General features: G+C 73.9%; 103 protein-coding genes and 2 pseudogenes. 59 read left to right on the top strand and 46 right to left on the bottom strand.

The annotated features are described in order from the left end of the window. Positions 1–59: 59 nt before the first annotated feature. The 5 genes from AB0O53_RS07780 to AB0O53_RS07760 all read left to right on the top strand — a co-directional run bounded on the left by AB0O53_RS07780 (position 60) and on the right by AB0O53_RS07760 (position 4,639). Entirely contained in the window at positions 60–1,466 is a 1,407-nt protein-coding gene (locus tag AB0O53_RS07780) for a DUF6421 family protein (RefSeq protein WP_350991233.1), read from the top strand. A gap of 26 nt (positions 1,467–1,492) precedes the next feature. Further along, positions 1,493–2,254, top strand: coding sequence for an SDR family NAD(P)-dependent oxidoreductase (locus AB0O53_RS07775; RefSeq protein WP_350991235.1), 762 nt, complete (start codon positions 1,493–1,495; stop codon positions 2,252–2,254). After that, positions 2,251–3,312, top strand: coding sequence for a threonine aldolase family protein (locus tag AB0O53_RS07770; RefSeq protein WP_350991237.1), 1,062 nt, complete (start codon positions 2,251–2,253; stop codon positions 3,310–3,312). The genes AB0O53_RS07775 and AB0O53_RS07770 overlap by 4 nt, the downstream gene beginning before the upstream one ends. Positions 3,313–3,401: 89 nt before the next feature. Next, positions 3,402–4,043, top strand: coding sequence for a transglutaminase-like domain-containing protein (locus AB0O53_RS07765; RefSeq protein WP_365194174.1), 642 nt, complete (start codon positions 3,402–3,404; stop codon positions 4,041–4,043). A 65-nt stretch (positions 4,044–4,108) separates the two neighbouring features. Next, entirely contained in the window at positions 4,109–4,639 is a 531-nt protein-coding gene (locus tag AB0O53_RS07760; RefSeq protein WP_350991239.1) for a hypothetical protein, read from the top strand. Positions 4,640–4,693: 54 nt separating this feature from the next. Here the strand turns inward: AB0O53_RS07760 and AB0O53_RS07755 are convergent, their stop codons facing one another. Further along, on the bottom strand, positions 4,694–5,416 hold the full coding sequence (locus AB0O53_RS07755; protein ID WP_350991241.1) for a lysophospholipid acyltransferase family protein: 723 nt from the start codon (positions 5,414–5,416) through the stop codon (positions 4,694–4,696). A 325-nt stretch (positions 5,417–5,741) separates the two neighbouring features. Here AB0O53_RS07755 and AB0O53_RS07750 point away from each other — a divergent pair, with 325 nt between their 5' ends. From AB0O53_RS07750 to AB0O53_RS07730, 5 genes are all read left to right on the top strand, one after another. Then, complete coding sequence (locus AB0O53_RS07750) at positions 5,742–6,041, top strand: TlpA family protein disulfide reductase (RefSeq protein WP_365194171.1); 300 nt, start codon at positions 5,742–5,744, stop codon at positions 6,039–6,041. Positions 6,042–6,324: 283 nt separating this feature from the next. Then, positions 6,325–6,879 (top strand): flavin reductase family protein, encoded by a 555-nt coding sequence (locus AB0O53_RS07745; protein ID WP_350991242.1) that lies wholly within the window; start codon positions 6,325–6,327, stop codon positions 6,877–6,879. A 200-nt stretch (positions 6,880–7,079) separates the two neighbouring features. Continuing rightward, positions 7,080–7,868: an electron transfer flavoprotein subunit beta/FixA family protein gene (locus AB0O53_RS07740; RefSeq protein ID WP_350991244.1), complete on the top strand. Its 789-nt coding sequence runs from the start codon at positions 7,080–7,082 to the stop codon at positions 7,866–7,868. A 59-nt stretch (positions 7,869–7,927) separates the two neighbouring features. Further along, complete coding sequence (locus tag AB0O53_RS07735; protein ID WP_350991245.1) at positions 7,928–8,890, top strand: electron transfer flavoprotein subunit alpha/FixB family protein; 963 nt, start codon at positions 7,928–7,930, stop codon at positions 8,888–8,890. Positions 8,891–9,072: 182 nt separating this feature from the next. Beyond that, complete coding sequence (locus AB0O53_RS07730) at positions 9,073–10,371, top strand: DUF6986 family protein (RefSeq protein ID WP_350991247.1); 1,299 nt, start codon at positions 9,073–9,075, stop codon at positions 10,369–10,371. Between the two features lie 101 nt (positions 10,372–10,472). Here AB0O53_RS07730 and AB0O53_RS07725 read toward each other — a convergent pair whose 3' ends face one another. Continuing rightward, positions 10,473–11,459, bottom strand: a complete 987-nt coding sequence (locus AB0O53_RS07725) for a LacI family DNA-binding transcriptional regulator (protein ID WP_350991458.1) — start codon at positions 11,457–11,459, stop codon at positions 10,473–10,475. 197 nt (positions 11,460–11,656) lie between these two features. On the opposite strand from AB0O53_RS07725, the gene AB0O53_RS07720 reads away from it, so the two are divergent. Next, positions 11,657–12,694, top strand: coding sequence for an NUDIX hydrolase (locus tag AB0O53_RS07720; protein ID WP_350991249.1), 1,038 nt, complete (start codon positions 11,657–11,659; stop codon positions 12,692–12,694). 160 nt (positions 12,695–12,854) lie between these two features. Here the strand turns inward: AB0O53_RS07720 and AB0O53_RS07715 are convergent, their stop codons facing one another. Both AB0O53_RS07715 and AB0O53_RS07710 read right to left on the bottom strand, forming a co-directional pair. Beyond that, a complete protein-coding gene (locus tag AB0O53_RS07715; RefSeq protein ID WP_365193839.1) occupies positions 12,855–13,550 on the bottom strand; it encodes an MBL fold metallo-hydrolase in 696 nt (231 codons plus the stop codon). A gap of 126 nt (positions 13,551–13,676) precedes the next feature. Beyond that, positions 13,677–15,041, bottom strand: a complete 1,365-nt coding sequence (locus AB0O53_RS07710) for a dipeptidase (protein WP_365193837.1) — start codon at positions 15,039–15,041, stop codon at positions 13,677–13,679. A 324-nt stretch (positions 15,042–15,365) separates the two neighbouring features. On the opposite strand from AB0O53_RS07710, the gene AB0O53_RS07705 reads away from it, so the two are divergent. Next, positions 15,366–16,568, top strand: coding sequence for a geranylgeranyl reductase family protein (locus AB0O53_RS07705; protein WP_365194168.1), 1,203 nt, complete (start codon positions 15,366–15,368; stop codon positions 16,566–16,568). 66 nt (positions 16,569–16,634) lie between these two features. Here the strand turns inward: AB0O53_RS07705 and AB0O53_RS07700 are convergent, their stop codons facing one another. Next, on the bottom strand, positions 16,635–17,099 hold the full coding sequence (locus tag AB0O53_RS07700; protein ID WP_365193835.1) for a nitroreductase/quinone reductase family protein: 465 nt from the start codon (positions 17,097–17,099) through the stop codon (positions 16,635–16,637). 172 nt (positions 17,100–17,271) lie between these two features. Here AB0O53_RS07700 and AB0O53_RS07695 point away from each other — a divergent pair, with 172 nt between their 5' ends. The 3 genes from AB0O53_RS07695 (at position 17,272) to AB0O53_RS07685 (ending at position 19,460) form a co-directional block, all read left to right on the top strand. Then, on the top strand, positions 17,272–17,970 hold the full coding sequence (locus AB0O53_RS07695; RefSeq protein WP_365193832.1) for a TetR/AcrR family transcriptional regulator: 699 nt from the start codon (positions 17,272–17,274) through the stop codon (positions 17,968–17,970). Positions 17,971–18,157: 187 nt separating this feature from the next. Next, a complete protein-coding gene (locus AB0O53_RS07690; protein ID WP_350991257.1) occupies positions 18,158–19,114 on the top strand; it encodes a spherulation-specific family 4 protein in 957 nt (318 codons plus the stop codon). Positions 19,115–19,199: 85 nt separating this feature from the next. After that, on the top strand, positions 19,200–19,460 hold the full coding sequence (locus tag AB0O53_RS07685; RefSeq protein ID WP_350991259.1) for a hypothetical protein: 261 nt from the start codon (positions 19,200–19,202) through the stop codon (positions 19,458–19,460). 29 nt (positions 19,461–19,489) lie between these two features. Here AB0O53_RS07685 and AB0O53_RS07680 read toward each other — a convergent pair whose 3' ends face one another. The 3 genes from AB0O53_RS07680 to AB0O53_RS07670 form a co-directional block, all read right to left on the bottom strand. Then, positions 19,490–19,915: an Mth938-like domain-containing protein gene (locus tag AB0O53_RS07680; RefSeq protein ID WP_350991261.1), complete on the bottom strand. Its 426-nt coding sequence runs from the start codon at positions 19,913–19,915 to the stop codon at positions 19,490–19,492. Positions 19,916–19,986: 71 nt separating this feature from the next. Then, positions 19,987–20,547 carry a hypothetical protein gene (locus AB0O53_RS07675; protein WP_350991263.1) on the bottom strand — a complete coding sequence of 187 codons (561 nt, stop codon included), beginning with the start codon at positions 20,545–20,547 and terminating at the stop codon, positions 19,987–19,989. 84 nt (positions 20,548–20,631) lie between these two features. After that, positions 20,632–21,375 (bottom strand): maleylpyruvate isomerase family mycothiol-dependent enzyme, encoded by a 744-nt coding sequence (locus AB0O53_RS07670; protein ID WP_350991265.1) that lies wholly within the window; start codon positions 21,373–21,375, stop codon positions 20,632–20,634. A 39-nt stretch (positions 21,376–21,414) separates the two neighbouring features. Between AB0O53_RS07670 and AB0O53_RS07665 the strand changes: the two genes are divergently transcribed. Further along, on the top strand, positions 21,415–22,083 hold the full coding sequence (locus AB0O53_RS07665) for an alpha-ketoglutarate-dependent dioxygenase AlkB family protein (RefSeq protein WP_365193827.1): 669 nt from the start codon (positions 21,415–21,417) through the stop codon (positions 22,081–22,083). A gap of 43 nt (positions 22,084–22,126) precedes the next feature. Beyond that, a complete protein-coding gene (locus AB0O53_RS07660) occupies positions 22,127–23,404 on the top strand; it encodes an ROK family protein (protein ID WP_031156849.1) in 1,278 nt (425 codons plus the stop codon). A gap of 7 nt (positions 23,405–23,411) precedes the next feature. Here AB0O53_RS07660 and AB0O53_RS07655 read toward each other — a convergent pair whose 3' ends face one another. Beyond that, the gene (locus AB0O53_RS07655) at positions 23,412–23,984 is read right to left on the bottom strand and encodes an ATP-binding protein (protein WP_350991271.1); all 573 of its coding nucleotides are present in this window, start codon (positions 23,982–23,984) and stop codon (positions 23,412–23,414) included. Between the two features lie 198 nt (positions 23,985–24,182). Between AB0O53_RS07655 and AB0O53_RS07650 the strand changes: the two genes are divergently transcribed. Next, the gene (locus AB0O53_RS07650) at positions 24,183–25,346 is read left to right on the top strand and encodes a PLP-dependent cysteine synthase family protein (protein ID WP_350991273.1); all 1,164 of its coding nucleotides are present in this window, start codon (positions 24,183–24,185) and stop codon (positions 25,344–25,346) included. A 42-nt stretch (positions 25,347–25,388) separates the two neighbouring features. On the opposite strand, the gene AB0O53_RS07645 is transcribed toward AB0O53_RS07650, so the two are convergent. After that, entirely contained in the window at positions 25,389–25,781 is a 393-nt protein-coding gene (locus AB0O53_RS07645; RefSeq protein ID WP_350991275.1) for a winged helix-turn-helix transcriptional regulator, read from the bottom strand. Positions 25,782–25,840: 59 nt separating this feature from the next. Between AB0O53_RS07645 and AB0O53_RS07640 the strand changes: the two genes are divergently transcribed. After that, complete coding sequence (locus AB0O53_RS07640) at positions 25,841–26,713, top strand: MBL fold metallo-hydrolase (protein WP_350991277.1); 873 nt, start codon at positions 25,841–25,843, stop codon at positions 26,711–26,713. Here the strand turns inward: AB0O53_RS07640 and AB0O53_RS07635 are convergent. After that, a complete protein-coding gene (locus AB0O53_RS07635; RefSeq protein ID WP_350991279.1) occupies positions 26,685–27,173 on the bottom strand; it encodes an SRPBCC family protein in 489 nt (162 codons plus the stop codon). The two genes, AB0O53_RS07640 and AB0O53_RS07635, sit on opposite strands and share 29 nt — an antisense overlap. A 231-nt stretch (positions 27,174–27,404) precedes the next feature. On the opposite strand from AB0O53_RS07635, the gene AB0O53_RS07630 reads away from it, so the two are divergent. Next, the gene (locus AB0O53_RS07630) at positions 27,405–29,816 is read left to right on the top strand and encodes a hypothetical protein (protein WP_365193823.1); all 2,412 of its coding nucleotides are present in this window, start codon (positions 27,405–27,407) and stop codon (positions 29,814–29,816) included. Here the strand turns inward: AB0O53_RS07630 and AB0O53_RS07625 are convergent. The 5 genes from AB0O53_RS07625 to AB0O53_RS07605 form a co-directional block, all read right to left on the bottom strand. Continuing rightward, positions 29,767–32,226, bottom strand: coding sequence for a right-handed parallel beta-helix repeat-containing protein (locus tag AB0O53_RS07625; RefSeq protein WP_365193820.1), 2,460 nt, complete (start codon positions 32,224–32,226; stop codon positions 29,767–29,769). The two genes, AB0O53_RS07630 and AB0O53_RS07625, sit on opposite strands and share 50 nt — an antisense overlap. A 146-nt stretch (positions 32,227–32,372) precedes the next feature. Continuing rightward, entirely contained in the window at positions 32,373–32,984 is a 612-nt protein-coding gene (locus tag AB0O53_RS07620; protein WP_350991285.1) for an Rv1733c family protein, read from the bottom strand. Positions 32,985–33,245: 261 nt separating this feature from the next. After that, positions 33,246–34,070 carry an MOSC domain-containing protein gene (locus AB0O53_RS07615; RefSeq protein WP_350991287.1) on the bottom strand — a complete coding sequence of 275 codons (825 nt, stop codon included), beginning with the start codon at positions 34,068–34,070 and terminating at the stop codon, positions 33,246–33,248. Positions 34,071–34,122: 52 nt separating this feature from the next. Further along, complete coding sequence (locus tag AB0O53_RS07610; RefSeq protein WP_030818567.1) at positions 34,123–34,629, bottom strand: DUF6643 family protein; 507 nt, start codon at positions 34,627–34,629, stop codon at positions 34,123–34,125. A gap of 247 nt (positions 34,630–34,876) precedes the next feature. Then, a complete protein-coding gene (locus AB0O53_RS07605) occupies positions 34,877–36,049 on the bottom strand; it encodes a glycosyltransferase (RefSeq protein ID WP_350991289.1) in 1,173 nt (390 codons plus the stop codon). Between the two features lie 561 nt (positions 36,050–36,610). Between AB0O53_RS07605 and AB0O53_RS07600 the strand changes: the two genes are divergently transcribed. Both AB0O53_RS07600 and AB0O53_RS07595 read left to right on the top strand, forming a co-directional pair. After that, the gene (locus tag AB0O53_RS07600) at positions 36,611–37,402 is read left to right on the top strand and encodes a glutamate racemase (protein ID WP_350991291.1); all 792 of its coding nucleotides are present in this window, start codon (positions 36,611–36,613) and stop codon (positions 37,400–37,402) included. 319 nt (positions 37,403–37,721) lie between these two features. Beyond that, positions 37,722–39,458, top strand: coding sequence for an ATP-binding cassette domain-containing protein (locus AB0O53_RS07595; protein ID WP_435886614.1), 1,737 nt, complete (start codon positions 37,722–37,724; stop codon positions 39,456–39,458). On the opposite strand, the gene AB0O53_RS07590 is transcribed toward AB0O53_RS07595, so the two are convergent. Further along, entirely contained in the window at positions 39,428–40,378 is a 951-nt protein-coding gene (locus AB0O53_RS07590) for an ADP-ribosylglycohydrolase family protein (protein ID WP_350991295.1), read from the bottom strand. The two genes, AB0O53_RS07595 and AB0O53_RS07590, sit on opposite strands and share 31 nt — an antisense overlap. Next, the gene (locus AB0O53_RS07585; protein ID WP_350991297.1) at positions 40,375–40,965 is read right to left on the bottom strand and encodes a TetR/AcrR family transcriptional regulator; all 591 of its coding nucleotides are present in this window, start codon (positions 40,963–40,965) and stop codon (positions 40,375–40,377) included. Before AB0O53_RS07585 ends, AB0O53_RS07590 begins: the two co-directional genes overlap by 4 nt. Positions 40,966–41,127: 162 nt before the next feature. On the opposite strand from AB0O53_RS07585, the gene AB0O53_RS07580 reads away from it, so the two are divergent. From AB0O53_RS07580 to AB0O53_RS07555, 6 genes are all read left to right on the top strand, one after another. Next, positions 41,128–42,147, top strand: coding sequence for an FAD-dependent oxidoreductase (locus AB0O53_RS07580; protein ID WP_365194165.1), 1,020 nt, complete (start codon positions 41,128–41,130; stop codon positions 42,145–42,147). 86 nt (positions 42,148–42,233) lie between these two features. After that, positions 42,234–42,797, top strand: coding sequence for a dihydrofolate reductase family protein (locus tag AB0O53_RS07575; RefSeq protein ID WP_350991301.1), 564 nt, complete (start codon positions 42,234–42,236; stop codon positions 42,795–42,797). A 69-nt stretch (positions 42,798–42,866) separates the two neighbouring features. Further along, a complete protein-coding gene (locus AB0O53_RS07570) occupies positions 42,867–43,382 on the top strand; it encodes a hypothetical protein (RefSeq protein WP_365193810.1) in 516 nt (171 codons plus the stop codon). 97 nt (positions 43,383–43,479) lie between these two features. Then, entirely contained in the window at positions 43,480–45,123 is a 1,644-nt protein-coding gene (gene lnt / locus AB0O53_RS07565; protein WP_365193807.1) for an apolipoprotein N-acyltransferase, read from the top strand. A gap of 35 nt (positions 45,124–45,158) precedes the next feature. Beyond that, positions 45,159–45,656 carry an NUDIX hydrolase gene (locus AB0O53_RS07560; RefSeq protein WP_365193804.1) on the top strand — a complete coding sequence of 166 codons (498 nt, stop codon included), beginning with the start codon at positions 45,159–45,161 and terminating at the stop codon, positions 45,654–45,656. Between the two features lie 109 nt (positions 45,657–45,765). Next, entirely contained in the window at positions 45,766–46,974 is a 1,209-nt protein-coding gene (locus tag AB0O53_RS07555; RefSeq protein ID WP_350991309.1) for an acyltransferase family protein, read from the top strand. Positions 46,975–47,045: 71 nt separating this feature from the next. Here AB0O53_RS07555 and AB0O53_RS07550 read toward each other — a convergent pair whose 3' ends face one another. Continuing rightward, positions 47,046–47,822, bottom strand: coding sequence for a trypsin-like serine peptidase (locus AB0O53_RS07550; protein ID WP_365193801.1), 777 nt, complete (start codon positions 47,820–47,822; stop codon positions 47,046–47,048). Between the two features lie 174 nt (positions 47,823–47,996). After that, a complete protein-coding gene (locus AB0O53_RS07545) occupies positions 47,997–49,451 on the bottom strand; it encodes a hypothetical protein (protein WP_365193798.1) in 1,455 nt (484 codons plus the stop codon). Between the two features lie 160 nt (positions 49,452–49,611). Here AB0O53_RS07545 and AB0O53_RS07540 point away from each other — a divergent pair, with 160 nt between their 5' ends. Together AB0O53_RS07540 and AB0O53_RS07535 are read left to right on the top strand one after the other, a co-directional pair. Next, positions 49,612–50,901 carry an ATP-binding protein gene (locus AB0O53_RS07540; protein WP_350991315.1) on the top strand — a complete coding sequence of 430 codons (1,290 nt, stop codon included), beginning with the start codon at positions 49,612–49,614 and terminating at the stop codon, positions 50,899–50,901. Between the two features lie 127 nt (positions 50,902–51,028). After that, positions 51,029–51,355, top strand: a complete 327-nt coding sequence (locus AB0O53_RS07535) for a DUF6191 domain-containing protein (RefSeq protein ID WP_350991317.1) — start codon at positions 51,029–51,031, stop codon at positions 51,353–51,355. Here the strand turns inward: AB0O53_RS07535 and AB0O53_RS07530 are convergent. From AB0O53_RS07530 to AB0O53_RS07510, 5 genes are all read right to left on the bottom strand, one after another. Further along, on the bottom strand, positions 51,333–51,944 hold the full coding sequence (locus tag AB0O53_RS07530) for a hypothetical protein (RefSeq protein ID WP_350991319.1): 612 nt from the start codon (positions 51,942–51,944) through the stop codon (positions 51,333–51,335). The two genes, AB0O53_RS07535 and AB0O53_RS07530, sit on opposite strands and share 23 nt — an antisense overlap. Beyond that, a complete protein-coding gene (locus tag AB0O53_RS07525) occupies positions 51,941–53,572 on the bottom strand; it encodes a serine/threonine-protein kinase (protein WP_365193793.1) in 1,632 nt (543 codons plus the stop codon). The genes AB0O53_RS07530 and AB0O53_RS07525 overlap by 4 nt, the downstream gene beginning before the upstream one ends. Before the next feature lie 152 nt (positions 53,573–53,724). Continuing rightward, positions 53,725–54,975, bottom strand: a complete 1,251-nt coding sequence (locus AB0O53_RS07520; RefSeq protein ID WP_365193790.1) for a Tm-1-like ATP-binding domain-containing protein — start codon at positions 54,973–54,975, stop codon at positions 53,725–53,727. A gap of 48 nt (positions 54,976–55,023) precedes the next feature. Further along, positions 55,024–55,506: an NUDIX hydrolase gene (locus AB0O53_RS07515; protein ID WP_365193787.1), complete on the bottom strand. Its 483-nt coding sequence runs from the start codon at positions 55,504–55,506 to the stop codon at positions 55,024–55,026. A gap of 30 nt (positions 55,507–55,536) precedes the next feature. Further along, positions 55,537–56,568 carry a cation diffusion facilitator family transporter gene (locus tag AB0O53_RS07510; RefSeq protein ID WP_365193785.1) on the bottom strand — a complete coding sequence of 344 codons (1,032 nt, stop codon included), beginning with the start codon at positions 56,566–56,568 and terminating at the stop codon, positions 55,537–55,539. A gap of 180 nt (positions 56,569–56,748) precedes the next feature. Between AB0O53_RS07510 and AB0O53_RS07505 the strand changes: the two genes are divergently transcribed. Both AB0O53_RS07505 and AB0O53_RS07500 read left to right on the top strand, forming a co-directional pair. Then, on the top strand, positions 56,749–59,133 hold the full coding sequence (locus AB0O53_RS07505) for an ABC transporter ATP-binding protein/permease (protein ID WP_365193783.1): 2,385 nt from the start codon (positions 56,749–56,751) through the stop codon (positions 59,131–59,133). Between the two features lie 5 nt (positions 59,134–59,138). Further along, on the top strand, positions 59,139–59,807 hold the full coding sequence (locus AB0O53_RS07500; protein WP_365193780.1) for an SH3 domain-containing protein: 669 nt from the start codon (positions 59,139–59,141) through the stop codon (positions 59,805–59,807). A gap of 21 nt (positions 59,808–59,828) precedes the next feature. Here AB0O53_RS07500 and AB0O53_RS07495 read toward each other — a convergent pair whose 3' ends face one another. Continuing rightward, positions 59,829–61,112 (bottom strand): streptophobe family protein, encoded by a 1,284-nt coding sequence (locus tag AB0O53_RS07495; protein WP_365193777.1) that lies wholly within the window; start codon positions 61,110–61,112, stop codon positions 59,829–59,831. Positions 61,113–61,172: 60 nt separating this feature from the next. Here AB0O53_RS07495 and AB0O53_RS07490 point away from each other — a divergent pair. After that, a pseudogene (locus tag AB0O53_RS07490) lies at positions 61,173–62,468 on the top strand (DUF6777 domain-containing protein); the annotation flags it as partial. A gap of 538 nt (positions 62,469–63,006) precedes the next feature. On the opposite strand, the gene AB0O53_RS07480 reads toward AB0O53_RS07490, so the two are convergent. After that, positions 63,007–63,246: a hypothetical protein gene (locus tag AB0O53_RS07480; protein WP_350991334.1), complete on the bottom strand. Its 240-nt coding sequence runs from the start codon at positions 63,244–63,246 to the stop codon at positions 63,007–63,009. Positions 63,247–63,372: 126 nt separating this feature from the next. Here AB0O53_RS07480 and AB0O53_RS07475 point away from each other — a divergent pair, with 126 nt between their 5' ends. The 4 genes from AB0O53_RS07475 to AB0O53_RS07460 all read left to right on the top strand — a co-directional run bounded on the left by AB0O53_RS07475 (position 63,373) and on the right by AB0O53_RS07460 (position 68,159). Then, positions 63,373–64,539 (top strand): sensor histidine kinase, encoded by a 1,167-nt coding sequence (locus AB0O53_RS07475; protein WP_365193773.1) that lies wholly within the window; start codon positions 63,373–63,375, stop codon positions 64,537–64,539. A gap of 36 nt (positions 64,540–64,575) precedes the next feature. Further along, positions 64,576–65,247 (top strand): response regulator transcription factor, encoded by a 672-nt coding sequence (locus AB0O53_RS07470; protein WP_365193770.1) that lies wholly within the window; start codon positions 64,576–64,578, stop codon positions 65,245–65,247. Between the two features lie 457 nt (positions 65,248–65,704). Continuing rightward, the gene (locus AB0O53_RS07465) at positions 65,705–65,932 is read left to right on the top strand and encodes a hypothetical protein (RefSeq protein ID WP_365193767.1); all 228 of its coding nucleotides are present in this window, start codon (positions 65,705–65,707) and stop codon (positions 65,930–65,932) included. A 118-nt stretch (positions 65,933–66,050) separates the two neighbouring features. Next, positions 66,051–68,159: a SpoIIE family protein phosphatase gene (locus tag AB0O53_RS07460; protein WP_365193764.1), complete on the top strand. Its 2,109-nt coding sequence runs from the start codon at positions 66,051–66,053 to the stop codon at positions 68,157–68,159. Here the strand turns inward: AB0O53_RS07460 and AB0O53_RS07455 are convergent. The 3 genes from AB0O53_RS07455 to AB0O53_RS07445 form a co-directional block, all read right to left on the bottom strand. Next, the gene (locus AB0O53_RS07455; RefSeq protein WP_365194162.1) at positions 68,140–70,029 is read right to left on the bottom strand and encodes an ABC transporter permease; all 1,890 of its coding nucleotides are present in this window, start codon (positions 70,027–70,029) and stop codon (positions 68,140–68,142) included. The genes AB0O53_RS07460 and AB0O53_RS07455 overlap by 20 nt on opposite strands. Before the next feature lie 285 nt (positions 70,030–70,314). Continuing rightward, the gene (gene modA, locus AB0O53_RS07450; protein WP_365193762.1) at positions 70,315–71,127 is read right to left on the bottom strand and encodes a molybdate ABC transporter substrate-binding protein; all 813 of its coding nucleotides are present in this window, start codon (positions 71,125–71,127) and stop codon (positions 70,315–70,317) included. A 209-nt stretch (positions 71,128–71,336) separates the two neighbouring features. Further along, entirely contained in the window at positions 71,337–71,732 is a 396-nt protein-coding gene (locus AB0O53_RS07445) for a TOBE domain-containing protein (RefSeq protein WP_350991348.1), read from the bottom strand. A gap of 145 nt (positions 71,733–71,877) precedes the next feature. On the opposite strand from AB0O53_RS07445, the gene AB0O53_RS07440 reads away from it, so the two are divergent. Next, entirely contained in the window at positions 71,878–72,267 is a 390-nt protein-coding gene (locus tag AB0O53_RS07440; protein WP_076046054.1) for an RNA-binding S4 domain-containing protein, read from the top strand. A 63-nt stretch (positions 72,268–72,330) separates the two neighbouring features. On the opposite strand, the gene AB0O53_RS07435 is transcribed toward AB0O53_RS07440, so the two are convergent. Next, entirely contained in the window at positions 72,331–72,762 is a 432-nt protein-coding gene (locus AB0O53_RS07435) for a PTS sugar transporter subunit IIA domain-containing protein (protein ID WP_350991350.1), read from the bottom strand. Beyond that, a complete protein-coding gene (gene dhaL, locus AB0O53_RS07430) occupies positions 72,759–73,373 on the bottom strand; it encodes a dihydroxyacetone kinase subunit DhaL (protein ID WP_350991352.1) in 615 nt (204 codons plus the stop codon). Before dhaL ends, AB0O53_RS07435 begins: the two co-directional genes overlap by 4 nt. A 151-nt stretch (positions 73,374–73,524) precedes the next feature. Here dhaL and AB0O53_RS07425 point away from each other — a divergent pair, with 151 nt between their 5' ends. Continuing rightward, positions 73,525–75,555, top strand: coding sequence for a PAS domain S-box protein (locus AB0O53_RS07425; RefSeq protein ID WP_403137331.1), 2,031 nt, complete (start codon positions 73,525–73,527; stop codon positions 75,553–75,555). Positions 75,556–75,617: 62 nt separating this feature from the next. Further along, entirely contained in the window at positions 75,618–76,784 is a 1,167-nt protein-coding gene (locus AB0O53_RS07420) for a CPBP family intramembrane glutamic endopeptidase (protein ID WP_365193757.1), read from the top strand. A 7-nt stretch (positions 76,785–76,791) separates the two neighbouring features. Here AB0O53_RS07420 and AB0O53_RS07415 read toward each other — a convergent pair whose 3' ends face one another. The 7 genes from AB0O53_RS07415 to AB0O53_RS07385 form a co-directional block, all read right to left on the bottom strand. After that, positions 76,792–78,048 (bottom strand): vWA domain-containing protein, encoded by a 1,257-nt coding sequence (locus AB0O53_RS07415; RefSeq protein WP_365193755.1) that lies wholly within the window; start codon positions 78,046–78,048, stop codon positions 76,792–76,794. Next, on the bottom strand, positions 78,045–79,286 hold the full coding sequence (locus AB0O53_RS07410; RefSeq protein WP_365193753.1) for an AAA family ATPase: 1,242 nt from the start codon (positions 79,284–79,286) through the stop codon (positions 78,045–78,047). The genes AB0O53_RS07415 and AB0O53_RS07410 overlap by 4 nt, the downstream gene beginning before the upstream one ends. Positions 79,287–79,366: 80 nt before the next feature. Continuing rightward, entirely contained in the window at positions 79,367–80,797 is a 1,431-nt protein-coding gene (locus tag AB0O53_RS07405; RefSeq protein ID WP_350991359.1) for a hypothetical protein, read from the bottom strand. Between the two features lie 52 nt (positions 80,798–80,849). Next, the gene (locus AB0O53_RS07400; RefSeq protein ID WP_365193751.1) at positions 80,850–82,253 is read right to left on the bottom strand and encodes an MFS transporter; all 1,404 of its coding nucleotides are present in this window, start codon (positions 82,251–82,253) and stop codon (positions 80,850–80,852) included. A 159-nt stretch (positions 82,254–82,412) separates the two neighbouring features. Then, on the bottom strand, positions 82,413–82,763 hold the full coding sequence (locus tag AB0O53_RS07395) for an ArsR/SmtB family transcription factor (protein ID WP_365193749.1): 351 nt from the start codon (positions 82,761–82,763) through the stop codon (positions 82,413–82,415). 119 nt (positions 82,764–82,882) lie between these two features. After that, positions 82,883–83,713 carry a CbtA family protein gene (locus AB0O53_RS07390; RefSeq protein WP_350991364.1) on the bottom strand — a complete coding sequence of 277 codons (831 nt, stop codon included), beginning with the start codon at positions 83,711–83,713 and terminating at the stop codon, positions 82,883–82,885. Between the two features lie 12 nt (positions 83,714–83,725). Further along, positions 83,726–83,953, bottom strand: coding sequence for a CbtB domain-containing protein (locus AB0O53_RS07385; protein ID WP_030657740.1), 228 nt, complete (start codon positions 83,951–83,953; stop codon positions 83,726–83,728). A gap of 366 nt (positions 83,954–84,319) precedes the next feature. Here AB0O53_RS07385 and AB0O53_RS07380 point away from each other — a divergent pair, with 366 nt between their 5' ends. The 3 genes from AB0O53_RS07380 to AB0O53_RS07370 all read left to right on the top strand — a co-directional run bounded on the left by AB0O53_RS07380 (position 84,320) and on the right by AB0O53_RS07370 (position 86,677). Continuing rightward, positions 84,320–85,543 carry an MFS transporter gene (locus AB0O53_RS07380; RefSeq protein WP_365193747.1) on the top strand — a complete coding sequence of 408 codons (1,224 nt, stop codon included), beginning with the start codon at positions 84,320–84,322 and terminating at the stop codon, positions 85,541–85,543. 57 nt (positions 85,544–85,600) lie between these two features. Beyond that, positions 85,601–86,236, top strand: coding sequence for an alpha-ketoglutarate-dependent dioxygenase AlkB (locus AB0O53_RS07375; protein ID WP_350991369.1), 636 nt, complete (start codon positions 85,601–85,603; stop codon positions 86,234–86,236). Positions 86,237–86,305: 69 nt separating this feature from the next. Beyond that, positions 86,306–86,677: a VOC family protein gene (locus AB0O53_RS07370; RefSeq protein ID WP_350991371.1), complete on the top strand. Its 372-nt coding sequence runs from the start codon at positions 86,306–86,308 to the stop codon at positions 86,675–86,677. A gap of 52 nt (positions 86,678–86,729) precedes the next feature. Here the strand turns inward: AB0O53_RS07370 and AB0O53_RS07365 are convergent, their stop codons facing one another. Continuing rightward, complete coding sequence (locus AB0O53_RS07365; RefSeq protein ID WP_359123257.1) at positions 86,730–87,038, bottom strand: YkvA family protein; 309 nt, start codon at positions 87,036–87,038, stop codon at positions 86,730–86,732. A gap of 55 nt (positions 87,039–87,093) precedes the next feature. Beyond that, positions 87,094–87,558 (bottom strand): MarR family winged helix-turn-helix transcriptional regulator, encoded by a 465-nt coding sequence (locus tag AB0O53_RS07360; protein WP_350991375.1) that lies wholly within the window; start codon positions 87,556–87,558, stop codon positions 87,094–87,096. Positions 87,559–87,679: 121 nt separating this feature from the next. Between AB0O53_RS07360 and AB0O53_RS07355 the strand changes: the two genes are divergently transcribed. The 3 genes from AB0O53_RS07355 to AB0O53_RS07345 all read left to right on the top strand — a co-directional run bounded on the left by AB0O53_RS07355 (position 87,680) and on the right by AB0O53_RS07345 (position 90,963). Further along, positions 87,680–88,243, top strand: coding sequence for a DoxX family protein (locus AB0O53_RS07355; protein ID WP_350991377.1), 564 nt, complete (start codon positions 87,680–87,682; stop codon positions 88,241–88,243). A 67-nt stretch (positions 88,244–88,310) separates the two neighbouring features. Further along, positions 88,311–90,113, top strand: a complete 1,803-nt coding sequence (locus tag AB0O53_RS07350; protein ID WP_350991379.1) for a glycoside hydrolase family 15 protein — start codon at positions 88,311–88,313, stop codon at positions 90,111–90,113. A gap of 4 nt (positions 90,114–90,117) precedes the next feature. Then, positions 90,118–90,963, top strand: coding sequence for a hypothetical protein (locus AB0O53_RS07345; protein WP_350991380.1), 846 nt, complete (start codon positions 90,118–90,120; stop codon positions 90,961–90,963). On the opposite strand, the gene AB0O53_RS07340 is transcribed toward AB0O53_RS07345, so the two are convergent. Beyond that, positions 90,964–93,111 (bottom strand): GAF domain-containing SpoIIE family protein phosphatase, encoded by a 2,148-nt coding sequence (locus AB0O53_RS07340; RefSeq protein ID WP_350991381.1) that lies wholly within the window; start codon positions 93,109–93,111, stop codon positions 90,964–90,966. It lies immediately after the preceding gene. A 75-nt stretch (positions 93,112–93,186) separates the two neighbouring features. Continuing rightward, entirely contained in the window at positions 93,187–94,626 is a 1,440-nt protein-coding gene (locus tag AB0O53_RS07335; protein ID WP_350991383.1) for an MFS transporter, read from the bottom strand. A 215-nt stretch (positions 94,627–94,841) separates the two neighbouring features. Between AB0O53_RS07335 and AB0O53_RS07330 the strand changes: the two genes are divergently transcribed. After that, positions 94,842–95,768, top strand: coding sequence for a LysR family transcriptional regulator (locus tag AB0O53_RS07330; protein ID WP_350991384.1), 927 nt, complete (start codon positions 94,842–94,844; stop codon positions 95,766–95,768). Positions 95,769–95,933: 165 nt separating this feature from the next. Beyond that, complete coding sequence (locus AB0O53_RS07325) at positions 95,934–96,671, top strand: class I SAM-dependent methyltransferase (RefSeq protein WP_350991386.1); 738 nt, start codon at positions 95,934–95,936, stop codon at positions 96,669–96,671. 54 nt (positions 96,672–96,725) lie between these two features. Here the strand turns inward: AB0O53_RS07325 and AB0O53_RS07320 are convergent, their stop codons facing one another. Then, positions 96,726–97,634, bottom strand: a complete 909-nt coding sequence (locus tag AB0O53_RS07320; protein WP_350991388.1) for an alpha/beta hydrolase fold domain-containing protein — start codon at positions 97,632–97,634, stop codon at positions 96,726–96,728. A gap of 189 nt (positions 97,635–97,823) precedes the next feature. Between AB0O53_RS07320 and tdh the strand changes: the two genes are divergently transcribed. The 3 genes from tdh (at position 97,824) to AB0O53_RS07305 (ending at position 101,125) form a co-directional block, all read left to right on the top strand. Then, complete coding sequence (tdh, locus tag AB0O53_RS07315; protein ID WP_350991390.1) at positions 97,824–98,852, top strand: L-threonine 3-dehydrogenase; 1,029 nt, start codon at positions 97,824–97,826, stop codon at positions 98,850–98,852. Positions 98,853–98,971: 119 nt separating this feature from the next. After that, entirely contained in the window at positions 98,972–100,180 is a 1,209-nt protein-coding gene (locus AB0O53_RS07310; protein WP_350991392.1) for a glycine C-acetyltransferase, read from the top strand. 30 nt (positions 100,181–100,210) lie between these two features. Next, entirely contained in the window at positions 100,211–101,125 is a 915-nt protein-coding gene (locus AB0O53_RS07305) for a LysR family transcriptional regulator (RefSeq protein ID WP_350991394.1), read from the top strand. 1,453 nt (positions 101,126–102,578) lie between these two features. Here AB0O53_RS07305 and AB0O53_RS07300 read toward each other — a convergent pair. Further along, positions 102,579–103,358, bottom strand: a complete 780-nt coding sequence (locus tag AB0O53_RS07300) for a DeoR/GlpR family DNA-binding transcription regulator (protein ID WP_350991396.1) — start codon at positions 103,356–103,358, stop codon at positions 102,579–102,581. A 167-nt stretch (positions 103,359–103,525) separates the two neighbouring features. Between AB0O53_RS07300 and AB0O53_RS07295 the strand changes: the two genes are divergently transcribed. From AB0O53_RS07295 to AB0O53_RS07280, 4 genes are all read left to right on the top strand, one after another. Continuing rightward, positions 103,526–104,428: an SIS domain-containing protein gene (locus tag AB0O53_RS07295; protein WP_350991398.1), complete on the top strand. Its 903-nt coding sequence runs from the start codon at positions 103,526–103,528 to the stop codon at positions 104,426–104,428. Then, positions 104,425–105,261, top strand: coding sequence for a class II fructose-bisphosphate aldolase (locus AB0O53_RS07290; RefSeq protein ID WP_365193738.1), 837 nt, complete (start codon positions 104,425–104,427; stop codon positions 105,259–105,261). Before AB0O53_RS07295 ends, AB0O53_RS07290 begins: the two co-directional genes overlap by 4 nt. Before the next feature lie 19 nt (positions 105,262–105,280). Beyond that, positions 105,281–105,844, top strand: coding sequence for a hypothetical protein (locus AB0O53_RS07285; RefSeq protein WP_365193735.1), 564 nt, complete (start codon positions 105,281–105,283; stop codon positions 105,842–105,844). Between the two features lie 213 nt (positions 105,845–106,057). Further along, positions 106,058–107,248: an acyl-CoA dehydrogenase family protein gene (locus AB0O53_RS07280; protein WP_350991404.1), complete on the top strand. Its 1,191-nt coding sequence runs from the start codon at positions 106,058–106,060 to the stop codon at positions 107,246–107,248. 115 nt (positions 107,249–107,363) lie between these two features. Here AB0O53_RS07280 and AB0O53_RS07275 read toward each other — a convergent pair. After that, a pseudogene (locus AB0O53_RS07275) lies at positions 107,364–107,597 on the bottom strand (RNA polymerase subunit sigma-70); the annotation flags it as partial. Positions 107,598–107,638: 41 nt separating this feature from the next. Between AB0O53_RS07275 and AB0O53_RS07270 the strand changes: the two are divergent. The 4 genes from AB0O53_RS07270 to AB0O53_RS07255 form a co-directional block, all read left to right on the top strand. After that, positions 107,639–108,643, top strand: coding sequence for a restriction endonuclease (locus AB0O53_RS07270; protein WP_350991405.1), 1,005 nt, complete (start codon positions 107,639–107,641; stop codon positions 108,641–108,643). Positions 108,644–108,837: 194 nt separating this feature from the next. Continuing rightward, complete coding sequence (locus tag AB0O53_RS07265; RefSeq protein WP_365193731.1) at positions 108,838–110,211, top strand: hypothetical protein; 1,374 nt, start codon at positions 108,838–108,840, stop codon at positions 110,209–110,211. Positions 110,212–110,776: 565 nt separating this feature from the next. Then, positions 110,777–111,196 (top strand): SseB family protein, encoded by a 420-nt coding sequence (locus AB0O53_RS07260; RefSeq protein WP_350991409.1) that lies wholly within the window; start codon positions 110,777–110,779, stop codon positions 111,194–111,196. A 140-nt stretch (positions 111,197–111,336) separates the two neighbouring features. Beyond that, the coding region (locus tag AB0O53_RS07255; RefSeq protein WP_365193728.1) for a hypothetical protein at positions 111,337–111,744 on the top strand (408 nt) is incomplete at its 3' end.

Genomic DNA, 111,744 nt, shown 5'->3' with positions numbered 1-111,744 from the left:
GGGAGAGCCTCGCACGCATACGCTGTGCGGACGTGAGGTTCTCCTGTGGAGGAAGTGACATGACGGAAACTCTTGTGCCGGGCGTCGGCGGTGCCGTGATATCCGCTGGGGCGCGGGTGGTAGACCACCCTGCGTGGCCCGAGCTCAAGGCCGCCGTGGAGGAGATCCGCCCCTGGCAGGCCGCCGACGGTTCCATCGACTTCGAGGCGGAGGGCGCGCACGCCCGCGCCACCGTCCTCGCCGCGGTCGAGCGCGTGATCGGCGCCGTCGAGACGCTGTCCCCGCTGCTCCCGCACGCCGCCGCGTACCACCGGGCGCTCATCGCCGACCTGCGCAAGTGGGCCGCCGACGACTTCCGCGTGCCGGACTTCCTCGACTCGCTGATGGCCTTCCACCCGGCCGCCGAGCGCGCCGACGGCCTGCAGCACCTCGTCGTCTTCCCGATGTACACGCAGAACGGCAACCCGGACCGCAACCTCGAGGCCGTCGTGCTGAAGATGGTGTGGCCCGAGTGGCTCTCCGAGCTGGAGCGCACCCGCTACGACAACCCGCTCTTCCTCGGCATCACCTTCGAGGACTTCACGCCCGGCTACGACACGCACTCCGCCGTGCTGTTCCCGGAGACCATCGCCGTGCGCGAGGCCCCCGAGCGCTTCACCTGGGGCGGCATCTTCTGCGACCGCGAGGCCGCCCGCTACCGCAAGGTGACCGCGGCCGCGGTCGACATCCTGGGCATCGACCTGCCCGAGGACATCGCGCGCATGGTCGACGACCAGGAGCGCTGCGAGAAGGCCTTCGTCCTGTGGGACATGGTCCACGACCGCACCCACAGCCACGGCGACCTGCCGTTCGACCCCTTCATGATCAAGCAGCGCCAGCCGTTCTGGATGTACGGCCTGGAGGAGCTGCGCTGCGACCTCACCGCCTTCAAGGAGGCCGTGAAGCTGGAGTCCGAGGGCAACGAGCACGGCCGTGACGTGCAGTACGCCGTCCTCTTCGACCGGATGTTCCGCTTCCCGGTCTCCGGCGACCGCAACCGCAACTACGACGGCCTCGGCGGCCAGCTGCTCTTCGCCTACCTCCACAAGCACGACGTCGTGCGCTGGACGGACAACAAGCTGAAGATCGACTGGATGCGCGCCCCGCAGGTCACCAACCAGCTCTGCGCCGAGATCGAGGACCTCTACCGGGCCGGCATCGACCGCCCGAAGCTGGTCCACTGGTTCAAGGCCTACGAGCTCGTCTCGACCTACCTCGCCCCGCACCCGGGTTCCAAGTGGGCCAAGGGCGCCGACGCGCTCGACCTGACGCAGCCGCCGCGCAAGCTCGTCGACGACGTGCTTCCGGACGAGTTTCCGCTCAGCATGTTCTTTGAGGCGCTCGCCAAGAAGCTCAAGGGCACGATCGCCTCGACCAAGGGCATCACCGCTCTGAACGCCGAGAACGCCGAGCGGGTCGCCGCGTGAGCACTCGCCCACAGGAGGCTGCACAGATGAACGGCTCCGGGAACGGCAACGGAAAGCTGAACGGAGCGGTGGTGGCGGTGGCCGGGGCCGGCGGGCCCGCCGGCCGTGCCGCCCTGCTCCGCCTCGCCGAGGCGGGCGCGGTGGTCGTCGCCTCCGACGCCGATCCGGCGCGGCTCGCGGAGGCCGTGGACGCGGCACGTTACGCCCACGGCGGCGCCACCATCACCGGTGACACCGTGGACCTGCTCGACCTGGAGGCCACCAAGGCCTGGGCCGAGCACACCGAGAAGGAGTTCGGGCGGATCGACGGGCTCGTCCACCTCGTCGGCGGCTGGCGCGGAAGCAAGACGTTCACCGACGTCGACCTCACCGACTGGGCCTTCCTGGAGAAGCTGCTCATCCGCACCGTCCAGCACACCTCGCTCGCCTTCCACGACGGACTGCTGCGCAGCGACCGCGGCCGGTACGTCCTGGTGAGCCAGTCCGGCGCGCACAAGCCGGTCGCCAACAACGCCGCGTACAACGCGGGCAAGGCGGCCGCCGAGGCCTGGACCCTCGCCATGGCGGATTCCTTCCGCAAGGCGGGGGGTGACGAGGGCCCCGGCGCGGCAGCTGCGATCCTGGTCATCAAGGCACTGGTGCACGACGCGATGCGCGCCGAGCGTCCCAATGCGAAGTTCGCGGGCTTCACCGACGTGAAGGAGCTGGCCGAGGCCATCGCCGGCGTGTGGGAGCGGCCCGCCATCGATGTGAACGGACAGCGTCTGTGGCTCACTCCGCAACCGTGAAGACCGATGCCCGCCGGCACCACGATCCGGCAGTGCGCGGCTTCGCCAGCGACAACTACGCGGGGGTCCATCCGGAGATCCTGGAGGCCCTCGCCCTCGCCAACGAAGGTCACCAGATCTCCTACGGCGAGGACGAGTACACCGAATACCTGCAGAAGATCATCCGCAGTCACTTCGGCCCGTACGCGGAGGCCTTCCCGGTCTTCAACGGCACCGGCGCGAACGTCACCGCCCTCCAGGCGATGACCGACCGCTGGGGCGCCGTGATCTGCGCCAAGAGCGCCCACATCAACGTGGACGAAGGCGGCGCGCCGGAGCGCATGGCCGGGCTCAAGCTGCTCGCCGTACCCACCCCGGACGGCAAGCTCACGCCCGAGCTGATCGACCAGGAGGCCTGGGGCTTCGAAGACGAGCACCGCGCGATGCCGCAGGTCGTCTCGATCACCCAGAACACCGAACTGGGCACGGTCTACACGCCGGACGAGATCAAGGCCATCTGCGACCACGCCCACGGGCTCGGCATGAAGGTCCACCTCGACGGCGCCCGGATAGCCAACGCCGCGGCCTCGCTCGACGTGCCGATGCGCACCTTCACGAACACGGTCGGCGTCGACGTGCTGTCCTACGGCGGCACCAAGAACGGCATGATGTTCGGCGAGGCCATCGTCGTGCTCAACCCGGACTCGGTCCGCCAGATGAAGCACATCCGCAAGATGTCGATGCAGCTCGCGTCGAAGATGCGCTTCGTGTCGGTGCAGCTGGAAGCGCTGCTCGCCAAGGACCTGTGGCTGCGCAACGCCCGCCACGCCAACGACATGGCGCAGCGGCTGGCCGCCGGGGTCCGCGAGACCGACGGTGTGGAGATCCTCTACCCGGTGCAGGCCAACGCGGTGTTCGCGCGGCTGCCGCACGAGGTGTCGCGGCGCCTGCAGAAGCGTTACCGCTTCTACTTCTGGGACGAGGCCGCGGGTGACGTCCGCTGGATGTGCGGCTTCGACACCCAGGAAGAGGACGTGGACGGCTTCCTCCAGGCCCTCAAGGAGGAGCTCGCCCGCTAGCCGGCCGACCTCTCCGTATATCTGCATAGCTATGCCACCCACTGTAAATCCATTGATGGACGGTGGGTGGCATGCCTATGCTCCGCGCCATGCAGCTGATCCGCCAAAACCCTGACTTCTTCGCGTACTTGGCTTCGGATGAGGCCATCGACCACTGGCATCCTCTGGTGCAGGACACCGCGGATTCCCTCTGGGTCACCACCGGCGACGCATACTCATACGCCGAAGCGGCCTTCGAGTACGTTCGCGACACCATCCCGCACTCGGCCGATTCCGGGGACCCGCGGGTCTCCTGGCGCGCCTCCGACGTGCTGGAGACGCGCAACGGCATCTGCCACGCCAAGTCCCACGCCCTCGTCGCCCTGCTGCGCGCCCAGGGGACTCCGGCCGGACTGTGCTACCAGCGCCTCACCGACGACGACGGCGCGAACCCGCTCGTCCACGGGCTGATCGCCCTGCGGCTGCCCGGCGGGGACCGCTGGAGCCGGCTCGACCCGCGCGGCAACAAGCCCGGGGTGGACGCCCGGTTCGATCTCGCCGAGGAGCGCCTGGCCTTCCCCGTCCGCCCGGAGCTGGGCGAGGCCGACTACCCGGGGCTGTACGCGGCCCCGCACCCGGCGGTGCTCGCCGCCCTCCGCGGATCCGCCGACCGCCAGGAGCTGTGGCGCAGGCTGCCGACCGGGCTTCAGGGGGCCTCGGCGGCTGTCAAGCCACGGGATGCCGGGGCGTGACGGGCGGCGCGGGGCGGGGCGTACTGGAGAGGTCCAGTCCGCTCCCTCGCCGGAGGAGAACCGCCATGACCCACCCCGTACGCACGCGTCGCCTGGCCCTGTTCGCGGCCACGAGCGCCCTGGCCGCCGGAGCCGTGCTGGTGCCGACGGCCGCATTCGCCGCCACCCCGGCCGCCGCCGCCCCGCACGCGGCCCCGGCGGACGACGGAAAGGGGGACCGGGGAGGCGACTCCACCCTGCTGTGGACCTCACCCAGCGGTGACGGGCGCATCAAGATCGGCCCCGGCAAGGACCGGCCCGGCAAGGACCGGCCGGGCAAGGGGGGCGACGGCGCGTGGAAGAAGGGCGACGAGTGGGGCCACAAGCGCCCGGGCAAGGGCGGCTCCGACGGCGGGGCGCACGTCCCGAAGAACCCGCAGTGGCAGTGCATCACCGCCCCCTGCGGCCCGCCGGGGAGCACGGAGGATTCCGGGCACACGGATCACGCGGACGGCGGGGCGCACGTCCCGAAGGATCCGCAGTGGCAGTGCGTCGCCGCCCCCTGCGGCCCGCCCCGCACCCCCGCCGAGGACGGCCGGACGCATCATCACGGCTGAGCCGCCGGCTCCGCTCCTCCCCGGGGCGGAGCCGCACCGTGCCGCGCGGAGGGCTCAGCCCGCTTCGCGCACCTGGGCCGCGGTCGGGGCCGTACCGCCCAGGTGGGCCGGCAGCCACCACGAGTCCTCGGCGCCCCGAGGCTTCTCCGGGTAGGCGCGCTGGGCCGCGTCCAGCAGCTCCTGCACCCGCTCGCGCAGCCGCCGCGTGATCGCCCCGGCGTACTGGTCGGCGGGAGCCTCGATCGGCTCGCCCACCCGCATCGTCACGGGGATGTGGCTGCGCTTGAGGTTCTTCGGGCGGCCCTTGGTCCACAGCCGCTGCGTGCCCCACAGCGCCACCGGGATCAGCGGGACGCCGGCCTCCTGCGCCATGCGGGCCGCACCCGACTTGAAGCTCTTCAGGGTGAAGGACTGGGAGATCGTCGCCTCGGGGAAGACGCCGATGATCTCACCGGAACGCAGCGACTCCAGCGCGTGCTGGTAGGCCGTCTCGCCCTGCTTGCGGTCCACCGGGATGTGCTTCATCGCGCGCATCAGCGGGCCGGACACCTTGTGCCGGAACACCGACTCCTTCGCCATGAAGCGCACCAGGCGCTTCTGCGGCCGCGCCGTCAGGCCGGCGAAGATGAAGTCGAGGTATCCGATGTGGTTCGACACCAGGACCGCACCGCCTTTGCGGGGGATGTTCTCGGTGCCCTTCATGTCGATGCGGATGTCCAGCGCGCGGAACAGCCCGTGCGCGGCGCCGATCACCGGAGGGTAGACGAGCTCAGCCATGGGGAGACCCGCTTTCTGCCTGGGGAGGTGCTCCCGGCCGGAAGTTACGGAAGCGTAGGTACGCGACCATTGGGGATGGTGCCCCAAACGAGGGCCGGTGGCCAGTCCAGACGCCCCTACCCGGGGAGATTCTCGTCACGCCGGGAATGCCGTGGGCCCGCCGGGTGTCCCATCCACGTACGAGCGTACGACGATCATGTGCGTAGACGAAGGCGACGGTGTGACGGGAGTGCGGGTGCTCGGGCGGGAAGGCGGACGGGAAGACGGGCGGGGCGGCAGTTCCGGCGACGGGTCCGACGGCCGGTCCGGTGGCGGGCCGGCCCGCCTGGGCGCCGCGGAGCTGGGCGCGGAGCCGGGGCCCCGGGCCAGCCTGGTGCAGTTCTCCAGCGCCTTCTGCCAGCCCTGCCGGGCCACGCGGCGGATCCTCGCCGAGGTCGCGGCCATGGTCGAGGGCGTCGCGCACATCGAGATCGACGCCGAGGAGCGGCTCGACCTGGTGCGGGCCCTCGGCATCGAGAAGACCCCGACCGTGCTCGTACTGGACGCCACGGGCCGCGTCGTGCGGCGGGCGGCCGGCATGCCGCGCAAGGTCGACGTGATCGCCGCGCTCGGCGCCGCCGTATGACCAGGGGTGCGAACACCGACGGGAACGGGCCGGGGGCCGGGGTGCCGGTCGCGCCGGTGCGCACGCCCGCACACCGCGTGACGCGCCCGACATCTGCCCGATCCCGCTTGACTGGGTCCACGGGAGATCGTCAGTCTGACGGTATGCGGTATGAACTCCTGCTCTACGGACGGTTCCATGTGGACCTCGTCCGCCACGCGAGCGCGCGCTGTCCGGATCACTGAACGTCCCGTCCCTGATCCCGACTGTGCCCGCGTGTCCCGCGGCAGAAGGCAGAACCCTGATGAGTGCTCCGACGGCCCCGACGGTCCCGACGGCCGCTTCCCCTCTTCCCGCTCCCTCTCTTTCCGGTGCCGGCCGTCCCGGCTCGCCCGATCTCCTGCGCTCCGTCTTCCGGCAGCACGCCGCCGGAGTCGCCGTGATCACCGCCCAGGACGACGGCCGGCCGGTGGGCTTCACGGCCACCTCGCTGAACTCCGTCTCCGCCGATCCGCCGCTGCTCTCCTTCACCATCGGCACCGGAGCCTCCAGCTGGCCCGCGGTGCGCGACAGCGAGTACCTCGGCGTCCACATACTCGGCGAGCACCAACGGGAGCTGGCCGGCCTGTTCGCGCGGAGCGGAGCCGACCGTTTCGGTCCGGACACCGGCTGGGCCGTCGGCGCCCACGGGGTTCCGGTGCTGGACGGGGTGCTGGCGTGGCTGGTCTGCCGGGTGGTGGCGAGGGTGCCCGCCGGGGAGCACCGTGTGATCATCGCTCAGGCGGTCGTGGGGGATCCGGCCGGGGAAGGCCGTCCGCTGCTGTACCACCAGGGGCGCTTCAACGCGCTGCGCGACTGAATCGTCCCTGCTGGGGCGGCCCGGGCGGCGTTGGGCAGATCACAGTTCGCCGACCTTGCGACTTGGTGGGACCCACGGTGTACTGACGAGTAACATTCCCTTCGGGGCGCGGGCCGCCCCGATCGGGATCCGCCCGACAAGGCGCCTATGCTGCCTGCATAAGGCGGTACACGAAAAGACGATGCGGTAGGAGAGCCGGCGTGAGCCTGAGGATCGTTGTCTGTGTGAAGTACGTGCCCGACGCCACTGGCGACCGGCAGTTCACCGAGGACTTGACCGTCAACCGTGACGACGTCGACGGCCTGCTGTCGGAGCTCGACGAGTACGCCGTCGAGCAGGCGCTGCAGATCTCCGAGAACTCGGACGACGACGTCGAGATCACCGTTCTGACGGTGGGCCCCGAGGACGCCAAGGACGCGCTGCGCAAGGCGCTCTCGATGGGCGCCGACAAGGCCATCCACGTCGAGGACGACGACCTGCACGGCACGGACGTCATGGGCACCTCGCTGGTGCTCGCCAAGGCCATCGAGAAGGCCGGCTACGACCTGGTCATCACGGGCATGGCGTCGACCGACGGCACCATGGGCGTCCTCCCGGCGATCCTGGCCGAGCGCCTGGGCGTCCCGCAGGCCACCCTGCTCTCCGAGGTCAAGGTCGAGGACGGCACCGTGACCGGCCGCCGCGACGGCGACACCGCGAGCGAGCAGCTGGAGGCCTCCCTCCCCGCGCTCGTCTCGGTGACGGACCAGTCGGGCGAGGCCCGCTACCCGTCCTTCAAGGGCATCATGGCCGCGAAGAAGAAGCCGGTCGAGTCCTGGGACCTGGAGGACCTGGAGATCGAGGCCGACGAGGTCGGCCTGGAAGGCTCCTGGACCGCGGTCGACTCCGCCGCGCAGCGCCCGGCCCGTACCGCCGGCACGATCGTCAAGGACGAGGGCGAGGGCGGCAAGCAGCTGGCCGAGTTCCTGGCCGGCCAGAAGTTCATCTAAGAGCTTCGGCCACCCCTCACTAGCCCCCAGACACTTCGCAATCGCAGGAGAGCAGTCCCATGGCTGAAGTTCTCGTCTACGTCGACCACGTGGACGGCGCCGTCCGCAAGCCCACCCTCGAGCTGCTGACGCTGGCCCGCCGCATCGGCGAGCCCGTCGCCGTCGCCCTGGGCGCCGGTGCCGACGCCACCGCCGCGGTGCTCGCCGAGCACGGCGCGGTCAAGGTCCTCACCGCCGACGCCCCCGAGTTCACCGAGTACCTCGTCGTACCGAAGGTGGACGCGCTCCAGGCCGCGTACGACGCCGTTTCCCCGGCCGCCGTGCTCGTCCCGTCCTCCGCCGAGGGCAAGGAGATCGCCGCCCGCCTCGCCGTGCGCATCGGCTCCGGCATCATCACCGACGCCGTCGACCTGGAGGCGGGTGACGAGGGCCCGGTCGCGACGCAGTCGGCCTTCGCCGCCTCGTTCACCACCAAGTCCCGCGTCTCCAAGGGCACCCCGGTCATCACCGTGAAGCCGAACTCGGCCCCGGTCGAGGCCGCTCCGGCCGCCGGCGCCGTCGAGGCGCTCGCCGTCACCTTCGGCGCCCTGGCCACCGGTACCAAGGTCACCGCCCGCACCCCGCGCGAGTCGACCGGCCGTCCCGAGCTGACCGAGGCCGCGATCGTCGTCTCCGGCGGCCGTGGCGTCAATGGTGCCGAGAACTTCGGCATCATCGAGGAGCTCGCGGACTCCCTCGGTGCGGCCGTCGGCGCCTCGCGCGCCGCCGTCGACGCCGGCTGGTACCCGCACACCAACCAGGTCGGCCAGACCGGCAAGTCGGTCTCCCCGCAGCTCTACATCGCCTCCGGCATCTCGGGCGCGATCCAGCACCGGGCCGGCATGCAGACCTCGAAGACCATCGTGGCCATCAACAAGGACGCCGAGGCCCCGATCTTCGACCTCGTCGACTACGGCGTGGTCGGCGACCTCTTCGCGGTCGTCCCGCAGCTGACCACGGAGATCAAGGCGCGCAAGGGCTGACCGCCTGACCTGCGCTTCTCTTCGTAGCATTGCTTCTTCGGGGCCGTGTGGTGATTCTCACCGCACGGCCCCGAGTCGTTTGTCCCAGCCGGCCGGGGGACCATTGACGGAGCGGAACCGCGTGACTAAATTCTGCTATGCGGATCTAAGCTTCCGTGAAGCGGAAAAGAGGAGAGTGCACGATGGGTCAGCAGGAGAAGGTGGCGACGAGCCTCGCAGGCGCGGTCAGCGAGGGCATCAGCGCCTCCCTCGCGCCGGTGGACGCGGAGCTCGCGCGCCACTACCCGGGCGACCCCGGCACCCGGCAGCCCATCCACACGGTCTACGTGCCCGGTGACGTCTTCGCCGCCGACACCATCCGCTCCTGGGGCGACCAGGCCCTGGCCGCACTCGACGAGCACGCCCCGGACGCCGCCACCTTCGCCAAGGTCCTCGGCATCTCCGACGAGCTGGCCGTACCGGTCTACGACCGCGTGCGCGCCAAGCTCCTGCGCGAGCCCGTAGAGGACCTCCGCGTCGACTTCGAGGACGGCTTCGGCGTCCGCTCCGACGAGGAGGAGGACCAGGCCGCGGCCCGCGCCGCCCGCCTCGTCTCGGAGGCCTTCTCCAACGGCACCAACGCGCCGTACATGGGCATCCGCATGAAGTGCATGGAATCCAACGTCCGCGACCGCGGCATCCGCACCACCGACATCTTCCTCTCCGGCCTGCTGGAGCACGGCGGCCTCCCCGAGGGCCTCGTCCTGACCCTCCCGAAGGTCACCTACGCCGAGCAGGTCAGCGCCTTCGTCAAGCTGCTGGAGGCCTTCGAGACCACCCGCGGCCTGCGCCCGGGCCGGATCGGCTTCGAGATCCAGATCGAGACCAGCCAGTCCATCCTGGCCTCCGACGGCACCGCCACCGTCGCCCGGATGATCGAGGCCGCCAAGGGCCGCGCCACCGGCCTGCACTACGGCACCTTCGACTACAGCGCCTGCGTCGGCGTCTCCGCCGCGTACCAGGCCAGCGACCACCCCGCCGCCGACCACGCGAAGGCGATCATGCAGGTCGCTGCCGCCGGCACCGGCGTACGCGTCTCCGACGGCTCCACCAACGTGCTGCCGATCGGCACCACGGAGAAGGTCCACGAGGGCTGGAAGCTCCACTACGGCCTGACCCGCCGGGCCCTGGCCCGCGCCTACTACCAGGGCTGGGACATGCACCCGGCGCACCTGCCGACCCGTTACGCGGCCGTCTTCACCTTCTACCGCGAGGGCCTCCAGGCCGCCGCCGCGCGCCTGAAGGCGTACGTGGCCAAGATCGAGGGCGACGTGATGGACGAGCCCGCGACCGCCAAGGCCCTGGCCGGCTACCTCGTCCGCGGCCTCGACTGCGGCGCGGTGGGCGCCGACGAGGTCACCGCCCTGACCGGCCTGACCCGCGCCGAACTCGACGCCTTCGCGATCCCGCGCCGCTCGGCCACCCTGACGGCCACCGCCTGACCCGGTCGTCCGCCGGCGGCCCGGCCCCCTTCCACCGGGGCCGGGCCGCCGCGCGTTCACGCCCGGGCGGCACCGGGCGGCCCGGGACCGTCCGGTGGGGATCAGCCCGCAGGCGGGAGTTCGCCCGAGCCGCGGGGGATCAGGCGGGTGGGGAGCTCGGTCCGGGTCGGGCGGAGGCCGGTGCCCGACAGGCGCTGGAAGAGCCGGTCCGTGGCCACCCGTCCCAGCGCCGCCGGGTCCTGGGCGACCACCGTGACGCCCGGCCGCAGCAGGTCGGCCAGCTCGAAGTCGTCGAAGCCCACCAGCGCCACCGGGCGTTGAACGGAGGCCAGGACGCGGACCACGGTGACCGTCACCCGGTTGTTGCCGGCGAAGACGGCGGTCACCGGCTCCGGGCCCGCGAGCATCGCCCGCGCCGCCGCCGCGACCCTGCCGGGCTCGGTCGAGCCGAGCGAGACCCAGGATCCGGCCACGGGAAGGCCCGCCTCCGTCATGGCCGCGCGGTAGCCGCGCAGGCGTTCCGTCGCCGTGTGGATGCGGGGGTGGTCCCCGATGAAGCCGATCCTGCGGTGGCCGCCCGCGATCAGGTGCGCGACACCGCCGCGGGCCCCGCCGAAGTTGTCCGACAGCACCACGTCGGCGTCGATCCCGCCGGCCGGCCGGTCCACGAACACCGTGGCCACGCCCGCCCGGATCTCCGGCTCCAGGTAACGGTGGTCGTTCCCGGCCGGGATCACGATCAGGCCGTCCACCCGGCGGGCGCACAGCGCGAGCGCCAACTCCCGCTCCCGGTCCGGGTCCTCCGCACTGGAGCCGTTGATGAGCAGGGCCCCGTGCGCGCGGGCCACCTCCTCCACCGCCCGGTTCAGCGGACCGTAGAAGGGGTCGGCGAGGTCCTCCAGGACCAGGCCGACGGTGGCGGTACGGCCCTTGCGCAGCACCCGCGCGCTGTCGTTGCGGCGGAAACCCAGGGCCTCGATGGCCTCCTGGACCCGCTTCTCCGTCTCGGGGGTGACACCCGGCTCGCCGTTGACCACCCGGGACACCGTCTTCAGGCCGACTCCCGCCCGGGCCGCCACGTCCTTCATGGTCGGCCGGTTGCCGTAGCGGGGGTCGGACGGGCGGTGGTTGTGGGGCACGGTCGTGAATCCTCCCTCGTACGCGGGCGAGCGTGCGGGCTCGTGACCTTGAGGATAAGCACTCGGCCGATAGTGAGGTTTTCGTGGCAGGGTGGGGCGGGCAGGCCACTGGGGGCTCCGGACGAGCCATGGGGAGAGGGGTAGACGTGATTGTCTGGATCAACGGCACGTTCAGCGCCGGGAAGACCAGCACGGCCCGTGAACTGACCGGAATCCTCCCGGACAGCACCCTGTTCGACCCGGAGCTCGTCGGCGACGCGCTGCGCGTGCTGCTGCCGCCCAAGCGGCTGGCCGAAGTCACCGACTACCAGGACCTGCCGAGCTGGCGGCGACTGGTCGTGGACACGGCCGCGGCGATGCTCGCCGAGATCGGCGGAGTGCTCGTCGTCCCGATGACCCTGCTGCGCCAGGAGTACCGGGACGAGATCTTCGGCGGGCTGGCCGCGCGGCGGATACCGGTGCGGCACGTGCTGCTCGCCCCTGCTGAAACGATCCTTCGGGAGCGGATCGCGACCCGCACGGAGCCCGGGGCGCCCGAGGAGGTGGACGTACGGGTCCGGCAGTGGTCCTACGACCACATCCCCGCCTACCAGGAGGCCCTCGGCTGGCTCACCGGCGACGCGCACGTCATCGACAACGGGCTCCTGACCGTACGGGAGACCGCCGAGCGGATCGCCGAAGCAGTCCGCTCCGAGACCGCCCGGGTCTGCGACATCGTGCAGACCCCGGAGCCCACGCGGGAGACGGTGGCGGCCGGGGTGCTGCTCTTCGACGAGCAGGACCGGGTGCTGCTGGTGGATCCGACGTACAAGGCGGGCTGGGAGTTCCCGGGAGGCGTCGTCGAAGCGGGCGAGGCCCCCGCCTGCGCCGGCGTACGGGAGGTCGCCGAGGAACTCGGCCTCGTACTGGACCGGACGCCCGGGCTCCTCGTGGTCGACTGGGAACGCCCGCAGCCCCCCGGCTACGGAGGGCTGCGCCTGCTCTTCGACGGCGGCCGCCTCACCGAAGAGGCGGCCGCCCGCCTCCGGCTGCCCGGTCCCGAACTGCGGGCCTGGCGCTTCGTGACGGAGGCCGAAGCCGCCGAGCTGCTCCCGCAGCACCGCTACGAGCGCCTGCGCTGGGCCCTGCGCGCCCGGGAACGCGCCCGCCCCCTCTACCTGGAGGCGGGCGTCCCCACCGGCTGAGGCGGCGCGCTCGCCGTTTTACGGGCTCGGTTCGCCTCCGGGGCGCCGTGTGCCGGCTCGTGACGGCGTACGTGCTCGAAAACCCCTCGTGCCTCGCGGTTTCCTCCGCGCGCTCGCCCTCACTCCCCGGCGCGCCCCTTCGGCTCACTCGCCGGCGAGGTCAGGCCGGCGTTTCGGCGGCGGCCTCGGCCAGGGCCGCGGCGGTGTCCACCGTCAGGGGGTCGCCGTGGCCGAAGCAGGCGACCGACGGCGCGAGGGCGGCCAGCCGGCGGAAGGACTCCACCGCCCGGCCGCGGTCGACGTTGAAGACGCCCAGCATCAGCGGGCCGACCGCGGCCACGCAGTCGCCCGTGAACAGCACGCCGTGCTGCGGGAGATGGACGGCGATGCTGCCGTCCGTGTGGCCCGGGGCGTGGACGACGTACGCCCCGTCCCCGAAGCCCAGCGCGTCCCCGTCCTCCAACTCCCGGTCGACAGGGGTGGGCGGGGCCTGCGGGACGGTCAGGCCGTGCTCGTACAGCGGGATCTCCCAGTCCAGGAGCACCGGTTCGGGAACGGGCCGCTCGCCGCGGACCACCGGCGCGTCCAGCCCGTGCGCGAGTACCGCCGCCCCCCAGCGGGCGGCGAGTTCAGCGGCCGCGCCCACGTGGTCGCGGTGGCAGTGCGTGAGGACGATCCGCTCCAGCCGCCCGGGCAGCAGCCCGAGGGAACGTATCGCCCCTTCGATCTCCGCGGCGGAACCTGCGTTGCCCGCGTCGACGAGGGTGAGCGCTTCGCCGTCCTGCCAGAGGTAGGCCTGGCCGATGGGGAAGCGGAGCATGTGGAGCCGGTTCGGAATGACTTCGACAAGATCCATACGGTGAACCTACGGACCGCCCGCCGCCCCCGGCACGTAACTTCACCGTGAGCGCAGTACGCCCAGGGCGCACTGCGCCCTGGGCGTACACGTCGGCGGCGGCCGCCATCGGCCCCCGGATCGGGGTCAGGCGCGCTTGGACTCCGCGTAGCCGACGAGGAACAGGGCCTCGGCCACCGACAGGCGCTCCAGCTCCTCGGGCGAGACGCTCTCGTTGACCGCGTGGATCTGCGCCTCCGGCTCGCTCAGCCCGATCAGCAGCATCTCCGCCTGCGGGTACAGCGACGTGAGGGTGTTGCACAGCGGGATCGACCCGCCCATGCCGGAGATCTGCATCTCCTGCCCCGGGTAGGCGGCCTCCAGGGCCGTGCGCATCGACGCGTACGCCGGGCTGTCGGTGTCCGCCCGGAACGGCTGGCCCTGGCCGACGACCTCCAGTTCGAGGCGCGCCTTCCACGGCGTGTGCGCCTCCAGGTGGGCCTGCAGCAGCTTGACGGCCTGGCCGGTGTCCACGCCCGGCGGCACGCGCAGGCTGATCAGCGCGCCCGCGCTCGCGTGCACCGACGGCGTCGCGCCGACCACGGGCGGGCAGTCGATGCCGAGGACGGTGACGGCCGGACGGGCCCACAGCCGGTCGGCGACGGTGCCCGCGCCGATCAGCTCGACCCCGTCCAGGACCTTCGCGTCGGCGCGGAAGTCCGCCTCCGGGTACTGCAGGCCCTCCCACACCTCGTCCGAGGCGAGTCCGTCCACGGTCGTCGAACCGTCCGCGGCGCGCAGCGAGTCGAGTACGCGGATCAGCGCGGCCAGCGCGTCGGGCGCGGCCCCGCCGAACACGCCGGAGTGCAGGTTGCCGCCGAGCGTGTCGATCTTCACCTTCAGCAGGCACATGCCGCGCAGGGTGGCGGTCACGGTCGGCAGGCCGAGCCGGAAGTTGCCGGCGTCGCCGATGACGATGGTGTCGGCCTCCAGCAGCTCCGGGTGCGCCTCCGCGTGCTGCTGGAGACCGCCCGTGCCCTGCTCCTCGGAACCCTCGACGATGACCTTCACGCTCACCGGCACACCGCCGTTGGCCTTCAGCGCGCGCAGCGCCAGCAGGTGCATGATGAACCCGCCCTTGCAGTCGGCCGCGCCGCGCCCGTACCAGCGGCCGTCGCGCTCGGTCAGCTCGAAGGCCGGGGAGATCCAGGCGGCGTCGTCCAGCGGCGGCTGGACGTCGTAGTGCGCGTAGAGCAGGACGGTCGGCGCGCCCTCGGGGCCGGGCAGGAAGCCGTACACCGACTGGGTGCCGTCGGGGGTGTCGAGCAGGGCCACGTCCTGGAAGCCCTCGGCGCGCAGGGCGTCGGCCACCCAGTTCGCCGCGCCCTCGCTCTCGCTCTTGGGGAATTGCGCCCAGTCCGCCACCGACTGGAAGGCCACCAGCTCGGTCAGCTCCTGCTTGGCGCGGGGCATCAGCGAGGCGATGGTCTCGGCGATCGGATTCTGGGACATGGGCACGCTCCTTTTGGGTGCGACGTTGTATCCGTGTACGCGTCCCGCGCATGTGCGGGGTGTGCGTATGCCGGGTACGGCAGAAGACAGTCTTGATCCTCGCACAGCGAGGGTGGGGCGGTGTCTCGCCGTAGGATTTCCCCGGCATCGGAGCAACCGGGTGATCAGGAGCAGCAACACATCGTGAGCAGCGACGACGACGTACGCGACGCAGGTGCGGATGCAGGCGCAGGCATGGGCGCCGACGCGGACGCAGGCGTGGGCCAGGGCGCGGGCCCTGCCGAGCAGGGGGCGGGCGACGAGGTGGCCGGGGGAGCCGGCGAAGTGTGGGACGTGGTCGTGGTCGGAGCCGGGCCCGCCGGGTCCTCGGCCGCGCACGCGGCGGCCACGGCGGGGCGTCGTGTCCTGCTGCTGGAGAAGGCCGAACTGCCCCGCTACAAGACCTGCGGCGGCGGCATCATCGGCCCCTCGCGCGACGCGCTCCCGCCGGGCTTCGTCCTGCCCCTCAAGGACCGCATCCACGCGGTCACCTTCTCGATGGACGGCAAGCTGACCCGCACCCGTCGCTCGAAGCACATGCTGTTCGGGCTGATCAACCGGCCCGAGTTCGACGCAGGCCTGGTCGCGGAGGCGGAGAAGGCCGGCGCCACCGTCCGTACGGGCACCGCCGCGACCCGGGTGGAACAGCACGGGGCGGCCGTGCCCGACCGGCGGACCGTGGCCGTGGTGCTCGCCGACGGGGAGACCGTCCTGGCGCGCGCGGTGGTCGGCGCGGACGGCAGCGCGAGCCGGATCGGCGCGCACGTGGGCGTCGAGATGGACCAGGTGGACCTCGGCCTGGAGGCGGAGATCCCCGTCCCCGCGACGGTGGCTGAGGACTGGAAGGGGCGGGTGCTGATCGACTGGGGCCCGCTGCCCGGCAGTTACGGCTGGGTCTTCCCCAAGGGCGACACCCTCACCGTCGGCGTGATCTCGGCGAAGGGCGAAGGGGCCGCGACCAAGCGGTACCTGGACGACTTCATCGCCCGGCTCGGGCTCGCCGGCTTCGAACCGGCCGTCTCCTCCGGGCACCTGACCCGGTGTCGCAAGCCGGATTCGCCGCTCTCCCGCGGCCGGGTGCTGGTCGCGGGAGACGCGGCCGGACTGCTGGAGCCGTGGACGCGTGAGGGCATCTCCTTCGCGCTGCGCTCGGGGCGGCTCGCGGGGGAGTGGGCGGTGAAGATCTCCGAGGCGCAGGACGCCGTGGACGCGCGCCGCCAGGCCCTGAACTACGCCTTCGCGGTGAAGGCCGGGCTGGGTGTGGAGATGGGGGTCGGCAAGCGGATGCTGACCGTCTTCGAGGCCCGGCCGGGGCTGCTGCACGCGGCGATCACCGGGTTCCGTCCGGCCTGGCGGGCCTTCGCCCGCATCACGCGGGGCGCGACGACCCTGGCCGACATGGTGCGTACGTACCCGCTGGCGCGCAAGGCGCTGCACGTGCTGGACGCGCGGCAGGCGGCGGCCGCCCGCAACGGCGACGGGGCGTAGGGCCGGTCGGCCGTCCATCCCGATCCGGCGGCCCGCCGGATCGGGATGGTGCCGGCTCTGGAGGGGTCAGCGCGGCGCCGGGACGATCCGGAAGACCGGGTGGTCTCCGGCGATCGCCCGGATCTCGGCGTCGGACGCCTTCGCGTCGACGCCGCGGAAGAACTGGTTGACCTCCCAGCCCCACTTCTCCAGGTAGGTGCGCAGGATCGCGGCCTTCTCGACCGGGTCGGTGATCTCGACGACGGTGAACGCGCGCACCTTGCGCCCCACGCGCAGCTCGCCGCCGCCCGCGACCCGCATGTTGCGGACCCACTGGGAGTGGCCGCGCGCCGAGACGAGGTACTCGGCGCCCTCGTACGTGTGCGGATTGACCGGGATGCGCTGCAGCTTGCCGGAGGTGCGGCCGCGCACCGAGAGCTCGGCGCTGCCGGCCAGGCTGATCCCGACGCGGGCCAGCTTGCCGAAGAACGCGTTGAAGCGGGTGACGAGCGGGCCGGCCTGGACGTAGTACGGGGTGGTGGGCGCGTTCACGATGACCTCCGGGCCGTCTTCTGCGTTGCCGTCGTCTGCACTTCGAGAGCACTGCTCTCGCTTGATTCCAGTGTGCACTGGATCGGTGCGCCAAAGCAAGAGCAGTGCTCTCGAAAGAGAGCGGTAATCCGTTTCCTGGGCGGTGCTCCGCCCGCGTGGCACACTGGCCCGCATGAACACCGTGCGAGGGGCCAGGGAACGGGCCCGCATCGAGGTCACCGCCGCCATCAAGGACGAGGCGCGCCGCCGGCTGGCGGCCGAAGGGGCCGCCAAGCTCTCCCTGCGCGCCGTCGCCCGCGAACTCGGCATGGTCTCCTCCGCCCTCTACCGCTACTTCCCGAGCCGCGACGAGCTGCTGACCGCGCTCATCATCGACGCGTACGACAGCCTCGGCGGCGCCGCCGAGGAAGCCGACGCCCGGGCCCTCGCCGCCGGCGCCGCGCCCCGCGACCGCTGGATCGCCGCCTGCGAGGCCGTCCGCACGTGGGCGCTGGAGCACCCGCACGAATACGCCCTGGTCTACGGCTCCCCGGTCCCCGGCTACAGCGCCCCCGACGACACCGTCGGACCCGCCTCCCGGGTCGGCAACGTCCTCATCGGCATCGTCCGCTCCGCCTACGAGGGGCGCGGCCTCGCCCTCCCGCCGCTGCCGTCCGCCCTCGGTCCCGAAGCCGCCCGGATGGCCGCCGACTTCGCCGAGGGCCTGCCCCCGGCGGTCGTCGCCGCGCTCGTCGCCGCCTGGGCGCAGCTGGCCGGGCTGGTCTCCTTCGAACTGTTCGGCCAGTTCAACCGGGTCGTCGAGGAACGGTCCGCCTTCTTCACCCACGCGGCGGGGCAGTTGGCGCACGGGGTCGGACTGACCGCGGTATGAGCGCCGTATGACCGCCCTATGACAGGAGGGCGGGGGAGGGGTGCGCCCCTGCGGGAATTCACGTGATGGGGCGATGGCTCGCTCGTCTGTTCCTCGGGCCAATCCAGGAGGTTCAGCCTTGAACGACGGGCCGTCCGTCTAGTGTTCCTCGGGTCCCCCCACCCCGCCTCCACCGGAGGAAACGTTCATGCCTCGCGCCGAGAAGGCCTTGTACGCCGTCCTGGCCACCGTCTTACTGGCGGCGCCGGCGCCCTCCGTCGCCACGTCGCCGCGCGAGGCGTCCACCGGGTCCGCGCGGGCCGCCTCCCCGGCGCCCGGCCCGCCGCCCACCCCCCGGATGCCCGGCGTGCGGGGCCTGGAGATCGGCGTCCCCGCCTACGTGATGGCGAACGACCGGATGCTGACCGACCTCACCGCCGCCGCCCCGGCCCCCTCCGTGGTCGTCCTCAACCCGGGCAACGGCGACGCCCCCTTCGGCGCCCCCTGGCGGGCCCGCGCCGACGCGCTCCGCGCCCGCACCACCTCCACCGGCGAGCGGACCAAGGTGCTCGGATACGTCCACACCGACCACGGCAACCGCGACATCGCCGCCGTCAAGGCCTCCGTCGACAACTACCTCAAGACCCCCGACGGCCGCCTCCACGTCGACGGCATCTTCTTCGACGTCGTCAGCCGCGACTGCGGCCCCGCCAACGCCACCCGCGACCACTACGCCGAGCTGCGCCGCTACGTCCAGGACACCATGGATGCCGTGGACCCCGCCGCCCCCGACCTCGTCGTCAACAACCCCGGCACCGCCATAGCCGACTGCTACCTGGAGCCCGGCCGGCGCACCGCGGACGTCTTCGTCACCTACGAGGACACCTACGCCGCGTACACCGGAGCCGGCTGGCTCGGCGGCAACGTCTTCGACCACGACTCCGGCTACCGGCCCGGCACCGAACTCGACCCGAGCGGAACGGCGTTCTGGCACCTGGTCCACGACGTCCCCGACGACACGGCGATGCGCGCCACCCTCCGCACGGCCTTCGACCGGGGCGCCGGCTACGCCTACGCCACCGACACCGTCATGCCCAACCCCTGGAACACGGGCCCGACATGGAAGTACACCTCCCAGACCAGGTACGCGGCCACGCTCGGCTAGGGCGGCGGTGGCCGGGACCGTACATGCGGAATGCGGAATGCGGAATGCGGCAGCGGGCGCCGGGGCGGTCTGCGTGCATGGCCGCATGACCGCCGTGATCACCAGTCTCGTCGGCGTGCTCGGTACGCTGCTCGGCTCGGTGGTGACGCACGCGTTCCAGCAGCGCTCCGCGCGGCGCACCGAACGGAACGCCCTCGATGCGCAGCGCCGTCAGGAACGGCTCGACGCCTGCGGCGCGTACGCGGGCCTGCTCGTGGAGCTGATCACCGACGACACCGATCCCGGCACCGCACCTGATCCCCGGCCCTGCGGGCCTGGGGAGCACCCACGGCGCCGGACGCCGTAAGAGCCGCCCGACCCGCCCTGCACCGGGGGTCAGCAGGTCGAGTGGAAGAGGCCGCCCACGGGCCGGCCCGCGGCCGCCAGGGTGTTGTAGAGGGCGGCGGCCGCCCGGGTCTCCCGCACGTGCACGTCCACACCCGCCTCCCGGAGCAGCTCCGCGGTCGGCGGTGCGACCCCCAGCCGCTCCTGCATGCCGAGGCTGAGGACGACGACCGCCGCTCCGCGCTCCAGCAGCTCGCGGACGTCACCGGGCTGGATCCCGGGGGAGTGGCGGGTGCCGTGCACGGCCCAGTCCCACGGGTGGCCGCCGCCCGGATACAGGACGAAGTCCTTGCCGGGTGCGAGGCCCCCGACTTCCATCAGGCCCCATTCCAGGCGGCTGATCCTCGGGGACGCGGCCGCGTCCGACGGTTCGGGGCCCCCGGTGTCGTCGGCGGTGTCGGGATCGGTCGTGGTCATGCGGCCCAGCATCGCAGCCGTGATGATCACGCGCGCGGGCTTCTCGCGGAGTGGGACGGGCCCGGCCGGGGTCAGCGGTAGTCGTCCGGGTGGCCCTGCATCCAGGTGTTGATCTTGTCCCGGGTGTCGATCAGCAGGGTCTGGTGCGCCTTCAGGTTCGGGAAGCTCCGGTCGCCGCCGAGCTCCGCGTCGAGCTTCGCGATCAGCGCGATCGGTTCCGGGAAGTGCCCCGGCCCCTTCGGGTCCGCCTTCATCGCCGCGTCCAGGCCGCGCAGTTCGTCGTGGACGCGCCCGAGGAAGTAGGCGCATTCGGACGGCGTGCACGAACCGCCCAGCGTCGCCTGAAGCCCGGCGAAGGCGTCCCGGACCTTCTCCGGCGGCGAACCGGGCAGGGCGGAGGCGCCCGGTCCGCCGCTCGCCGGGGGCGCCGCCGGGCCCGGAGCCGACCCGCCCGGTGCCGGGGACGCGGACTGCGTCGTGGCGGCGGACGCCGCAGCGGCCGGGGAGGAGGCCGGGGCCGAGGACGCCGAGGGCGCGGTGCCCCGCGCAGTCGGTTCCGCGTCGCAGGAGACCGCGAACCCCGCCAGGAACACCACGGCCACCGCCGCACCGCGCAGTGTGGAACCGAACACCAGCCACCCCCATGATCGTCGAGGAGGCGACCATAACCGCTCCTCGGCGCCGCCCCGCGGCCAAGGCCCGCCCCGCCGCGGGGATCAGATCCCGGCCGTCTCCGTCCACAGCGCGGCCAGCGACAGGTCGCCCGTCACGCCCGGCCCCGCCAGCGGCAGCCGGTTCCACAGCGCCGCGTACAGCCAGGCCGCCTCGCCCGTCACCTTGCAGTCCACCGGATCGCCCGTGTCGCCCAGCACCGTGCGCGCGGGTGCCGCAGACAGGTGTACGGTCCACGCCGCACCCGTGTCGGCGGCGCGGATCCGCATCGTCCGCGGCTCCGCGGTCCGCACCCGGCTGCGCGGCCGCGCGTGGAAACCGGTGAGGAGCTCCTCCACCCCGTCCTCCGCGAACTCCGGCGCGAGCGGCGAGAAGACGACGCCCAGCGCGGCCTCCGCGTCCATCCGGTGCACGGCGGTCTCGTGGGCCTGCCGCCGGGCCCAGAACGCCAGCGGCGACGGCGGGGCGGTCGGGAGGAAGGTCCAGCACTGCACGTCGGCCGGTGCCTCGGTCAGCGTCCGCACCAGGTCCGCGTGGCCCTCCCGGAACCACGCCAGGAGCTCCCCGCCGACCAGTTCCGGCGCCTCCGGGAAGCCCGTCGGCTCCAGATGCCGCTCCCCGACGTACCCGGCGGCCCAGCGGTGCACCGCCCCCGTGTGCCGCAGCAGGTCGGTGACGTGCCACCCCGGACAGGAGGGGACGAAGGCGTCCGTACCGGCCCGTTCGGCCACCTCCGCGAGCAGCTCGCCCTCCCGGGCGAGGGTCTTCACGTACTCAGTGATCTCCATACCGGGAGTCTTATCAGCCCCGGCGCCGACAATGGAGGGATGGACGCAGGGACGGACGGGGAACTCTTCCCGCGCGAGCGGACCGTGATCGCCCCCGGTGCGGTGCACGTGCCCGACTGGCTGGGGGCCGCCCGGCAGGGCGACCTGCTGGCGGCCTGCCGTGCGTGGGCCCGGCCGCCGGCCGGCCTGCGCACCGTGCGCACCCCGGGCGGCGGGGTGATGACCGCCCGGCAGGTGTGCCTGGGCCTGCACTGGTACCCGTACGGCTACGCCCGCACCGCCGTCGACGGGGACGGCGAACCGGTCAAGCCGATGCCGCAGTGGCTCGCCGAACTGGGGCGGGAGGCGGTGGCCGTCGCCTACGGGGTGCCGCCGGACCCCCTCGCGGCCGCCTACGACATCGCGCTGATCAACTTCTACGACGGGGACTCCCGCATGGGCATGCACCGTGACGCGGAGGAGAAGTCCCCGGCGCCGGTCGTCTCGCTCAGCCTCGGCGACAGCTGCCTGTTCCGCTTCGGGAACACCGGGTCCCGCGGGCGCCCGTACCGGGACGTCGAACTGCGCAGCGGGGACCTCTTCGTCTTCGGCGGCCCCAGCCGCTCCGCCTACCACGGGGTGCCGAAGGTCCTGCCGGGAACGGGTCCGCGGGCGCTCGGGCTGACCGGGCGGCTCAACATCACGCTCCGGGTCGGCGGGCTGGGCTGAGGGGCGGCGTACGGCACGCCCCGATCATGCGAGGATCGATGCCATGAACGGCAACGGGGCCCCGCCGCGGGTGGGGGATGCGACCACGCCATCGGTGTCGAGCACGGGCGCGCGGACCAAGCTGGAACGGGGGCGCGGCGCACTCGGGCCGGCGCTGGAACTCGTCCACACCGGGCGCGCCCCGACCCGTGCGGTCCTGACGGCCGAGCTGGGGGTCACCCGCGCCACCGCCGGCGCGGTCGCGGCCGAGCTGGAGGCGCTCGGGCTGATCCGGGTCGACTCCCGCCCCGGAGCCTCGGGCGGAGCCGGCGGTACCGGCGGGGGCCAGGGGCGCCCCTCGCACCGCCTCTCGGTGGCCGAGGACGGGCCTGTGGCGCTCGCCGCCCAGGTGCACTCCGACGGCTTCCGGGCCGCCCTGGTGGGCCTCGGCGGCCGGATCGTGGCCACCGCCCCCGGAAAGGTCACCGTCTCCGCCGACCCGGCCCAGGTACTCGGCGCCGTCGTACGGGCGGGCGCGGAACTGCTCGCGGACAGCGGCCGCCGCTGTGTCGGAGCCGGGCTCGCGGTCCCCTCGGCGGTCGCCGAACCGGACGGCACGGCGCTGAACCCGCTGCACCTGGCCTGGCCCGCCGGGTCTCCCGTACGCGACATCTTCGCCGAGTGCGTGAAGGACGCCGGGATCGACGGCCCGGCCCTGACCGGGAACGACGTCAACCTCGCGGCGCTTGCCGAGCACCGGCACGGCGCGGGGCGCAGCGCGCAGCACCTGCTGTGCGTGGCCACCGGGCACCGCGGGGTCGGCGGCGCCCTGGTGCTGGACGGCCGCCTGCACAGCGGCAGTTCGGGCCTGGCCCTGGAGGTCGGCCACCTCACCGTGAACCCCGAGGGGCGGGCCTGCCACTGCGGCGGCCGGGGCTGCCTGGACGTGGAGGCGGACCCGCTGGCCTTCCTCACCGCGGCGGGCCGCAGCCCCGGCCCCGAGGTCTCGCTGCTCCAGCAGGCCCGTGACCTGCTGCGCGAGGAGCCCGAGGAACCGGCGGTACGGGCGGCCACGGAAGAGCTCATCGACCGGCTCGGCCTGGGCCTCGCGGGCCTGGTGAACATCCTGAACCCGGACCGGATCATCCTGGGCGGGCTGCACCGGGAACTGCTCTACGCGGACCCGGAGCGGCTCCGGGCGGTCGTCGCGGACCGCAGCCTGTGGGGACGCAGCGGCGGCGTGCCGATCCTGCCGTGCACCCTGGACCACAACAGCCTGGTCGGCGCGGCGGAACTGGCCTGGCAGCCCGTCCTCGACGACCCGCTGGGCGCCCTCGCCTAGAGAGAGATCAGCCGGGGCGGACCGCGACCGGCGAGGGCGCCGGCACCACGGCCGGCACCACGGCCGGGACCGTGGCCGGGACCGTGGCCGGATCGACGGCCACGACCACCGTGCGCGCCGGTTCCGGTACGGGCCTGGCCGCGATCGAGACCGGGAGCGTCGCCACCACCGGCGCGGGCACCGCGGTCAGGGAGAACCAGACCGCCTTGCCGGGCCCGTCGGACCGTTCGCACACTCCCCAGGCCTCACTGAGGGCCTCCACGAGGGCGAGCCCGCGTCCGCTGGTCTCCAGCAGCCCGGCCTGCGTCGGGCGCAGCACCGGGAGCCGCGGATCGCTGTCGATGACCGAGACCGTCAGCCGCCCGAGCCGCAGCTCGATCTCGACGACGCAGGTCTTGTCCGGCTGCGCGTGGCGGTGGACGTTGCCCAGCAGCTCCGTCACGCCGAGCGCAGCCCGGTCTATGAGCGGATCGAGCTGCCAGTGGCGCAGCTGGGCCGAGACGATTCTGCGGATTTGGCCGATCCGCGACGGCGAGGCCTGCAGTTCGACGACGCAGTGCCTGCGGGAATGACTGATCACGGCTGCGACTCCCCGACATGAGTGTTACGGGTGCTGCACCCTCGGTAATCCTCCACCAGGGTCACCCACGGTGCCGCGCAGTGCAACCGAACGCGATCGAAAGCGATCCGCATGGATACCCAAAGTGACTGTTTGTGCAGGTGGGAGAGGTACATTGCGAAAGGAGGGGCGAAAGAGACCCATGAAGGAGCGCGGCGCATGAGCACCACCGGCACTACCGGCACCACCGGCACCGGGACCACCACCGGTACGACCGCCACGACCGTCGATGTCGACCGCAGCGACGCGGACTACCGCGCCTGGCTCAAAGAGGCCGTGCGCAAGGTCCAGGCCGACGCGAACCGCTCGGCGGACACGCACCTGCTGAAGTTCCCGCTCCCCGAGGCGTGGGGCATCGACCTCTACCTCAAGGACGAGTCCACGCACCCGACGGGCTCCCTCAAGCACCGCCTCGCGCGCTCGCTGTTCCTGTACGCCCTCTGCAACGGCTGGGTCCGGCCGGGCCGCCCCGTCATCGAGGCGTCGTCCGGCTCGACCGCCGTCTCCGAGGCGTACTTCGCCAAGCTGATCGGTGTCCCGTTCATCGCCGTCATGCCGCGCACGACCAGCCCGGAGAAGTGCCGCCTCATCGAATTCCACGGCGGCGAATGCCACTTCGTGGACGACCCGATGAAGATGTACGAGGAGTCGGCGGAACTCGCCGCCCGCACCGGCGGGCACTACATGGACCAGTTCACCTACGCGGAGCGGGCCACCGACTGGCGCGGCAACAACAACATCGCGGAGTCGATGTACCAGCAGCTGAAGCTGGAACGTTTCCCCGAGCCCGCCTGGATCGTGGCGACCGCCGGCACCGGCGGCACCTCGGCGACCATCGCGCGCTACGTGCACTACATGCAGCACGACACCCGCATCTGCGTCCCCGACCCGGAGAACTCCTGCTTCTTCGAGGGCTGGACCCGCAACGACCCCGACGCGAGCAGCGATTGCGGCTCGCGCATCGAGGGTATCGGCCGCCCGCGGATGGAACCGAGCTTCGTGCCCGGCGCCATCGACCGGATGATGAAGGTCCCGGACGCGGCGAGCGTCGCCGCCTGCCGCGCGCTGGAGACGGCCATAGGGCGCAAGGCGGGCGGCTCGACCGGCACCGGCCTGTGGAGCGCCCTGAAGATCGTCTCGGAGATGGTGGCCGAGGGCCGTACCGGAAGCGTCGTCACCCTGCTGTGCGACCCGGGCGACCGCTACCTGGACAAGTACTACTCCGACGCGTGGGTGGCGGCGCAGGGGCTCGACCTCGCCCCGTACGCGCAGACCCTCGACACGCTGCTGTCGACGGGTGTCTGGCGCGAACCGACCGCCTGAGGCCCGGGCCGGAGGGGCCGGCGGATCAGGGTCGGACACCCCCTAGGAGCTGCCCCACTCCCACATGCTGTGCACCACCGGCTCCAGGGCGCGGCCCCGGCCGGTGAGGACGTAGCGGACCCGGGGCGGCCAGCCGGGGGTGCGGTGGCGCTCGACGACGCCCACCCGGGTCAACTGGGCCAGCCGGTCGGAGAGGACCTTGTCGGAGAGGGCGGGCAGGGCCGCGGACAGCTCGGAGTAGGTGGCCTGGCCGCGGCGCAGGAACTCCCGCAGGACCAGCGGCGTCCACCGGCCGGCCAGCGCGGTGAGGGTGACGTCGACCGGGCAGTGCGGCTCACCGGCGGGCGGGTGCGGGACGAGGGCGCTGTCCGGACAGTCGGCCAGGGGGCCGTCCTGGGCGCCCGCCGCTGCGTGTCCAACCGTTTGGTGAGTCACGAAAGCCCCTCATAACGTCCGTTGCGAACAGCCCGCCCGTGCACCTCCAGGGGGTCCTTGTGCGCATCCATCATCTCAACTGCGGTTCCCTCCGCACGATCCCGCCCCTCGGCGGACCGTCCGCACCGGACACCGCGCGGCGCGAACTGCCCGCCGTCTGCCACTGCCTGCTCATCGAGACGGACGAGGACGGACCGGTCCTGGTCGACACCGGCCTCGGCACCGCCGACCTGCACCGGCCCGACCGGACGCTGAGCGCCGACTGGGTGGCCTACGCCCGGCCCGTGCTGGACCCGCGGGAGAGCGCGCTGCACCAGCTCGCCGGCCTGGGGTACGAGCCCCGGGACGTGCGGCACATCGTCCTCACCCACCTCCACCGCGACCACACGGGCGGACTGGCGGACTTCCCCCACGCGCGGGTGCACGTGCACCCCGACGAGTACCGGGCCGTCACCGACCCGTCCGCCGCGCACCACCGGCACAGCCTCGACCGCTTCATGCCGGCGCACCGGGCGCACGGCCCGCAGCTGTCACCGGCGACCGCGGACGGGCGCACGACGTGGTTCGGCTTCCCCGGCGCGGCCCGACCGCAGGGGCTGCGCGCCGAGCTGCTGCTGGTGCCGCTGCCCGGCCACTCGGCCGGACACGCGGGCGTCGCGGTGCGCGCCGACGACGGCCACTGGCTGCTGCACGCGGGCGACGCGTACACCTACCACGGCGAACTCGACCACACGCCGCCGCTCGCCCACCCCGTCTTCGAACCGGTCCAGCAGGGCGCACAGACCGACGCCGCGGCACGCACCGAGACCCTCGACCGCCTGCGCGCCCTGGTCCGCGACCACTCCGACGAGGTCACCGTCTTCAGCGCGCACGACCCGTGGGAGTACGCACGCCTCGCCGCGGTCAACGCCCCGTCGCGCGGCGGTCGCTGAGGCGGGCGTCCAGGGCGCGGACCGCCGTGCGGAAGGAGTGGCCCAGGCCCGGGCGGGCCACGGTCAGCGCCAGGCGGAACGCGACCGGGCCGTCCGCGGCGAAGGTCCAGCGCACGTGCGTGCCCGAGCCGGCCGGAGCGATCCGCCACTCCTCCAGCAGGGCGCGGACCCCGGGGGCGTTGGTGGTGTCGACCCGGTACGCGTAGCGCTTCTCCGGATCCGCGGCCATGATCGTCTCCTGCATGCGCACCCCGCCCAGCAGCTTGATCTCGCGGCCGCCCCCGCCGTACGTGGGGCGGGCCAGCGTCACCGCCCGGAACCAGTCGGGCCAGCCCTCCACTTCCTCGGCGAGCGCCTGGTACACGGCCTCGGGCGGCGCCGCCGCCTCGGCGGCGAACACCAGCCGGACGGGCGCGTCGTCGATGAAGTCCAGCCCCACCGGGCGGAGTCGGCGAGCCATGGCGGTACCTCCTTGGTGCGATCCGGACGGATGTGCGCGTCACCATAGCCGGGCGCCCACGAGATGTCCGCTGCGCTCCGCCCGTGTTCTCCCCGCGGGAGGTCGCGCACGACGGCTCGTGCGCCGTACGCCCCGGTTTCCACCGGCGGTTCCCCCGTACGGGGCCTGGGCAGCGCTCCTGCCGCGCGGGATCCTGGAGCAGCGCCGATCCCCACGCGAGCGGAGGCCTGCGTGCCCGACCGCCCCCACACCGACCCGCCCCTCGCCCTCGAACTCCTCGTCCACGGCGTCGCCGGAGCTTCTCCGGCCGAGCTGCTCGGCGACCCGCGCACCGTCCGCGTCACCGGCGACTCCACCGCCGCCGTGTTCCGCCGCACCGACGACGCCGACGCCGAAGCCCACCCCGAGCGGTACGCCGGACTGCCCGTCCCCGAGGCCTACTGCTGGTCCCGGCTCACCTCCGGCAACGGCGCCCGCGCCCTGTGGCTGCTGCTCCTGCCCTTCATGGTGGCCAACCTCGCCCACTGGGCCCGCCCGGCCGCCCCCACCGGGCCCGGCGCCGACCCCGCGCCGCGCGCGGTGCGCACCTACGGGGTCCTCGTACGGATCCTCGCGCTCAGCCTGACCGTCCTGCTGATCGCGGCCGCCTGCGAGGTCGCCCTCGACCTCGTCGCCTGGCAGTGCGCCGGCTCCGCGACCTGCACCGCCACCGGCTCCCGGCTCGGCTTCCTCGCACCCGACGGCGGCGGCTGGTGGTCCCCGCCGGGACGCCGCCTCGCCCTCGGCGCACTCGTGCCGACCGCGCTGACCGGGTTGCTCTGGTACCTGTCCAACCGCACCTGGAGCGCCTACGAATCCCAGCCGCCGCCCGCCGGCACCGCCGACCCGGACACCGCCTCCGACACCGCGCCCGCGCTCGGCCGCCCCGGATTCTGGTACGGGCGCCGCATCGTGGCCCGGCTGCGGGCCGCGCACACCGCGGCCGGACTGCTCACCGTCGCGGTGGCCGTCTCCGCGCCCACCGCCGCCCACGACCGACGGACCGCGGCGACCGCCCCGGCCCTCGAAGCCCTCGGTTGGATCACCCAGGCCCTCCTCGCCGCGGGGGCCGTCACCGTCGCCTGGGTCGTCTGCCGGCGCGGCCGCAGCGAGGACCGCCCCGACCACCGCCTCGACCGGGCCGCCGTCTGCCTGCTGCCCGGCGCCGCCCTCGCCCTCCTCGCCGCCGTCCTGCTGCACGCCTGCTGGTCACGCCCGGGCTGGACCTCCGCGGGGCGGCTCCCCGGCGACTTCGCCTTCGGCGTGATCATGCTCGGCCAGGGCCTCTGCGCGCTCGCCCTCGCTGTCGTCGCCCGCCACCTGCACCGCAGGGCCCCCGATCCGGCGGCCGCCCTGCGCGGCCTGGGCGGCCCCGCCGTGGCCATGCTCGGCTGCGCCCTCGGCGGAGTGATGTCGGGCGGGGTCGCCCAGCGCGTCGCCGACTGGATGGACGGCGGAGCCACCCCCGGGATGGCCGGCGCCCCGCTGCCCGGGCCGCCCGTCCTGCTCTCCTGGCAGGCAGCCGTCCTGCCCCCGCTGCTCCTCGTGGTGGCGCTGCTCGCCGCCTGGTTCGCGGCGCGGGCGGCCCGTACCCGGCGGCGCCTCGCCGCGGCCGTCGCCGCCGAATACCCGGGCGCGAGTCCCGACGTGGCGCGCAGCCGCAGCATCGCCGGGGCCCGGACGGCCGCCGCGCTCACCGACTCCGCGCCGTGGTTCGTCGCGGCCGTCTCCGGGATCACCCTGGTGCTCGGCGCGGGCGCGCTGGCCGGCGCCTGGCTCAGCGGACAGGTCCCGGGCGAAGCCGCCCGCGGGACCCCGCCGCTGCTGGAGGCCGCCGCCCGCGCCGCGCAGGACGCCGGGTCCTGGCTCATCGGCCTCGGCATCGCCCTCTTCGTCGCCTGGGGCCGCCGCGCCTACCGCGACCCGGCCGCCCGGCGGACCATAGGGATCCTCTGGGACGTCGGCACCTTCTGGCCGCGCGCCGCCCACCCCTTCGCACCGCCCTGCTACGCCGAGCGCGCCGTCCCCGACCTGACCTGGCGGATGGCCGGCTGGACCGGCCGCACCGGCGGCCGGCTGGTGATCTCCGGGCACTCGCAGGGCAGCGTGCTCGCCGCGGCCGCCGTCTGGCAACTCCCGCCGCCCGTGCGCCGCCGGGTCGCGCTGCTCACCTACGGATCCCCGCTCGCCCGCCTCTACGGCCGCTGGTTCCCCGCCTACTTCGGCCCCGCACAGCTCGCCGCCCTGCACCGCGACGTCGACTGCTGGCGCAACCTCTGGCGCGCCACCGACCCCATCGGCGGACCCGCGCTCCCCGGCCCCGACTCGGCGGAGGTGGACCGCGGCCCGCTCGCCGACCCGCTCGCCTACGGGCGCAGCGCCCACCACCCGCTGCCCGCGCCGATCCTCGGCCACGCCGACTACCAGGCGGACCCCGCCTTCGCCGCCGAACGGGCCGCCCTGCTCGCCCGGCTGGAGCGGGCCGTGCAGGCCGCCCGGGCCGGAGAACCCCGCCCGGCGGCAGCCGGCGGAGTACCCGATCAGCGCCCCGGCGTCAGCAAGGGGTGGGCAGCTTCGGCAGATCCGCCGGGAACAGCAGGGTGAGTTCGTCCGTGCTCGGCTCCGACAGCTGGGCCACCCGCCCCGCGTGCCGCTCCACCATCGACTCGAAGGTCTGGCGCGCGGTGCGGCCGTTGCCGAAGGCGGGACCCTTGGGCAGCTCCGTGAAGTACGTCAGCAGGGCCTCGGCGGTGCCCTCCCCGAGGCGGTACTCGTGCTCCTCCGCCTGCTGCTCCACGATCCGCAGCAGTTCCCCGGGGCCGTAGTCGCCGAAGGCGATGGTCCGGGAGAACCGCGAGGCCACACCCGGGTTGACGGTCAGGAAGCGCTCCATCTCGGCCGTGTATCCGGCGACGATCACCACCACCGCGTCCCGGTGGTCCTCCATCAGCTTCACCAGCGTGTCGATCGCCTCGCGCCCGAAGTCCCGGCCCGAGTCCTCCGGGGCCAGCGCGTACGCCTCGTCGATGAACAGCACCCCGCCGCGCGCCCGCTCGAAGGCCTCCTGCGTGCGGATCGCCGTGGACCCGATGTGCTCGCCCACCAGGTCCACGCGGGACACCTCGACCAGGTGCCCGCGCTCCAGTACCCCGAGGGAGGCGAGGATCTCGCCGTACAGCCGGGCGACGGTCGTCTTGCCCGTACCGGGGGAGCCCGTGAAGACCAGGTGGCGGCGGACCGAGGCGGCCTTGAGGCCCGCCTGCTGCCGCCGCCGGCCCACCTCGATCATGTCGGTGAGCGCCCGCACCTCGCGCTTGACGCTGTCCAGGCCCACGAGCCCGTCGAGCTGCCCCAGTACCGCACCGGACGGCCGCGCCGCCGGCTCCGCAGCACCCGTCCCACCCGGGTCCGCGGGCCGCGGTACGGACGCCGGCGCCGCGGGGGCGGGCTGCGCCGCGGGGCTCCGCGCCGCGGTGACCGTACGGACCCCGCTCTGCGCGCCGGTGAAGCCGCCGCCCGGGGCCGGCTGGGCCGCCTGCCGCGGGCCCGAACCGTCGCCGGTGCACTCCTCGACGACGGGGCCGTCCTCCGGGAACTCGTAGCCGCCGCGGGCGCAGCGCTCCGTGTGGCAGCGGGTCAGCGTGGTCCGGCAGCCGTCGAGGACGTGGAAGCCGAAACCGGAACTGTCCGTCACCCGGCAGGCCGTGAAGGTGCCGCGGCCGCCCGCCGACACGTAGAAGCCCGCCTCGGCCGGGGAGGTGACCGTGCAGCGCTCCAGAACGGGGTCGGCGCCCTTGCTGACGATCACACCGGTCTGCACGGCGTCGACGGTGCAGCCGGTGAGGGCGCCGCCGCTGCCGTGGTCGCGGAACCAGGCCCCGGTGCCCGCCTCGCGGATGCGGCAGTCCTCCAGCCGCGCGGTGGCCCCGTCGCTCACGGAGACCGCGGTGTTGCGGACCTGGGACAGGTCGCTGTCGGTGACCTCGACGGCCGACCCCCGGTCCAGTACGAAGAGCGCGTCGGGCACGTCGTGCACCCGGCAGGAGTCCAGCGAGGCCGTGGCCCCGTCGCTGACCCACACCGCCGGATAGTCCCCGGTGCTGTCGTGGATCTCGCAGGACTCGGCGTCGACCCGGGTGCCCGGGTCCCACACGGACAGGCCGTTGCGCCCGAACCGGCGCACCGAGGTCCGGCTGAGGGTGAGGACCGAACGCGACCTGAGGTCCACCGCGTTCTCCGGGATGTCGTGGATGTCGCACCCGGCCAGGCTGAGCACGGCATCGGTGTCGAGCGTGACCCCGTCGGCCGTGGTGCGGTGCACCGCGCAGTCGGTGAGGCGTGCGGCGGCGCGTGCGGCGATCTGCACTCCGGCGCCCCTCACCTCGTACACCTCGCACCCCAGGGCCTCCAGGCCCGAGCCCTCGCCGGTGACCGCGATGCCCGCGCCCGTGGAGTGGTGGATGCGGCAGCGCTCCAGCCGGGGCCGGCCGCCGCCGCGGACCGAGAACCCGGTCTGGCCCGAGGCCACGACCTCGCACTCCTCGAACACCCCGCCGCCGCCGTCCAGCACGGCGATGCCGACGCCGGCCGGGTTCTCCACGGTGCAGCGGCGCACCAGGGGCCTGGCGCCGGGGCCGCGCACCTCGATGCCGGCCGCCGAGTGGGTGCTCACGCGCAGGTCGCAGAGCTCGGGGGAGCCGTCCTCCACCAGCAGCGCCGGCGCCGCCCGGTCCTGGCCCTCCAGGTGGAGGTCCTGCACCACGGCCGAGGCGCGCAGGGTCAGGGCGACGCCGTCGAGCGGCGCGATCCGCACCGAACCCGAGCCGTCCTCGGGCCCGCGCAGGGTGACGGCGTGGTGCAGCACCAGGTTCTCCCGGTAGGTGCCCGGGGCGATGGACAGCACGTCTCCGTCGCCCGCCACGGCGAGCGCGGCGGTCAGCGTCGGATATTCACCGGAGCGGCGCCGCCACCGCGACGAGCCGCCGTGCGTCACCTGGACCGTGCCCTGAACCATGGTGCTGTCGTGCCCCCACCCTCGTGCTCGCGCTGCCGATGCGGCCGGAGCCGCTGATGTCCGAGGCCACTCGAGAGGCTGCTGCCACGGGAGCGACCGGTCCGGCGGCTCCACCGTAGCGCGCGCGGAGCGGATGAGCTGCCAGGTCAGCCACCTGCGTCCGCCCGGCCCCAGTCCGGCCCGGCCGCCGCCCATGCCCGGTCCAGACGTATGTACCGACGATGCATGAGCCGTCGTACGACCAGGCGGCGGACGGTCACGGCCATGACGGCCACCGCGGCCGCGGCGGCCAGGCCCGCCGTCCCCGCGTGGAAGGAGGCGGCCGACGGGTCGAGCGGCCGGCCCACCACCCGCCCCCGGGTGTCGGTCCAGATGCGGAACCGGTCGCCGGTGCGCGGCGGTTCCTCCGCGGCCGGCACCGTGCCCTCGTGGCTGCTGCCGTCGGGCGCGGTCCACGAGGCCACGATCTGCGTGCGCCGGGGGGACGTCCGCTGCGCCGAAGGCTCGGCGGAGGCCTCCTCGGCCGGGGCCGGCGCGGGCCGGACCACCACGGCCGGGACGAGGTGGCGCTCCTGCCGCTGCGCGTACGCGGCCTGCTGGAGCGTCCCGTCCACGCGCAGGCCCGCGACCCAGCCGACGGCCGGAGCCACCACCACGACGCACACCAGCGCCGCGAACGCCACCCAGGCCTCGAAGAGATCGGTCGGCCGACGCAGCGGATTGCGCCGCCAGCGCCACACACCCATTGCTGTCCGCACGGTCCGGCTCCCCCTACTTGCGCCAGTCTCCGTCTGTCTGTGCGCGCCCACGCCTTCCGCGGGCCCCGGGGGACGCGTTCCGGGACGCACGGGACATGTGCCACCCGATCCGGACCCGGTCGTCCGGTGTCACTGCCCGTGCGGGTGCCCACGTGTTCCGACTGCTCCAACGGCCTGGTCACGCCGGTTGGTTCCAGCTCGGGGAAGGAGCCCCTCGAAGGTGTCATTCCTGTGGTCCGGTCGCCGCCCGGGGGCGGCCCGTCAGGCCAGGACGCGGACCTCGTCGCCGACGTGCAGGGTGCCCGTCCGCAGGGGCACCAGCAGCCGCCCGAAGGCCAGCGACTTGCCGATCCGCCGGTGCCGGGCGAGGGTCTTCAGCGGTTCCCTGCCGCGCTCCGCCGTCCGCTGGTCCGTGGTGGTCACCACGCACCGGCCGCATTCACGCGCCCCGCGGAAGAGGGCGTCGCCGATCGCGATGCGCTGCCAGCCGTCCTCCGCCCAGGCCTCGGCCCCCGAGACGACCACATTGGGACGGAACCGGTTCATGGGCAGGGGACCCTCCTCGGGATGGTCCCCCTGCGCGATCAGCGAGTTGAGCGCGTCCAGCGAGGCGAGCGTCGTGAGCAGCAGCGGGTAGCCGTCGGCCAGGCTCACCGTCTCGCCCGGCAGTGCGTAGTCGGGATCCACCGGACGACGTACGGCCGGGTCGTCCAGGTGCACGAGCCGAACCGGAACCCCGAGGAACGCGCTGAACCAGTCGGCCGCGGCCCTCGCCGCGACCACGGTCTCGACCTTCTTCCCGAACAGCGACACCGGCTCCAGCGGACCCGGCTCGGGCACCTCCACGACCAGCTCCGCCATGTCCGGAGCGGTCACCGCGATCCGGCCGCCGCCCAGCGGGCGCGCCGACGCCAAGGCCATCCGGGCATGGCGGCGTTGGGTCAGGACCGTGCCCTCGGGGTCGATCAGGGCCCACCGCCGGTCCCCGGACAGCCCCCAGGGCTCCACGGCCACCGCGTCGGGAGCGGTCCCCGCCACCGACTTGACGGGGTGGACGTGGAGGGCCTGAACGTGCAACTTCGACATGGGGGCATACTGCCAGCCCGCTACGCCGTCCCGGCGCGCGCGAGGGGCCCGGTCAGTAGCCGCGTCCCTGGTAGGGGCGGCCGTAGGGATCCTCGTAGGAGGCGCCCGCCACCGGAGCCGGCACCTGCATGGGGCGCGGCGCGGCCGGACGCATCGCCTCGTAGCCGGTGGCCATGGCCGCCGGGCGGGGCTGCTGCGGCTGGGGCTGCGGCACGTATCCCGCGCGGGCCGCGACCGGCTGCTGCTGCGGAATGTAGGGAGCGGGCGCGTTCTGCAGCGGCATCGGCTGCGGGGCGGCCTGCTGCTGGTACGGGTACCCGTACGCCGGAGCCTGCTGCTGAGGGGTGGCAGGCGGCAGTGCGGGCAGGGCCGACGGGAGGGCCGGCAGGTACCCACCGCTCGAATAACCCGCGCTCGGGGACTCGTAGGCGGCCGGGACGCGGATCGGGGCGATCTGCGGAGTGCCGCGTTCGGCGACGAGGGAGTCGTAGATGGGGGTGTCCGGGAAGGAGGGCGCGGAGTAGTAACCGCCGCCATAAGTGGAGCGGGGGGAGGTCATGAGACATAAGTTAAGCCCACGAATTCACCGGGTCCATAGCGAGGTGCCGTCAACACCGCGCTGACCTGCATATTCGCAGGTCAGAGCCACAGCTTTCACTTGGCGTTCACGTGCACGATTTCGCCACTTCCATCCCACCTTGGTCCAACTCGTACCCACCGGTTGTGCGTTGCACCGACTTCTTGCTGACGCAGCGTCACAACGCGGTGACCTCGGATGACGTGGGTCCGGGCGGCGCTCCGTCGTTTCAGGCGTCGCTCGGGCGGGCATAGGTGCGGCCCTTCCACGACGCGCCCCGCCCGCGGTAGTGCTGGACGGCGGAGTCGACGGTCATCAGCAGGTACAGCAGCGCCGTGAACGGAAGCAGCGGCGCGAGCGCGGCTGACCGGCGGTAGTGGCGCAGCATCGGCAGGTAGGTGCCGGCCATCAGCAGCCAGGCGAGGCCGCCCGCCCACGCGGTCGCGGGGCGCCCGGTGGCCAGGCCGGCCAGCAGGGCGGCCGGAGGCACCAGGTAGACCAGCGTCAGCCCGGCGACCGTCCCGGCCAGCAGCAGGGGCTGGTGGCGCAGTTGGGCGTACGCGCTGCGCGAGACCATCCGCCACAGGTCCGCGAGCGCCGGGTAGGGGCGGATGCTGTCCACCCGCTCCGCGAGCCCGAGCCAGATCCGGCCGCCGGAGTCCTGGACGGCGCGGGCCAGGGAGACGTCGTCGATGACGGCCTGGCGGATGCGGTCGGGGACCCCCGCCCGCACGGCGGCACTGGTGCGCAGCAGCACGCAGCCGCCCGCGGCCGCGGCGGTCCGCGCGGAGGGCCGGTTGATCCGGCGGAAGGGGTAGAGCTGGGCGAAGAAGTAGACGAAGGCCGGAACGACGAGCCGCTCCCACGGGCCGGCGGTGCGCAGGCGTGCCATCTGCGAGACGAGGTCGAGGTCGGCGGAGGTCGCGGCGGCGACCAGTTCGCGCAGACTGTCCGGTTCGTGCGCGATGTCGGCGTCGGTGAGCAGGAGGAAGTCGGGTTCGGTGGCGTGCGCGGTACGCGCCAGGGAGATGCCGTGGCGCAGCGCCCACAGCTTGCCGGTCCAGCCGGGGGCCGGGTCGCCGGGGGAGACGACGGTGAGCGGGAGGCCCGGCTGCTCGGCGGCGATCCGCAGGGCGAGCGCGCCGGTGCCGTCCGTGCTGCCGTCGTCGACGAGGACGACCTCGGCCTCACCCGGATAGTCCTGGGCGATGAGGGAGGGCAGGCTCAGCGGCAGCACCCCGGCCTCGTCCCGGGCGGGTACGACGATCGCGACGGACGGCCAGTGGGCGGGGGCGGAGCGGGCGGGGAGCCGGACGTCGGTGCGCCAGAACATGCCGTGGGCGAGGGCGAGCCAGAGCCATGCGGCGAGGGAGGCGAAGGACGCGGCGGTGAGGAGGCCCATGGCGGCAGTGTGCCGCGCCGCCGGTGGCCTGTCGCGCATCCGCCGCCCCCGGGTGCGGCGTCCCTCCCGGGGGGTGGGCGGAAAGGGCATCGCGGTGCCCCGCGGCCGAGCCGTGCCCACAGCCGGGCCCCCGGCCCCGGGGCGCGGGCGGGTGCGCGTGCCCGGGGGTGGGCGGAGACAGCGGTGGTGAGCGGCCGGGGGTGTTGCCCCTCGCGGGCAGGCCCCGGGGCGGTGGGCGGCCCCGGCCGGGACGGACGTGGGGGTGCGTGGCCTTTCGGCGGACGAGGCGGCCTGCGAGCACGGTGGCGCGCCGCGCCGCCGTGGCAGCGGGGCGCAGGTGGGGTGAGGTGTCGTGGGTCGGCGTGCCCCGGGCGGGCGGGTGTGGCGCGGCCGCCGGTGGTGGGCGGTTCCGGGTGCGGGTGGGGTGAGGTGCCGCGGGCCGGCGGGGCGCGCTGACCGGCTGGTGTCCGTCGGCGGGGCGGGGTCCGGGCGGTGGCGCGCGGGGGTGGGGTACGGCCGGTGCCGGGTCCGGCCGGAGCCGGGGTCGACTAAGGTGGCCGGGTGAAGATCGCGCTCATGGACTCCGGAATCGGCCTCCTCGCGGCGGCCGCGGCGGTGCGGCGGCTGCGGCCGGACGCGGATCTGGTCCTCTCCTCCGACCCCGACGGGATGCCCTGGGGTCCGCGGACCCCCGAGGACCTCACCGGGCGGGCGCTGGCCGTGGCCCGGGCCGCCGCCGAGCACCGTCCCGACGCGCTGATCGTGGCCTGCAACACCGCCACCGTCCACGCCCTGGAGGCCGTACGGGCGGAGCTGGAACCGGACATCCCGGTCATCGGGACCGTACCGGCGATCAAGCCCGCCGCGGCGGCCGGCGGCCGCATGGCCATCTGGGCCACCCCCGCCACCACCGGCAGCCCCTACCAGCGCGGGCTGATCCGCGACTTCGCCACCGGCGCCCGGGTCACCGAGGTGCCCTGCCCCGGGCTCGCCGACGCCGTCGAGGCGGCCGACGACGCCGCCGTGACGGCGGCCGTCGCCGCGGCCGCCGCGCTGACCCCGGCCGACGTCACCGACGTGGTGCTCGGGTGCACGCACTACGAACTGACCGAGGCCCCGATCCGGGCCGCCCTCGCCGCGCGCACCGGGGGAGCGGATCTGGTCTACTACGGCTCCGCCGAGCCCGTAGCCCTCCAGGCGCTGCGCCGCCTCGGCGTCACCGCCGAGCCCGGCCTGCCGCGCACGGGCGGCCTGACCGTCCTCCACAGCGGCCGCGAGGCGGCCCTGCCCGCCGCCGCGTTCGCGTACGCGGAGGGCCGACTGCTGGCGGGCCAGGGCGCGCCCGTCGCCTGACCCACCCGCCCGCCACGGCGTTGCGGGGAGGCCGCGCGAACTGCCGTGCGGCCGCGCGAACTGCCGTGCGGCCGCGTGAACCGCCGTGCGGCCGCCGCCCGGCCGGGGTGATGCGACCCCGCTGCCCGCCGCCCCGCTCAGGCCCCTGATGCCCGGTGGGTCCGGGCGTGCGGGTCGTCACGCGGGCACCGCACCACCCCCGTAGCGGTTCGGCCGGGGCGGGTGAAGCCGGCGTGCCGGGGCCAGGGCCCCGGAGTCCTGGCCGCCACGTACCCCGTCGGCGAGACGAAACGTCTTGCGCAGCCTCCGGGCGTGGGTTATGTTTCTCCGCGTAACGAGACGAATCGTTTCGTCTCGTAAGCATCCTCCTTGGCTCCGTCGAAAGGAACCGCCCTTGCGTGCTCCACTCGCCTCCACCCAGATCGTCCTGTCCGAGGTCACCAAGAGCTACGACACCCGCGTCGTCCTGGACCGCGTCAGCTGCACGGTCCGGCCCGGCGAGCGGGTCGGCGTCGTCGGCGACAACGGCTCCGGCAAGTCCACCCTCCTGCGGCTCCTCGCCGGACGGGAACGCCCCGACCACGGCGAGGTCACCGTCACCGCCCCCGGCGGCACCGGACACCTCGCGCAGACCCTCGACCTCCCTCCGGGCGCCCGTGTCGCCGACGCCGTCGACCACGCCCTCGCCGGCCTGCGCGCCCTCGAACGCCGGATCCGGGCCGCCGAAACCGTCCTGCACCGGGCCGGCCCCGAGGAACTCGCCGCCTACGGGGACCTCCTCGCCGCCTACGAGGCGCGCGGCGGCCGCGACGCCCGCCGCCGGGTCGCGACCACCCTGCGCCGCCTCGGCGAACGCGCCGACCTAGACCCCGACCGCCGCCTCGGCACCCTGTCCGGAGGACAGCGCTCCCGGCTCGCCCTCGCGGGCGCCCTGGCCGCCGAGCCGGAGCTGCTGCTGCTGGACGAGCCGACCAACGACCTCGACGACGAGGCCGTCGCCTGGCTGGAGGAGCACCTGCGGGCCCGCCGCGGAACCCTGGTGGCCGTCACCCACGACCGGCTCTTCCTCGACCGGGCCACGACCGCCGTCCTGGAGGTCGACGCCGACCGCCGGACGGTGCGCCGCTTCGGCAACGGCTACGCCGGGTTCCTGGCCGGCCGCGCCGCCGAACGGACCCGCCGGGAAAGGCAGTACGAGGAGTGGCGCGAGGAGGTGCGCGGAGCCGAGCGGCTCGCCGAGACCAACATCGGGCGGTTCGCCGCGATCCCGCGCAAACTGCCGCGCGGCTTCAGCGGGGCCGGTGCCTTCCGGGCCCGGTCGCGCACCCACGGCGCCGCGAGCCGCATCCGCACGGCCCGCGAACGCCTGCAGCGGCTGACCGAGAACCCGGTCCCGCCGCCCCCGCGCCCGCTCACCTTCACCGGCCGCTTCACCGGAGCCGCAGCCGCAGCCGCAGCCGGTGCCGGTGCCGCAGCCGGTGCCGGGCCCGCCGCCGGGTCGGTGGAACTGGCCGGCGCGTCGGTGCCGGGGCGGCTCCAGCCGGTCACGCTGGAACTGGCCCCGGGAGAGAGGCTGCTGGTCACCGGCCCCAACGGGGTCGGCAAATCGACCCTGTTGCACCTGCTGGCCGGCGAACCGGTGCCCGCGCAGGGCCTCGTACGAACACCCGCGCGCGTAGGGCTGCTGCGGCAGGACGACCCCCGGGCGGCCGAACCCCGCTCCGTCGTCGAGCTGTTCGGGCAGGAGCACGCCGACCGGTTCGTCGCCGGGCTCGGCCTGCTGGCCCCGGCCGACCTGACCCGGCCGGTACGCACCCTCTCGGCCGGCCAGCGCCGGAAGCTGGAACTGGCCCGGCTGGTGGCGCGCCCCCTGGACCTGCTCCTCCTGGACGAGCCGACGAACCACCTGGCCCCGGCCCTGGTGGAGGAACTGGAGGCGGCCCTGGCCCACTTCGGCGGGACCCTCGTCGTGGTCACCCACGACCGGCGGCTGCGCGCGGGATTCTCCGGTCGCCGCCTGGAACTTCAGCGGGAGCCGGCCGCCGCGAGCCGCTGAGCCAGCGCGCGCAGGTCGTCCGCGTCCAGGACCCGCTCGCCGAACCCGGGCAGCGGCACATGGAGCGTGGCCGTCCAGTGCGCGGGCACCGCGTCCTGCCCGTACCGCGCGCCGGCCAGGGTGCCCGTCACCGCGGCCACCGTGTCCGTGTCCCCGCCCAGGTCCACGGCGGCCCGTACGGCCTCGGCGAAGCCGGTCGTGGTCCGCAGCGCCCACACCGCCGAGCCCAGGCAGGGCCACACCGCCCCGTTGAACTCGGTGGCCAGACCCGGGTGCCAGTCGGGGTCGAGCACCCGGCCGTAGCGTTCGCGGTGGTCGGGGCGCACCGCGTCGAGTGCGGCCGGGAGGGCCGCGAGCGGATCGTCGCCGTCCAGGGCCACGCGGACGAGCTCGTGCAGGATCGCGGTGCCCTCCCATGCCGCCCGGTCGCCGTGGGTCAGCGCCGCGATCCGCCGGGCGGCGTCCATGGTCGCCTCCCGTCCGGCGGCGGCGAAGTACACGGCCGAGGTGGCGGCCCGCATCAGGGAACCGTTGCCGGCGGCCCGGGCGTTGGTCTGGAAGTGCACGGCCGCCGCGAGGTCCCAGGGCTGGCCGTTGGTGAGCACGTCCTCCGTCTGCAGGCCGATGTCCTTCGGCTGCCCGGCCGCCCACTGCTGGAACCGGGCGAAGACATCGGGGAGTTCGAGGCCGCCGTGCTCCAGCAGCGACTCCCCGACCAGGACGGCCATCTGGGTGTCGTCCGTCGCCTCGCCCGGATCCCAGCCGCCGCCCCCGCGCATCTCCGCGCCCCGCGCGCTCAACTGCCCCGGCGGCCCGAACTCGTACGGAGCGCCGAGCGCGTCCCCCGCCGCCGACCCGAGCACGGCACCCACGGCCCGGTCCAGCCGGGTGGGTCGGGCGGGGCGGACGGGCGCGGTCACCGCGGCTCCTCGGGGCGGACGGCGGCCAGCAGGCCGCGGGCGAACCGGTCCAGGTCGTCCAGGCCGGCGGCGGCCAGGGTGGCCGGGGCGCCGGTGAGCAGGTGGGGGACGGCGCCGTGCAGGGCCAGGGTCAGGGCCCGGGCCCGGTCCGGTCCGGCCGGCAGTCCGGCGGTGTGCAGCAGGTGCGCGTGCGCGGCGAAGTCCCCCGCGGCGATCGGGTCCAGGAGTGCGGCCAGCCAGGGCCGCCGCGTCCCCTCGGTCTGGAGCTCCAGGTAGGCCAGGACGCGCGGGCGCCCGGGCCCCGCCACGTCCCGCAGCAGTCCGGCGAGCAGCGCCGCGAGCTGTTCCGCGTCGGCGGGCCCCGGCCCGGCCCCCGCCAGGGACGCGGCCAGCGCCCGGTACTGCTCCAGGCAGCGCTCGGCCACCGCCCTCAACAGGGCGTCACGCGTGGGGAAGTAGTTCTTGGCCGTGCCCGTCGGCACGTCGGCGGCCGCGTCGACGGCCCGGTGGGTCAGCCCGCGCCCGCCCGCCTCCGCCAGTACGGCGACGGCCGCGTCGCGCAGCCGGTCCCTCCGGTCCTGATTCACGTTGCCAGGATAACCACAGTCGTGGTACCACAGATGTAGTACCACGGCTGTGGTAGTCGTGGTCCGGTGCGGGCGGAGGGGTGTGCCATGAGCGGCAACGGCGACGGCGAGACCGTGGACGGAACCGCTGCCCCGGGCGGGCGGGAGGCGGGCACGGCCGTCGTGGCCGGGGCCGGGGTCGGCGGGCTCGCCACCGCCATCGGCCTGCGCCGTGCGGGCTGGACGGTAACCGTTCTGGAGCGGCGGGCCGCCCCCGAACGCTACGGAACCGCCTTCGGCATCCACCCGACCGCGCAGACCGCACTCGACCGCCTCGGCCTCGGCGACGCGCTGCGGGCGCACGCCGTCCCGTACCGGGACGCCCGCATCCGGCGCCCCGACGGCACGGTCCTGGCCGCCCTCCCGCTCGAACGGATCGAGCGCAGGGCGGGCCGGCCGGAACTGCTCGTGTCCCGTCCGTACCTGATCGACGCCCTGCTGGCCGAACTCGACCGGCTCGGCGGCCCGCGGATCGCATACGGGCGGCCCCTGACCGACCCGGGCGCACTCGACGCCGACCTGGTCGTCGGCGCGGACGGCATCAACAGCACGGTGCGCACGGCGTACTTCGGCAGCCGCAGCGGCCCCCGCCCGATCGGCACGGTCGCCTGGATCGGCATCGCCGGCTTCGAGACCGGGCTGTACGGCGAAACCTGGGGTGAGGGCCGCTTCTTCGGCATGACCCCCGTCGAGCCCGGCCGCACCAACTGGTACGCCACCGTGCCCGCGGCCGCCACCACGCGCGAGGTGCGGGACGCCTTCGCCGGCTGGCACGACCCGATCCCGCGCGTCCTGGCCGAGACCGACCCCGCGACCTGGATCCGGTACGAGATGCGCCACCTCCACCCCGCCCTGCCCCGCTTCGTCGCCGACGGCCGGGTCGCCCTCGTCGGCGACGCCGCCCACGCCATGACGCCCAACCTCGGCCAGGGCGCCTGCACCGCCCTCCTCGACGCCGAGGCCCTCACCCGCGCCGTCGCCGCCGGCGGGCCGGACGGACTGCCCGGCGCCCTGCGCGCGTACGACGCCGAGCGCCGCCGCAGCGCCCAGCGCGTCGCCCTGGGCTCCCGGACCCTGCACCGGTTCATGACCGCCCGCCGCCCGGCCCTGCGCGACGCCCTCCTGCGGATGCTGCCCGGTTGACACCCCCGCCGGGTTCGCGCGCGTCGCGGCGGCCTGCGCGGGGACCGGCGGCCGTAGGGTCGGATCCTCACCGAGGAGGACTCCTGATGCGACGCGTGACCTTTGCGATGAGCGCCTCGCTCGACGGCTACATCGTCGGGCTGGACGGCGACTTCAACTGGACGGCGCCCGAGGAGGAGGTCTTCAGCTTCTGGACCGACCAGACCCGGGAGCTCGGCGTCCACCTGCTGGGGCGGCGGCTCTACGAGACGATGCTGTACTGGGAGACCGCCGACCAGGACCCGTCGCTCGACGCCGCGTCACTCGAATGGATCTCGGTCTGGAACCCGCTCCCGAAAGTGGTGTTCTCCAGCACCCTGACGGCGGTGCAGGGCAACGCCCGCCTGGCCACCGGCGGCCTGGCCGAGGAGATCGAGCGGCTGAGGGCCGAACCGGGGGACGGCGACATCGCCCTCGGCGGCGCGACCCTCGCCGCCGAGGCGGCCGCGCTGGACCTGATCGACGAGTACCGGGTCATGGTCTACCCGGTCCTGGTCGGCGGCGGCATTCCGTTCTTCCCCCAGGGCGGGCGCCGGGTCGACCTCGAACTCGTCGAGACCCGCACCTTCGCCTCGAAGATCGTCCACCTCCGCTACCGCGTGGTGCGCTAGCCGGCACTCCGCCCGGCGTTCGGGCGCGCGGCGGTGGTGTCCCTCCGGAACGTGGGTACGCTGCTGGGTATGACGGGTCACCCCCCTGGTCCGCTCTGGACGGGCCGGGCCACCAACCCCCTGCAGTGGCTGCTCGCGGCGGCCGGTGCGGCCTGCGTGGCGCTCGGCGTCGAGCTGGCCGTCGACAACGCGTGGACCTCCGGTTTCGTCCCGCTCCTGATGGCGGTGACCGGCTGCCTCGCCGCGGGCCTGCTCATGGTCTACGGCACGGTCGCCTTCGTGCACGTCGCCGTCACCATCGACGCCCAGGCCCTCGTGGTGCGCTGCGGCCACATCGGTCTGCCGCGCCGCCGGATCGAGCTCGCGGACGTGGCCTCGGCCGAGTTCCTGCCCCGGATCACCCCGCAGCACTGGGGCGGCTGGGGCTGCCGCTGGCGCCCCGAGAAGGGCACCGCGGTGATCGTCCGGCGCGGCGAGGGCCTCAAGGTGAGAATGGTCGACGGCAAGCTCTTCACGGTGACCGTCGACGACGCCGAGAACGCCGTCCGTGTCATCCGCGCCCACCTGCGCACCCTCGCCGGATGACGCGCCGGATGACGCGCCGGGCGAGACGCCGGACGGGACGGCCGGCGAGCCGAGGCGCTTACCGGTTCCGAGGGTCCGGGGACGTACACTCCGCCAGATGAGCAGCAGTGTGACGCGCGAGGCCGCCTCGAACGAGCCCTCGCGGCCCGCCGGCGGACCGGCCGAGCCCAGGACGCCCTCCGCGACGCCCCCCGCCGCCCCCGCCGCGACCTCCGCGCCGCAGCGCAGGGGAGCCTGGCTGGTCCGGTCCCTCCTCGCCGCGCTGTCCGGCGTCCTGCTCTACCTCAGCTTCCCGCCCCGCCCCCTGTGGTGGCTGGCCCCCCTCGCCCTCGCCCTCCTCGCGGGCTGCCTCCACGGCCGCCGTCCGCGGGCGGGCTTCGGGCTCGGCACCCTCGCCGGCCTCGGCTACCTGCTGCCACTCCTCGTATGGACCGGTGAGGAGGTCGGGCCGGTGCCCTGGCTGGCGCTGACCTCCCTCGAAGCCCTCTTCTACGGCCTGACCGGCCTCGGCATCGCCCTCGTCAGCCGGCTCCGGGCCTGGCCGGTGTTCGCCGCCGCCGTCTGGGTCGCGGGCGAGGCCCTGCGCGCCCGGGCACCCTTCGGCGGCTTCCCCTGGGGCAAGCTCGCCTTCGGCCAGGCGGACGGCGTCTTCACCCCGCTCGCGGCCCTCGGCGGCACACCGCTGCTCTCCTTCGGCGTGGCGCTCTGCGGATTCGGCCTCTACGAAGCCCTGCGCATCGCCCGTCGGCACCCGGGCCGGACCACCGCCGCGCTGACCGCGCTCACCGTCGCCGCCCCCGTCGCCGCCGCCCTCGCCGCCCGCCCGCTGGTCTCCGACGCGGCCGAGGACGGCAAGGTCGTGGCCGCCGTCATCCAGGGCAACGTGCCCCGCCTGGGCCTCGACTTCAACTCCCAGCGCCGGGCCGTCCTGGACAACCACGTCAAGCGCACGATCCAGCTCGCCGAGGACGTCAAGGCCGGCAAGGCGCCCAAGCCCGACTTCGTCGTCTGGCCGGAGAACTCCTCCGACCTCGACCCGTACGCCGAACCCGACGCCCACGCCGTCATCGACAAGGCCGTCAAGGCCATCGGCGTGCCCGTGGCCATCGGTGCGGTCGTCGCCCCCGAGACGGGCCCCCTGCGCAACACGATGATCCTCTGGGACCCCGTCGCGGGCCCGACCGAGACCTATGACAAGCGCAAGATCCAGCCCTTCGGCGAGCGCATCCCGATGCGCTCCTTCGTCCGGCTCTTCAGCTCCGACGTGGACCGGGTGCGCCGTGACTTCGGCCCCGGCAAGGACCCCGGCGTCTTCGACATGGCCGGCACCGGCGTCGGCATGGTCACCTGCTTCGAGGCCGCCTTCGACGACGCCGTCCGCTCCACCGTCCAGGACGGCGCCCAGGTGATCGCCGTACCGAGCAACAACGCCACCTTCGGCCGCACGCAGATGACCTACCAGCAGCTCGCCATGGACCGGGTCCGGGCCGTCGAGCACAGCCGTACCGTCCTCGTCCCCGTCACCAGCGGAGTCAGCGCCGTCATCCGCCCCGACGGCCGGATCGTCTCGGAGACGAAGATGTTCACCGCGGACGCGCTCGTCGCCGAGATCCCGCTGCGCTCCGGCCGCACCCCGGCCACGGTGCTCGGGCCGCTTCCCGAGTACGCCCTGCTGCTGCTCGCCGCGGGAGGGTTCGGCGTACTCGCCGCCCGCCGGGTCCGGGCCCGCCGCGCCGCCTGAGACGGGAGGGCGCCCCGGCCTCATAGGGTCGGGGGATGACCACACCTGACTTCATCCGGCGGATCCGCGAGTCCGCCGGGCACCAGCTGCTCCTCCTGCCCGGGGTCACGGCCATCGTCCTCGACGACCGGGGCAGGGTGCTGCTCGGCCGGCGCTCCGACACCGGGCGGTGGTCCGTGGTCGGCGGCATCGCCGAGCCGGGCGAGCAGCCGGCCGAGACCGCCGTGCGCGAGGTGTACGAGGAGACGGCCGTGCACTGCGTGCCCGAGCGGGTGGTACTCGTCCAGATGCTCGACCCGATCACCTACCCCAACGGCGACGTCTGCCAGTTCCAGGACATCACCTTCCGCTGCCGCGCCACCGGCGGCGAGGCACGGGCCAACGACCACGAGTCCCTCGAAGTGGCCTGGTTCGACGTGGACGCGCTGCCCCCGCTGGAGTCCTTCGCCCTGGACCGGATCCACCGGGCCCTGCGAGAGGAGCCCACCTGGTTCGAGGCTCCGGCCGCGATCACGGACCAGGGCTCCTTGTGATGATCATGGCAGTCGGGTCGGGTGGACCTCGGCGGGGTGACCTGTAAGGTTCCGCTGACCCGACGGTCTTCAGCGGGCCGTCACGGATCTTTCGGGGAGCGATCAACGGATGAGCGCGGGAGGAACGGCAGGCATACCCGGGGCGGGCGGGCGCGCGAGCGCCGCACCACCGCCCGCCGGAGCACCGGGCCCGCGCCTCGCGGCCCTCGACGCCGTCCGGGTGCTCGCCGCGTTCTCCGTGCTCTTCTACCACTACGCCGCCCTCGACAGCGCCTGGGGCGAGCCGGCCGGGGACGTCTTCCCCGGCGCGCACGCCCTGGCCGTCTACGGCTGGCTCGGCGTCGAGATCTTCTTCCTGGTCAGCGGCTTCGTCATCTGCATGAGCGCCTGGGGTCGCACCGTCGGCGACTTCGCGGTCTCCCGGGCCTCCCGCCTCTTCCCCGCCTACTGGGCGGCCGTGGTCTTCACCTCCCTCGTGCTGTTCGCCTGGCCCGAGGTGCGCAGGGTCGGGTCGTTCAGCGACGTCGTGGTGAACCTCTCGATGCTCCAGGCCGGGATCGGCGTCCCGCACGTGGACGACGCATACTGGACGCTCTTCGTCGAGCTCAAGTTCTACGTACTGTTCGCGATCGTCGTGATGCGCGGCGTCACCTACCGCAACTGCATCCTCTTCTGCGGGCTCTGGACCCTCGCCGGCGCCGTGGCCCCGGCCGTGGACAACGGCCTGCTCTCCTTCTTCGCGGTGTCGTCGGCGTCCCCGTACTTCATCGCCGGGATCGCCTTCTACCTGATGCGCCGCTTCCGGCCGAACGCCCTCCTGTGGGCCGTGGTCGGCGTGCAGTTCCTGCTCGCCCAGCACCACGTGCACGCGCGCATGATCTCCAGCCTGGGCCGCAGGGCCACGGAGCAGACGCCCGCCTGGCCGGCCCACGTGATCATCGTGCTCGGCTTCGCCCTCATGGCGGCCATCGCGCTCGGCGCCCTCGACCGGGTCCGGTGGCGCTGGCTCCCGCACGCCGGAGCGGTCACCTACCCGCTCTACCTGATCCACATGATGGCCGGGCTGACCTTCATCCACCACTTCCGCCGGGAGGTCGAGCCCGTCCCGCTGGTCCTCGGCGTGACCGCCCTCATGGTGGTCCTCGCCTGGCTCGTCCACCGGTTCGTCGAGCGTCCGCTGGGCCGCAGGCTGCGCGACGGCCTGCGGCGCGGGGTGCAGGACGTCCGCTCGGGGACCCCGCGGCCGGCGCTGCTCGGGCGGCTGCCCGCGCAGCCCTCCGCGCGCGGGGCGGAGCGCGTCCCGGCCGGCCGGCGCTGAGGCGCTGAGGCGCCGGCCGGGGCGACCGCGCCGATCGGGGCGACCGCGGTGACCGCCCCGGGAGCCGCGGGTCAGCCGTCGACGGCGGCCTCCCGGTACAGTTCCACCGCCTGATCGCCCATCACCGCGCTGTACGAGATCTCCGGCACGGTCCCGCCGCCCTCGTAGCCCCCGAGCACCCCGGCCAGGGCGCCGTCCACCAGCCAGGGGCTGCCGCTGGTACCGCCGCTGAGGTCGGGGCAGCCGATCCGGCGCTGGGTCGGGGACAGCAGGCCGGTGGTGTTGGCGCAGCGCAGCGGGGCCTCCAGCGTCCGCGGGTAGCCGATGACCGTCACCCTGGTTCCGGCGGGCTGCTCGGCCGCGACGGGGAAACCGCCCACGAGGTCCTCGACGCGGCGGGTCTGCCCGCCGTCCACGGGGGCCACCGTCGCGAAGGCGATGTCGGCGTCCGGGTCCTGCCCGTCGGTCCACTCCGGCGCCACGAACACGCCGGTGACCCGCCACAGGCCGTACGGGGCTTCCCCGTCCCGGTAGCCGGGTGCGAAGACGGTGGTGCCCGTCGTCCCCAGGCAGTGGGCCGCCGTGGCGATCACGTCCCGGTCGTCGCTGCGCACCACCGCGGCGGTGCAGAAGTGCCCGCCGTCGAGGCCGTCGGCGAAGAGCGCGCCCACCCGGTCGGCCTCGGCGCCGGGCCGGGCCCACGCGGTGACGCCGAGCGGCGGGCCGGAGGCGGCATCGGGCAGGTCCACACCGATCAGCGCCGCCATCGCGGTCAGCGCGAGCAGGATCCGTGATGCCCGCCGCGCACGGGAGCGCCGGGCCGTTCGGGGGAGCGCGTCGTGGATCATGCCTGCCACCCTGCCCGCCGAACCTATGACCGGAGGACGGAGTTCCGTATGAATCCCCTGTGAATCCCGTGAAGGGGTTGTGAAACCCGGGTCATGATCGGACGAGACGGTTCCGAACGCCACAGCCCCGGACGAGACGCCCCCGCCGCGGGCCGCCGCGCGCCGCGACCGGGATCAGTCGCGGCGCTCGTACACCGTGACGCGGCGCCCCCGCACCTGCCGGTCCGCCACCACCGTGAACCGCTCCCGCAGTACGGCCGCCTTCGCCTTGTCCCGCTCCGCCGACGGCGCCTTCGCCACCTCCGCCGAGTCCGTCACCAGCAGCACCCGCCGCTGCTGCAGCAGCGCCTCCCGGATCGGTTCCGCCTCCGCCTCCTCGCCCTTGAGGGTGGCCGACGCCGCCGGGCTCTCGGCCAGCGCCACGTCGGTCAGGCCCGTGAAGGCGCCGGGGGAGACCAGGGCCGTGTCCCGCCGCGCGGCCGGTACGAACACCACGGCGTCCCCGTCCCGCTTCAGCCGGGCCACCTCCCCGGCCACCGCCAGCACGTCGTCGATCCGGCTGGCCGGGGCCCGCCTGCCCAGCTCCACCGGCAGCAGGGCCAGCACCGAGACGGCGACCACCCCCGGCACCAGCAGGGCCGACGCCCTCGGGAACCGGGGCGCGCAGGCCCGTACGGCGGCCCCCAGGCCCGCACCGATCAGCAGCGCCAGACCCACCGCGCCGAACAGCACGTACCGGTCCAGGAAGAGCGGCTGGACCAGCGACAGCGCCAGCAGCCCGAGTTGCGGCACCGCCAGCAGCGGCAGCCCCACCGCCGCCGCCGAGACCCGCGACCGGTCCGGCCGGTCCGCCCACGCCCCCAGCAGGCCGATCGCCAGCAGGATCCCCGGACCGGTCAGCGCGGGCCAGCTCAGCGGCGGTATCCAGGACACCTGGTCGGACTGGCCCCGGCTGAACAGGACCAGCGGCAGCGCCCCCGCCACCGCCCCGGACCCGTACGCCGCCCAGCGCAGCCAGACACCGCGGCGCGCCCGCACCCACCACAGGGTCGCCGCGTGCGCGGGCAGGGCCAGCAGAGACAGCCAGTTCAGCAGCGCGCACACCAGCACCACCGCCCCGTACGCCGTCCAGCGCGGCCAGGTCCGCCGCCCGGACCGGTCCTCCAGGAGCGACACCAGGAGCAGGGCCGACAGCCCGGCCCCCGCCGCGACCAGCGCGTACGGCCTGCCCTCCTGGAGGTGGAACTGCACGGCCGGCAGCAGCCCGAGCGCCAGCCCGCCCCCGAGCCCGGCCCAGAAGCCCGCCAGGCGCCGCCCGATCACGGCCACGCACACCGCGGCGCACGCCACCGCCAGCACCGAGGGCAGCCGCAGGGTCGTCGTACTCGCCCCGAACACCTCGAAGAGGCCGTGCATCAGCAGGTAGTAGAGCCCGTGGACGGCGTCCACGTTCCCGAGCATCCGCCAGATCTCACCCACCGACCGCCCGGCCACCTGCCAGGTCGCCGCCTCGTCGCGCCACACGCTGTCCTGCCGGGAGAGCCCCCACAGACCGAGCGCCAGGGTCCAGAGGAAGGGGACGAGACAGAGGAGCGGCCCGCGTCGGGCCGCGGGTATGTGGCAACGCATGAAGGTGCTGGGATCCTCGGTCTGGCGTTCGGGCGGAAACCACAGTCTATGGACGCCACGGAGGGTTTCCGGACCGCCTGTTGTGCACCGCGGCGCGAGATCGCCGGGCCCGCCCGCCCCTAGCCTCGCCGCAAGGAGCACGAACGAGGGGCGGTACCCGGTGAACTGGCTCATCCACGACTACCGCGAGAGCGATCTCGCAGCGGTGGTCCACCTGATCGACACCACGGCCGAACTCGGCCAGGAGTCGGTCTTCTCGCTCGCCGAGTGCATCAGCGCACTGACCGGCCGGCAGCCCTGCGTCGTCGCCGTCCACCAGGGCGTCCCCATCGGCGCGGCCCTCGCCTGCGTCACCGGCGAGCGCGCCTGGGTCATGCGCATCGCCATCGCCGCCGGCTGGCGCGGCCGGGGCCTCGCCAGCGCCCTCCTCGTCGAACTGGAACGGCGCCTCATCGCCGCCCGCGTCGGCCGCATCGCCTACGTCCTGCCCGAGGAGGACCTGCTCGGCGAAGGCCTCCTCAACGCCGGCTACACCCGGCAGCCGGCCGTCGCCTACTTCGAGAAGACCGAGCCGCTCCACGGACCGGCCGCCGGACTCCTCGACGACCTCGGCGGCCGCTTCCTGCCGAACGACCTGTGGTCCAAGGTCGCCGGCATGGAGAAGGAGAAGGACCTCATCGAGCGGCGCGTGGTGCTGCCGCTCGCCGAGCCCGAGCGGGCCGCCTCGCACGGAGTGCGGCCGCCGCGGGCCATCACCCTCTTCGGTCCGCCCGGCACCGGGAAGACCACCTTCGCCCGGGCCATCGCCTCCCGGCTCGGCTGGCCCTTCGTCGAACTGCTGCCCTCACGCCTGGCGGACGAGGGCAACCTGGCCGCGGCGCTGCGCGACGCCTTCGCCCGGATCGCGGAACTGGAGCGCGTCCTCGTCTTCATCGACGAGGTGGAGGAGATCGCCCCGGTGCGCACCGAGCCCGCGCAGCCCGGCGGCATCCACGGCGTCACCAACGAGCTGCTGAAGCTGATACCGGGCTTCCGGGAGGGCGACGAGAGGCTCCTCGTCTGCGCCACCAACTCCATCCGCTCCCTGGACCCGGCCTTCCTGCGGCCCGGGCGCTTCGACTACCTCATCCCGATCGGCACCCCGGACGCCGGAGCCCGCGCCGCGATCTGGGCCCGCTACACGGCGGGCCGCGCCGACATCGACGTCAGCGCCCTGGTGGAGGCGACCGAGCTGTTCACCCCGGCCGACATCGAGCACGCGGCGCGGATCGCGGCACAGGTCTCCTTCGAACGGGACCTGGAGGCGGTGGGTGCGCGCGGTGCCGCGGCTGCGCAGCTCGGTGCGACCACGCGGGACTACCTGGAGGCGGTCCGCCAGTGCCGGCCGACGGTGACCCCGGCGATGACGGGCGAGTTCGAGGCGGACATCACCGCCCACGCCCGCTTCTGAACCGCGGTCCCGGACCGGGCCCGTGAACTCCCGTCCCCCGGTTGCGGCGGGGGACGGGGACGGAGGCCGACGCCGGTGCCCGGTCCCCGTCCGGGGGCCGGGCGGCCGGGTCGGCTACCGTCACGGCATGGGCTTCGTCATCTTCATGACCCTTCCGGGGCTGGCCATCCTGCTCACCGCGATGGCCTTCCTCGACCTCGCACTGGTGCGCGCCGGCCGGGCCGGCCTGCTCCCCTGGCGGTGGAACGGGCGCCAGGGGCAGATCTCCGCCACCGGCTTCGAGCAGCTGCACGCCAGCTTCTCGCCGGGCAAGCAGAACGAACTGAAGGAGCGCCAGAGCGCCCTCGTCCTGCGCGACGACGAGGAGGACGGCGCACCGCCGCGCTCCCGCGTGGACCTCGACGGCGGCCTCGCCGTCATCCGGATGCCCGCTACGGGCTGCAGCGGTAGGTGAAGTCCACCGAAGCGGTCCGCTGCTCCGGCGACAGCAGCCGGAGCTCGGCCTTCGCCTGGTAGGTGCCCGTCCCCCGGAACGTCCACAGCAGGTGCAGCCGGGCCTCGCGCTGCCCGCGCGGAACCCGCTCGGTCAGCTCCTCGGACGTGGTGCCGTCGCTGCGGACCCACCGGTAGGTGAGCGTCCCCGGCCGGCCGTCGGTACCGACGACGGCCACCACGTCGGCGGTCGCGTCGCACGCGGGACCGGCCGGATCGGTGCTGACGGCCACCTCCCCGACCTCGATCCCCGGACCGAACCGCTGCCATCCCAGGTACGCCAGGACCGCTGCCAGCACGACCGCGGCCAGCGCGTACCGGCGCAGCCCGGCGCCCCGCCGCCGCCGGGGCGCGGCGGCCACGGCCACAGCCGCGTCCAGCGGGAACGGCGCGGGCATCGCGGCGGTGACCCCGGGCCCGAAACGGAGTACGGACCCCTCGACGCGGTCGGGCGCCACCGCCTCGGCCGTCGCGGGCGGGCCGCTGAACCAGTGGCTCCCGAGGACCGTCGCGCTGTAGTCGTCGCCCTCGGGGGCGCGGGGATCGCTCATCGTGGCACCTCCACGCAGCGCGGCAGGTACTGCGAGGCCGACGCGGACTTGTTGCCGGCGGCCGGCTTGGTGGTCACCCTGACCCCGCCGTAGCAGCCGCGGTCACGGCTGAAGGTGTGCACCCTGCTCGTGGTGACGGTCGAGCCGGCCTGGACCGTGAACGACTCGCTGCCGTCCGGCACCGAGAAGGAGCCCTGCGCACCGCCCAGGAACCACTCCACCACCACGGTCACCGGCCCGGTGCCCTGGGAGGAGACCGTGATGGCCGCGTCCCCCCGGTACACACCGGTCTTGAGGGACACGGCGACGTTCGTGACCTTCAGGGTCGGAGTCGGCGTGGGGCTCGCCGTCGGGGACCAGCTCACCGTCGGCTTCGGGGTCGTGGGACTCGCGGACGCCGACGGCCAGGCCGAGGCGGACGGGGAGGCGGACGCCGACGCGGACGTCGAAGGGCTCGCCGAGACCGAGGTGCTCGGGCTCGGGCTCGGTGAGGCGGAGGTGGAAGCGGACGCACCGGGGGTGGGGGAGGCCGACCCGGGAGGGGCCGCGCTCGTCGTGGCGAAGGCGCTGAGCGCCGAAGCCCCGTCCGGAGCCGCGCCGATCGCGTCGGTCGTGAGGACCAGCACGGCCCCCAGGACCAGGGCCGTCCCCGCCGCGATCCAGCCGCGCCTGCCGGGAGCCCAGCCCGAGCCCGAGCCGCCGTCCAGCTTCGTCGTGGCCACCGCGGTGGTGCCCGCCGCTGGTGCGCCCGCCGACGGGAACAGCAGCGGCAGCAGCGCGGCCAGCGCGGCCAGCTTGCGCTGCCCGCGCTCCTCCCACTCGGGCCCGTACGCGGCCAGCGCCACGTCCTCCAGCTCGGCCACGAACGCCTCGGCGTTCTCCGGCCGCTGCTCGGGCGCCTTGGCGAGGCCCCGCCGGATCAGCGGACGCACGGGCTCCGGAGCCTCGGTCTCCGGGACCGGGGCCTCGATGTGCTGGACCGCGAGCTCCGCGAAGTTCTCCCCGTCGTAGGGCTTGCGCCCCGTGAGGCACTCGAAGAAGGTCGCCGTCGCCGCGTACACGTCGGCGGCGGGCGACGCCGGCCGGCCCTGCCACTGCTCGGGCGCCATGTAGGCGGGGGTACCGGCGACCCCGGGCGTGCTGCCGCGGTTCGCCGCGATCCCGAAGTCCACCAGCTTCGACGAGCCGTCGGCCGCGACCAGCACGTTCTCCGGCTTGTAGTCGCGGTGGACGACGCCCGCGCGGTGCGCCGACGCCAGCCCGAGCAGGGATCCCTTCAGGACCACCAGCGCCGCCTCGGCGTCGGCCCGCCCGGACTGCCTGAGCAGCGAGCGCAGGGAGATGCCGTCCACCAGTTCCATCACGATGGCCGCGCCGCCGGGCGCCTCCACGTACTCGTACAGGCGGACCACGTACGGGGACTCCAGCCCGCCCAGCAGCCGGGCCTCGGCCCGGAACTCCCCGACGAAGGCGGGGTCCTCGCGCAGCCGGTCGCTGAGGTACTTGACGGCGACGGCCGTGCCCGTGGCGTCGTGGACGGCGAGCACCACCTTGCCGCTGCCGCCCGAGCCGAGCTCACGGACCTCCGTGTAACCGGGGACCGACCATGCCGCCCGCGTGTCGTTCATCGTTCCTGCCCCCTGCCTGCTGCCTGCCGTGCGGCACCGGATCCGTCCATGTCAGCGGCCGGTCCGGGCCGGCCGCTCACCGGCCTGCCCGGACCGGACTCCCCATGGGACGTGGTTTGCGCCACGGCTGGTTCCCCACCGCGGCCGGTGTCTCAGGCCGCGGCCGACACCGCGCCGATCATGGCGTGCAGCCGGTCCGCGGCCGCCCGCCCGAAGGCCGGGTCGTTGATGTGAGTGTCGTAGTCGTAGAGCCGCGCGGCGCTGCCCCGCAAGCCCTCGCGCAGGGCCGAGAACAGCGCCCGGTCCGCGCGGGGGTCATGGTACGGGCCGTCCGGCGCGCCCAGCGTGGACAGTCCACGGAGCGGGACGCAGACGGCCGTGGGACCGGTGGCCGCGCGGAGTTTGGCCGCGACCCGGCGGCCGAGCTCCGCGCACTCGGCCTCGCTCGTGCGGATCACCGTGATCGACGGGTTGTGCACGTGGACACCCCGGTCCAGCACCCGCTGGGGCAGGGACTCCAGCGGGCCGAACTTCACCATGTCCAGCGCGCCGAGGCTCACCACCTGCGGCACGCCCGCCCGCCCGGCCGCGCTGAGCCGGTCGGGACCCGCGGTCAGGATGCCCCCGCACAGGTCGTCGGCGAGTTCGCTGAGGGTCAGGTCGAGGACACCGGCGAAGACCCCCTGGGCGGCGAGGGTCTCCAGCGTGCGGCCGCCGGTACCGCTGACGTGGAAGACGAGGACCTCGTAGCCGAGCTCGGTCAGCCGCTCGCGCGCCGCGTCCACGCCGGACGTGGTCACGCCCGCCATGCTCGCCGCGACCAGCGGACGGGGACCCGCACCCAGCCGCGGCGGGCGCTCCGCCGAGGCGCGGGCGAAGGATCCGGCCATCCCGGCGATGGCCGCCACGGCGTTCGCCAGGATCGGTGCGGAGACGCTGTTGATCCCCGCGATGTCCACCACGCTGTACATCATCGTGATGTCCGAGGAGCCCACGTACGGGGCGGTGTCCCCGGACGCCATGGACGAGACCATCAGCTTCGGCACGCCCAGCGGCAGGGCGCGCATCGCCCGGGTGGCGATGGAGGTGCCGCCGCTGCCGCCGATCGCGAGCACGCCGTGCAGCCGGCCCTCGGCGTGCAGGCGCAGCAGGGTCGCCTCGGCGCCCCGGGCCATCGTGGTCACGGCCGCGCCCCGGTCGGCGGCCGATCGAAGGACGGACAGTTCGCTTCCCGCGGCCCGGGCGACCGCGGCGCGCGTGACGTCCGCGGCCACCCGGGGTTCCCCCATGATCCCTGTGTCGACCAGTACCACTTCGACGCCGGCGCGCAGCAGCCTCTCGCGCAGCCAGCCGTACTCCACACCCTTGGTGTCCAGGGTTCCCACCAGCACGACGTTCGTCATAGGTGCAATGTCCAGGCACGCGCGGATGTTGGCAAGTACGAGCTCTGGTCAAGCCTTCAGCAGCACCAACAGCCGCTCCAGGAAGGGGAGTTGCGCGGGGATCAGCATGCTTTGAGCCATCTCGGGAGTGCACCAGGCCACCCGGTCCAGCTCGGGGAACTCCTGTACGTTCCCCGAATGCGGGGGCCACTCCAGGGTGAAGGTCCCCGGCACCATGAGCGCCGGATCGAGGTCCGCCTCCACCGCCCAGATCGTGACCAGCTTCCCGCTGGAGAGCCGTACCTCGCCCAGCGGCAGGTACTCGCCCTCCGGCGGGGGCAGGCCGATCTCCTCGGTGAACTCCCGGCGGGCCGCGTCGCGCGGAGTCTCCTCCGGACCGTACTCGCCCTTGGGGATGGCCCAGTCCCCGGCGATCCTCCCCGACCACAACGGGCCGCCCATGTGCCCGAGCAGTACCTCGACCCCGGGCTCCGCCCCTGAGCCGTCCGTCCGCCGGAAGAGGAGCAGTCCGGCGCTGCGCTTGTGCGTCATGGGCCCATACATGCCCCGGAACGGCGTCGGTCAGTGGTCGTGCGGGCCCTCACGGTGGACCGGTCCGTGCGCGTCCGCGCAGTGCGGGTCGTACGAGGCCTCGCCGTGGCGGCCGACCGAGAGGAGGGAGTCCTGCACGTGGTCCACCTGGAGGGTGGTGTGCGTGATCCCGTACTCCTTGTCCAGCAGCTGCTCCAGCTCCCGGCGCACCGCGTGGCAGTCGCCCTCCGGCTCGACCAGCACGTGCGCGGAGAGCGCGGCCTGCCCCGAGGTGATCGTCCAGATGTGCAGGTCGTGCACCTCGGTGACCGGCGGGTGCCCGACGAGCCGGTCACCGACCGCGTCCGGGTCCACGTGGGCGGGCGCGGCCTCCAGGAAGATCCGGCCGGAGTCGCGGACCAGACCGTAGCCCGCCCTGACCATCAGCACCACGACCACGAGCGTGGCGATCGCGTCGGCCTGCCGGAACCCGGTCGTCATGACCACCAGGCCGGCCACGGCCGTCCCGATGAAGGCGAACAGGTCGTTCAGGACGTGCTGGTAGGCGCCCTCCACCGCCAGCGAGGACCGGTTCGCCCGCGATATGCACCAGGCCGCGGCCACGTTGACGACGATGCCGGCGAGCGCCGTCACCAGGACCAGACCGCCCTCGACCGGCGGCGGGTCCATCAGCCTGCGCACCGCCTCGTACGCCAGCCACGCGCCCAGCAGGAGCAGCGTCAGGCCGTTGGCCTGCGCGGAGAGTATCTCCGCCCGCTTGAGGCCGTACGTGAAACCGCCGCGGGCCGGACGGGCCGCGAGCCGCATCGCGATCAGCGCGAGGACGATCGAGACGGCGTCCGTGAGCATGTGGGCCGCGTCGGAGATGAGGGCCAGCGAGTGCGCCATGACGCCGATGACCACCTCGACGGCCATGAACCCGCCGATCAGGCCGAGCGCGATGGCCAGCCAGCGGCGGTCGGCGTCGGCGGCCACGCCGTGGCTGTGGCCCCCGGGCCCGTGCCCGTGATCGTGGCCGTGGTCGTCGTGCCCGTGATCGTGCCCGTGGTCGCGCCCGCTCATGGCATCCCCCGTCTCGTCGCGGCAGCCGTCTGTCCGGTTCCCGTCGCGTGAAGTGAAGCGCACCCCGACGAGATGGGCAAAGGCTGCAACGGGGACCGTTGTCATTACCTATAAGAGGCCTCTGACCTGCGGTTTCGTCCGACCGCTGCCGGGTCGGTGTGATCGTGGGAAAATCTGCTCATGGTCCAGCGCCCCGGTGTGCCGACCGCGCCAGAGCTCGTCCTGGAAACAGCGACGGGCTCCACACCGATGAGCCCGGGCCGGAGCTACCACGTCGGCCGGGACCCGCTCTGCGAGATCTGCTTCGAGGACGCCCGCGTCTCCTGGCACCACGCGGTCCTGCGCCCCGACGGCGACCACTGGACCGTCGAGGACGAGGACAGCACGAACGGCACCTGGGCCGACGGCCACCGCGTCCACGAGTGGAGCGTCGGCGCCGGCAGCGAACTGCGCTTCGGCGACGAGCAGGACGGACCGCGGGCCGTCCTCACCGCTCCAGGGCCCGGCCCCGGGGCGGCCGGAGCCCGGCCGTCCAGGGTCTCCAACCCGTCCATGACCGCCACCTTCCGGCAGCCGAGCGCCGTACTCCCGCTGCCGGCCCGCACCGTCGTGCGCATCGGCCGCTCCACCGACAACGACCTCGTCATCGACGAGCTCGACGTATCGCGGCGGCACGCCGAACTGAGGGCCCTCGCCGACGGCGGCCACGAGATCGCCGACCTCGGCAGCCACAACGGCACCTACCTCAACGGCGCCCCCGTCACGGGCGCCGCACCCCTCACCGAGGGCGACATCGTCGGCATCGGCCACCTGGCCTTCTGCCTCGTGGGCGACCGGCTCCAGGAGTACGAGGACACGGGCGAGATCACCCTCGACGTCCAGGGACTCACCGTCGTCGTCGACCGGGGCCGCAAGACCCTCCTCGACGAGGTGTCCTTCCCCGTGGGCGCCAAATGCCTGCTCGCCGTCATCGGCCCCAGCGGAGCCGGCAAGTCCACCCTGCTCGGCGCCCTCACCGGCCTGCGCCCCGCCGACCGGGGGGCCGTCCTCTACGACGGCCGCGACCTCTACCGCGACTACGCCGAACTGCGCAGCCGCATCGGGCTCGTGCCCCAGGACGACATCCTGCACTCCCAGCTCACCGTCCGGCGCGCCCTCCTCTACGCGGCAGAACTGCGCTTCCCCCAGGACACCGCGAAGGCCGAACGCCGGCGCCGGGTGGACGAGGTGATCGGCGAACTCGGCCTCGACCAGCGTGCCGCCCAGCCCATCCACAGCCTCTCCGGCGGCCAGCGCAAACGGGTGTCCGTCGCCCTGGAGCTGCTCACCAAACCCTCCCTGCTCTTCCTGGACGAGCCCACCTCCGGACTCGACCCGGGCATGGACCGCTCGGTGATGCACATGCTGCGCGGCCTCGCCGACGACGGCCGCACCGTCATCGTGGTCACCCACAGCGTCCTCAGCCTCGACGTGTGCGACCGGCTGCTGGTCCTCGCACCGGGCGGGCGCATCGCCTACTACGGGCCGCCCGCCGAGACCCTGGAACACTTCGGCTTCTCCCAGTGGCCCGAGGCCTTCGAGGCCTTCGAGAACCAGCGCGGCCGCGACTGGGCGGGGGAGTACGCCGCCTCGACCGCCCACCGCAAGTACGTCCTCGGTGCCGCCCGCGAGCCGTGGTACGGCGGCGCGTACCCGGCGGCCGCCGAGGCCGCCTCCGCGGCCGGCCTCGTCCCCCCGCCGCCCCCCAAGGCGCAGAGCTGGGGCTCCCAGCTGTCCACCCTCGTACGGCGCTACGCGGCCGCGCTCGCCGCGGACCGCACCTTCCTCGCCATCATGATCGCGCTGCCGTTCGTCATGGGCGCCATGGCCCGCGCCCTGGCCGGCAGCCGGCTCACCCAGGAGACCGCGATCAACGCCCTGCTCATCCTGTCGGTCGGCGGCGTCCTGACCGGGGCCGCGAACGCCGTCCGCGAACTCGTCAAGGAACGCGTCATCTACCGCCGGGAGCGGGCGGTGGGCCTCTCCCGTTCCGCCTACCTGATGTCCAAGGTCGTGGTGCTGGGTGCCGTCACCGTCGCCCAGGCCGTGGTGCTGACCCTGGTGGCCCTCTACGGCGTGGACCTCAACGCCCCGGGCGGCCACGGCGTGCTCCTGCCACCCCTCGTCGAGATCACGATCGCGGTGGCCCTCCTGGCGTTCAGCGCGATGATGCTCGGCCTGCTCGTTTCCGCGCTGGTCCGCAAGGAGGAGGTCACCATGCCGCTGCTGGTCCTCCTCGCCATCGTGCAGGTGGTCTTCTGCGGCGCGCTCCTGGAGCTGGACGGCGTCCCCGTCGTCGAGCAGCTGGCCTGGCTGGTCCCCTCGCGCTGGGCGCTCGGGGCGATGGCGGGCACCATCGACCTGCACGCGATCGTGCCCGGCGCACTGACCGACGACCCGCTGTTCGCCCACAGCCCCGCGGTGTGGCTGCTCAACCTGGGCATGCTGGTGGTCCTGTCCGTCCTGTTCGGGGTGCTGGTCGCGCGGCTGCTGCGCCGCCACGAGCCCGTGATCATGCGGAAGTAGGCCTCATGAGCAGCTCGATGGATCCCGGGACGACCGTTGCCGACTTCCGGCCCACCCATGTGGTGCCGCCGCCGGGGCTCTCCGCCTGGGAGGCCCCCGACGTCTCCCGGCCGACCGCGGCCCTCGACGCCTTCCTGCCCGTGCAACTGCTGTCCCGGCGCGGGGAGTGGGGGGAGATCCTGTGCGCCAACGGATGGAGTGCCTGGGTCGACGGACGGCTCCTCGTCGCGGTCCCGCAGCCACCGCCGACCACGGGGGAGCGGCCGTCGGTACGCGCCGAGGACCCCAGGCCGCTGCTGGAGCGCGGCGCCGACGCCCTGGAGCGCTACCGGCACGCCGTGGACGAACTCGCCTCCGGCCGGGTCGACACCGACGCCTTCCGGCGGTCCCTGCGCGGGCTGCGGGTGGGCGTGGTCGTCGACGGCGAGTCGGTCTGGCTCTACGACGAGGCCTCCGGACGGTGGATGTACGGCGACGGGACCCGCCTCGCGACCTACGCGGTGACCGAGGGGCTGGGGGCCGCGCACGGGCCAGGGCCGGCGCAGGAGGACCCGGACGACGCCGGCCCGGCCGGCGCGGGGCCGGCCGCGCCGCCCGTCGGCCCGCAGGCGGGCGGCACCGACCGGGCCGCCCCGACCCGCATCGTGGACACCCACGACCCCGAACGGGAGTGAGCCGGGGCCGGGACGCCGGGGTCAGCCGTGCGCCGCGGCGGGTTCGTCGACCCGGCCGCGGCGGTGGAGCGGGCGGGCCAGGACGCCGCCGAGGAAGCCCGCCACCGCACCCCAGAGCAGGCCCAGGCCGACCATGCGCCACAGCACGGGGTCCAGCAGGACCTCCCCGCCGAGGTCGTCCACCTCGCCGAGGCCCAGCAGCGACAGCCCGTACTCGGCCTGCATCCGGCACAGCAGGCAGACCGCGAGGGTGGCCAGGGCGAGGGCCGCGCCCAGGTGGAGCGCGTGCTGCCAGGGCCGGACGTGCGCGGGGGACCGTACGGCCGCCACCACGCCCGTGCCCAGCAGCAGGACGACGGCCGCCACCACCAGCCACCACGCCCTCGGGTCCCGCGCGGCGAAGGACGCCACGTCGACCGGGGCGCCGTCGGCATCGCGCAGCACCTCGTCCACGAGCTGTGGCATCGGCAGCCCGAAGGCCCCTTCCACCCGGGCCTCCCAGGCACCGCCGAAGCCCAGGGTGAGCGCGATCCAGACGAGGTTCGGCAGCCCGAGCAGGACCACGGCGAGGGTCCGGCCCGCGTCCCCCTGGGTCGCGGCCGCCACCAGGCCGGCGACGACGCCGATCACGACGTACGCGAGGAGCAGCACCGTCGTGGCGAAGGCGGCCGGACGCACCGCGGTGTGGAAGCGGACCAGTCCGGCCGGGAGCGGCGCGCGGCGGGACACCAGCAGCGCGATCAGCAACAGGCCCAGGATCCACACCAGTCCGAACAGGAGCGTCGCGGGCACGTCGGAGCGGAAGCCCACCTTCGGAGCGGAGTCCAGGAGTTCACCGATCACCCCGAGCGGGGAGTCGCCGGTGGCGATGCCGAAGTCCTGCCGGGCCAGGGCCGCGGCGCCGGTCAGGGCCAGCAGCCACAGCACCACCAACGGAACGGCCCGGCCGAGGAGTTCGCGGGGCCCCGCGACGGCCCGGTTGTGCAGCGGGCGCAGGAAGCAGTATCCGGCCGCGAGGGCGCCCGCCAGGCTCACCGAGAGCGGGAGCACCGACAGGCTCGCGTCCGCGCCGGCCAGCAGGCCGGCGTCACCGGACACCTCCACCGTACCGCCGGCCGCCATGACGACGACCGCGGCGAGCACGTGCGGGAACGCCCCCTCCGGAAGGCGGCCGGCGCCCGCGCACGCAAGGCCGGCCGCGGCGACGGCGATCATCGCCGCGAAACCCGCGACGACGGTGACGAGGGCGTCGCGCCAAGCCCTCGCGGAGCCCCCGGACGATGCCGATCTCGGTGTCTGGCTCACCTTGCAACCGTGGCACTCCCGGCTTGCGGGCACCACCCGGATGGCGCACACAATGGTCCGATGGGAACTCCCTCCTCCTGGGAAGAAGAGCCCGTGAGCACACAGCCCTCCGGCAGGCAGCCGTCGTCAGAGCGACCCACCGGGCCGCCGTCCGGGCCGCTGTCGGGCGGACAGCAGGGACCCCCTCCGCCGCCGGCCGGACCGTCGGGACCCCCTCCGCCGCCGCCGACCGGACCGCCGGGCGGTCCGGCCGGTCCCGGCGGTCCGGGGCCGGGCAAGGGTCCTTGGTGGCGGTCCGTTCCACGGCTCGCCACCGCGCTCGTCGCGGTGGTCGCGGCCGTGGTCCTGGTGGTGGTGCTGACCCGGCCCGACGGCTCACCGAGCGCCGGGGCCGAGGTGTTCCTCCAGCCCGCCGCCGCGGCCGGACCCGACCCCTTCACCGAGTCCACCGTGGTCAAGGAGGACGCTCCACCACCGGAGAGCCCGGCACCGTCCCCCACCACGACCGGTGCCGCCCCCACCACCCAGGGCACCGCCACGGGCACCAGGAGCGTCAGCGGCGCCGCCCCGGGCGTCTACGGGGGCACCCAGGACGTGGCGAGCTGCGACGTCGAGAAGCAGATCAAGGTCCTGGCCGCGGCGCCCGCCACGAACGAGGCCTTCGCGGCGACGCTCGGCATCCGGCCGGCGGCCGTTCCCGCGTACCTGCGCTCGCTGACCCCGGTGCAGCTGCGGCTGGACACCCGGGTCACGAACCACGGCTTCCAGAACGGCAAGGTCACCAGCTACCAGGCCGTGCTGCAGGCCGGGACGGCCGTGCTCGTGGACGACCGGGGCGTGCCGCGGGTGCGCTGCGCGTGCGGCAATCCGCTCGGTCCGCCGGTGCCGCTGAAGGCCGCGCCGAAGCGCTACGGGCAGACGTGGCCCTCGTACCAGCCGGCGAAGGTCGTCGTCATCGCGCCGGCCGTCGAGCCGGTGAAGAAGATCGTGATCTACGACCACCAGAACCGGCACTGGTTCGAGCGCGACAAGGGCCACCAGCAGCAGCGCAGGCCCGACCGGCCGATCCCGCCGCCCGTGATCCCGACGCCCCCGACCACGCCCAGCCCCGGGGTCACGCCGACGCACACCGGGCCGAAGCCGCCCGGACCGCCCTCGAAGTCGCCGACGCACACGGGCTCGAAGCCGCCGACCAAGCCGCCGACCACGTCACCGTCGACGTCGCCCACGCATTCGGGCTCGAAGCCGCCCACGACGACCCCGAAGCCGTCCGGCTCCGCGTCACCGTCGAAGTCGCCCTCGAAGTCCCCCTCGAAGTCGCCTTCCACGTCCCCCACCACGTCGCCCTCGGGCTCGCAGTCCCCGTCGAAGCCGCCTTCCGGCTCGCCGACGCCGTCCGGTTCGCCGTCCCCCTCGCAGTCGCCGACGAAGGCCCCGTCCGGGTCCCCGTCGGTCTCGCCGAAGCCCAGCCCGACGCCCTCGGCGTCGGGCTCACCCACACCGACGGCCCCGGGGACCGCAAGCCCGTCCGAGCCGCCATCGGGGTCACCGTCGGGACCGCCGTCGCCGTCGGGTACCCCCTCGGGGTCCCCGGCGGCATCGCCCTCGCCCAAGCCGTCACCGCCGCCCTCTGAGGCGCGTTCGCCCCGGCCGACCGACCGTACGCCGCGGGTGCCGACGCGGACGCCGCCCCCGACGGACCGCACGCCCCGGCTGCCGTCCCGGACGCCGCCGCCGACCGACCGCACGCCGTCGCTGCCGAGCCGGGCGCCGGCCCCGCCGTCACCGGTGGCGCCGCAGCCCGAGGCCACGCCTCCGGCGGAGCAGCCCCGCCGGGACGGGGGCGGGAACGGCGGTGACGGCGGGAACCGGTAGCCGTGCGGGGCCGGGCCGGTCAGCTCCGGGCGCGGCGGGCGAGCGAGTCTCCCGCCGCGCCCACCGCCAGGCCGAGGGCGACCATGACGACGTAGCCGAAGACCTCGTGGCCGTCGGGTACGAGGAAGCGGACGAAGCCCATGAAGTGGATCCAGCCGAGCCACTCGTGCAGCAGCCCGCTTCCGCCGCCGACGACGAGGACGAAGCAGAGCAGCCCGGAAAGGGCTGCGAGCGGTGGTTTCGCAGGGGTGGAGGTCATGGCACGACGGTAGGCGCGCGGCTCACGGCGGCGGATCCGTCCGAAGACGGCCCGGGCTCGTACTTAAGTATCCGATGACCGCCGAGGAGGCCCGGCCGGGGGCCGGCCCGCGTAGATTTCCCGGACATGCGCCGTATTCACCACACCGGCCGGGCCCGGGCCGTGGACCTCGCCCTGGTCCTCTTCGCGGCCTGCTTCGCCGCCGTCAGCGCGCAGTCCATCCCGGTGCCGGAGGACCTCGGCCAGGGGTGGCGGACCGCCGACCAGCTGGCCGGCGGACTGGGGTGCGCCGCGCTCCTGCTGCGACGGCGCTGCCCGGTGCCGCTGGCCGTCGCCCTGATCCTGGCCGGCAGCCAGACCCACTACATGACCGGTCCGGCGCTGGTGGCGGTCTTCACGGTGGCCGCGACCAGGTCCTGGCGGGCCACGGCCTGGGTGGCGGCACTGGCCTTCGCCCCGCTGCCCGTCTTCCTGTGGCAGGTGGCGGACCTGCCCGAGGACCGGGCGGGCTCGGCCGTGACCTACTTCGCCCTCATCGCCGGGGCCATCGGCTGGGGCCTGTTCCGGCGCTCGCGCGCACAGCTGGTCGACTCCTTGCGGGCGCGCGCCGAACTGGCCGAGGCGGACGCGGAGTCCCGGGCGGAGCGGGCCCGGATGGAGGTGCGGGAGGAGATCGCCCGCGAGATGCATGACGTGCTCGGCCACCGGCTGACGCTGCTGAGCGTCCACGCGGGCGCCCTGGAGTTCAACCCCGGCGCCCCGCGGGAGGAGATCGAGCGGGCCGCCGGAGTGATGCGCGAGAGCGCCCGCCTGGCCCTGCGCGACCTGCGCGAGGTGATCGGCGTCCTGCGCTCGGGGACCGGGCCCGAGGAGGCCGAGCGGCCCCAGCCGGAACTCGCGGACCTCGACCGGCTGGTCGCGCAGGCACGGACGGCGGGCGGGCGGATCGAGCTGACCGGGCCGCCCCCGGGCGCGGTGCCCCCGGCGCTGGTGGGGCGTACGGCGTACCGGATCGTGCAGGAGGCGCTGACCAACGTACGCAGACACGCGCCCGGCGCGACCGTCGACGTACGGGTGGCCGGCGCCCCGGGGGACGGGCTGACGGTGGACGTCCGCAACGCCCCGCCGGCCGGACGGGACGCGGCCCCCGCGGACGGCGCGGGCCCGGGACCCGGCGGCGGGCACGGCCTGATCGGTCTGGCGGAACGCGCCCGGCTGGCCGGCGGGGAGCTCACCGCCCTTCCCGCCGACGGCGGCTTCCGCGTGCACGCCTGGCTACCCTGGCAGGGCTGATCGGGCATCGGGACCGACGAAGGGGGCGGGGGCCGGGTGATCCGCGTACTGCTGGTCGACGACGACGCGATCGTCCGCTCCGGGCTGCGGCTGATGCTGGGCGGAGCCCCGGACATCGAGCTCGTCGCCGAGGGCACGGACGGATCCGAGGTGCCGGGGCTGGTCGCCGCGCACGGACCCGACCTGGTGCTGATGGACATCCGGATGCCCGGTGTCGACGGGCTCGCCGCCACCGAGGCGCTCCGCGCGCGGCCGGGGGCCCCGGAGGTGCTCGTCCTGACCACCTTCCACACCGACGAGCACGTCCTGCGGGCGCTGCGCGCCGGTGCGGCCGGGTTCCTCCTCAAGGACACCCCGCCGCGGGAGATCGTGGCGGCGATCCGCACGGTGGCCGCGGGCGACCCCGTACTCTCCCCGGCCGTCACCCGCCGCCTCATCGACCAGGTGGCGGGCGGCACGGGCCGGGGATCGCGGGCGGCCGCGGCCCGCGCCCGGCTGGCCCTGCTGGCCGGGCGCGAACGGGAGGTGGCGACGGCCGTCGGGCGGGGCCTGTCCAATGCCGAGATCGGACGGGAACTCCACCTGGCACTGCCCACGGTGAAGACCCACGTGTCCAGGATCCTGACCCGGCTCGACCTCAACAACCGGGTCCAGATCGCCCTGTTGGTCCACGACGCGGACGACCCGGCCCGACCGCAGGGGCGTTGACGCCGCCCGCGGGGGCGCGCTCGCTCCGCGGTGGCGGCCCGAGCGCCCGTGCTGCGCAGCGACCGTGCGTGCGGGGCCCGGCCTGGTCCGTTCGGGTGAAGGGGCGGCCGCCGCGAATGAATGGTCGATGCAGCGGAATTGCACCGGAAATGCAGCGAATTCCGGCCCGTCCCGGGGCCGCCCCAAGATGCCGATCGGCGGAGCGGTGATTAATATCATCCGTAGGTAACTGTGGCAACTGCGGGAATCACACCCTTGACCCGCGGTGAGAACACCAGAGCGCGAGGCGTGCGAGACATCGCACCGGCCCACAAGGTCCGTGGCCCGACGAGGCCGCGTTGACGGGGGATGCGCGCAATTCAACACATCTGCACGGCCACAGGTGCAGCCGTTGACATCCCTTGCTGAGGAGGAAGAACAAATTTTCGTGCCGTAGCAACGAGAAGGGTTCTCAACCATGCGAGCAATGAGAGTCAAGCGCCTCTTCGCGGCGTCCGCCATCGGTGTTCTGATGGCCGGCGGCGCCCTGGGAGCCGCAACCTCCGCTTCGGCGGCGACCCCCACCCAGCCCGTCTCCTACGTGAGCGGCGGCGGAGGCTGGGACCACGACAGGGGCGGCCACCACGGCTGGTACGACGATGACGACGACGACTACGGTGGCGGAGGCTACGGCCACGACTGCTGACAGCACCACCTGCTGTGCGGCCCGCGAGACGGGCCGCACAGTGCCGTGTCCCGCCGCGGAGCCGCGCGGCCGACCGCCCCGCAGGGACACCGGCCGGGGACAGTGAGACCCTGGCTGCATGGCCCGTAGGGGAGACGTTCCCGAGGTCGACTGGCCCGCGCGGCCGGACACGAGCCTTGCGCTCAACCGCATGGGCACGTTCGACTGGGACCTCGACAGCGGGCGGATGCACCTGGATCCCACCGCCCTCGAGGTCCTCGACCTGCGCCCCGACGAGTACGACGGCACCCCCGCCGGGCTCCGCGCGCGCATCGCACCCGCCGAGGAGGCCCGGCTCGACTCCCGGGTCGCCCAGGCCATCAAGGACGGCCGGAGCCACTACGGGGCCTACGTCCGCAGCCGCCGCCGCGACGGGGCGCCGGCCTGGACCCACATCCAGGGGCACATCCTGCGGGACCCGGGCGGCCGCCCGTACCGCGTCATCGGCATCCTCCGCGACGCCGCCCACGACCCGGGCGAGCCCGGAGCCGCCGGGGAACAGGACGAGGGGCGCCGCCGGATGACCGGCGTCGTGGAGCGGACCACCGCCATCCTCGCCCACGCCCGCACCGTCAACGACGTGACCGACATCCTCAAGGACCCCCTGGCACTCGGCCACCTCGGCGCGGTCAGCGTGATGCTGGGCGTCGTCGACGGGAGCCGCATCCACCTCGTCGCGGAGGGCCAGCTCGGCACGTACGTACCCGAGATCGAGTACACCCGGATCGACGCGCGGTTCCCCATGAGCGTGGCCGTACGCACCATGCAGCCGGTCTTCATCGTCTCCCGGCAGGAGTTCCGGGACTCCTACCCGGAACTGTGGCCCTACATCGAGCCGCTGTCCGTCCACAGCGGGGTCTACCTGCCGCTGATCGCCCAGGGCCGGCCCGTCGGCGCCCTGGGGCTGCTCTACCGGCGCGAGGGCGACTTCACGGCCGAGGAACGCAACCTCCTCATGGCGCTCGGCAGCGGCGTCGCCCAGAGCCTCCAGCGCGCCATCCTCTTCGAGCAGGAGCACGACCTCGCCGAAGGACTCCAGCGGGCCATGCTGCCCCGCCGGATCCCCGCGGTGCCGGGTGCGCTGATCGCCGTGCGCTACCGCTCCGCCCGGATGGGCCGGGACATCGGCGGTGACTGGTACGACGTGGTCCCGCTCGGCGGCAGCCGGGTCGGGGTGATGATCGGCGACGTGGAAGGGCACGACACGGACGCGGCCGCCGTCATGGGGCAGTTGCGCATCGTGATGCGCGCGTACGTGGTCGAGGGGCACACGCCCGGCGCGGCGATGGCACGGGCCTCCGCCTTCCTGCGCGAACTGGAGACGGAACGGTTCGCCACCTGCACCTACGCCGAGGTCGACCTCACCAGCGGGATGCTCCAGCTGGTACGGGCCGGCCACCTCGACCCGGTCGTGCGCCGCGGCGACGGCAGCTGCCACCGGATCCAGGTGGCGGGCGGCCTGCCGCTCGGGCTGCCGCCCCCCGAACCGTCCGCGGCGGCGGGCTCCGGCTACCCCGTCACCAGCCTGGAACTGCACCCCGGGGACACCCTGGTGCTCTGCACGGACGGCCTGATCGAACGGCCGGGGGCCGACCCCGACACCGGCATGCGCGAGCTCATGGCGGCGGTCCACAGCGGCCCCGCGGACGTCGAGGAACTCGCCGACGTGCTGTGCGACCTGGTCGGGGACTCGGGCGGCGGGGACGACATGGCCCTGCTCGTCCTGCGCCGCCGCGGTACGCCCACCGGGCGCGGCGGCGGGCCGCTGCGCCAGCGACTGGACCCGGGGGACGCCGGGGCCCCGGCCCTGGCCCGGCACCTCATCCGGGCCGCGGTCGCCGCCTGGGGTGCGCGGGACCGGGCCGACGAGATCGAGCTGGCGGCGGACGAGCTGATGACGAACGCCCTGGTCCACACGGACGGGGGCGGCCACATCAGCATGCGGATCACCCCGCAGGGCCGGATCCGGATCGAGGTCGAGGACTCCAGCAGCGCCCTCCCGCGGCGGCGCGAGGCGGACGACTGGGCGGTGTCGGGGCGCGGCCTGATGCTGGTGGAGCAGCTCGCGGACGCGTGGGGCGTGGAGCCGCGGGGCGGCGGCAAGTGCGTGTGGTGCGAGTTCGCCGTGAACGCCCCGCAGGACCCCCCGGCCCAGCCGCGGGAGGGGCCTACAGGCGCACCAGCGTGACTTCGGTGGCCTTCACGCTCGTCCACACCGCGGAGCCGTCGGCCAGGCCCAGTTCGGCCGCCGCGTCCGGGGTGATCTCGGCGACCAGGTCGGGCGCCTCGGCCGAGGAGATCAGCACCCGCAGCCGGCTGCCGACCGCGGTGATCTCCCGTACCGTGCCCGGCCACACGTTGCGGGGGCTGCCACCCGGGCGGTCCCGGTGCACCGACACCGCCTCCGGGGCGATGATCGCCAGGGCCTCGGCCCCCTCGGGCAGGGCCTCGGCGACCACCAGGCGGCCGCCCGCCGCCAGGGCGAGGCCGTCCGCCGACGCGGTGCCCGGCCAGGCGTTGCGCCCGAGCATGCGGGCCACCCACGGGGACCGGGGGTGCCGGGACACCTCGGCGGGCGGGGCGTCCTGGAGGGCCCGGCCGTCGGCCAGTACGAGGACCCGGTCGGCCAGCGACACCGCCTCGACGGGGTCGTGGGTGACGATCAGACAGACCCCGCCGAAGCCGGCCAGGTGCATGCGCAGGGTGTGCCGTACGTGGGCCCGCGTGGTCTGGTCGAGGGCCGCGAGCGGCTCGTCCAGCAGCAGGAGCCTCGGGCGGGCGGCCAGGGCCCGGGCGAGGGCGACCCGCTGGGCCTGGCCACCGGAGAGCTGGGACGGCTTGCGGTGCGCGAGGTGGCCGACGCCCAGCCGGTCCAGCCAGGCCTGCGCCTCGCGGCGGGCGTCGGCGCGCGGTACGCGGCGGGCGCGCAGCCCGTACGCGGTGTTCGCCAGCGCGCTCAGGTGCGGGAAGAGCGCCCCGTCCTGCGGGACCCAGGCCACCTGCCGCTTGTGCGGCGGCAGGGCGGTGACGTCGGCGTCGCCGAGCCGCAGGTCGGCGTGGGCCCGCGGGGTCAGGCCGAGCAGGGCGCGCAGCAGGGTGGTCTTGCCCGCGCCGTTCTCGCCGACGACGGCGATGGTGGTGCCGGGCTCCGCCTCCAGGGTCAGGCGGTTGAAGCCGGTGACCGTGGCGTGCAGGGGCCAGTGTCCGGATTCCGCGTCGTGCGCCGCCGCCTTCGGCGCCGGCACGGCGCCGGCCGCTCCGGACCCCTCGGCAGGCCCCGGAGCGGGGGCCGGCGCCTCTTCCGCGGCCGGCTGCGGCGCGGTGACCGCCCCGCGGTCGACCGGGGTGCCCGTCCAGCGGCCGCGCAGCGCGATCAGTACGCCCATGGCGATGGCCAGGAGCAGCAGCGAGACCGAGGTCGCGGCCTCGGGCCGGTCCTGGAGCAGCAGGTACACCTGGAGCGGCAGGGTCTGGGTGGTGCCGGGCAGGTTCCCGGCGAAGGTGATGGTCGCGCCGAACTCGCCCAGTGCGCGGGCCCAGGTGAGGGCGGCGCCCGCGACCAGACCGGGCGCCACCATCGGCAGGGTCACGGTGAAGAACACGCGGACCGGCGACGCGCCGAGCGAGGCGGCGGTCTCCTCGTAGCTCTGCTTGAGGCCGCCGAGGGCGCCCTCCAGGCTGATGACCAGGAACGGCATGGCGACGAAGGTCGCCGCGACCACGGCCCCCGAGGTGTGGAAGGGCAGGGTGACCCCGAAGGAGTCCTCCAGCCAGGGCCCCAGCAGCCCGCGCCGGCCGAAGCCGAGGAGCAGGGCTACACCGCCCACGGTCGGCGGCAGCACCATCGGCAGCAGCACCAGCGAGCGGACCAGGGCCTTGCCCTTGAACCTCACCCGGGCCAGCAGCCAGGCCAGCGGCACGCCGAGGACGAGCGAGAGGCCCAGTGCCCACAGGGACACCACGAGCGAGAGCTTCAGCGCCTCGACCACACCCGGGCTGCCGAGGTGCTCTCCGAGGTCGCCCCACGGGGTGCGGAGGAGGATCCCGATCAGCGGCATCAGCAGGAACGCGACGGCGAGCAGCGCGGGCAGCGCCAGGGCCACCGGGGGCCGGGTGCGGGTACGGAGTCTGCTCACGGGACTTCCTGGCTGGGGCCGGCGTGGCCGGACGGGGCGGAGGAGCGGGTGCGGGGCTGTGGTGCAGGCCCGGGCGGGGCCGCGGGCACAAGGGGGAAGCGTAGGCGGGGGCGGCCGGCGGGCGCGGGTGCGCCCGGGCACGCCGAAGGGGCTGCCTGTCCCCCCGGACCAGACAGCCCCCGGACCACCCGCGGGGAGCGGCGCGGACTACGGCTGCTGGAAGCCCGCGTCCTGGAGGATCTTCTGCGCCTCCGGGGTGCTCAGCCACGCCACGAACGCGGCCGCGGCCTCGGCGTTCTTGGACTGCTTCAGCGTGGCGGCCGGGTAGGAGGCCACGGCGTTCTGGTCGTCGGGGATCTCCACGGTGACGACCTTGTCGCCCGACTTGGCGGAGTCCGTCTTGTAGACGAGGCCGGCGTCCGCCTCACCCAGCTCGACCTTGCTCAGGACGGCGCGGACGTTGGGCTCCTGGGAGACCGGCTTCACCTCGACCTTCTGGGCGTCGAGGATCTGCTTGCTGTAGCGCCCGACGGGCACCTCGGGCGCGGCGAGCACGACCTTGACCTTGGTGTCGGCGAGGTCCTTCAGGTCGTCGATCTTGAAGGGGTTGCCCTTGCCGGCAGCGATGACCAGGCGGTTCTTCGCGATGATCTTGGCTTCGCCGGTCTCGGCCTTCAGCCCGTCCATGGTCTTGGTGTCGGCGGTGACCAGCGCGTCGGCCGGGGCGCCCTGCTTGACCTGGGCCGCGAGCTCCTGCGACCCGGCGAAGGAGAAGGTGACCTTCGTGCCGGGGTGGGACTTCTGGTACGCCTCGCCCGCGGTCTTGAAGACGTCGGTGAGGGAGGAGGCGGCCAGGACGGTGAGGTTCGCCTGCGGCGCGGCGGACGCCGACGGCGCGGCCGAGCCGGTGTCGGAGCCGGCGGACTTGTCGTCGCCGCCGCAGGCGGTCAGCCCGGCGAGCAGGGCGGCGGACAGGGCGGCGGCGGCGACGGTGCGGCGGCGGGTCAGGGTCGGGGACATGAGTGAAGGCTCCTCGGTCGGGTCGGCGGCCGGCCGAGTGCCGGATCCGCGCGGTGGTGACCCGCGCCGGTGACGGGCGGAGCGGGTGGGGACGGTTCGGTGGTACTGAGCAGTGGTGCGAGCGGTGGTGCTGAGCAGCGGTGCGGAGCCGGCCGTGGGCGGGCCGGCAGCGGACCGCGGGCGCGGGAGCGCCGGCGGAGCCTGTGGGTTCAGGCGCGGTCGATGTGCACGCTCGTCGACTTCACGCGGGCGGTGGCCCGCATGCCGACCTCCAGCCCCAGTTCTTCGACGGCCTCGCGGGTGAGCAGGGAGACCAGACGGTGGGGACCCGCCTGGATGTCGACCTGGGCGGAGACGTCGCCGAGCCTGACGGCCGTGACGATGCCCGGAAAGGCGTTGCGCGCCGAGGTGTACGGCTCCCCGTCCTCGGTGTGGGCGCCCTGGCCCACCTCCACGGAGAAGGCGGCCAGATCGCGGCCGTCGATCAGCCGCCGGCCGACCTCGTCGCGATGGGTCACGACCCGGCCGGCGTCGGCCCAGCGCCGCGCGGTGTCCGGGCTGACGCCCAGCAGCCGCGCAGCCTGTCCGATGGTGTAGGACTGCATGTGCGACAAGGTAGGGGCACGTGTGGCGCATTTGCAATTCTCTTGGGGAGATCGCCATGGTAGGTGCCAGGGCCCTTGGTGCATCTGCCAAAAGACGAGGAAAAGTCGTTCCGTCCCGAGGGATCCGGATCGCTAGAGTCGGGGCATGGCAGATGAGGTTTCGGGGACGGAAACGGGCACGGTGCGGGTCGACGCGTGGATCTGGTCCGTGCGGCTGACCAAGACCCGCTCGATCGCGGCGACGGCCTGCCGGGCGGGCCATGTGAAGGTCAACGGAGAGCGCGCCAAGCCGGCGCAGGCGATCCGCGCGGGCGACGAGGTACGGCTCTTCCACGCGGGGCGCGAGCGGATCGTCGTCGTCAAGCGGCCGGTTTCCAAGCGGGTGGGCGCACCCGTCGCCGCGGAGTGCCTGATCGACAAGAGCCCGCCGCCGCCGACCCCCGTGGAGGCCGCGGTCGTCGGCATCCGCGACCGGGGCACGGGCCGCCCCACGAAGCGCGACCGGCGCGAGATCCAGTCCCTGCGCGGGCGCTGACGCCGCCGCGGCCCCGGCAGGCCGGGAGGTCCGAACCGCCGCCCGGCGATTCGGACCGGACGCTCAGACCTTGCGGTAGGCGTACGCCTCGGCGGCGGCCTCCGCGACCTGTGCCAGCGGGGCGCCCGCGGACGCGGCGACCACCGCCGCCACCGCGCCCTCGACGAACGGCGCGTCCACCAGCCGCGAGCCCGGCGGCAGTTCGTCCTCCAGCAGCAGCGTCTTCACCGTCAGCACCGAGCTCCCGAGGTCCGCGAGCAGCGCGACGCCGGCTCCCCGGTCGACCTCCCGCGCTGCCGCCGCGATCCGCTCCGCGCTCGTGCCGAGCCCGCCGGCGGACGTGCCGCCCGCGGCGGCCACCGGAGCCACCGGTCCGCCCGCCGCCAGGCCCCGGGCCAGCTCCGCCACCGACTCGGCGACCGGCGCGCTGTGCGAGACCAGCACCACCCCGACCAGGGCCGGCTGCGCGCCGCCGTCGCCGTCTCCGCCCGTCACCGCGCGCCCTCCGCCCGCTCGGCCACGTCCGCGAGCGCCCCCAGCAGCAGCGCCGACGAGGTCGCGCCCGGATCCTGGTGCCCGATGCTGCGCTCGCCCAGGTAGCTGGCCCGTCCCTTGCGCGCCTGCATCGGTACGGTCGCGAGGGCCCCGTTCTCCGCCGCGTCCGCCGCCGCCCGGTACGACACGGCCAGCGCGGCCACCCCCGGCAGCAGCGCGTCCAGCATGGTCTTGTCGCCCGGTGCCGCCCCGCCCAGCTGCGCCACCGCGCCGACCCCCTGGTCCAGGGCCTCGCGCAGGGCGTCGTCGGACACCTCGGGCGCCTCCCCGAGCTCCTTGCCGGTACGGCGCAGCAGCATCCCGTACAGCGGCCCCGAGGCACCGCCGACCGTCGAGATCAGCGTCCGCCCGGCGAGCTGGAGCACCGTGCCCGGCGCTGCCGGGTCCTGCGCGTCCAATGCGGCACGCACCGCCGTGAAGCCCCTCAGCAGATTGCTCCCGTGGTCGGCGTCCCCGATGGGGGAGTCGAGCTCGGTGAGCCGGTCCGCCTCACGCTCCACGGCGGCCGCGGTGGCCGCCATCCAGTTCCGGAAGAACTCCGCGTCACGCACCCGGTCTCCTCGCCTCGCGTCCGCCCCGGCCAGTCCTTGCCGCCACCATAGATCAGCGCCCCCGCCGCGGCGCCGCTGTCCGTACGGGCGCGTCCGTCCGTGCTGGCTCCGGCAGCCCTGCCGGTGCGCAGAAACGGTCAATTGGCGCCGCATGCGGTCAACCGGAAGCGCGAGATTCGGCCACGTGGTCGGATGTCTGCTTCTGCGGGATTCGACGAGTGCGAGGCGCAGCGTGGCAGCGACGACTGAAGAGCCGTTCCGGGCTCTGCTGGAAGCGGCACCGGACGCGATGGTGATCGTGGACGACGCCGGTGTGATCCGGCTGGTGAACGCACAGACCGAGGCTCTGTTCGGGCACCCCCGGCGGGAACTCCTGGGCCGCCACATCGAGATACTGGTGCCCGAGCGGTTCCGCGGCCAGCACCCGGGCCACCGGCTCGGCTACGCGGACAGCCGCCAGGTCCGCCCGATGGGCGCGGGCCTGGAGCTCTACGGGCTGTGCCGGGACGGGCGCGAGTTCCCGGTGGAGATCAGCCTGAGCCCGCTGGAGACCCCGGAGGGCCTGCTGATCTCGGCGGCCGTACGGGACGTGAGCGAGCGCAGGGCCGCCGAGGAGCGCTTCCGGGCCCTGCTGGAGGCGGCTCCGGACGCCATGGTGATCGTCGACGAGAGCGGCGCGATCCAGCTCGTCAACGCGCAGACCGAGGCGCTCTTCGGCTACGCGCGCGAGGACCTGCTGGGAAGACCCGTGGAAGTACTCGTACCGGAACGGTTCCGCGGGCACCACTCCGACTTCCGGCACGGCTACTTCGTCAACCGCAGGACCCGCCCCATGGGCGCGGGCCTGGAGCTCTACGGCCTGCGCCGCGACGGCGGCGAGTTCCCGGTGGAGATCAGCCTCAGCCCGCTGGAGACCCCCGACGGCACGCTGGTCTCCGCCGCCATCCGCGACGTCACCGAACGCAAGTCGGCCGAGGAGATGCTCGCGAAGCTGTACGAGCAGCAGCGCCACGTCGCGCTCACCCTCCAGCGCAGCCTCATGGGATCCCCGCCGGACGTACCGGGGATGCCCACCGCGAGCCGGTACTTCCCGGCCCGGCAGGGCGCCGGGGTGGGCGGCGACTGGTTCGACCTCATCCCGCTGGGAGGCGGCCGGGTCGGCGTGATGGTCGGCGACGTCATGGGGCGCGGCCTGGACGCCGCCGCCGTGATGGGCCAGCTCAGATCCGCCTCCCACGCCCTGGCCAAGACCGGGATGCCGCCCTGGCAGCTCATGCGCGCCCTGGACGCCGTCGTCAGTGAACTGCCCGACCAGTTCGTCACCTGCTGCTACCTCGTCCTCGACGCCGATTCGGCCGAGATCACCATGTGTTCGGCCGGACACCTGCCGGTCCTGCTCGTCGCCCCAAGCGGCGAGGTGACCCGGCTGCCCGTCGAGGTGAGCGTGCCCCTGGGGGTCGGCGAGGTGCCCCACCACGAGACCCGGCACAGCGTCGAGCCCGGCTCCGTGCTCGCGCTGTACACGGACGGCCTCGTCGAGACGCCGGACAGCGACATCGAGGGCCAGGTGGACGGGCTGGCGGCGGCGCTGGAGAAGGCCGTCGCGACGTCGGACGGCCTGGAGCAGGCCGCCGACCGGCTGCTGAGGGAACTGCTGCCGGACGCCGACGACAACCCCGACGACGTGACCCTCCTGCTCGTCCGCATTCCCGACACCCCGGTGACCTCGCAGAGCATGCTCCTCGCCGCGGACCCCAGCAGCGTCGGCGCGGGACGGAGGTTCCTGTGCTCCACCCTGGCCCTGTGGGGCAGGGACGACGAGCAACTGCGCGACACCGCCTGCCTGCTCACCTCCGAGCTGCTCTCCAACGCCGTGAACCACAGCCGCGGTCCCGTCCGGCTCCGCCTGCGCCAGGCCGGCCGTGAACTCAGCGTCGAGGTCTGCGACGGCAGCCCGGTCCTGCCCCAGGCCCGCTTCGCCGCCCCCGACGCCGAATCCGGCCGGGGACTGCTCCTCGTCGACTCCCTCGCCTCCTCCTGGGGAACGCTCCCGACGGCCGAGGGAAAGGCCGTCTGGTTCTCGCTGCCCCTGCCCGCCCCCCGCCCCGCCCCTGCCGCGCAGCGGCCGGCCGGGCGCGCGGCCGGCGGGCCCCCGGCGGACCCCTGCGCGAAAACGGACTGAGACCCGGGGCGGCCGCATGATCGAATGGGCGGGTGAACGGCCGTGACGGAAAGGGTCCCGCTGTGTCAGATACGCCCCCGCCGAACGTGTGGGCCGCGCCGCCGCCCGCAGGCACTCCGGGGTGGCCCGCCCCGGCGCAGGGATGGCCGCCCGCCACCCCGGGCGGCCCCCTCTTCACCGCCGGGCCCCCGCGACCGCCGACGCAGACCGCACCGGCCGGCAGCGCCTACCACGAACAGGCCCGCAACGGACGGCAGAAGGCCCCGCAGCGCATCGGGGAGTTCCTCCTCGTCCTCGTCGGGAACCTGGCCGTACCGCTGGTCGTCGTCGCGTTCGGCGCCCTCGCCTGGTACGTGCTGGGGCTTGACTTCGCCCCCGAGGGCGGCGACCGGATCCTGGGGGACCCGCTCGCCGACGAGGCGCTCGGCCTGCTCTCCATAGCCACCGGCATACCCGTCGTGCTGCTCGCCGTCCGCTGGTGCGGCAGCCGCCCCGCCGGCACCGCGGCCTCCGTCGTGGGCCGGCTGCGCTGGGGCTGGCTGGCCCGCTGCGCGGCGGTCGCCTTCCCGCTGATCGTGCTCCAGATGGGCGGGCTCGCGCTGTGGGGCTACCTCAGTGAGGGCGAGGAGTCCCTCGCCGGCGAGTTCCCCGGCTGGTCCGGGTTCCTACTCGGACTCGTCGTGCTGTGGGCGCTGATCCCCTTCCAGGCCGCGGCCGAGGAGTTCGTCTTCCGGGGCTGGATCGCCCAGTTCTTCGGCGGATTCCTGAAGTCCCCCTGGCCCGGCATCGTCATCGCGTCCGCCCTCTTCGCCGTCGCCCACGGCATCGGCGAATGGTCGGGGTTCGCCCTGCTCTTCTACTCCGCCCTGTGGTGGGGATGGCTGACCGTCCGCACCGGGGGCCTGGAGGCCGTCATCGCGGTGCACGTGGCGAACAACATGACCGCCTACGGCATCACCGTCGCCCTGGGGCAGCTCGCGGAGTCGGGGAACGCGGCGGACGCCCCGTGGCAGGCGCTCGTCCTCGAACTCGTTGCCGCACCGGTGTACTGCCTGCTGATCGCGAAGCTCGCCACCGCCCGAGGCGTACGGCGCCTCGGCCCGGCGGGGCCCGCCGAACGTGCGGAGACGGCCTGGCGTCCCGATCCCGCCGATCCCGCCGAGCAGGCCGAGCCCGCAGAGCAGGCCGAGCCCGCAGAGCCGGCCCGGCGTGCGGAGCCCACCGCGTAGGTGCGGCTCACCGGCCGGCGGCGCCCGACCCGATCTCCACCACCCGGGCCCAGGGCGGTGTCCGGTCCGGCCGGTAGTGCGGATCGTCCTCGTCCCACCGGGGGGCCCGGGTACGGGAGAAACGGCCCACCACCACCCGGCAGGGCGGCCGGACGGCGGGCCAGGCCGTCCGCCCGTCCGTCAGCACCACGATGACGTCCGGCCGGGGCCCCGACCGCAGCGCCCTGGCGAAACCCGCACGCAGATCCGTACCGCCGCCGCCCACCAGCGGAATGCCCTCGCCCCGGCACAGCGGATGCACGATCCGCGCCGCAGCGTCGCACGGCACCACGGTGACCAGGTCGCGGCGGCCGCCGACGGCCTGCGCGATGGCCGCGACCTCCAGGAGCGCGCTGCCCAGTTCGGCGTCGCTGACCGATCCGGAGGTGTCGATCACCACGCAGACCCGAGGCGGCCTGCGCCGCAGGCTCGGCAGGACGATGCCGGGCAGCCCGGCCGAGCGCCGCGAGGGCCGGCCGTAGCTGTAGTCCTCGCCGGCGCCCGCGCCGGAGGCCGCCGACCGGACGGCCGCGCCCAGCAGCTCCCGCCAGGGCTGCGGCGGATGGAAGGCCTCCTCCGCCCACCGCTTCCATGCCTTCGGGGCGTTTCCCGGGCGCCCGTTGATGCCCTGCGCCACCCGGAACCGGACCGCGTCCTGCTCCTGCTCGCTGAGGCCGTGCGCACCGTCCGGCCCGAGGTCCCACTCGCGCTCCATCCCGTCGGCGCCGCTGCCGCAGTCCAGCCAGGCCAGGCCCTGCGTCAGCGGCCCGAGCCCGAACCGGCGCAGGTAGTCCTCCATCAGCTCGCCCCCGGACAGGCCCAGGTCCTCCGGGACGACCGCCCCCGCGGGCCGGACCAGCCCGTCGCCGAACACGTCGTCGTTGATCTCGAGGTCCGCGGCGATGTTCATCCGCAGCCGTGCCCCCGGGCCCTCGATCCCCTGCAGCCGAGCGGCCCGGTCACCGCGCCCGTGGTGGTCGCGCAGCAGGTGGGACACCTCGTGGACCCAGACTCCGGCCAGTTGCTCCACCGGCGTCCGGTCCACGAACCCCGGCGAGACGTAGACCCGCCAGTACCGGTCCACAGCCATGGTCGGCACCTGCCGCGACTCCACGGTGTGCAGGGCGAACAGCGCCGTCGCGAGGTACGGCCGGACCCGCGCGGCGTGCAGCCGCGCGGTGTAGAGCTTGTCGAGGTCCAGCGCCCCCGGCGCACCGGCGCTCACGGGCGGGACCCCGCGGGGACGCCCGTACGGACCGCGGTCCGCTCCGCCGCCCGGTCCGCGCGCCGGGACAGGTCCACCACCCCGGCGAGCCGCTCGATCGCGGGCGGTACGTCCCACTCCTCCCGGCGCAGGGCCGCCAGCGAGGTCGCGGGGACGACCACCAGGTCCGGGGCCCCCGTCTCCAGCGCCCGGACCATGATCGCCCATGCCGCGTCCCAACGGGACTTCTCCGGAAGCCGGTTGACCGCGGCCACGATCCCCTCCAGGACGGCCTGGCGCTGGTCGCCCCGTTGGGGCAGGTCGGCGCCGGCCGGATCGGCCAGCAGCGCCTCGGGGTCCGGGAGTTCCATCCGGTCCAGCGCGGCCAGCAGTTCCAGCGCCGGGCCGTCCCCCACGGTTCCCCTGATCAGCATGGACAGCACCTCCCTGGAGGAGCCGGCCGCGGTGGCGAAGGCGATCAGACGCAGCGTCATGTCCCAGCTGCGGGGCGACGGCCAGGCGCCGCCGCGCCGCGTCTCCCCGGACGGCAGGCGGTGGACGAGCGGGGGCCGGGTGGTGAGGAACCCGCACACGGCGCGGCGGGCGAAGTCCACGGCGGCCGGCAGCGCCTGCGCGTCGAGGCACGGCAGGGTGGCCCGCGGCCAGGTTCCGCCGAGACCCCTGACGACGACCTCGTGGTCGTGGGTCCACTGGAGGTGGACGAACCGGTTCGCCAGCGGCGGGCTCAGTTCCCAGCCGTCGGCCGCCGAGGACCGCGGGTTCGCGGCCGCCACGATCCGTACCCCGGGCGGCAGTTGCAGGGCACCGATCCGCCGTTCCAGTACGAGGCGCAGCAGGGCGGCCTGGACGGCCGGGGGCGCGGTGGACAGCTCGTCGAGGAAGAGCAGCCCGCGCCCGGCCCGGACCAGGCGCACCGCCCAGTCCGGCGGGGCCATGGGGACGCCCTGCGCCGCCGGGTCGTCGCCGACGACGGGCAGCCCGGAGAAGTCGGACGGTTCGTGCACGCTGGCGATGACGGTGGTGAGCGGCAGGTCCAGGGAGGCGGCGAGCTGGGTCAGGGCGGCGGTCTTGCCGATCCCGGGCTCGCCCCACAGCAGGACGGGCAGGTCCGCGGCGACGGCCAGGGTGAGGGCTTCGAGCTGGTTGTCGGGGCGCGGCTCGGTGGTGCTCTCGCCGAGCAGGGCGAGCAGTTCGCCGGCGACGTCGAGCTGGGAGGCGGTGGGCAGGTCCATGGGCATGTGTGGTCACCTGTGGGTTCGTGAAGGGGTGAAGGGCGGGGGCGGGGCGCTGCCCGGTCGTCGGCGGAGTACGCCGGGACTCAGGCGGCCCGGCGGCCGCGGAGGGGGCGTTGCGGCTTCGGGGGGAGGCGGTGGGGGCCCGGGCCGGCGAGGCCCGCGCGGAACAGCCCGTAGGTGATCCGCCGTCGGGCGGCCGCCTCCAGTTCGTCGAGCAGGGGGCCCGGGCGCAGCGTCGCGCCGGGGCCCAGGAGGCCCTCGACGACGGCCAGCGCTCCGGCGATGTCCCCGTGGTCCAGGCGTTCGCGGACGCCGGTGAGGCAGTCCGGTCGGCGGTGGGCCGCGTCGATGGCCCGGAGGCAGGGCAGGGGAGTGCCGGACAGGGCCGCCAGCAGTTCCTCGCGCCGGACCTCGGCCGGGTCGTGGTCCAGCGGTGTCAGCACCCCGTCGACGAGGCCGATGCGGTGCCGGGCTCCGCGGCAGTCGACGTGGCGCGGCTGCCCCGGCCCCGCTTCCGGACCCGGTTGCCCGGTCCGCGACGGCGCGGCCGGCGCGCGCTCCGGTGCCAGGGCGGCGGCCACCAGCGGGTGCAGCAGGTCGGCCCCGATGGCGCCGGCGCGCAGCAGTTCCAGGTCGGGGAGCACCCGGGCCGCCGCGTCGGGCAGGACCGGCAGCGCGTGGGCGCTGCCGTCCGCCGGTGCGGTCCCGATCCGGAGCGCCGGTACCGCGGCGCCCCGGCCCGCCCCGTCACCGACCGGGTCGGCGGCCAGGTCCAGGACCAGCCGCTGCCGGGCGCCGAGCCGGACGGTGACGCTGCCGGACTCCCGCCCCTCGGCCCGGAGCACGATCGCGGCCTCGGCGGCCCACCGGTCGACGGCGCAGCGGTGCTCGGCGGGCAGCGCTGCGGCGAGTTGCGGATCCGGCTCCGGCGGGTCGTCGCAGGGCGGCCGGTCGGCCCCCGAGCGGGCCCGCAGTTCGGCCGTCCTGCGCGCGTCCCACAAGTGGCGGTGCAGGTCGAGGCGGAAGCGCCGGTCGGGCCGGGACCCGCGGCGCGGGTCGGCGCCGGCGACCCCGGCCGCGGAGCGGGAACCGTCCCACAGCGCGAGGGCGATGCGCTGCCCGCCGTCCGCCCAGGCGGGCGGGGTACGGGCCACGAGGTGGACGGCAGGCTCCGTGCCCTCGGGGCCGGCGGTGCCGTACCGGGCCAGCGTGAGGGTCAGGCCGGGGCGCAGCAGCCCGTCGGGAGCGACGCGCGGCATGTGCCAGCGCAGCAGGTCGGGAGCCAGGTGGCGGAGGTCGGCCCGGATCCGGTCCGCGAGGTCGCGGCCGTGGGAGCGGGCCAGGGAACGCAGGTTGAAATCGACGTCGAAGCCTGCGGCGGCGCATGCCGCGGACCAGTCGCCGGCGTGCCGGCGGGCGGTCGCAGTCTCGATCATGGACGCCGGCACGGCGTACTCGCGTACGCGGAGCCAGAGGGCGAGGCGGGAGTCCCTGTTCGCGGTCTCGGTGAGCATCAGCGCTCACCTTGCGCGGTGGGGACCTCCGATCCGTGAGTGGATTGAGTGGTCATCGCGGTGATCGTAGCGATCTTCGCCCCGACCGGCCAGGGCTTTTCCGGCGGGCGCCGTCCCGTCCGGGCCAGTGGTGGTGGTGCCGGTCGATGACGTAGTGGTGGCCGTGCAGCCAACCGCCCCCGGCCGGACGGGCGTCGGCGAGGTGCGGGTGACCGGGCGGCAGGTCCGGGTGTACGTGGTCCAGCCGGTCCGGATCGCGGACCGGCCAGGTCACCGCCGCGGTCGCGGTCGCGGCCAGGGCGAGGGCCGCCAGGGCGGCGGCGGTCAGCGGCAGGCCGGCCCACGGGGCGAGCCAGCCGGCCAGCGGGTAGGTCAGCAGCCAGCAGCCGTGGGAGAGGGAGAAGCGGGCGGCGAAGGCGGCGGGCAGGTCCGCGTCGGCGGTGGAGCGGCGGACCACGCGGCCGCCGGGCGTCAGCACGGCCGAGGAGGCGGCCCCGATCGCCGCCCACGCCCCCAGGAGCGCGGGCCACGACCAGGCCCCGGGAGCGGTCGCGGTGAGCGCGGCCACGGCGGCGAGGACCATCGGGAGGCAGGCGGCGGCCCGGAGCATCACGGTGCGGTCGGTGCGGCGCCGCAGGAGCCGCGGCAGGGCGAGGGCGGTGAGCACGGACCCGGCCCCGTACGCGCCGAGGGCGACCGAGACGGCCCCGGCCGGACGGTCGAGGTGGTCGCGGACGACGGCGACGGTGTCCACGAAGACGACGGCTCCGGCGGCGGCGACCGCCAGGTCGAGGGCGAGCAGGGCCCGCAGTCGCGGAGTGGCCCGGAACAGGCGGGTGCCGGAGGCGGCCCTGGACCAGGCCCCGCCGGTCCGTTCGACGGGGGCGGGCCGGGGCAGCGCCGTGGCGGTGACGAGCGCCGCGGAGGCGAGGAAACCGGCGACGGTACCGGTGAACAGCCGGTCGTAGGAGACCACGGTGAGCAGCGCGGCGGCCAGGACCGGGCTGAACAGGCTCTCCAGGTCGTAGGCGAGCCGGCTCATCGACAGCGCCCGGGTGTAGTCCCGTTCGTCGGGCAGGACTTCGGGGACCGTCGCCTGGAAGGCCGGGGTGAAGACCGCCGACGCTGCCTGCAGCACGAAGATCAGGACGTGGATCTGCCACACCTCGGTGACGAGGGGGAGGGCCAGTGCCACGCCGGCGCGGACGAGGTCCGAGGCCGCCATGAGGATGCGCCGGGGGACCCGGTCGGCGACGGCCGTGACCAGCGGAGCGACGGTCACGAAGGCGATCATCTTGATCGCCAGCGCGGTGCCCAGGACCGCGGGGGCGCCGTCGCCGGCGAGGTCGTGGGCGAGGAGGGCCAGGGCGACGGTGGCGAGCCCGGTGCCGACCAGTGCGACGACCTGGGCGGTGAACAGGCGGCGGTAGGTGCCGTTGCGCAGAACCGACGCCACGGACCCCGCCGACGGGGCGGAGGGCGAGGACGGCGTGGAGGGGAAGGACGGCAAGGGCGGCCTCGTTCCGGTCGGCGGATCGCTGACGCCGTTCCAGCGTAGCCAACATGTGCGCACCTGTGCACGTATTGGAGGAGGGGAGGACCCCTGCGGACGGGCTCAGTCGTGCGGCGGGAGGGAGCCGATCTCGTGGTCGGCGACGTTCATGGCCTCGTCCACCAGCCGGCGCAGGTGCCCGTGCCGCAGCGCGTAGACGACGCGGCGGCCGTCCTTGCGGGTGGTGACCAGCCCGGCGAGCCGGAGCTTGGCCAGGTGCTGGCTGACGGAGGGACGGGCCGCCCCGCACGCCTCGGTGAGCGTGGTGACATCGGCCTCGCCCCGGCCGAGCCGCTCCATCAGCGCCAGGCGCGTACGGTCCGCGAGCAGGGCCAGAACGGCTGCGGCGACCTCCAGCCGGTCACCCCGCACCTGCGAATCCTGCGCACCTGCCGGACGCGTGCCTGAGCTCATGCGGACATCGTAGGACGGCGGGAGCGCGATGCGTTCGCCTCCGCGCACACATGCGGACGCGCACGGGCCCCGCGACCCCCTCGGGGGTGCGGGGCCCGTGCACGGACGTGGCGGTGGGATCAGCCGAGGGCGGGCGCCTGCTGCTGAGCCGTCACTTCCGCGCCGTCGGCGCGCGTGGCCAGGAACTTCTGGGCCAAGACGCCGAAGACGACGGCGAACACCGCCCACAGGACGAGCTGGACGGCCAGCGAGGCGACCCGGAACTCCCACAGCAGGGCCGCGGGGAAACCGGGCTGGACCGCGTCGCTGTTGTCCGGCAGGAACACGAAGGCCAGGGCGGTGGCCACGATGAAGCCGCCGGCCGCGGCCAGCGTCGCGTTCCAGTTGCCCAGGCGCGGTGCCAGCCGCCGCCCAAGGATGATCGCGCCGACGCCGAGCAGCACGCTCAGCAGGATCATCAGGAAGAACAGCGTCGTGCGCTGCCCGATGGTGTCCGGGTTGCCGACCGCCGGCGGGGTGGCCGGGTACTTCAGGAACGGCACCAGGTAGACCAGGGCGAACGCGCCCGCCCCGGTGAGCGCGGCCGTGGCCCGCGGGCTGAACCCGCCGACGCGGCCGAGGGCGAACGAGAACGCGAGCGAGGCGATGCCGCCCAGCGCGACCCCGTAGACCAGGACGCCGGTGGCCAGACCGACGGTCGACTGGACCGGGCGGCTGACGAGCTCTTCCTCCTCCTCGGCGGCCTCGCCCGACGCGGCGTCACCACCATGGCCGGCGTGGCCGCTCGGGGCGCTCGCGGCGTCCTGGGCGGCTGCGGCCTCCTCCACGGCGATGGAACCGCGTACCGGCGGCTCACCCACCACGTAGGCGACGGCGAAGGCGAACAGTCCGGCGATCAGGCCCGCGAGCATGCCGCGGACCAACAGACCTCTGACAGTAGAGGCGTACATGTGCGTGGCCTCTCAGTGGCAGGGGAAGCCGAGCAGGTGGCGACCGTCGTGCACCCACTCGTGCACGCCCTCGCCGGCGAACACGGCGGTGGCGCCCTGCTCGGCACCGACGAAGTAGAGGGCCACGAGCATCAGGAGACCGACGAAGACCGCCCAGGGCAGGACGGCGCGCACGGGCAGCGGAGCCGACGGCGAGACGGCGGGGGTGGATATGGCAGCGGAAGCGACGGCCTCGGCCATGATGGAACCTCCTTGGGGAACAACGCGTCCCATACGGTGGTGCAGGACGACGGTCCTCGGGTCTGACTCGCCGCGACGCCCTCCTCGGGAGGTCACCGCAGCACACAGTGGCGCGACCATGCCGGATTCACACCGGGCTTCCGTCTCGCCGTCGTCGCTATGTCTTTATGTCGCCGCGACGCTACCGCGTGTCGGGCCCGCGGCCAAGACCGTGAGTCCCTGATCACACGGCTACGCTGCGGTAATACCGCCCGGCACCCCTTCGAAGAGGGGAAACGCCCGGCGGGCGGGCCGTGAGTACTGCTAGAATCCCCGTCGTTGGCCTTCGGCGTACGTACTCCGTGTACGCGTCCGGAGGCTTTTTTCATGCCTTCGCACCCGACCACCAGTCATGACCCGACCCCCGCCACGACCCCCTCCACCGGATACCAGAAGCTGCTGCGCACCACGGAGTTCAGCGGTCTGTACGTCAGCTTCACCCTCACCGCCGCCGCGGGCTCCCTGTCCGGCATCGCGCTCGGCACCCTGGTCGACCGGCAGACCGGCTCGCCGTTCCTGACCGCCGTGAGCATGTACGGGGCCACCTTCGCGACGGTCCTCGGCGCGCTGACGCTGATGTCGGTCGCGGACGGGAAAAGGCCCCGCCGCACCCTCCTCCTGCTCCAACTCGCCTCGCTCGCGGGCGTCTGCGCCCAGGCCGTCCCCGGACTGCCCCTCGTGGCCCGCTTCGCGCTCCTGCTCCTGCTCGGCTTCTTCCAGTCCCTGGGGACCGGCGCGCGGCTCGGGCTGCTCGCCGAGGTCGTGCCGGCCTCCGGCTACGCGCCGGCCCGTTCGCTGATGAACATCACCGCAGGCGGCACGGCGATCCTCGGCTACGCCGGCGGGGCCGTACTGCTGCGGCACACGGGCCCCCAGGGGGTCTTCGCCGTCGCCGCCTGCCTCACCGCCCTCGGAGCCGCCGTGGTGGCGGCCACCGTACGGGAGCACTCGGTCCGGCTCACCCGCCGCCCGGGCCTGCGGCAGACCTGGCGGACGAACGCCGAACTGTTCTCGCACCCCGGCCGGCGGGCCCTGCTGGTGGCCCTGTGGGTCCCCAACGGCCTGATCGTCGGCTGCGAGGCCCTCTTCATCTCCTACGACCCCGCCCACGCCGGAACCTTCCTGGCCGCGGGATCCGCCGGCATGCTCCTCGGCGACCTGGTCGTCGGCAGGCTGCTCACCGCCGCACGGCGCCGCCGTCACGCCTTCGCCCTGCGGCTGCTGCTCGCCGTCCCCTTCCTGCTCTTCGCGGTCCACCCGCCCGTTCCCGTCCTGGCGGTCGCGGTGTTCCTCGCCGGTGCCGGGTTCGCGGCCACCCTGCCCCTCCAGGAACGGCTCCTGGAACTGACCCCCGAGGCGATCCGCGGGCAGGTCCAGGGGGTCGAATCGGCGGGACGGATGACCTGGCAGGGCCTGGGCGCCGCCATCGCGGGCGGCCTCGCCCAGTACCTCGGCGCCGGCGCGGCGATCGCCCTCGCCGCCGGGGCCTCGCTCGCCGTCACCCTCCTGACCCGCCCGTTCCGCCGCACGGGCGGGGACCGGCCGCACTGACGGCCACACCGCGCACATATTCGTGCACCTGTTCGGTTGTAGGGCTAGGCTGGGTCCATGCACACGGTCCAGGGCCTGCAGGGTTCCCTCTTCGACCAGGGCGACGAGATCGGCCCCGGCCCCCTCGGCGGCCTGCGCCGGACCGATCTCGGCGCCGGGGCCTGGGTCGACCACCTGCCCGGCTGGCTGCGCGGCGCCGACGCGCTCTTCGAGCGGCTGGCCGCCGACGTGCCCTGGCGCGCCGAGCGGCGGCAGATGTACGAGCGGGAGGTGGAGGTGCCCCGGCTGCTCGCCTTCTACGGCGAGGACGACGCCCTCCCGCACGCGTCGCTCGTCGAGGCCCGCGACGCGCTGAGCGCGCACTACGCGGCCGAGCTGGGCGAGCCGTTCACCACCGCCGGGCTGTGCCTGTACCGCGACGGGCGGGACAGCGTCGCCTGGCACGGCGACCGCACCGGCCGATCCTCCACCGAGGACACCATGGTCGCCATCGTCTCCGTCGGCGACCCCCGCGATCTGGCCCTGCGGCCGCGCGACGGCGGGGCCACCCTGCTGCGGCTGCCGCTGGGTCACGGCGACCTCGTGGTCATGGGCGGCAGCTGCCAGCGGACGATGGAACACGCCGTACCGAAGTCGGCGCGGGCCGTCGGACCCCGGATCAGCGTCCAGTTCCGGACCCGGGGCGTGCGCTGACCCGCGGTCCGGCATCGCGCACCCGTCCCGGCGGTTGCGGCTCCGCCGCGGCCCGTACAGGCTGGGCGCATGGATCTCGGCGCCTTCTCCGTGAGTCTGACCGTGCGGGACATCGAGGCCTCCAGGGCCTTCTACGAGAAGCTCGGCTTCTCCGCCCTGGGCGGGGACCCCTCGCAGAACTGGCTGATCCTCAAGAACGGCGACCACGTCATCGGGCTGTTCCAGGGCATGTTCGAGAAGAACATGCTGACCTTCAACCCGGGCTGGAACCAGAACGCGGGCCCCCTCGACTCCTTCACGGACGTCCGTGAACTCCAGCGGGAGCTGAAGGCGAACGGCGTGGAGTTCGTGACGGAGGCCGACGAGTCGGGATCGGGCCCGGCCCACTTCGTCGTCCTCGACCCGGACGGCAATCCGGTCCTGGTGGACCAGCACGTCTGACCCCCGTACGCCAGGCCCGGTCAGGGCCCCGCGGCCCGGACCGGCGGCCGGATCAGACGCGGGTGTGCACGTCGACGCCGGGATCCTTCGAGGGGCGCGCGGCCGCGGCGGCCGCGTGCAGGGAGCGCAGCGCCAGCATCAGGATCCCGATGTCGTCCAGATACACCGGGTCCGGAATCAGGTCCACGGGCGAGACGGTGTAGACGAGGGCCGCCCAGAACAGCGCCTTGTCGTGCAGCGGGATGCCGGCGTCGACCAGCAGCTTCCGCGCCCTGAGCACGCGCACGAACATCACGGCCGCGACCACGGCGAGCCCCGACATGACGACCGCGCCCACGATGAGCCAGACCGTTCCGTCCATGGCGCCCATATACCCCGATTCCGCCCGGTGATACCCCTACGGCGGTCCCGGCCGCTCAGGCGCCCTGTCCGCGCAGCCGGCGCCCGACCTCGCCCAGGCCGTCGGCCAGCGCGTCGAGCTGCGCCGGGGTCAGGACGTCGACGAGGACCTCCCGGACCGTGGCCACATGTCCCGGCGCCGCCTCCTCCAGCTTCGCGCTGCCGGCGTCGGTCAGCACGGCGAAGACCCCGCGCACGTCCGAGGGGCAGCTGCGGCGGCGGACCAGCCCGGCCTTCTCCATCTGGGTGACCTGGTACGTCAGGCCGCTCTTGGAGTTGATCAGGCCATTGGCGAGCTCGGTCATCCGCAGCTCCCGCCCGGGCGCCGCGGCGAGCCGCACGAGGATCTCGTACTGCGGGTGCGAGAGCCCCGCGTCGTCCTTGAGCTGCTGGTCGAGGCGCCGGTTCACCAGGGCCGAGGCGGCCAGGAAGCCGCTCCAGGCCCGCATCTCGCGCTCGTCCAGCCATCTCGGTTCAGCCATGGCCCCACCCTACACGGGTTGTTCGAATTTGAATCACCGGTTAGGGTCCATGACCAGCGGTTCGAATTTGAACAACTCTTCACCTGCCTCCCCGGGCCGCACGACCGGAAGGACCCCCACGATGACCAGCCCCTCCGTCACCGCGACGAAGCCGCAGGCCGCCGCGCCGGCCGCGCACACCCCGCCCGCCGCCCTCTCCACCCCCGGCCACGACACCGGCCTGCTGCTCCTGCGCCTCGTCCTCGGCCTGACCATGGCCGGACACGGGGCGCAGAAGCTCTTCGGCTGGTTCGGCGGCGGCGGCATCAGCGGCACCGGCCAGTTCTTCACCGCCAGCGGCTACCCCGCCGGCGACGCCATGGCCGTCCTCGCCGGCCTGACCGAGACCCTCGGCGGCCTGGGACTCGCCGCCGGCCTGCTCACCCCGCTCGCCGGCGCCGCCGTCGTCGGCACCCTCATCAACGCGATCGCCGTCCACGGCACGGGCTCCTTCTTCGCCCCCGCCGGCATCGAGTACGAACTCCTGCTGACCGCGGGCGCAGCGGCCCTCACCCTCACCGGCCCCGGCCGCTACGCCGCCGACCGCTTCCTCCCCGTCCTGCGCACCCAGCGCCTGGCGCACGGAGCCCTCGCCCTCGCCCTCGGCGTGGTCCTCGCCGCCGTCATGCTCCTCGTGCGCAACTAGCGCGTCGCTCGGGGGTGTCCGGGGCCCGAGCTGATTGGCCCCGGACATTCAGGGGAAGAGCGCACAAATGACACAACCCATCGAAGACTACGCACTCATCGGCGACCTCATGACCAGCGGGCTGGTCGGCCGCGACGGGTCCATCGACTGGCTGTGCCTGCCGCGCTTCGACTCGGCGGCCTGCTTCGCCAGGCTCCTCGGCGACGAGGAGAACGGCCACTGGCGCATCGCCCCCCTCGGCGCCGCCGACGGCGAGCGCTGCACCCGCCGCGCCTACGTCGACGGCTCCCTGGTCCTGGAGTCGTACTGGGAGACCGAGACCGGCACCGTCAAGGTCACCGACTTCATGCCGCAGCGCGACGTCGCCCCCGACGTCGTCCGCATCGTCGAAGGCATCAGCGGAACCGTCAGGATGCTCAGCACCCTGCGCCTGCGCTTCGACTACGGCCACGTCGTGCCGTGGGTACGCCGCAGCGACGGCGACCGTGTCGCCGTCGCCGGGCCCGACTCCGTGTGGTTCCGCAGCGAGCCCCCCGTCCGCACCTGGGGCGAGGACAACAGCACCCGCTCCCAGTTCCCGGTCACCGCCGGCCGCCGCGTCGCCTTCGTCCTGACCTGGCACCCCTCGCACGAACCGCGACCCGAACCCACCGACCCCTTCGAGGCCCTGGAGGGCAGCCTCTCCGACTGGCGCGAGTGGACCTCCCAGTGCCGCTACGAGGGCCCCTACCAGGAAGCGGTCACCCGCTCCCTGATCACCCTCAAGGCCCTCACCTACGCCCCGACCGGCGGGATCGCCGCCGCCGCCACCACCTCCCTGCCCGAGGAACTCGGCGGCGTCCGCAACTGGGACTACCGCTACTGCTGGCTGCGCGACTCCACCCTCACCCTCGGCTCCCTGCTCACCACCGGATTCCTCGACGAGGCCCGCGCCTGGCGCGAGTGGCTCCTGCGCGCGGTCGCCGGCGCCCCCGAGGACCTCCAGATCATGTACGGGATCGCCGGCGAACGGCGCATCCCCGAGAGCGAACTGCCCTGGCTGCGCGGCTACGCCTCCTCCGCCCCGGTCCGCGTCGGCAACGCCGCCGTCGACCAGCTCCAGCTCGACGTGTACGGGGAGGTCATCGACTCCCTTCACCTGGCCAGGTCCGCCGGGCTGCCCGCCGAGGCCCACTCCTGGAGCATCCAGCTCGCCCTCCTGGACTTCCTGGAACAGAACTGGCACCGGCCCGACGAAGGCCTCTGGGAGGTCCGCGGGCCGCGCCGGCACTTCGTGCACTCCAAGGTGATGGCCTGGGTGGCCGCGGACCGGGCCGTGCGGACGCTGGAAGGCGACCCGTCGCTGCACGGCGATCCGGACCGCTGGCGCGCCATGCGCGACGCGGTCCACCGCGACGTCTGCGACAACGGCTTCGACCCCGAGCGGGGCACCTTCACCCAGTACTACGGCTCCACCGAACTCGACGCCGCGACCCTGCTCATCCCCAGGGTCGGGTTCCTGCCGCCCGACGACCCCCGCGTCATCGGCACGGTCGACGCGGTGCGCGCAGAACTCGGCCGCAGCGGACTCGTCCGCCGCTACAGCACCGCCGACTCCGTCGACGGCCTGCCCGGCGACGAAGGCGCCTTCCTCGCCTGCTCCTTCTGGCTCGCCGACGCCCTGCACCTGACCGGCCGCGAGGACGAGGCCCGCGTCCTGTTCGAACGGCTGCTGACGGTCCGCAACGACGTGGGACTGCTCGCCGAGGAGTACGACCCCGTCTCCGGGCGCCAACTCGGAAACTTCCCGCAGGCGTTCAGCCACGTCGGCCTCGTCAACACCGCGCTCACCCTGGCCGGCATGGAAAAGCGGACGACCGGGGCGGGCTGAGCGCGTGGACCTGCCCCAGCAGCGCGCCGAGGGCGCGGGACCCTTCACCACCCGCCTCACCTGGCAGCGCCCCGAAGGTGACACGGTGGTGTGGGAGTCGCGCCCCGCCCGCAGGCGCGGAACCCTCGCCGTGCGCGCCCCCGGAGAGGCGGCCGCCAGGACCACGACCGCCGACGCCGAGGGCCTGCGCCGCCTGCGACGGCTCAACGGGATCGCCTCGGCCGCGTTCGTCGTCGGCGGAGCCCTCTTCGCCCTCGGCGCAGCCGTGTCCCAGTTCGGCTGGGGCACCACCGCCGAGAGCGCCGCCATCTACTTCGCGGGAGGCCTGTTCTTCAACACCGGCGGCTACGTCTCCCTCCTCCAGGTGCTCAACGGGCCCCGCCACACCCCGCAGGACGGCGGCCGGCTGGTCACCTCCGCCTGGAAGTGGTGGGGGTACGAGCCGATGCGCCTGGACTGGCTGAGCACGTTCGTGCTGTTCGTCGGCACGCTCGTGTTCGGCATCAACCTCCTGGACTCCTTCCTCCAGGGGCTCACCGTCCAGCAGACCAACCGGCTGATCTGGACGCCCGACGTGATCGGATGCCTGCTCTTCCTGCTCTCCGGCCACCTGGCCTTCATCGAGATCTGCCACCGCCCCTGGCCCTGCCTGCGCTCGCGCAGCCTCGGCTGGTGGGTCGTCGCCGTGAACCAGTTCGGATCGGTGCTGTTCATGGTCTCGGCCCTGGCGGCCTTCACCCTGCCCGCCACCGGAGACCTGGTCGACACGGCAGTCGCCAACTGGGGGACCCTGCTCGGCGCCCTGTGCTTCTCGGTCGGCGGTGTGCTCCAGGCCCTCGAACGTCCCTAGTCACCGGGGCGGGGGTGCTCGGAGCCCCCCCGTGAGGGACGCCAGCAGCAGGGCGATGTCGTCCGGCCGGTCGACGACGCCGCCGATCAGCCGGTCGGCGGTCTCGGCCAGCGGAACGGGCAGCGCCGACGCCAGCGCCAGCCGCAGCCGCTCCACCCCCTCGTCGATGTCGACGCCCGGCCGCTCCACCAGCCCGTCCGTGTACAGGGCGAGCACCGCACCCGGCGCCAGCCGCAGCTCCGTGACCGGGTACGAAGCCTGCGGGTCGACGCCCAGCACCACCCCGCCCGCCAGGTCCAGTACCTCCGTACGCCCGTCGGGACGGCGCAGCAGCGGCTGCGGGTGACCGGCCCGGACGGCCTGGGCGGAGCCCGACGCGGGGTCGAGCACCACGTAGCAGCAGCTCGCGAACTGCCCCGGATCGAGGTCGATCAGCAGCCGGTTGGTGCCGCGCACCACCTGCTCCGGCGTGCTGCCGGCCAGCGCGAAGGCCCGTACGGCGCTGCGGAGCTGGCCCATGGTCGCGGCGGCGGCCACACCATGCCCCTGGACGTCGCCGATGACCAGGGCCAGCCGGCCCGATCCGGTCTCGACGACGTCGTACCAGTCGCCGCCCACGTCCATGCCCGCGGAGCCGGGCAGGTAGCGGCCCACCGTCTCCACGTGCTCGCGCACCGGCAGCCGGTGCGGCAGCAGCGCAGCCTGGAGGCCGTGGGCGAGCGCCGCCTCGCTGTCGTAGCGCCGGGCCCGGGCCAGGGCCTGCGCGATCAGCCCGGCCAGCGCGGTGAGCACCGTACGCTCCTCCGGACTGAAGCCGCGCGGGGAGTCGAAGCCGAGGATGCACGAGCCGACCGGCCGCCCGGAGGCGATCAGCGGCAGGAAGGCCCGGGCGCCGACGTCGGCGTCCAGCGGGATGCCCGGATAGGCGGCGGCCAGCCGCTGCATCGACTCGAAGAACAGCGGCCGGCCCGTGGTCAGCGTCTCCACGCCCGGCAGCCGGACATCCAGCGCGACCCCGTCGAACCGGTTCAGGAAGCCCTGCGGGAAACCGGTCTCCCAGGCCAGGTGCAGATGCCGCTGGTCGAGCAGGTAGATCGCGAGCTGGCGGCCGCCGAACGCGGGCAGCAGCTCCTCGGTGACCACCGCCGACACCTGCCGGGCCGTGACCGCCTCCGTCAGCGCGATGGCGAGGGCCACCGGCCGGTACAGCGCGGACGCCTGGTCGGCGGGCGAGCCCGGGCCAGTGGCGGGCTCGGCCGCCGTCGCGGACGCGTAGGAGGGCGGGTCGGCCGCGCCGATCGTCAGGGTCACGCCGTCGGGCGCCGGGTAGAGGCCCACCGACAGCCACTCGCCCGGCGGATGCCGTCCGCGCCGGGCGGAGAAGTGCACCGGCTCCGACGACATGAACACCGCCCGGAAGTGGTCGTCGTGCGCGGGATGACCGAGCCACGGCAGCGCCTCCCACAGCAGCCGCCCGTGCAGGTGCCCGCCACCGAGGCCCAGCAGGCGCTCCGCGGCGGCGTTGACGAAGCCGATCCGGCCCTGCCGGTCGAGGGAGAGCACCGCCTGCGCGAGCCGGTCCACGGCGTCGCGGGCTCCCGCGGCCCCGGCCTCCGGCGCCGGGCCCGGCACACAGACCGGGTCCCCGTCCCACACCACCGGTTTTCCGGCCGCGGACAGCGCCGACAGCTCGCGCGCCAGCTCCTCCGCCGCCTGCCGGAGCCGTTTGCGGTCCCCGGCCCCGACCGGGACACCGGGGGTGGCCGGGCGCAGCACCACCAGTACGCCGAACCGCTCCGATTCCGCGGCCACCGGCTCGTACAGGGAGGCGAAGGGGAAGGGGAGCCCGGCGACGAACTGGGGGAAGCGGCTCATGGCCGACTCCGCGTCGGCCAGCAGCACGGACCGCCCCGAACGGTAGGCCTCGGCGACCGGATAGGGGCGGTTGACCTGCATCCGCCACCACGGCCGGAACAGCGGCAGCGGCAGCCCGGTGAACAGGGCCAGCAGCAGGAGATCGTGCGAGCGCGAGCGCAGGTAGACCCCGCCCGCGTACCCGCCCACGGCCTCCACGGCGCTCACGACAGCCCGAGCGAGCGCCTGGACCGTGGCGTCGGTGGCGGCGCCGACGCTGTCCGCTGTCGCCATCACACAGTCAGGATGCGCCATCGGCGACGGCATCGGCATCCCGGCGCCCCGGCCGCGCCGACCGGGGCCGCGGCCTCATCCGGGGCCGCGGCGGCCCGTGCCGCGGAGCCCCGCCACCACCGCGGCCGACCCGATCAGCAGCACCACGGCCACCGTGCGCAGCGCGGTCCCCATCGCCTCGGTGAAGGCCGCCACCTGCGCCGGATCCTGCGGGTTCCCGTGGAACCGGGAGGCCAGCACCGTACCGACCACGGCCACCCCGAGGGCCGCGCCCACCTCACGGGCCGCCGTGTTCAGACCGGAGCCGAGCCCCGCCTGGTGCGCGGGCAGCGCGCCGACGACCGTCAGCGTCAGCGACGGCGCGGACAGGCCCGCGCCGGCCGACAGGACCAGCAGGTAGAGCGCGTACACGGCGTACGGGGTGTCCGCGTCGGCCGTGGAGACCAGCAGCAGCCCCGCCCCGATCAGGCCGAGCCCGGCGCCCACCGGCAGCCGCGGACCGGAACGCTCCTCCAGCCGGGCGCCGAACCGGGGCACCAGGGCCATCCCGACCGTCAGCGGAATGATCGCGAGACCGGCCTGGGCCACGGAGAACCCCTTCGCGTACTGCAGGTACTGCGCGTTGACGAAGAACAGCGCGAACATCCCGAAGAAGCCGGCCCCGATGCCGAGCGCCCCGGCGCGCAGCCGCCGCGAGGCGAAGATCCGCGGGTCCAGCAGCGGGCGGGCGGCGCGCAGCGCGTGGCCGGTGAAGGCGGCCAGCAGCCCCGCGCCCGCGGCGAAGGCGGTCAGCACACGCACCGAGGCCCAGCCGTACGAGGGCCCTTCGATGATCCCGTAGACCACCGCGACCAGCGCCCCGGCGAGCAGCACGGTCCCCAGGGGGTCGACCGAGGCGTCGGGCCGTGACGGCGTGCGCGGGACCGCGAGGGCGACCGCGAGCGCGAGCAGCGCGCCGAGGGGGACGACGGTCCAGAACAGGGCCCGCCAGGTCAGGTACTCGCCGGCCAGGCCGCCGCCGACGTTGCCCGCCAGGCCCCCGAGGCCCACGGCCAGCGTCCAGGTGGCCAGCGCCCGCCCCCGGGCCTCGGGCGCACTGAGGTGGATCAGCACCGACATCGTGGCGGGCATGATCAGGGCCGCCCCGGCCCCGCACAGGCCGCGCCCGGCGATCAGCACGGCCGGGGCCGGGGCGAGCGCGCTGACGGCGGCGCCGGCGGCGAAGAGGCCGAGCCCGGCGAGCAGGGCCCCCTTGCGGCCGTGGCGGTCGCCGAGCGCCCCCGCGGGGATCAGCAGGGCGGCGAAGACGACGACGTAGGCGTCCACCGACCACAGCAGTTCGCCGGGGTCGGGCCGCAGGTCGGAGGCGGCCAGCTGCGGGATCAGCAGGTTGACGGCGGCGACCAGGGCCTGGGCGGTCAGCACGCAGGCGCACAGCACGAGCAGGGCGGACCGGGACAGGGAGGTCGCGACAGGGGCGACCTTCGGGCCCCGAGGGACGGCATGGCGGAGCACGGCTCCTCCTGGGAGTCGGAAGCGAAAGCGGAACGGGGTGGGCGAACGGGCCGGGCCCGGCGGCGTCCGGGGGCCGGTCAGCCGGAGGCCGGTCGGAGGCCGGTCGGGGGTCGGTCGGCGGTCGGCCGGCGCTCCTGGTGCGGTGCACTCGTCCCCCCGGAATCACCGTAGAGTTGGCGCGACCTGCTTTCCAGTGCAAGTTCTGCAAGGGATCCATGCGTGTGACGCAATCCGGGCTCGACCTGAACCTGCTCGTGGCCCTCGACGTGCTCATCGAGGAGTCGAGCGTCTCCCGGGCGGCGACGCGCCTGCACCTGTCCGAGCCCGCCATGAGCCGGACCCTCGGCCGGATCCGCAAGGCCCTCGGGGATCCGGTCCTGGTCCGGGCCGGCCGGGGCATGGTGCCCACCCCGCACGCCCTCGCCGTGCAGGGAGAGGTCCGCGCGGTCGTCGAACGGGCCCGCGCGCTCTTCCTCGGCGGCGGCCGGGTGGACCTGACCACCCTCACCCGCACCTTCACCGTGCTGGCCAACGAGGCGTTCACCGCCGTCACCGGCGCCGCGCTCCTGGGCCGGGTGACCCGCGAGGCGCCCGGGGTGCGGCTGCGGTTCCTCGCCGAGAGCCACGTGGAGGTCCCGGCACTGCGCCAAGGCGTCGCCGACCTGGAACTCGGCGTCATCGACACCCGTTCCCCCGAGGTCCACGTCGAGCACTTCTACGACGAGCGGATGGTGGCCGTCGTGCGCGCCGGCCACCCGCTGCTGCGCGGCCGCCCCACGGCCCGGCGGTTCGCCGCGGCCGAACACCTCATCGCCTCCCGGCGCGGCCGCCTGGAAGGCCCGGTGGACACCGCTCTCGCCGAGCAGGGGCTGTCCCGGCGGGTCGTGGGCAGCGTGGGCAGCTTCCCCGCCTCCCTGTTCGTCCTGCGCGAGAGCGACCTCGTGGGACTGCTGACCGCCCAGGCCGTTCCGCTCGCCGCCGCGCTGGGGCTGGAGACCTTCGAGATCCCCCTCGACCTGCCCACGCTGCCCTTCGGCATGGCCTGGCACCCGCGGCACGACGCGGACCCGGCGCACGCCTGGCTGCGCGGCCGCGCCCGCGAACTGATGACCACGGGCCGCGAGGGCCGGCCCCCGCGATAGGCCGACCGCTTCCCTCGTCCGGGGGAACGTCCGGGGGCGCACGGGTGTGCGGGCGGCCACCCGCGCACGCCGCGGGGCACGATACGCACGCGTCCCACCCCCACACGTCCCACCCCACGCGCACCCCCACGCGTCCCACCCCGGCAGGCCCGCGGAAGGCAGAGCATGCGGTTCCAGTACGACACCATCGGCGAGCGCTACGCGGAGTCCAAGAGCACGGCCGCATACTCCGCGGCCGACACCTACACCCTGCACGGGGCCCTCGACGCGCTCGGCGGCCTGCGCGGCCTCGACGCACTCGACCTCGCCTGCGGATACGGCTACAACACCCGGCTGCTGGCCCGGGGCGGGGCCCGGCGGACCGTCGGCGTCGACGTCTCCGAGGAGATGATCCGGCTGGCCCGCGCACACGAGGCGACGAAGGACCGGCGCGACGTCGAGTACCTCGTCGCCGACGCCGCCGGCCTGCCCGACCTCGGCCCCTTCGACCTCGCCACCGCCGCGTACGTCTTCAGCTACGCCCCCGACCGGCGCACCCTCCACGCGATGTTCCGGTCCGTCCGCGCCAACCTGCGGGCGGGCGGCCGGCTCCTCGCCATCGTGCCCAACGCCGGGGCCTACCCCCGGGTGGACTGGTCCCCGTACGGGGTCCGCATCCTCGACCGGGTCCGCGACGGCGACGCGCCGCTGCTGAAGGCCCACTTCCTGACCGAGCCGCCCGTGCCCTTCGAGTTCCGCGAATGGGCCCACTCCGACCTCGCCGAAGCGGCCGTCGAGGCGGGCTTCGTCACCGTCGGCTGGCAGCCCAACCGGACCCCGCCCGCCGACCCCGTGCGCGACGAGGCGTACTGGACGGCGTACCGCGCCTGGCCGATCAGCTCGCTGATGACCTGTACGGCATAGGGGCGCGGGGTGTGCTGCCGTCCGGGCCGGGCCCGCGCCGCCCGGCCCCGGCCGTCACAGGTCCGCGGCGGACCTGACCAGCTCGACGATCCGGTCACGCGCCGCCCGCCCCTCCGGGACCGGCAGCAGCGGGTAGCCGTGCGGCATCCCCGCCGCCTCGTGGAACTCCACCTCCGCGCCCTCCGCGCGGGCCCGGCGCACCAGCTCCCGGCTGTCCGTCGACAGCACGTCCCGGGTGCCGCTGAACACCGTCAGCGGCGCCAGCCCCGCGAACGACCCGCGCAGCGGGCTCACCAGGGGATCCTCGGCGGCCAGCGTTCCGGCGTACAGCCGCCCGGCCTCCAACAGCCCCGCACGGGCCAGCAGCGGGTCGGCCTCCTCGATCGCCGCCTGGTCCGGATGGCTCATCGTCACGTCCAGCCAGGGCGAGACCAGCACGATCCGCGAGGGCTGCTCACCGTCGCGGTCGCGCAGCCGCTGCGCGGCCGCCAGCGCCAGCCCGGCCCCCGCCGAATCGCCGATGAGCACCGTCCCGCCGTCGCCGCCACCCGCGATCAGGCCGCTCAGCAGATCGGTGGCGACCGGGACGGTCCGGTCGGCGGTCCCGCGCGGCGCCAGGATGTACGCGGGTACGACGACGCGCGCCCGGGCCCGCGTCACCAGGGTCCGCACCAGCTCCCAGTGCGGGCGCTCCAGCTCGCCCACGTAGCCGCCGCCGTGCACGTACAGCACCTGCGCCGACGGCTCCGCCCCCAGCGGGCACACGTCGTACACCGGCCAGGCGCCCACGAACGTCCGGGAGACGTCCGCGACCCGCCCCAGCCGCCGCGGCGGCAGGTGCGAAGCGGGTCGGCGGGCGGCCGACGCCACCCGTTCGCGGACCGCCTCGGCGCTCGCGAACCGTCTTCGCCGCCCCGCCACGACCAGCGCGACCGAAAGCGCCCTGCTGCGCAGACTCGGCACGCCCCTCACCTCCCCTTTTCCCTGCCCCGTCAACGGAGGAGCATAGGCGTGAAGCTGCGCTGTCGGCCCGCTTAAGAAACTCTCGATGGACTGATCACCACGGAGATCGGCAGATTGGTGCCCGTCACCGACGCCGCCGAAGCCCCGCACGCTCGCGGCGCCCCCGTTCCGCATGCCCTGGAGCCACCCATGAAGGCACTCGTCAAGCACAAAGCCGAGCCCGGCCTGTGGCTCATGGACGTCCCCGAGCCCGAGTACGGCCCTGGCGACGTGCTGATCAAGGTGCTGCGCACCGGCATCTGCGGAACCGACCTGCACATCCGCTCCTGGGACGGCTGGGCGCAGGGCGCGGTCAAGACCCCGCTCGTCCTCGGCCACGAGTTCGTCGGCGAGGTCGCGGCGGTCGGCGCCGACGTGACGGACATCGAGCTGGGCGCGCTGGTCAGCGGCGAGGGCCACCTGGTGTGCGGCAAGTGCCGCAACTGCCTCGCGGGCCGCCGCCACCTGTGCCGCAGCACGGTCGGCCTCGGCGTGGGCCGCGACGGCGCCTTCGCCGAGTACGTCGTCCTGCCCGCGCAGAACGTATGGGTGCACCGCACCGCCGTGGACCTCGACGTCGCCGCGATCTTCGACCCCTTCGGCAACGCCGTGCACACCGCGCTGTCCTTCCCGCTGGTCGGCGAGGACGTGCTGATCACCGGCGCCGGCCCGATCGGCATCATGGCGGCCGCCGTGGCCAAGCACGCCGGTGCGCGCAACGTCGTCATCACCGACGTGAGCCCCGAGCGGCTGGAGATCGCCCGCAAGGCGGGCGCCACGCTCGCCGTGAACGTCGCCGAGTCCTCGATCGCCGAGGCCCAGACCCGGCTCGGCCTGCGCGAGGGCTTCGACATCGGCCTGGAGATGTCCGGGCGCGGCGAGGCGATGCGCGACATGATCGACAACATGACGCACGGCGGCCGGATCGCCATGCTGGGCCTGCCCGCGACGGAGTTCCCCGTCGACTGGGCGAAGGTCGTCACCTCGATGATCACGATCAAGGGCATCTACGGCCGCGAGATGTTCGAGACCTGGTACGCGATGACGGTGCTCCTGGAGGGCGGCCTCGACCTCAGCCCCGTCATCACCGGCCGCTACTCGCACCGCGACTTCGAGGCCGCCTTCGACGAGGCGGCGACCGCCCGCAGCGGCAAGATCATCCTGGACTGGACGGCGTAGCGGCGTACCGCCCCGACCGCCCCCTTCCCCCACGAACCATCTCCCTCCGGCCGGGCCCCGCACACCCTCCCCCCTCCGCGGGGCCCGGCCCCCTCCCGCCGCACAAGGAGAAACGCAGCATGTTCGAGACCGTCCGCGACGACCTCCGCACCACCCTCGACGAGATCCGCTCCGCCGGCCTGCACAAGCCCGAGCGCGTCATCGGCACCCCGCAGAGCGCGGCCGTCGCCGTCACCTCGGGCGGCACCGCGGGCGAGGTCCTCAACTTCTGCGCCAACAACTACCTCGGGCTGGCCGACCACCCCGAGGTCGTCGCCGCCGCGAAGGACGCGCTGGACCGCTGGGGCTACGGCATGGCCTCCGTCCGCTTCATCTGCGGCACCCAGGAGGTGCACAAGGAGCTGGAGGCACGCCTCTCGGCCTTCCTCGGCCAGGAGGACACGATCCTCTACTCCTCCTGCTTCGACGCCAACGGCGGCGTCTTCGAGACCCTCCTCGGCGCCGAGGACGCGGTCATCTCCGACGCCCTCAACCACGCCTCCATCATCGACGGCATCCGCCTCTCCAAGGCCCGCCGCTTCCGCTACGCCAACCGCGACATGGCCGAGCTGGAGGCCCGCCTGAAGGAGGCCACCGAGGGCGGCGCCCGCCGCAAGCTGATCGTCACCGACGGCGTCTTCTCCATGGACGGCTACGTCGCCCCGCTCCAGGAGATCTGCGACCTGGCCGAGCGCCACGACGCCATGGTCATGGTCGACGACTCCCACGCGGTCGGCTTCGTCGGCCCCGGCGGCCGCGGCACCCCCGAACTGCACGGCGTCATGGACCGCGTCGACATCATCACCGGCACCCTCGGCAAGGCCCTCGGCGGCGCCTCCGGCGGCTACGTCGCCGCGCGCGCCGAGATCGTCGAGCTGCTGCGCCAGCGCTCGCGCCCGTACCTGTTCTCCAACTCCCTCGCCCCGGTCATCGCCGCCGCCTCCCTCAAGGTCCTCGACCTGCTGGAGTCGGCCGGCGACCTGCGCGAACGCCTCGCCGCGAACACCGCGCTGTTCCGCACCAAGATGACCGAGGCCGGCTTCGAGATCCTGCCCGGCGACCACGCCATCGCCCCCGTGATGATCGGCGACGCGGCCGAGGCCGGCCGCATGGCCGAGCTGCTCCTGGAGCGCGGGGTCTACGTGATCGGCTTCTCCTACCCGGTGGTGCCGATGGGCGCGGCCCGCATCCGCGTCCAGCTCTCGGCGGCCCACTCCACGGCCGACGTCGAGCGCGCGGTGGCCGCCTTCATCGACGCCCGTGCGGCCCTGGGGACCGCTGGGGCCTGAGTGACCTCCGCATCCTGAGACAATGGTGGGGTGATCGACCCCCGCCGGCTGCGCATCCTGCGGGCCGTGGCGGACCACCGTACGGTGACCGCCGCGGCCGCAGCCCTGTACCTCACCCCCTCCGCCGTCTCCCAGCAGCTCGCCGCACTGGAACAGGAGACGGGCCACGCACTGCTCACCCGCAGCGGCCGGGGCGTACGGCTGACCGCGGCGGGGGAGATCCTGCTCGGCCACGCCCACGAGGTGCTGGCCCAGCTGGAACGGGCGGAGGCCGAGCTCGCGGCGTACGCGGGCGGCGCGGCCGGCGAGGTCACCGTGGCCGCCTTCGCCACGGGCATCGCGGAGGTGCTCGCCCCGGCGATCGCCCGCCTCACCCTGGAGCGGCCGGGGATCAGGCTGCGGGTGCGTGACGCGGAGGGCGACCAGAGCCTGCCGCTGCTCCTGGACGGCGAGGCCGACCTCGCGCTCGCGGTCGAGTACCGGGGTGCGCCGGGCGCCGACGACGGCCGGCTCTCCGTCCTCCCGCTGTACGCGGAACCCTTCGACGCGGTACTGCCCTCCGGGCACCCGCTGGCCGACCTGCCGGCGGTGTCGCTGGCGGACCTGTCCGACTCGGACTGGGTGGGCCAGTACCCCGGCAACCCGTGCCACGACGTCACGCTGCTCGCCTGCGAACTGGCCGGCTTCCAGCCGCGGTTCGCGCACTCCTCCGACGACTTCCGCGCCGTGACGGCGCTGGTCGGGGCCGGGGCCGGGGTGGCTCTCGTACCGCGCTCGGCGCTGCGGGGGATGGACCTCAAGGAGGTCCAGGTCCGCCCGGTCACCGGACCGGCCGCCACCCGCCGCGTCTTCGCGGCCACCCGCCGCGGAGCCGAGACCCACCCGCTGATCGCCCCCGTCCTGGCGGCCCTGGTCCGAGAATCGGAACGCCTGCCGGCTCACTGAGGGGTGGGGGCTTCGGCGGGGCGGGGGCGGATGGTGCGGCGGGGGTGTGGGGCGGGGTTTCGGCGGGCGGGAGTGGAAGGCGCGGGGCGGTACGGAAAGCGGTGTTCCGGCGGGGCGGGGGCCGGAAGGCGCGGGGCGGTACGGAAAGACGGCGTTCCGGCGGGGCGGGGGCGCCGAAGCGTGGCGGTGGCTTCGAGTGAGCGGAATGCACTCGGGCGGGAGTCAGTGACGTTCTGGGGGTTTTTCCGTCCGTCTGATGGTTTTCCGGGTCGTGCCGGTCCCTCAAGGGCGCTCCTGCGTCGCGTCGCGTTGCGATGGCCTGCGGCCACCCTTGACCGCCCGTCCCGCCCCGGAACTACGAAGGACCGGCGGAAAACCCCAAAAGAACGAGCCGGGACCTTCGTTTCAGGGACGGCCACATCAGCGATGCGCGGGCGGGAGCCCGGAGCGCCCCAGATCGCTACGCGCTCCTGCCTGAAGGCGTCTGGAGGCCTCGTGGGCTGGACATAAGCCGCCCTAGATCGCTACGCGCTCCTCGATCACGCGACTGCGAGCCCTTGTGGCTGGACATAGGCCGCCCCAGATCGCTACGCGCTTCGCCCTGACCGCGTCCGGCGCTCGTCCGGGGCCGGGAAGGGCGGATTCGAGGGGCGGGAGGGCGATCCATCGGCCCAGCCGATCCCAACCCCCGACAATGTCAGGGTGACATCCCAACTGGCCACCTAAATAGGGGTAATTGGGGCAAACTGACGACCCTCCGAGGCTCGCACTTGCGCAGACATGGATGGGGTTCGCCTCAGCCGTCATCCGGCGCTCTTCCTCCCCCGATCCGCCCGCAGACGCCGTCCATGAGCAGGTCATCGGGCCTCTGCGGCTTGTGACCGGCCCCGGACGGGCTGCGGACGCGTGATCGAGGAGCCCGCTGTGAGCACAGGCGGCCTATGTCCAGCCACAGGGGCTCGCAGACGCCGTCAGGCAGGAGCGCGTAGCGATCTAGGGCGGCTTATGTCCAGCCCACGGGGCCTGCGGACGCCGTCAGGCAGGAGCGCGTAGCGATTTGGGGCGTGCCTGGCTTTGCCCGCGCTGGATACCGCCCCGATGGTCTCTCGTCGCCCGGCTCGTTCTTTTGGGGTTTTCCGCCGGTCCTTCGTAGTTCCGGGGCGGGACGGGCGGTCAAGGGTGGCCGCAGGCCATCGCAACGCGACGCGACGCAGGAGCGCCCTTGAGGGACCGGCACGACCCGGAAAACCATCGGACAGACGGAAAAACCCCCAGAACGCCTCTGACCCCCGCCCGAGTGCATTCCGCTCACCCGAAGCCACCGCCGCGCCTCCCGACCCCCGTCCCGCCGGAACGCCGCTCCCCACACCACCCCGCGCCTTCCGCCCCGCCCCGCCGAAGCCCCCGCCATCCCACACCCGCCCCGCGCCCTGCGCCCCCTCTCCCTCCCCCCTCACACCGTCACCACCTCGACCCCCGCCGCCGTGAAGGCCCGGGCCACCGTGGGGGTGAGGCCCGTGTCCGTCACCAGGACGTCCACCTCCGAGGTCGCGCAGATGCGGGCGAAGGCGCGGACGCCCAGCTTGCTGGAGTCCGCCGCGACCACCACCCGGCGGGCGCGTTCGCACAGGAGGCGGTTGACCGAGGCCTCGTCCTCGTGCCGGGTCGCGGCACCGTCCTGCGGGTCGAAGCCGTCCACGCCGAGGACCGCCGTGTCCACCGCGAGCTGCCCGAGGACCTGTTCGGCGAGCGGGCCCGTCAGCTCGTACGACTGCGGACGGGCCACGCCGCCCGTGAGCACGATCTTGAACTGCGGCCGGATCACCAGCTCGCCCGCGATGTTGAGGGCGTTGGTGACCACGGTGAGCGCGGGCGAGCCCTGGGCCAGGTCCGGCCGCCCGGCCAGGGCCCGCGCCACCTCCGTGGTCGTGGTGCCGCCCGTCAGGCCGATCACTTCGCCCGGGGCGACCAGCGCCGCGACGGCCTCGCTGATCCGGCTCTTCTCGGCGGCGCGACGCGACGTCCGGTAGCGCAGCGGGAGTTCGTAACTGACCCCGTGCAGCACCGCCCCACCGCGGGTGCGCACCAGCAGCTGCTGCTCGGCGAGCTGGTCGAGGTCGCGGCGGATGGTCGCGGCGGACACCCCGAGGGTCTCGGCGGCCGGTTCCACCTCCAGTTCGCCCCGTTCCACCAGCAGGTCCAGCAGTGTCTGCCAGCGCTCCTTGCGGGTCATCGGCCGCCCCTCCCGTGCTCGCTGCGTGCCCGTCCTGTGGCCTCCGTCGGGCTACCCGGCGACACTAACCCAGCAGAACAGCCCGTGGTTGCTTGAAGTTGCGCGAAACTGCCCGCTACCTTGCAGGAAAACGCATTCAGACCCGTCTGTCGCACGAGGGAGCCTGTATGAGTCACGTCGCGTACGAGTTGGGCACGCAACCCGCGTGCTGGGAGCGGGCCGCCGAACTGGCCCCGGCCCGGCGGGCGGTGCTGCCGCAGCCGGGGGAGCGTGCCGCGATCGTCGGGTGCGGCACCTCGTACTACATGGCCCAGGCGGCCGCAGCGCTGCGCGAGGAGGCGGGGCAGGGGGAGACCGACGCCTTCCCCGCCTCGGAGTTCCCCCGCCACCGCCGCTACGACCGGGTCGTCGCGCTCACCCGCTCCGGCACCACCACCGAGGTACTGGACCTGCTGGCCGCACTGCGCGACGCGGGCGTGCCCACGACCGCCGTCATCGGCGATCCGGCGACTCCGGTGATGACGCTGGCGAACGAGCTCGTCGTCCTCGACTTCGCCGACGAACAGTCCGTCGTGCAGACGCGCTTCGCGACCACCGCCCTGACCCTGCTACGCGCCCACGTCGGACTGCACGGCCCCGCGGCCGTCGCCGACGCCCGCACCGCCCTCGACGAGCCGCTCCCGGCGGACCTCGACGAGCAGGGCCAGTTCACCTTCCTCGGCCGCGGCTGGAGCGTCGGACTCGCCCACGAGGCGGCCCTGAAGATGCGCGAGGCCTCGCTGTCCTGGGCCGAGTCCTACCCGGCGATGGAGTACCGGCACGGACCGGTCAGCATCTCCGGTCCCGGCACCGTCACCTGGTCGCTCGACGAGGCCCCCGACGGGCTCGCCGAACAGGTCCGCCGGACCGGCGCCCAGTGGGTGGCCGGGCGGCTCGACCCGCTCGCCGAACTCGTCCGCGTGCACCGGCTCGCGCTCGCCGTCGCCGCACGGCGCGGACTGGACCCCGACGCGCCGCGCAACCTGACCCGTTCGGTGATCCTCACCAGCGGCGAGGAGGCGGTCCGATGACCCTCGTCCGCGCGGGAGAACTCGTCACCGAGGCGGCCGCCGCGGGCCGCGCCGTCGCCGCCTTCAACATCATCACGCTGGAGCACGCCGAAGCCGTCGTCGCCGGCGCCGAGGCGGCCGGGCTGCCGGTCATCCTCCAACTGAGCGAGAACGCGGTGAAGTTCCGCGAGGGCAGGCTGCTGCCGATCTCCCGGGCCGCCGCCGCCTGCGCGGAGGCCGCCACGGTCCCGGTCGGCCTGCACCTCGACCACGTCAAGAGCCCCGAGCTGCTGCGGCAGGCGTGCGAAGCCGGGTACAGCTCGGTCATGTACGACGCGGCGCAGCTCCCGTACGCCGAGAACCTGGAAGCCACCCGCTCGGCCGCCGACTGGGCGCACGCCAACGGCCTGTGGATCGAGGCCGAACTGGGCGAGGTCGGCGGCAAGAACGGCGCCGCACCGCTGGACCCGCACGCGCCCGGCGCCCGTACCGACCCCGACGAGGCGCGCCGGTTCGTCGCCGACTCCGGGGTCGACGCACTGGCCGTCGCCATCGGCAGCAGCCACGCGATGACCAGCCGGACCGCGGCCCTCGACCACGCCCTGCTGGCCAGGCTGGCCAAGACGGTGGAAGTACCGCTCGTCCTGCACGGCTCGTCCGGACTGCCGGACTCCGAGCTCGCGGCGGCCGTCGCAGGGGGGATCCGCAAGGTCAACATCGGCACCGCGCTGAACCTGGCCATGACGGAGGCCATCCGCACCCACCTGACCCCGGCGGACCCCCGGCCCTACCTGGCGGCGGCCCGCGTGGCGATGACGGCGACCGCCACGGCTATGATCGGCGCCCTGAACTGAGGGGCATCGGGGGGCGGCCGTGGACGCACAGCGGGGACCGGGACGGCAGCAGGAGCCGCGGGGGCGCACCAACCGCAGGCGCTTCCTGCTGATCGCGGGGATCCCGCTGCTGGCGGTGGGCGCGGGCACGGCCTACGCCGTGTGGCCCGGACCGGCCCGGCCCGGGCCGCAGGTGCGCACCGACCTGGAGCCCCTGAACGCGCGCTTCGGCCCGTACGTCGGGACGCTGGGCGAGGCGCACTGGCTCGGCTACGACATCGACGAGAAGCCCGGTTCCGCCGAGAGCCGGACCATTCCGAGTCCCGACTCGCGGATCCGCCTGGTCGGCGTCGCCCGGCTCGCGGCCGGCGGGGCGGCGGCGATCACCGGCAGGGCGGAGTACGCCTTCGCGCCCGCGGCCGCTCCGGCCGAACTGCCCGCCGAGCTGGCCCCGTACGCGCCGGCCGGTGCGGCCTGGCAGCACAGCGGGCAGTTCGACGCGCACGCCAACCACAAGGGCGCGGAGGGGCACCCGTCGGGGGAGTACCTCTTCGACACGGCCCGGGACCTCGTCCGCTTCGACCTCCTGTACCTCTACACCTGAACGCCCGGCGGGCGGCGGGGTCACATCCCCACGGCCGACCATGTGCATCAGGACCCGGCGCAGGGACACCCGGCCGCGCCACGCGTCGTCGCGCGCCCGCGCCGAACGGCCGGTACGCAGGTCCTTCCGAATTCTTGCAACAGGTTCTAGTCTGACCGCCGCCATCACGCCTTTGCGGCGAACCGGCCGGACCGCGAGACTCCAGGAGGGGCCGTGCACCTCGAATACACGCCTGAGCAGCAGCAGTTGCGCACCGAGCTGCGCGCCTACTTCGCCGAGCTGGTCCCCGAGGACGTCTACGCCCGCTACGAGGACCCGGCCGCCCAGAAGCGGTTCTACCGGGAGACCATCCGCAGGCTCGGCGCCGACGGCTGGCTCGGCGTCGGCTGGCCGAAGGAGTACGGCGGCCGCGGGATGACCCCGATGGACCAGTTCATCTTCTTCGACGAGGCCGCGCAGGCCGTCGTACCGCTTCCGCTGATGGCGCTCAACACGGTCGGGCCGACCATCATGCAGTTCGGCACCGACGAGCAGAAGGCCTACTTCCTGCCCAGGATCCTCGCCGGGGAGATCGACTTCGCCATCGGCTACAGCGAGCCCGACGCGGGTACCGACCTCGCCGCGCTCAAGTGCAAGGCCGTCCGCGAGGGCGACGAGGAGACCGGCACCTACGTCGTCAACGGGCAGAAGATCTGGACCACCAACGGCGACACCGCCGACTGGGTCTGGCTCGCCGTCCGCACCGACCCGGACGCCCCCGCCCACAAGGGCATCACCATGCTCCTCGTCCCGACCTCGGACCCCGGTTACTCCTGCACCCTCATCAACACCCTGGCCTCCCACGACACCACGGCCAGCTACTACGAGGACATCCGCGTCCCCGCCACCCGCCGCGTCGGCCAGGAGAACAAGGGCTGGCGTCTGATCACCAACCAGCTCAACCACGAGCGCGTCACGCTGGCCGCACACGGCACCATGGCCATCCGCGCCCTCCACGACGTCCAGCGCTGGGCCGCGTCGACGAAGCTCGCCGACGGACGGCGGGTGATCGACCTGTCCTGGGTCCGCGGACGGCTCGCCCGCACCCACGCCCGTCTCGACGCGATGAAGCTGCTCAACTGGCAGATGGTGAACGCGGTCGAGTCGGGCACCCTCACCCCGCAGGACGCCTCCGCGGTCAAGGTGTACGGCTCCGAGGCGCGCCGCGACGCGTACGCCTGGCTGATGGAGATCGTCGGCGCGGCGGGCCCCCTCAAGGACGGCTCGGCCGGCGCGGTCCTGCACGGCGAACTCGAACGCGGCTACCGCAGCGCGGTCATCTTCACCTTCGGCGGCGGCAACAACGAGATCCAGCGCGAGATCATCTCCTGGATCGGCCTGGGCATGCCCCGAGTCCGCCGCTGACCCGGTGTGACGAAGCTTTTCAGTTGGCACAAAAGAGGGATGGTTGGCACCGTGCCCTGCGCGCACCAGTCACCGGCCGGCGGAGTGAAGGCAGGCGGCTGGGAGGTGATTCCAGTCAGACATGAGTACCGGTTTGGGAGTCCTCGTCTAGGTGGTCCGGCAGACCGAAGAGCGGGAACAGACGCTCGGTGTCACGGAATGCCGTGATGCCGGTGATCCGGTTGCCGGAGAACTCGACGACCTGCAGTGCCCAGGGAAGGTAGCCGGTCCCGTCCGGGTGGCGTCGGTATTGTCCGAAGGCGGGGGTTCCGTTCGCCACGGTCGGGACGAGACGCGAGCCGCGGCAGCCTCCCGGTGCAGAAGGCACTCCTCAGCGGTGGCCCAGACGCGATGACCAACCGTGTCGAGGCTGTGCTGGCTCGGGTCGGCTACCCGGAGGGACTTCGTGGTACGTGGCGCGCCGCGTTCGCCCCGGAATCACGAGAGCTGGTCCTGGAGGTCGAGCTGCCAGGTCAAGCCGTCGTACCGGCCGTTGCGCAATACTGCTACAAGGCCTCGGCCCCACCCGCGGTTGTCCCACAGCCTCGCAAGGAGGCTGACACCAAGGCCATGTACCGGGATCTTGTCGCCAGGCTCGCCCTCCGAGCCATCGACGAAGCCTTCGCCGTGACACCACCGGAGCTGGTCGACGTCGTAGCGTTCGACGGACATGTCAACGCCAAGGACCGCGCAACGGGGAAGGCTATCAGGCCTCGCCTGATCAGCCTGCGGGCCGGCAGGGAGACCTTCGAAGAGCTCGTCCTTGACGAACCAGAGCTGGACCCGGTCCAGAGCCTGCCCTACCTCAACGCCATCGTCTCCCAGCACCCGTACGATCTCGAACCCGTTCGCCCGGTGGTCACATTCGACCTGGCCAAGTACAAACTGGCACCCGAACGGGACGTGATCGCCGGCCTCGACAGCCGCCCAGACCTCGTCGCGCTCGACCCCATCGAGTTCGAGCACCTCATCCGGCGCCTCTTCGAGAAGATCGGCCTCAAGTCCTGGGCCACCCAGGCATCCCGCGACGACGGAATCGACGCCGTCGCCATCAACGAGGAACCCCTGATCGGAGGACTCTGCATCATCCAGGCCAAGCGCACCAAGAATGCCGTCTCCGCCGAAACGGTACGGGCCCTTGCTGGCGTCATGCACGACAAAGCAGCAGCGAAGGGCATCGTCGTCACCACTGCCTGGTTCGGCAAAGCCAGCCTCGAGTTCGCCCACCGGACCGGCCGCATGGAACTTATCGACGGCCGCCACCTCAAGGCACTCCTCCTCGAACACCTTGGCATCGACGCCCTGGTGGGCCTGCCCAAACTGCCACCCGGCTGGGAAACGCGCGACCTCACCTGACATCACCCTCGTTGGGCTCTGGCCCCTCCCCTCAACAGGGTTTCTTGATGTCGTGGGCGGTTCGCGCGATCCATGGTGGTTGCGCAGCCCTGCCCCGCCGGGGCGGTGTACCACCTGGGGTGTGTTGTTCAGGCTCAAGGAGTCAGTCGTGAATTCCTGCGGTCCTGAGCGGTGTTGGCTGTGAGAATTGAACAATGAGCCTGTTCGACGCTGATGCCTACGAGCCGGACAAAATGCTGCATCACCCGCGGCATCTTGCGATGCAGCCCGTTCTGGCGTCGCTCATTGAGCAGTTGCGTGCGTGCCAATCGTTGGAAGACGGGGTGGTCTTCCAACGAGAACTGCTGACCCGCCTGCTGGACGTGGAGAAGGACCGCGACGGTCTGAAGCGCGCGATCGCCAGGATGCGCGTGCACAAGGCACCCCAACCGCACGTTCCTGAGCCGCAGTCGGGCCGCGACCTCACCGAGATCAGTACCTGGGAGTTCGAGCATGACGTGTGCAAGCGTCTGGTCCGTCAACTCCGCTCGATCGGTGACGCGCTGGCCTGGCGCGCGTTCAGCTGTTACCGGCCGTTCATCCTCGCGCTCTCCCGCAACGACTCGCCCGGGCTCATGTATGGGAAGAAGGGCTTGCCAGCCGAGCTTGAGCGAGTGGAACAGGCGTGGAAAGAGGATGGTGCATTCGCCCTCCTGCATGACTTGACCAACTGCCTACGCATCGGGGATGTCACGGTCTTCAATCACATGGGGCCACTCCAGACTGAGGAGGTCAAGACCAACCCGAGGAGCATCGACAAGAAGCAACTGCGGAGGATCAACCAGGCGCGCGCTGCGGTATTGCACGGTGATGCCCTTCCGGGAGGTACGACTTTCGATGTGTTGTGTGACCTAGCCCTGCCGCTGCGCACCCACCTGGACATCCTCCGCACGGCCACCGAAAGGGCCGCGGCAGACGGTTTCCATGCCATCGAGATTCCTGGGAGCCGGGCGCTCCTGGTCGTCGACCAGTACGGTCTGACCCAACTGGACCTACCGCACGAGCAGGCCATCGAGCGCATGCGGGACTCTTTCGAGGGGGCGCTGGACCGTGCGGGCATCGGCCGACGCGCCCACAACGTCCATGCGACGAGCCTGGACTCCACCGCGGTTGATCCACAGCGGGTTCCCTGGGCTAACTACCCTCTGCACCCTGTCATCTGCGCTCGCATCATCGGCGACTACACCACAGTGAGCGTTGAGACATCCGGCCCCACACTTGCCGAGCTGCTCCAGGTCGCCGGCCTGGACGCCCGATGGGTCCGCCCACCTGGGAACACGGACCTCAAACCTGGCGAGGTGGTGATGGAGATCCACCAACCGGAGCGCCTGCGGTCCGTTCCCCTGCCGGGCGGCATCCGGATGGCCCCGGGCTGGACGCTGCAGGTCCAGCGCTCCGCACTCGATCGGTACCTGATCGAATTGCTTACTCCGGGCTCGTGGGTCGCAGGGATGAAGCACGTGCTTGCCGCGCGGCGGACCTGGAGGCCCTGGCCCCACTACCGCAACGAGCACGAGGTCTGGGTCTAGGGACAGGCACCCGGCTGACTAGGCCGGGGGCGTCTTGATCTGCACCTTGCAGCTCTGGTGGGCTGCTGGCACGCGCCCATAGTCGTCGACTGTGCCCACGGCGGCGTACTGCGCCCGAGTTCTGCTGAGGTGCTGTACCAAAGTGCCAAGAATAGTGCGTCCCTCCGGTCAGAGTCGGGGAGGGATGGGTGGCATCCATGCAGGTCAGGGCGAATCTCCAGTGCCAACTAGCGACCTTGGTCACACCGACGAGCGAGATCCGCGCCATCGGTACAGCTCGGCCGACGTCGTAGACATCTGCCGTCGGCGCGGCGTCCGCCGCCGTATGGGCGGTCGGCTCGATCGAGCTATGTCAACGCCCCGGCCAAGTCGTCCTTCCAGGGTCTGAAAGCGCGAGTGGCTCCACGGACTCAGCTCTTCCGCCGGCATGCGTACCGCAACCAGCGCCGTCGCCACTCCGCGCTCGGCTACCTCACGGGACACGCCGCGCTGCGAGATCAGTCTTATTTGCCGATCAAGGTACTGTTCCTCCGGGTGTGACGCACCTTGGAGGGGATGTGGCCCGATGGAACTGACTGCAGAGATAGCCGCCTACCGGAACGGGACGGGGAATCCGGGACGTTTGGTGGGTGAGTTCCGCAGGGCTGTGCTCATCGTTCCGGTCGCCGATGGCGATGCCGGTGCCGCGGGTGGTCTGATGTCCGCCGTCTCGGGCGGGATCCGCTGGTTCTACGCGTTCACCGACGAGGAGGCCCTGGCCCGGTTCGCGCAGGCGCGTGGTGAGGCCGGTCGGGAGTGGCCGTATCTGGCGGTCCTGGGTGCGCGGTTGGCCGATGCGGTGGTGCCACAGGTGGACGGGCCGGCCGGGGTTGCGGTGAACGTGGCGGACGGGGACGGTTCGATGTTGTTCCCGCCGGTGGCCGGGATCGTTCCCGATGCGTGTGCCGTCGACACCGCCGAGGCCGATGCCGGAGTCGTGGCCTGATGGCGGGCGGGAAGGACCTGGAGGTTTCGCCGCAGGCGGTCGCGGCGATCCAGTCCGGATTGCGGTCGGCGATATCGGAGTTGCGGGAGTCCGGGGATGCGGCCGGTGCCTCGCAGGGTGCGGGTTTCGAGAATCTGTCGATGACGGGGATGGAGACCGGGCACGCCGGGCTCGCCGCGGACTTCGAGGACTTCTGCGAGCGGTGGGAGTGGGGCGTGCGCGCCCTGGTCCAGAACGCCTCCACCCTGGCCGCGAACCTCGGCATCGCCGCGGGGACGATGTGGGAGGAGGACCAGTACATCCACGGCGCGTTCAAGGTCGCGGTCAACGCCGGATTGGGCAATCCGCACGCCAGTGAGGACGACGTCGAGAAGAAGGCCTGGGGGGACGTCCTCAGCTGGGACATGTACAAACCGGACTACAGCGCGGAGTCGTTCGAGAAGAGCAACAAGGACATCGGGCAGACCTGGTCGGACACCAAGGACACGGTGACCTCGACGGGAAGGATCGGATCGCTGAAGGACCTGCTGGACCAGGCCGGCGGGGGT

Origin of the sequence: Streptomyces erythrochromogenes (assembly GCF_040684695.1) — a bacterium.
Lineage (GTDB): Bacteria > Actinomycetota > Actinomycetes > Streptomycetales > Streptomycetaceae > Streptomyces > Streptomyces erythrochromogenes_C.
Note: the sequence above shows the minus strand (reverse complement) of the source record. Positions and strands in the feature narration are given on the sequence as shown.

Excerpts from the sequence above, each read along its gene's own strand:
- AB0O53_RS07780 (WP_350991233.1), top strand. The coding sequence starts at position 60 with ATGACGGAAACTCTTGTGCCGGGCGTCGGCGGTGCCGTGATATCCGCT.
- AB0O53_RS07775 (WP_350991235.1), top strand. The coding sequence starts at position 1,493 with ATGAACGGCTCCGGGAACGGCAACGGAAAGCTGAACGGAGCGGTGGTG.
- AB0O53_RS07765 (WP_365194174.1), top strand. The coding sequence starts at position 3,402 with ATGCAGCTGATCCGCCAAAACCCTGACTTCTTCGCGTACTTGGCTTCG.
- AB0O53_RS07760 (WP_350991239.1), top strand. The coding sequence starts at position 4,109 with ATGACCCACCCCGTACGCACGCGTCGCCTGGCCCTGTTCGCGGCCACG.
- AB0O53_RS07755 (WP_350991241.1), bottom strand. The coding sequence starts at position 5,416 with ATGGCTGAGCTCGTCTACCCTCCGGTGATCGGCGCCGCGCACGGGCTG.
- AB0O53_RS07745 (WP_350991242.1), top strand. The coding sequence starts at position 6,325 with ATGAGTGCTCCGACGGCCCCGACGGTCCCGACGGCCGCTTCCCCTCTT.
- AB0O53_RS07735 (WP_350991245.1), top strand. The coding sequence starts at position 7,928 with ATGGCTGAAGTTCTCGTCTACGTCGACCACGTGGACGGCGCCGTCCGC.
- AB0O53_RS07730 (WP_350991247.1), top strand. The coding sequence starts at position 9,073 with ATGGGTCAGCAGGAGAAGGTGGCGACGAGCCTCGCAGGCGCGGTCAGC.
- AB0O53_RS07725 (WP_350991458.1), bottom strand. The coding sequence starts at position 11,459 with ATGAAGGACGTGGCGGCCCGGGCGGGAGTCGGCCTGAAGACGGTGTCC.
- AB0O53_RS07715 (WP_365193839.1), bottom strand. The coding sequence starts at position 13,550 with ATGGATCTTGTCGAAGTCATTCCGAACCGGCTCCACATGCTCCGCTTC.
- AB0O53_RS07710 (WP_365193837.1), bottom strand. The coding sequence starts at position 15,041 with ATGTCCCAGAATCCGATCGCCGAGACCATCGCCTCGCTGATGCCCCGC.
- AB0O53_RS07695 (WP_365193832.1), top strand. The coding sequence starts at position 17,272 with ATGAACACCGTGCGAGGGGCCAGGGAACGGGCCCGCATCGAGGTCACC.
- AB0O53_RS07690 (WP_350991257.1), top strand. The coding sequence starts at position 18,158 with ATGCCTCGCGCCGAGAAGGCCTTGTACGCCGTCCTGGCCACCGTCTTA.
- AB0O53_RS07685 (WP_350991259.1), top strand. The coding sequence starts at position 19,200 with ATGACCGCCGTGATCACCAGTCTCGTCGGCGTGCTCGGTACGCTGCTC.
- AB0O53_RS07680 (WP_350991261.1), bottom strand. The coding sequence starts at position 19,915 with ATGACCACGACCGATCCCGACACCGCCGACGACACCGGGGGCCCCGAA.
- AB0O53_RS07670 (WP_350991265.1), bottom strand. The coding sequence starts at position 21,375 with ATGGAGATCACTGAGTACGTGAAGACCCTCGCCCGGGAGGGCGAGCTG.
- AB0O53_RS07665 (WP_365193827.1), top strand. The coding sequence starts at position 21,415 with ATGGACGCAGGGACGGACGGGGAACTCTTCCCGCGCGAGCGGACCGTG.
- AB0O53_RS07660 (WP_031156849.1), top strand. The coding sequence starts at position 22,127 with ATGAACGGCAACGGGGCCCCGCCGCGGGTGGGGGATGCGACCACGCCA.
- AB0O53_RS07650 (WP_350991273.1), top strand. The coding sequence starts at position 24,183 with ATGAGCACCACCGGCACTACCGGCACCACCGGCACCGGGACCACCACC.
- AB0O53_RS07635 (WP_350991279.1), bottom strand. The coding sequence starts at position 27,173 with ATGGCTCGCCGACTCCGCCCGGTGGGGCTGGACTTCATCGACGACGCG.
- AB0O53_RS07625 (WP_365193820.1), bottom strand. The coding sequence starts at position 32,226 with ATGGTTCAGGGCACGGTCCAGGTGACGCACGGCGGCTCGTCGCGGTGG.
- AB0O53_RS07615 (WP_350991287.1), bottom strand. The coding sequence starts at position 34,070 with ATGTCGAAGTTGCACGTTCAGGCCCTCCACGTCCACCCCGTCAAGTCG.
- AB0O53_RS07610 (WP_030818567.1), bottom strand. The coding sequence starts at position 34,629 with ATGACCTCCCCCCGCTCCACTTATGGCGGCGGTTACTACTCCGCGCCC.
- AB0O53_RS07605 (WP_350991289.1), bottom strand. The coding sequence starts at position 36,049 with ATGGGCCTCCTCACCGCCGCGTCCTTCGCCTCCCTCGCCGCATGGCTC.
- AB0O53_RS07595 (WP_435886614.1), top strand. The coding sequence starts at position 37,722 with ATGTTTCTCCGCGTAACGAGACGAATCGTTTCGTCTCGTAAGCATCCT.
- AB0O53_RS07575 (WP_350991301.1), top strand. The coding sequence starts at position 42,234 with ATGCGACGCGTGACCTTTGCGATGAGCGCCTCGCTCGACGGCTACATC.
- AB0O53_RS07570 (WP_365193810.1), top strand. The coding sequence starts at position 42,867 with ATGACGGGTCACCCCCCTGGTCCGCTCTGGACGGGCCGGGCCACCAAC.
- lnt (WP_365193807.1), top strand. The coding sequence starts at position 43,480 with ATGAGCAGCAGTGTGACGCGCGAGGCCGCCTCGAACGAGCCCTCGCGG.
- AB0O53_RS07560 (WP_365193804.1), top strand. The coding sequence starts at position 45,159 with ATGACCACACCTGACTTCATCCGGCGGATCCGCGAGTCCGCCGGGCAC.
- AB0O53_RS07555 (WP_350991309.1), top strand. The coding sequence starts at position 45,766 with ATGAGCGCGGGAGGAACGGCAGGCATACCCGGGGCGGGCGGGCGCGCG.
- AB0O53_RS07550 (WP_365193801.1), bottom strand. The coding sequence starts at position 47,822 with ATGATCCACGACGCGCTCCCCCGAACGGCCCGGCGCTCCCGTGCGCGG.
- AB0O53_RS07545 (WP_365193798.1), bottom strand. The coding sequence starts at position 49,451 with ATGCGTTGCCACATACCCGCGGCCCGACGCGGGCCGCTCCTCTGTCTC.
- AB0O53_RS07535 (WP_350991317.1), top strand. The coding sequence starts at position 51,029 with ATGGGCTTCGTCATCTTCATGACCCTTCCGGGGCTGGCCATCCTGCTC.
- AB0O53_RS07530 (WP_350991319.1), bottom strand. The coding sequence starts at position 51,944 with ATGAGCGATCCCCGCGCCCCCGAGGGCGACGACTACAGCGCGACGGTC.
- AB0O53_RS07525 (WP_365193793.1), bottom strand. The coding sequence starts at position 53,572 with ATGAACGACACGCGGGCGGCATGGTCGGTCCCCGGTTACACGGAGGTC.
- AB0O53_RS07520 (WP_365193790.1), bottom strand. The coding sequence starts at position 54,975 with ATGACGAACGTCGTGCTGGTGGGAACCCTGGACACCAAGGGTGTGGAG.
- AB0O53_RS07515 (WP_365193787.1), bottom strand. The coding sequence starts at position 55,506 with ATGACGCACAAGCGCAGCGCCGGACTGCTCCTCTTCCGGCGGACGGAC.
- AB0O53_RS07510 (WP_365193785.1), bottom strand. The coding sequence starts at position 56,568 with ATGAGCGGGCGCGACCACGGGCACGATCACGGGCACGACGACCACGGC.
- AB0O53_RS07505 (WP_365193783.1), top strand. The coding sequence starts at position 56,749 with ATGGTCCAGCGCCCCGGTGTGCCGACCGCGCCAGAGCTCGTCCTGGAA.
- AB0O53_RS07500 (WP_365193780.1), top strand. The coding sequence starts at position 59,139 with ATGAGCAGCTCGATGGATCCCGGGACGACCGTTGCCGACTTCCGGCCC.
- AB0O53_RS07480 (WP_350991334.1), bottom strand. The coding sequence starts at position 63,246 with ATGACCTCCACCCCTGCGAAACCACCGCTCGCAGCCCTTTCCGGGCTG.
- AB0O53_RS07475 (WP_365193773.1), top strand. The coding sequence starts at position 63,373 with ATGCGCCGTATTCACCACACCGGCCGGGCCCGGGCCGTGGACCTCGCC.
- AB0O53_RS07465 (WP_365193767.1), top strand. The coding sequence starts at position 65,705 with ATGCGAGCAATGAGAGTCAAGCGCCTCTTCGCGGCGTCCGCCATCGGT.
- AB0O53_RS07460 (WP_365193764.1), top strand. The coding sequence starts at position 66,051 with ATGGCCCGTAGGGGAGACGTTCCCGAGGTCGACTGGCCCGCGCGGCCG.
- AB0O53_RS07455 (WP_365194162.1), bottom strand. The coding sequence starts at position 70,029 with ATGCCGCTGATCGGGATCCTCCTCCGCACCCCGTGGGGCGACCTCGGA.
- modA (WP_365193762.1), bottom strand. The coding sequence starts at position 71,127 with ATGTCCCCGACCCTGACCCGCCGCCGCACCGTCGCCGCCGCCGCCCTG.
- AB0O53_RS07445 (WP_350991348.1), bottom strand. The coding sequence starts at position 71,732 with ATGCAGTCCTACACCATCGGACAGGCTGCGCGGCTGCTGGGCGTCAGC.
- AB0O53_RS07440 (WP_076046054.1), top strand. The coding sequence starts at position 71,878 with ATGGCAGATGAGGTTTCGGGGACGGAAACGGGCACGGTGCGGGTCGAC.
- AB0O53_RS07425 (WP_403137331.1), top strand. The coding sequence starts at position 73,525 with ATGCGGTCAACCGGAAGCGCGAGATTCGGCCACGTGGTCGGATGTCTG.
- AB0O53_RS07410 (WP_365193753.1), bottom strand. The coding sequence starts at position 79,286 with ATGCCCATGGACCTGCCCACCGCCTCCCAGCTCGACGTCGCCGGCGAA.
- AB0O53_RS07405 (WP_350991359.1), bottom strand. The coding sequence starts at position 80,797 with ATGCTCACCGAGACCGCGAACAGGGACTCCCGCCTCGCCCTCTGGCTC.
- AB0O53_RS07395 (WP_365193749.1), bottom strand. The coding sequence starts at position 82,763 with ATGAGCTCAGGCACGCGTCCGGCAGGTGCGCAGGATTCGCAGGTGCGG.
- AB0O53_RS07390 (WP_350991364.1), bottom strand. The coding sequence starts at position 83,713 with ATGTACGCCTCTACTGTCAGAGGTCTGTTGGTCCGCGGCATGCTCGCG.
- AB0O53_RS07385 (WP_030657740.1), bottom strand. The coding sequence starts at position 83,953 with ATGGCCGAGGCCGTCGCTTCCGCTGCCATATCCACCCCCGCCGTCTCG.
- AB0O53_RS07380 (WP_365193747.1), top strand. The coding sequence starts at position 84,320 with ATGCCTTCGCACCCGACCACCAGTCATGACCCGACCCCCGCCACGACC.
- AB0O53_RS07375 (WP_350991369.1), top strand. The coding sequence starts at position 85,601 with ATGCACACGGTCCAGGGCCTGCAGGGTTCCCTCTTCGACCAGGGCGAC.
- AB0O53_RS07370 (WP_350991371.1), top strand. The coding sequence starts at position 86,306 with ATGGATCTCGGCGCCTTCTCCGTGAGTCTGACCGTGCGGGACATCGAG.
- AB0O53_RS07365 (WP_359123257.1), bottom strand. The coding sequence starts at position 87,038 with ATGGACGGAACGGTCTGGCTCATCGTGGGCGCGGTCGTCATGTCGGGG.
- AB0O53_RS07360 (WP_350991375.1), bottom strand. The coding sequence starts at position 87,558 with ATGGCTGAACCGAGATGGCTGGACGAGCGCGAGATGCGGGCCTGGAGC.
- AB0O53_RS07355 (WP_350991377.1), top strand. The coding sequence starts at position 87,680 with ATGACCAGCCCCTCCGTCACCGCGACGAAGCCGCAGGCCGCCGCGCCG.
- AB0O53_RS07350 (WP_350991379.1), top strand. The coding sequence starts at position 88,311 with ATGACACAACCCATCGAAGACTACGCACTCATCGGCGACCTCATGACC.
- AB0O53_RS07340 (WP_350991381.1), bottom strand. The coding sequence starts at position 93,111 with ATGGCGACAGCGGACAGCGTCGGCGCCGCCACCGACGCCACGGTCCAG.
- AB0O53_RS07330 (WP_350991384.1), top strand. The coding sequence starts at position 94,842 with ATGCGTGTGACGCAATCCGGGCTCGACCTGAACCTGCTCGTGGCCCTC.
- AB0O53_RS07325 (WP_350991386.1), top strand. The coding sequence starts at position 95,934 with ATGCGGTTCCAGTACGACACCATCGGCGAGCGCTACGCGGAGTCCAAG.
- tdh (WP_350991390.1), top strand. The coding sequence starts at position 97,824 with ATGAAGGCACTCGTCAAGCACAAAGCCGAGCCCGGCCTGTGGCTCATG.
- AB0O53_RS07310 (WP_350991392.1), top strand. The coding sequence starts at position 98,972 with ATGTTCGAGACCGTCCGCGACGACCTCCGCACCACCCTCGACGAGATC.
- AB0O53_RS07300 (WP_350991396.1), bottom strand. The coding sequence starts at position 103,358 with ATGACCCGCAAGGAGCGCTGGCAGACACTGCTGGACCTGCTGGTGGAA.
- AB0O53_RS07295 (WP_350991398.1), top strand. The coding sequence starts at position 103,526 with ATGAGTCACGTCGCGTACGAGTTGGGCACGCAACCCGCGTGCTGGGAG.
- AB0O53_RS07290 (WP_365193738.1), top strand. The coding sequence starts at position 104,425 with ATGACCCTCGTCCGCGCGGGAGAACTCGTCACCGAGGCGGCCGCCGCG.
- AB0O53_RS07270 (WP_350991405.1), top strand. The coding sequence starts at position 107,639 with ATGACCAACCGTGTCGAGGCTGTGCTGGCTCGGGTCGGCTACCCGGAG.
- AB0O53_RS07265 (WP_365193731.1), top strand. The coding sequence starts at position 108,838 with ATGAGCCTGTTCGACGCTGATGCCTACGAGCCGGACAAAATGCTGCAT.
- AB0O53_RS07260 (WP_350991409.1), top strand. The coding sequence starts at position 110,777 with ATGGAACTGACTGCAGAGATAGCCGCCTACCGGAACGGGACGGGGAAT.